Origin of the sequence: Pseudomonas sp. ABC1 (assembly GCF_013395055.1) — a bacterium.
In the GTDB taxonomy this organism is placed as follows: domain Bacteria; phylum Pseudomonadota; class Gammaproteobacteria; order Pseudomonadales; family Pseudomonadaceae; genus Stutzerimonas.
This window is the reverse complement of sequence record NZ_CP058349.1, coordinates 3072364-3187706: the sequence shown is the minus strand read 5'-3', so window position 1 is coordinate 3187706 and position 115343 is coordinate 3072364. Positions and strand designations below refer to the sequence as shown.

Below are 115343 nucleotides of genomic sequence, written 5' to 3'. Positions count from 1 at the left end.
GCTGGTCAGCCCTTCCAGGCCGACCGGGCCGCGCGCATGCAGCTTGTCGGTGGAAATGCCGATTTCCGCACCCAGGCCGTACTCGAAACCGTCGGCGAAACGGGTCGAGGCATTGACCATCACCGAGCTGGAGTCCACCTCGGTGAGGAAGCGCCGGGCATCGGTGAAGTTCTCGGTGACTATGGCGTCGGTGTGCTGCGAACCATAGCGATTGATGTGCTCGATGGCCTCGTCCAGCGAGTCGAGGATACGAATCGACAGGATCGGCGCATTGTACTCGGTCGCCCAATCCTCCTCGCTGGCCGCGTTGACGGCATCGCCTAGCAGCTCACGGGTGCGCGGGCAGCCACGCAGCTCGACGCCCTTCTGCGTGTAGATAGCCACCAACGGCGGCAACACGCGGGCAGCGACATCGCCATGCACCAGCAGCGTCTCCATGGTGTTGCATGGCGCGAAGCGCTGGGTCTTGGCGTTGTCGGCGATGCGCACGGCCTTGTCGATGTCGGCCGCGCGGTCGACATAAACGTGACAGATACCGTCGAGGTGCTTGATCACCGGCACCTTGGCCTCACGGCTGATGCGTTCGATCAGGCCCTTGCCGCCACGCGGCACGATCACATCGACGAACTCCGGCATGCTGATCAGCGCACCCACGGCGGCGCGGTCGGTGGTTTCCACCACCTGCACCGCCGCTGCCGGCAGGCCGGCCTCCTCCAGCCCCTGGGCGATGCAGCGGGCAATCGCCTGGTTGGAGTGGATCGCCTCGGAGCCGCCGCGCAGGATGGTGGCATTGCCCGACTTCAGGCACAGGCTGGCGGCATCGATGGTCACGTTGGGACGCGACTCATAGATGATACCGACCACACCGAGGGGCACGCGCATCTTGCCGACCTGAATACCCGAGGGCAGGTAGCGCATGTCGCGTATTTCGCCAATCGGGTCGGGCAGCGTCGCGACCTGGCGCAAGCCTTCGATCATCTCGTCGACACGCTTGGGCGTCAGCGCCAGGCGGTCGAGCATGGCTTCGTCCAGGCCGTTCGCGCGCCCGGCCTCAAGATCTTTCGCATTGGCTACGGCCAGCGCCTCGCGCGCCTGGTCCAGCGCCGTGGCGGCCGCCTGCAGCGCACGATTCTTCTGCGCCGTGCTGGCGCGCACGAGCACCCGGGAAGCCTCCCGCGCAGCGCGGCCCAGCCGGGTCATGTAATCGAGCACGGTCTCGCTCATGGCGTTCTACCCTGACGAAAAGGAAAGCGGCAGATTATAGCCGGACCAGAGGCTTACGCACAGCGGCAGGCAGCAGACCCGGCGACCTCCGGTCAACCCACGCCCACGATCCGGCTTCCAGCTTGCAGGCTCTGGCGTGCAGCTTGTACCTTGCCACTTTTCCTGTTGCAGCATGAGCACCATGTCCCAGAGATCTTCAAGCACCGATATCCTCATCGTCGGCGGCGGCATCGCCGGCCTCTGGCTGAACGCCCGACTGCGCCGCCAGGGTTACAGCACCCTGCTCGTCGAGCGCAGCGAGCTGGGTGCTGGCCAGACGCTCAGGTCCCAGGGCATCATCCATGGCGGCACCAAATACGCGTTGAGCGGCATGCTCACTGGCGCCTCCGAAGCCATCGCAGACATGCCGCAACGCTGGCGCGAAGCCCTGGCGGGTACGGGTGAGCTGGACCTGCGCGGCGTGCGCGTGCTGTCAGACGCGCACTATCTGTGGTCGCCCGGCAGCCTGGCCGGCAACCTGACCAGCTTCTTCGCCAGCAAGGCCGTGCGCACCCGGGTCGGACAGGTCAAGGGCAACGAGCTGCCCCTGCCGCTGCAACACCCTGGTTTCAAGGGCAAGGTCTACCGCCTGAGCGAACTGGTGCTGGACGTCCCCAGCCTGGTCGCACGAATGGCCGAACTGGCCGGGGACAGCCTGGTCGCCTGCCAGACGATCGAGCCACTGCATGAAAACGACGAACTGATCGGCCTGGTCCTTGACGGCCACGCCGTCCGCGCACGGCGCATCATCCTCACCGCCGGTGCCGGTACGGCGGACCTGCTGCAGCGGCTTGGCCTGCAACAACCGGCCCAGCAGTTGCGCCCGCTGCACATGGTGATGCTCAAGGGGCCGACCCTGAAACCGCTTTTCGCCCACTGCCTGGGCGGCGGCAGCAAACCGAGGATCACCGTGACCAGCCACCCCGCCGCTGACGGCCAGTGGATCTGGTACCTGGGCGGGGAACTGGCCGAGGCCGCAGGCGTGGCCCGCGACGAGGCCGCACAGATCGGCGCTGCCAAGCGCGAACTGGCCGACCTGCTGCCCTGGCTCGACCTGTCGGCCGCGCAATGGGCCACCCTGCGGGTGGATCGCGCCGAACCGGCGCAATCCAACCAGGCACGCCCCGACAACGCCTTCCTCGCAGAACAGGGCCGCCTGCTGGTGGGCTGGCCGACCAAGCTGGCGCTCTCGCCCGACCTGGCCGACCGCGTCATCGCGCACCTGCAGCACCAGAGCATCAAGCCCGCACAGCACGAGCCCGGCCCTGCATTCCCGCGACCCGTGACCGGACAGCCATTCTGGACAGGGCTGCTGTCATGAGCCTCAGCCTGCATGACCTCCACCGCCCGTTAGGCAGCAGCGGCCTACGGGTTTCGCCCCTGGGCCTGGGCACCGTCAAGCTGGGCCGCGACCAGGGCGTCAAATACCCCAACGGCTTTCGCATTCCCGACGACCAGCAGGCCCGCGAACTGCTGCATCTGGCCCGCGAACTGGGCATCAACCTGATCGACACCGCACCAGCCTATGGCGTCAGCGAGGAACGTCTTGGCCCACTGCTACGCGGCCAGCGGGATGACTGGGTGATCGTCAGCAAAGTGGGCGAGGAGTTCGAAGACGGCCAGTCACGCTTCGACTTTTCCGCCGCGCACACACGCTTTTCGGTGGAGCGCAGCCTGCGGCGCCTTGGCACCGATCGCCTGGAAATGCTGCTGGTACACTCGGACGGCAATGACCTGGACATCCTGCGCAACAGCGAGGTGTACCCCACCCTTGCCGAACTCAAGCGCGAAGGCAAGATTCTCGCCTACGGCTTCTCCGGCAAGACCGCCGAAGGCGGACTGCTGGCCCTGGAACAGGGCGACTGTGCGATGGTCACTTATAACCTGAACGAGCGCGCCGAGCAGCCGGTCATCGACTATGCCGCGCAACACGGCAAGGCGATCCTGGTCAAGAAGGCGCTGGCCAGCGGGCATGCCTGCCTGGCCGACGGAGAGGATCCGCTGCAACGCAGCTTTACCCTGCTGTTCGAACAACCTGGCGTCACCAGCGCCATCGTCGGCACCATCAACCCGGCGCACCTGCGCGGCAATGTGGAGATGGTGGCGAAAATCCTGAGTCAGTGAGCAACGGAGCGAGTACAGCCCATGTCCACCATTCTGTTGCGCAAGACCCCCGGACACTTCAAGACACTGCCGCTGTCCGTCGAGGCGACCCCGGAACAACTGGTCTATCGCGGCCTGGGCCAGCCATTGGCCTTCAGCGAAATGCTGGAGCGGCGGAGCGCCATCAGCGTCGATGACCCGCACCGTTTCTCGGTGGAACTGGCCAACCTGGGCGTATCGGTGCGCCTGACGCTCTCCTGGCAGGGCCAGGATTACTGGGTCCTGGTGCGGCAGAAACGCAACGATCGCGGCGACGAAGTGCTGAAGATGATTTCAGGCTACGTCCCGGCCCAGGAAGTGGGACTGCCACTGCTGACCGCGATTCAGGAAGTCGCCGAGGAATGCCTGCTGGAAACACCCCAGGGCTGGCTGGCCGGACGCTTTGGCGAGACCTGGCTGCCTGCACCCTACGAGAGCAGCCTGGACTACCGGGAAACCCCAACCTTCGCCCTCAGTTCCCTGAGCGGCGCCGCACGCCAGCTCTACCATGGCACGCAAGCGTTGCTGGAACGCCCGCGCGCCTATGTCCACCTGCCCACGGCATCGCTGCAACTGGTCTACGACATGCGCCTGGACGTTCCCGACGAGGCCCGTCAGTTGAGCCTCTACCATGTCGACGAATGCCTAGAGGAAGGCCAGTTGATCGCGCGTTTGCGCCGCGACCAGCCCGACCTCTACCTGATCCCGCTGGAACATGGACGCCCCTGTGCGGAACTGCTGACACTGACCAAAGGCAAGCCCAAGCGCCAGGACACCCGCGACATCTGGCTGTCCGAAGGCTTTGCCGCCCAGCAGGGCTGGGTCGTGCAGGAGGAGCGCATACGTTGGGAAGAGTGGCTAGACAACGTGCGCCCCTGAAGACCGGCACCGAGCTGCGAGCTGCGAGCTGCGGTGCGCGTGGCGCACTACTGGTTGCGGATCTTCTCGACGATGGACGTGGTGGAGCTGTTTTCCACCAATCCCAGCACCCGCACTTCGCCGCCGTAGGCACGTACCAGATCGGCGCCCACTACCTGCTCGATGCCGTAGTCGCCGCCCTTGACCAGCACGTCCGGCTTGATCTGGCGTAGCAGGTTCTCCGGCGTGGCCTCGGCGAAGCTGACCACCCAGTCCACCGCCTCGAGCCCGGCCAGCACCGCCATGCGCCGGTCCACCGTATTGATCGGCCGGCCCGGACCTTTCAGGCGACTGACCGAAGCATCGTCATTGACCGCTACCACCAGGCGGTCACCCTGGGCACGCGCCTGTTCCAGATAGGTCACATGGCCGGCATGCAGGATATCGAAGCAACCGTTGGTGAAGACCACCCGCTCGCCCTGGGCGTGTGCATCCTCGATCACCGGCAGCAGTTGTTCGAGGCTCATCACACCGCGCCCCGAGCCCTCTTCGCGCTGCATCGCGCGGCGCAGCTCCGGCGCACTGATCGCCGCCGTGCCGAGCTTGCCGACGACGATACTGGCCGCCAGGTTGGACAGTGCCACCGCCAGCGGCAACGCTTCGCCAGCAGCCAGCACCGCCGCGACGGTGGAGATCACCGTGTCGCCGGCCCCAGTCACGTCGAAAACCTCGCGGGCACGCGCCGGCAGGTGCAAGGCCGGCTGCCCCGGACGCAGCAAGGTCATGCCATGCTCGCTGCGCGTCACCAGCAGCGCCCCCAGCTCAAGTTGCTCCATCAGCGCCGCGCCCTTGGCCACAAGGTCCGCCTCATCGACACACTTGCCGACCACGCCCTCGAACTCGCCCAGGTTCGGCGTGATCAGCGAAGCGCCACGGTACACCTCGAAATCCTTGCCCTTGGGATCGGCCAGCACGGGAATACCACGCAAGCGAGCGGCACGGATCAGCGCCTGGTGATCCTTCAAGACGCCCTTGCCATAGTCGGACAGCACCAATACCCGCACGCCGTCCAACAAGCCCTCGACGGACGCCTGCAAGGCCGCCGTATCGGTATCGAATGACTCCTCGAAGTCCATCCGCAGCAGTTGCTGGTGACGGCTCAGCACACGCAGCTTGACGATGGTCGGCTGATGTTCGATGGCCTGGAAATGAGCCTCGACACCGGCCGCCTGCAAGCTGTCGACCAGGCTCTGACGCGCCTCGTCCGCCCCCGTGACCCCCACCAGCGCCACCGGCGCACCGAGGGCGGCGATGTTCAACGCCACGTTCGCCGCGCCACCCGGGCGATCCTCGATCTGCTCGACCTTGACCACTGGTACCGGCGCTTCCGGGGAGATGCGCGACGTTGCGCCATGCCAGTAACGATCGAGCATGACATCACCAACCACCAGTACCGGCGCCTGGTCGAAACGGGGCATGGACAACTTCATCGGGCGACTCCGCAGGAAAAACGGAGCCAAGAATAACAGGGCTGGACGCTTCAGGCTTCAGGCAAGCACGTCCACCCAAGGCAATCGCATGACACTTTTCTCCCCTCGCCCACCCGTGGGAGAGGCACCGGGGGAGAGGGCTATTGCGCCCGCCACCCTCTCCCCGGCCCTCTCCCGCAAGCGGGAGAGGGGGTAAAACATCATGCAATTAACCTGCACGCCTACGCTCAATACGAGCGAAATTCCTTGTGGCACAGCGAGCAGGCATCCTCGACCTGCTGGAAGGCCGGGGCGACTTCCGAAGGCTTCAAGGGCTGCACCTGGCTCGCAGCGAGCAAGGCCGAAGTGGTCACCTCCAGTGCTCGCGCCAGCTCATTGAAGCGCGCCTGCTTCTCCCAGACCTCGTCGCGCGCGTCGGACTCCTTCTCGCGCACCTCGGGGTAGTGCTGCCAGGGCTGGCTCGACAGCTCGTCCAGCTTCACCGCGCCAATCGCGAACGCCTGACCGTCGAACGGCATGCGGCCACGCAACATGCCGCCCAGGTTTTCCTTGGCATCGAGCATCTGCTGGAAAATCGCCTTGCGCTTGCCCAGCGGGGAATCGGGATCGACACCGCCGCAGCCAGCCAGGACCAGCGCCGCAACCACGAACACCCCCAGAACTCTCAGTTTCATCGTTCAACCGCTCAACCATACGGAAAACGTGGATTATCCTCGCTGGCGGTCCAGCAAACAAATGGGCTGTGTTACGGAATCCTCACGAGCGGCCGTGCGCCGGTAGGGTGGCGCATGGATATGGCGCATGCCCGGGGCATTGCGCTTCCGGCTTCAACCGTCACGCCCAGGCTTGGGTGATTCCCCCACTACCGCTATAATCGCCGCCGATCACACGACCGGCACCGTCCGGTCGTGCCCGCCACCTGTCCGAGGGGCGCTGCAGCAAGCATGGCTTGTCAGGCTCGGATGGGGCGTTAACCACACGCATCAACGGCGCCCATCGGACTGCGTGAAAACGTAGCGAACGAAGGACCGGCAAGGCAGAAACAGGCGCGGAAGCGGAGTTTACGACTGTAAATGTGCATTCCAAGCCCGCTTCTGACACAGCCAGTCCGAGCGCCGTAGTTTTCACGCAGTCCGATCGCAGACAACGAATGGAGAGTTACTGCATGAGCGCTGCTTTTACCGACTATAAAGTCGCTGATATTTCCCTGGCCGACTGGGGCCGCAAGGAACTGATCATCGCCGAGTCCGAGATGCCGGCACTGATGGGCCTGCGTCGCAAGTACGCGGCCAGCCAACCGCTCAAGGGCGCGAAAATCCTCGGCTGCATCCACATGACCATCCAGACCGGCGTGCTGATCGAGACGCTGACCGCGCTGGGCGCCGAAGTGCGCTGGTCGTCGTGCAACATTTTCTCCACCCAGGACCAGGCCGCTGCCGCCATCGCCGCCGCCGGCACCCCGGTGTTTGCCTGGAAAGGCGAGACCGAAGAAGAGTACGAGTGGTGCATCGAGCAGACCATCCTCAAGGATGGCCAGCCGTGGGACGCCAATATGGTGCTGGACGACGGCGGTGACCTGACCGAAATCCTGCACCAGAAATACCCGCAACTGCTCGAGCGTATCCACGGTGTCACCGAGGAAACCACCACCGGCGTGCACCGCCTGCTCGACATGCTCAAGGCCGGCACCCTTAAAGTCCCGGCGATCAACGTCAACGACGCGGTGACCAAGAGCAAGAACGACAACAAGTACGGCTGCCGCCACAGCCTCAACGACGCCATCAAGCGCGGCACCGACCACCTGCTGTCCGGCAAGCAGGCGCTGGTGATCGGCTACGGCGACGTGGGCAAGGGTTCGGCACAGTCGCTGCGCCAGGAAGGCATGATCGTCAAGGTCTCGGAAATCGACCCGATCTGCGCCATGCAGGCCTGCATGGACGGCTTCGAGCTGGTTTCCCCGTACAAGAACGGCCTCAACGATGGCACCGATGCCAGCATCGACGCCGCGCTGCTGGGCAAGATCGACCTGATCGTCACCACCACCGGTAACGTCAACGTCTGTGACGCCGGCATGCTCAAGGCGCTGAAGAAGCGCGCCGTTGTCTGCAACATCGGCCACTTCGACAACGAGATCGACACCGCCTTCATGCGCGCCAACTGGGCCTGGGAAGAAGTCAAGCCGCAGGTGCACAAGATCCACCGCACCGGCAAGGATGGCTTCGACCCGCACAACGACGACTACCTGATCCTGCTGGCCGAAGGCCGCCTGGTCAACCTGGGTAACGCCACCGGCCACCCGTCGCGCATCATGGACGGCTCCTTCGCCAACCAGGTGCTGGCGCAGATCTTCCTGTTCGAGCAGAAGTTCGCCGACCTCTCCGCCGAGAAGAAGGCCGAGCGCCTGACCGTCGAAGTGCTGCCGAAGAAGCTGGACGAAGAAGTCGCACTGGAAATGGTCAAGGGCTTCGGTGGCGTCGTCACTCAACTGACGTCGAAACAGGCCGACTATATCGGCGTGAATGCCGAAGGCCCGTTCAAGCCGGACACCTACCGCTACTAACAGCAGCCACAAGCTGCAAACCACAAGCTGCAAGCAAGCGCCAAACCGCTCCGCTTGCGGCTTGAGGCTTGTGGCTTGAGCTGGGAAGGGAACCTTCTCCATGTCTCAAGAACGCCGTTACAGCTTCGAGTTCTTCCCGACGAAAACCGAGGCCGGGCATGAAAAACTGCTCAACGTGGCGCGCCAACTGGCGGGCTACAACCCCGATTTCTTTTCCTGCACCTACGGTGCCGGTGGCTCCACCCGCGACCGCACAGTCAACACCGTGTTGCAGCTCGATGGCGAGATCAAGGTCCCGACCGCGCCGCACCTGTCCTGTGTCGGCGACAGCAAGGCCGAGCTGCGCGAACTGCTGAACCTCTACCGCGACAACGGCATCAAGCGCATCGTCGCACTGCGTGGCGACCTGCCTTCCGGCATGGGCATGGCCAGCGGCGAGCTGCGCTATGCCAATGATCTGGTGGAATTCATTCGCACGGAAACCGGCGATCACTTCCACATCGAAGTCGCTGCCTACCCGGAAATGCACCCCCAGGCGCGCAACTTCGAAGACGATCTGCAGAACTTCGTGCGCAAGGCCCAGGCCGGCGCCGACAGCGCCATTACCCAGTACTTCTTCAACGCCGACTGCTACTTCTACTTCGTCGAGCGTGTGCGCAAGCTGGGCGTGGAACTGCCGATCGTGCCGGGCATCATGCCGATCACCAACTACAGCAAGCTGGCACGCTTCTCCGATGCCTGTGGCGCCGAACTGCCGCGCTGGATTCGCAAGCAACTGGAAGCCTATGGCGACGACATCGAGAGCATCCAGGCCTTCGGCGAACAGGTGATCAGCGAGATGTGCGAGAAACTGCTGGCCGGCGGCGCGCCGGGCCTGCACTTCTACACCCTCAACCAGGCCGAACCCAGCCTGGCGATCTGGCACAACCTGAAGCTGTCGAACTGAACGATTCGCGCATCGGCCCGCTCCTATGTCGACCCCGCAGGAGCGGGCTGGCTCGCGAATGGCACACCACTGCCCGCAGAGGTTTCGCCAGCAAGGACGCTCCTGCGCCAGCGAACCCCGCCACAATGGAATCCCCATGCCTGAACGCCTGACGATCAACGCCACCCTCAGCCCCCGTGGCAGCCTGGAAATCCTCTCCCAGCGCGAAGTCCAGCAATTGCGTGAAACCGGCAGCGGCAGCGTCTGCGACCTGTTCCGCCAATGCGCCCTGGCGATCCTCAACACCGGCTCGCACAGCGACAACGCCAAGACCATCCTCGAGGCCTACCCGGATTTCGAGGTGCGCATCCACCAGCAGGATCGCGGCATCCGCCTGGAACTGCTGAACGCGCCGGCCGATGCCTTCGTCGACGGGGAAATGATCGCCAGCACCCGCGAGATGCTGTTCAGCGCCCTGCGCGACATCGTCTACACCCAGAGCCAGCTGGAGCGCAAAGGCGCCGACCTGGGCAGTTCCGAGGGCATCACCGACTACGTGTTCCAGTTGCTGCGCAACGCCCACACCCTACGCAGCGGCAAGGAACCGAAGATGGTGGTGTGCTGGGGCGGCCACTCCATCGGCATGGAGGAATACAAATACGCCAAGCGCGTCGGCCATGAACTGGGGCTGCGCGGGCTGGATATCTGCACCGGCTGCGGTCCCGGCGTGATGAAGGGGCCGATGAAAGGCGCCACCATCGCCCATGCCAAGCAGCGCATCCTCAGCGGTCGCTACCTCGGCCTGACCGAGCCCGGCATCATCGCCGCCGAAGCGCCCAACCCGATCGTCAACGAGCTGGTGATCCTGCCGGATATCGAGAAACGCCTGGAAGCCTTCGTCCGCGTCGGCCACGGCATCATCGTGTTCCCCGGCGGCGTCGGCACCGCCGAGGAATTCCTCTACCTGCTCGGCATCCTCACCCACCCGGACAACCGCGACCTGCCCTTCCCGCTGCTACTCACTGGGCCGAAGTGCGCCGAAGACTACCTGCGCCAGTTGCATGCCTTCATCGGCGCGACCCTTGGCGAGGCGGCGCAACAGCGCTACCAGGTGATCATCGACGATCCGATCGAAGTCGCGCGGCAGATGAAGGCGGGCATACAGGAAGTCACGCAGTTCCGACGCAAGCACGACGATGCGTTCTACTTCAACTGGCTGTTGAAGATCGATGAAGGCTTCCAACGCCCGTTCGAACCGACCCACGCCAACATGGCCAACCTGCCACTGAACCACGACCTGCCCCTGCACGAACTGGCCGCCAACCTGCGTCGGGTGTTCTCCGGCATCGTCGCCGGCAACGTGAAGGAAAACGGCATCCGCCTGATCGAAGAACACGGCCCCTACCAGATCCAGGGCGACCCGACGATCATGCGACCACTGGACCAGCTCCTGCGCGCCTTCGTCGAGCAGCACCGCATGAAGCTGCCAGGCGGCACGGCCTATGAGCCGTGCTATCAGGTCAAGTAGCCGCAGGCGCGGCGAGCGTACTGCCACTGAAAGTACGCTCGCCCGCATACGACCAGGCAATCCGCGCTAGAACGTCCCGCTCAAACTCAGCACGAAGTTACGCGGCTCGCCATAGTAGTTGCCGTTCGATGCACTGCCCACCGTCTGGTAGTACCTGCGGTCCAGCAGGTTGTTGCCATTCAGGCCAAGCGACCAGTGTTCATCGACCTGGTACTCCAGCAGCGCACTCCAGACCGCATAACCACTCTGGGAATAGTCGAACGGAATATTTCTCTCGACCTCCTGCCCATTGCTGTCGAAGCGACTGGCCAGGCCGCTGACATAAGTAGCGCTCTGCACATTGACCCCGGCCCCTGTTCTCCAGCGCGCCAACTGCCCCGGCAGTTGCCAGACACCCCACAACTTGACCGAATGCTTGGGCGTGATCGTGCTCAAGGGAGCACCGCTGCTGCGGTCTTCATTATTGTTGTAGGTGTAGCTGGCGATGCCTTGCAGTCCGGGCAACATTTCGCCGCTGGCCTCCAGCTCGAATCCCTTGCTGATCACCTCGCCCTGGTTCAGGTAGCAGCAGCTCCCGCCAAACAGGACGGAACTGCCCTGGTAGCGATTGTCACGCACCGCGCCATCTTCGCGCTTGGTGTGGAAGATGGCGGCACTGACATTCAGCTTCCCGTCGAGCAGCTCGCCCTTCACCCCGGCCTCGTAGGTCTTCCCGGTCATGGCATCGACCGTCACACCGCTCGTCTCCGGGCCTTTCAACAAGCTCTGCTGCGGCCGGAAGATTTCCGAATAGCTGGAGTAAAGCGACCACTGGGAGTCCAGGGCGTAGATGACGCCGGCATAAGGGACGAAATGCGTTGGCTCGCGCATGGCGATGTTCGAGGACACCTGCCAACTGCCATTCGGCGCGGTGTAGGCATCATGGACTTTCTGCTCGAACTTGTAGCGCGCCAGGCGCCCGCCGATCACGACCTTGAGCGGATCACTCAGTTGCAGCACCAGCTTGGAATAGGCGCCGTACTGCACCTGGGTGTTGGGATCGTAGCGCTCATAGAAGAGCTTGCTGACCGGATAATGATTCCAGGGCGTCGAGCCCACATTGAACACATCAACGCTTCCACCCTTGCCAGACGGCCCGGGCGCCCCTCTCCATTGGCTGGTGACCCGCTGCCAGTCCGCTCCGACCAGCAACTCATGGGTATGGCCAAAGGCGTCGAAGAACCCGGAGAGGTTGAGATCGAAGAGCGTCTGCTTGCTCTTCGAATCCGTGTAACTTCCCAGCCAGATAGGCCCCTTCAAGGTGACGGGGTTGACGGCATTCAGACCAAAGCCACCCAATCCATTGTTGCTGTCATGGGTGTAGGTATAGGCGCTGTTGAGCTTCCAGTTATCGGACAGGGCATGGTCGACCTTGACGAACAGTTCCTGGGAACGAAGGTCCTGATAAGACCAGTTCTGGGTCAGCGACGTGCTGCGGGAAAGCTTCAGGTCGCGCCCGTCGCTATAACGAGGCAACCCCGTTCCCGCGCCATTTTCGTGAACCCGCTCATAACTGCCACCCACGGTCAGCATGGTTTCCGGCGCGATGTCCATTTCCAGCACGCCATAGATGAAGTTCTTTTCCGTGCTGCGTCGGTCCACGAAATACTGTTTATCGGTGTAGGCCGTGACCACCCGCCCGCGCACCGCGCCACTCTCCACGAGAGGCCCGGTCACATCGACTTGCGTACGGTAATTGTCCCAGCTACCCGCCGACACATCGAACTTCGCCTGGAACTCGGGCAGGGCGCGCTTGCGCACGAGGCTGATCATGCCCCCCGGATCAGCCGCCCCCGCGAACAGCGACGCCGAGCCACGCAGTATCTCGACATGGTCATATTCGGCCAGGTCATAGACTTTCCCCGAGTAGAAGCTCCCGGCCTGCCCATTGAACGCCATGGGCATGGCGCCATCGACCTGAATGCTCTGGATGGCGAAACCGCGAGAGTAGAACGCCATCATCCGGCTATTGGAATGCGTGGACGTGATACCGGGTGCAAGGCTCATCGCATCGGCCAGATCGGTCAGATGCCGGTCCTGAATCAGTTGGCTGGTAATGACCGACACCGCCTGCGGTGTTTCCCGCAGGCTGGTCGGGGTCTTCGAACCCACGCTGACCAACCCCGTCGTGTAGCTGCGCGAGTGCTCGGTAGACTCGCCCATGCCCTGGCCAGCGATGATGCTGGTTGTCTCCAGCTCCATCAGTGCGCTTTCAAGGGCGGGGGCCAGCGTTACACTGCCATCCTCCCCCAGTTGCCAACGCAACCCGCTGCCGTACAGAAGTTGCTCCAGCGCCACATCCAGCGCGTAGTCGCCCTTCAACGCCTTGGCGCTCTGCAACCCGCGAGTCAGCTCGGCGCTGTAGAACAGACGAACATTCGCCTGCTCGGCCAGATCGACCAGCGCCGACTCCAGGGATTGGCGTGGGATATCCAGCTCGAGCGCCTGCGCGCTCAATGGCAGGGCAAGCCCCAGGTGAGCCGCAAGAACGGCGGCGGCCAGACGATGGCGTTTCAGGATCATGAAGTTTCCCTTGTGGTTATGGCAGCGTTAAATGCAATCAACTTGCATTCGCGGCCAGGGAGACGAAATCGCTGTGGATTTCTGAACCTGTCGAATGGAATTTTCAGAAATACTGGCTGGTGTAGCCGCAATCGGTGCGCATGGCGCACCCTACGGCGGGCGTCGCTCGCGTGATCGCGAGCCAGTTCTAAGGTGCGTGACGAATCAGGACCAGCCCCGGCAAGCGGGTCATGTCCACTGGCAGGTTATGGCTGATAGCCTCCAGCACAGCCTCGGGTCGGTTGGCGTCGAATACGCCAGTAATGCGCAGCGCCTGCAAATCATCACCGAGCAAAAGCACCCGCCCGGACCGGTAGCGCGCCAACTCATCGAGCACCTCGTCCAGCCGCCGGGACTTGAAGACCATCTTGCCACGCTGCCAGGCACTCGCCTCACTGGCGTCGAAACCGCTCGCCACGGACATTCGGCCATCCAGCCAGTCGATGCGCTGGCTGGCCGTGGTCTCGCGTTCATTACCCTGCTCATCGCTGGCGATGACACGCCCTTCACTGACCAGCAGTCGCCAGTGCTGCGCCTCACCGCTCAGTTCGAAGCGAGTGCCGGTCACTCGCACACGGGCCGCACCCGCCTCGACCACAAAGGGACGCCCAGGATCGGCTGCCACCTGGAAATCGACCTGGCCACGGTAGACACGCACTGTTCGCAACGCCCCGTCCTGCCGCCAGTCGATGGCGCTGCCGCCGTTGAGCCTGAGAACGCTGCCATCCTCCAGAGTCAGGGTCAGGCGCTCCCCCACAGGGACGTAATGATCCGCCCACCCGCGCAACCAGAACGATGGCGGCAGCAGGAAGGCCAGCACCAGGCAGGCAGCCAGGGCGGGCAGCAGGAACCGCCGCAAGCGTCGGCGTGGTACAGGTGGCTCCAGCAACGACGCCTGCTGGGACTGCGGCAATTGCCCCAGCAACGCCCAGAACGCTTGCTGCCGCGCCCATGCCTGTGCGTGTAGAGGATCAGCATCGCACCAGGCCTGCAGTGCCTGCCGCTGCGCGGGTGTGGCACGCCCTGAGTTGAGCAGTACCAGCCACTCCCGCGCTTCAGCCTGGATCGCGTCATCACGGCTCTCGCTCACAGGCTCTCCCCCATCCATTGCTGGCAGTACTCGATGGCCTTGACGACATAACGCCCCGCCATGCTTTCCGACACGCCCAGGCGCTCGCCGATTTCCCGCTGGGTCAGTCCCTCGAAGCGATTCCACAACAGCGCCTGACGCAAGTGCAGGGGCAGACCGGCCAGGGCGCGTTGCAGGCACTCCAGTTGCTGTTGCTGCATGGCTTGCAGCTCCGGCCCGGGAGCGCTCGACTCGATCTGTTCGTCCAGCGCCTCGGCCAACGGCCGTGCCTGTTGCTGCCGGCGATAGTCGATCAGCAGGTTGCGCGCGACCCGGAAGAACAGTGCACGGGCATTTTCCACCGTGTCCTGTGGAGGGTTACGACTCAGGCGCAGGTAAATCTCCTGGCACAGGTCAGCAGCGATCTCATGGCTGCCCAATTGACGAGCGAGGTAGTGCCGCAACTCTCGCGTATGCAACTGGAATTCGTGTGCCAGCAGGCGGGGATCGGAAAGGTCCGACATGTCTTGGGATGTCACCGGAGGCAAGGAAGGCGGCAGGCTATTCCAGGTGACAATGATTTTCAACAAACCACATCGAAAGCCGCCTCGACCGCCCAGCGCATCCGCCCCGCGCCCGCCAACCCGCATGAATCCGCTTCGCCAGCCCTTTGCGCTTCGCCTCGCGGGCTCTATCCTTCCCCGCTCCGGAGGTGGTTATGCAGATTTATAGAGTCGGTGGCGCCGTGCGCGACCGTTTGCTGGGTCGCGATGTGAGTGAAGTGGACTGGGTCGTGGTGGGCGCCAGCGCCGAGGAAATGCTGGCGCAGGGCTTTCGTCCGGTCGGGTCCGACTTCCCGGTCTTCCTGCACCCGGAGAGCGGCGAGGAATATGCCCTGGCACGCACCGAGCGCAAGAGCGGCACGGGCTATGGCGGCTTCGTCTTCCATGCCAGCCCGGAGGTCACGCTGGAACAGGACCTGATCCGCCGCGACCTCACCATCAACGCCATCGCCGAGGATGACCAGGGCCACTTGATCGACCCCTATGGCGGACAACGCGACCTGCAGGCGCGCCTGCTGCGGCATGTCTCGCCCGCCTTCGCCGAAGACCCGCTGCGGGTGCTGCGTGTCGCGCGCTTTCTCGCACGCTATGCACCACTGGGGTTCAGCATCGCCCCGGAAACTCTGGCCCTGATGCGCCAACTGGCCGAATCGGGCGAGCTTTCGGCACTGACCGCCGAGCGCTGCTGGAAGGAAATCTCCCGCGCCCTGATGGAACCGCGCCCGGACCTGTTCATCCAGGCGCTGCGCGACTGCGGTGCCCTGCATGCACTACTGCCCGAGGTGGATGCGCTGTTCGGTGTGCCACAGACGGCCACCCACCACCCGGAAGTGGATACCGGCGTCCACACCCTTATGGCACTGCGTCAATGTGCGCACCATGAACAACCGTTGGGCGTCCGCTGGGCCTGCCTGCTGCACGATGTCGGCAAGGGCCTGACGCCCGAGGCGGAATGGCCGCACCATATCGCCCACGAACACAGGGGCGTGCGCCTGGTGAAATCTATCAACCAGCGCTACAGGGTGCCTCGCGAATTCGCCGAACTGGCCCTGTTGACGACGGAACTGCACACCCATTGCCACCGCGCACTGGAACTCAAGGCCACGACCCTGCTGGAGCTACTACAGCGCTTCGACACCTTCCGCCGCCCGCAGCGCTTCAGTGAATTCGTCGCAGCCTGCGAAATGGATGCCCGTGGTCGCCTGGGTCTGGAGGAACGCCCTTACCCCCAGAGCGCCTACCTGCTGCAAGCCGCGGCACAGGCGCGTGAGGTGGCCGTCCAGCCCCTGCTGGAGCAAGGCCTGCAAGGCGCCGAACTGGGGCAGGCAATAGAACGTGAACGGCTGGAACGCCTGAAACGCTTTCGCGAGCGACACCGCCAGCAACCGGACTGATAACCCGGCATGCGAGCCCTCGGGGCAAGGGCTCGCGGCGTTCATACGCAATCCCCTGTCACTGCCTGCATGAAAACAGCAAATGACGCTTTCACGCCTCGCTGATAGGCTATGCCCCCATACGCCGACTTCGCATAAATTGCGTTTTTTGACGCCAGATTAGCGTCAACATGGCGAAATTATAAAACTGCCACCGTGATGCGAAGCCACACGAAAAAGAACCCGCCCCATCCTCGGAGATAGACGCTTGCGCCCATTGAAACGCCTTGTCTCAGAGACTGGACGATACGTCGGTCCATGCCTGCTGCTCGCCAGCCTGGCACATGCATCCCCGCCCACCGAACAGGTCCCGCCGGACCGGGCTCTCCAGCGGGGCGAGCAAGTGGCCCAGGTCGTCCAGGGCATTCTCGGCTACGCACAATGGCCGCACAGCCCGCAGCAACTGCGCCTGTGCATCGTGGCGCCAACCCAGTACACGGACATCCTGCTGGCCAGCGAGGCTGAAGAGTCCCAGCGTCCGGTCCATAGCCGCCGTCTGCTGCTCGACGACCCGCAACTGACCAGCGCCTGCGAAGCGGTCTATGTCGGCGTGCTGCCTGACGCGGCGCGCCAGAAACTGCTCGAACGCCTGGTCGGCTACCCCATTCTCAGCATCAGCGAGAGCGCGGAATCCTGTGGCGAAGGCAGCCTGTTCTGTCTGCATGTCACGGATGAGTCGACGTCCTTCAAGGTCGACCTCGACGCGGTGGCCCGCAGCGGCCTCAAGATACATCCCCGGGTGCTGCAACTGGGCAAGCGGCTACGGGAGAAATCATGAACCGTAGACGAAGCCCCCCGAGCGAGTCGCGCCTGCCGCTGCACCAACTCCTGCAGCGGACCCAGCTCTCCAGCCTGCTGACCGCCATCGGCCTGACCTTCCTGTCGCTGACAGTGACCGGCCTGCTGGCGCTGAGCAGCTACGCCGAACACAACCTGCAATTGCTGGCGCGTTCCCTGTCCTACACGCTGGAAGCCGCCGTCGTGTTCAACGACCGCGCCGCCGCCCACGAAAGCCTGGAGCAGATCGCCACCGCGTCCGAGGAAATCGCGGAGGTCCTCGTACTCGATCGCCACGGCAAGCTGCTGGCCAACTGGAACACACCGGATACCGGCCCGGTGCGACGCATGGAGCGCGAAGTCGCCAACCTGCTCATGCAACAACCGTTGACACTGCCCATCACCCACCAGGGCAAGGTCATCGGCGAATTGCAACTGAGCAGCCAGGGCAGCGCCCTGAGCCGTTTCCTGATCGACGGCCTGCTCACCCTGCTGGCCGGCCTGCTGTTCAGCATCCTCATGGCACTCCACAGCTCGCGACGGATGCGCCGGGTCATCATGACGCCGCTACGCCGCCTGTCCGAAGTCGCCCACGTGATCTCCCGCGACCGCACCTTCGAACAGCGCGTCCCCACCTCGCGCATCCTCGAAATCGACAACCTGGCCGGCGACTTCAACAGCCTGCTCGACGAGCTCGAAACCTGGCAGAACCACATGCAGCGGGAAAACGCTTCGCTGTCGCACCTGGCCAGCCATGACACGCTCACCGGCCTGCCCAATCGCGCACTGTTCGAGACCACCCTGGCCCGCACCCTGCGCGAGAACCAGGCGAGCGGCCAGCGCTGCGCGGTGCTGTTCATCGACTGCAATCGCTTCAAGGAAATCAACGACTGCTTCGGCCACGCGGCGGGCGATGCGGTGCTCTCCGGCATCGCCAAACGCCTGCGCCTGCAACTGCGCACGGGCGACCTCGTCGCCCGCCTGGGCGGTGATGAATTCGCCATCCTGCTCAAGCCGGTGCATGGCGAAAACGACGCACTGGACGTCGCCGACAAGATTCTCGAAAGCCTGCTGGTCCCGCTGCCACTGCCCAACGACAGACAGCTGACCGCCTCACTGAGCATCGGTATCGCCCTCTTCCCCGAGCATGCCGGCGACTCCCAGGGCCTGATGCACAGGGCGGACCTGGCCATGTACCACGCCAAACAGCACCAGAGCGGCCGGCACCTGGCCTCCCCCACAGAACGACACGGAAAACACTGACAGGAGCTGCACCATGCGTAATGCGCTATACCTCATCGGCCTACTCGCCATCCTCATGCTGGGCGGCTGCCAGAGCACCCCGCCCGCCGGCCTAACGCCAGAGCAGGTCGCCATGCTCAAGGCCCAGGGCTTCGTCTGGACCGAAGAAGGCTGGGAGTTCGGACTCCAGGGCAAGGTGCTCTTCGAGACCGACTCGGAACAGCTATCCAGCGACAGCCAGCAACTGATCACACGCATCACCCGCGCGCTGACCAGCGTGGGCATCGACGACATCATTCTGGAAGGGCACACCGACGACCAGGGCCGGCCCGCCTATAACGAGCAGCTATCCCAACGGCGCGCCCAGACCGTCGCCGACGCCATGATCGGCAACGGCATGCCGGAGCATGCCATCCAGATACGCGCCATGGGCCAGAGAAAGCCCATCGCCAGCAACGAGACCGCCACCGGGCGCAGCGAGAACCGCCGCGTGGTGATCATCGTCGGCGCGCCCTAGGAACCTCATGGGCTCAAGGCTGGTACTGGCGGCTGAGCTCGAACAGTTCACGGGCCACCTGCACAAGCGTACCGAACCAAACGCCAGGCGGACCATTAAGAGTAGCTGAGCTTGCCAAATACGCCTTTGGCAAGCCAAAGGCATCGAAAGGCATGGCACTGAGCGAGGCAATCACACGACCTCACTCATCCACGATCATCTGCCCATGGTTGAGGAGCGAACAGGGAGGTCGGCATATTCAGGGTGCGCCTTCAGGAAGATGCGCAATGCCTGTTCCTGTCTGTCGACCATGCAGACGCCCACACTGGGCGATGGCACCGAACAGCTGCCGAGCGCCAGGAACCCGCAATTCATGACGCCATATAGCGCAGCCGGGCGACTCTCGGCAGCGCAACCGTAAACCAACTCGCCCAGGTAGTTGACCTCGCCTTGTTTCACACTGAAACGCAGCGAGCCGGAATAGGGGCCCATCACTCCGCGTCGCGAACCCAACGAGGAAACTTCGTACTCGCCCGCAGGCAGCCAGGCCGAGTAGTAATCCTTGACCGCCCAGCCGAATCGTTTATCCGTATTGATTTCGCGAAATTCGAGCCAAGTACCATAAGGGCCACTGCCGACCATTGCGCCAACCACCAGACCGGCGTTTCTCTCCGAATAGACCTTCGAGCCAAGGCTCATCTCCTCGGGCATTGATGAGCAGCCTGCAATGATTCCCAGCAGAAAAACAACCAGCAGCTGACGTACACCGAACATCCTTCACTCCCAATCAATCGACGAATACCAGTGCACCGGTCCCGAGCAGCTCTGCTGGACGACCATGACACCGTTCATTAGGATCACCGCCCCGCTCCCCATGTATCAAGGGCGACACACTCCATGACATATATTCGCTCACTTCGCACGGCCGTTGCGCTGATCACCGCCGCAGCTTTGTCAGTCGGCTGCAGCTTCCATGGCTCATACCCCGACAGCACTGCGCCTGACGCAGCCAAGCTGCGCTTCATCAGCGACATGGACAGTGCCACCCTCAGCCTGCTCGATGCCGAGCACTGTGATGGTCGAACCACCGGGCTGCTGAACAACCTGTTCGCCGCCAACACCAAACGCCGAGCGGAAATGCGTGCGGCACCACCGGCAGATGCCAAGGCTTACCTGGAGATCCGTCTCGAACCAGGCCAGGAGACGCTTCTGCTCACAAACTCGGTGAGCACAGGCAGCGTGTGCGGCGGTGCATTCAACTTTACGCCGCAAAGCGGCTCGGAATACGAGTTGACCTTCAACTACGCTGGCAGCAAGTGTGTGTCGGCGCTCAAGCGCCTGGACCAGGTTCAGGGCAAGGTCGTCCGCACAAACGTCATTCTGGTTAACAAAGGTCTTCCCAGTTGTGCCGGGCGCAACGCCCTGTTCCCGAAGGCTCCCGAGACATTGCCCGACACGCCGGAGCGCGCCGCGCTGATCGATCGAATCATCGACGAGAGCATCATCGAGAAGATGAAGGCTGGCGCTGAGGACAATACCGAGAAAGCGGGCAAGGACGAATCGATCGAGAAAAACATCGTCGAGCGCAAGGCGCAGATCGGCTTCGCCTTGCCGGAAACTTACTGGACCGAATATCGCGACAGCATGGAACGCTTTGCACGTGACGTCTCGCTGCAGAAGAGTCGAGCCCTGCAACGCTACAAAGACGACTATCGAACGCGCTTGCGCCAACTCGATACAGAGCAGATCAAGGAGCTGGCGCCTGATAGCGAAACGGCCGACCTGGGCAAGATGCTCACCACCAACAACCTGATGCTGCAACATTACGAGCGCGTGAGCAGGGACTTGATAAGGGAAGCCCTCAGCGAGCACATAAACCGGATGGCAGACCTAGATCGACGCTATTCCGTATGTGAGCGTTTCCCCAAATGCTGGAAAAATTGATGCCCCGCTCCGGCTGTCGACGGATGGCCTGCGTGCCTGGGCTACCGCCCACTGCTGGAGCGAACACCCCGCTACTTCGGATACGCCTCCAGCAATTCATCCGGAGTCAATGACCGGCCTTGCCAGAAAAACGGCACGGGCCACAGCTGCTGGTCGATTTGCGCGTCCCGCCACAAGTCGGCGAAACACCTGCCATTGCCCGAATGCCGTACCTCTGGCGCCAGCAGCGCCAGGGGCCAGAGGACGAAGGCATTGCGCAGGATTTCCATGCGCGGCAAGACCAGCCCATTGAAATCGCCGTGCAGATCACCAAAGGTCAATACGTCGATATCCAGGGGCAGCCCCTTGCGATCCGGCGCATAGCGACCATTGTCGGCTTCGATGAATTTCAGACGGCGGTCGAGCTCCGTCAGCTCGGACTCGCAATGGCCCATGACCACCAGATTGTAGAAATTGTCACCCTTGTAGCCAACCGCCAGGCTTTCGAAAACCGGCGAGCAGCGCATACCGACCAGCAGCGAGGAAAGCGCGTCCAGGCCGGCCGTCAGGTGTTTCTCGCGCTCGACATTGCTGCCCAGCCCAAGCAGAACCGGCGTCAGCGACATCCGCGTTCGATCTCCACGCCGAGCCCACGAGCCCTGGGATTGACCCCAGGCTTGATCACCTTGAGACGCACCCAGGGAATGCCGAACTCCGTCATCAGGCAGGCGGCCAGCCGTTCGGCGAACGTCTCCACCAGTTCGAAGCGCGAAGCCTGGGCGAATGCATCGATCCGGGCGATGACACAGGCGTAGTCCAGCGCCTTGTCCAGCTCATCGTTCTGCGCCGCGGGGCGGATATCCCAGCCAAGGGCGAGATCCAGGTGCAGGCACTGACGGATACCGCGCTCCCAGTCGTAGGCGCCGATCAGTGTGTCGACCTCCAGCCCTTCGATAAATACTGTATCCAACTCAACTCTCCTGCGGCACGACAAGCACGCGGCACACCGCTAGACTCAGAGGCTCACCGCCCCGGATAGATCTTAATGTTCTGGCTACTGGCACTGCTCGCTTACCTTCTCGGCTCGCTGTCATTCGCCATCCTGCTCAGCCGCAAGGCCGGCATGCCCGACCCGCGTGCCCTCGGCTCGGGCAACCCCGGCGCCACCAACATGCTGCGCGTGGCCGGCAAGCGCCTGGCCATCTGGACCCTGCTCGGCGACCTGTTCAAAGGTCTGCTGCCCGTACTGCTTGCCGCAAGGCTGGACTTTTCGCTCCAGCAGCAAGCCTGGATCGGCCTGGCAGCGGTATTCGGACACCTCTACCCGTTGTACTTCCACTTTCGCGGCGGCAAAGGCGTCGCCACCTCCGCCGGGGCCTTGCTCGGGCTCTATCCGCCCGCAGCTCTGCTGGCGATCATCGCCTGGCTACTGACCTTGCGCCTGACCCGCACCAGCTCCCTGGCCGCACTCACGGCGCTGCCCGTGTGCCTGCCACTGCTGGCCTGGCAGCAACCCGAAGCCTTGCTGCCCATGAGCCTGCTGGCCTGCCTGGTCGTCTGGCGGCATCGCAGCAACCTGCATGACCTGCTGGCCGGGCGCGAACGGCACTTCTGAGTCGCCCAAAGGTGCGCTACTCCAGTCCAGACCCTACGGGTGAGCAGAACACGCGGGCAACTCATCCATCGGCCAGCGCGCCTGCACACTGATTTCCGGCCCGTCATGCTGCCCGGCCAACAGGCGCTGGCAACCGGCATAAGCGATCATCGCACCGTTATCCGTACAGAAGCGCGGCCTGGCGTAGAACACCTTGCCACCCAGATCGCTCAGCATGCTCTCCAGCGCCAGGCGCAACGACTGGTTGGCACTGACGCCACCCGCGATCACCAGACTTTTCAGCCCAGCCTGCTTGAGCGCACGGCGGCATTTGATGACCAGCGTCTCGACCACTGCCTGCTGGAATGCCAGGGCGACATCGCTGCGCGTCTGTTCGCTATCGTCGCCGGCATTTCGGCACTGCTGCCAGGTATTCAGGGTAAAGGTCTTCAGACCGCTGAAGCTGAAATCCAGGCCCGGACGGTCCGTCATCGGCCGTGGAAACGTGAAGCGTCCCGGCGTGCCTTGTTCGGCCAGCACCGCGATCTCGGGGCCGCCCGGATAGCGCAACCCCATCAGTTTGGCGGTCTTGTCGAAGGCCTCGCCCGCAGCATCGTCCAGCGACTCGCCCAGCAGTTCGTAGTGACCGATGCCCTCGACCCGGACCAACTGCGTATGCCCGCCGGAAACCAGCAGCGCCACGAACGGAAACGCCGGGGGCTGCTCCTCCAGCATCGGCGCCAGCAGATGCCCTTCCATGTGGTGCACGCCGACCGCCGGCACGCCCCATGCGAAGGCCATCGCCTGGGCGCAGGAGGCGCCCACCAGCAATGCACCGACCAGACCCGGACCCGCCGTATAGGCGATCGCGTCGATATCCGTAGGGAGTCGTCCGGCTTCGTCCAGCACCTGGCGGATCAGCGGCAGCATGCGTTTCACATGGTCACGCGAGGCCAGTTCCGGCACCACACCGCCGTAGACCCGGTGCAGGTCGATCTGGCTGAACAGCGCATCGGCCAACAGTCCTTGTTCGCTGTCGTATAGCGCGACGCCGGTCTCGTCGCAGGATGTTTCCAACCCCAGCACCAGCATGGGCCCGAACCTTCGAGGGAAGCGAATGAAGCCGCGCATATTAATCGCCCGGGCCGCACGCCGGCCAGCGCTTTCACTCACAGGCTTTGCATTCCTGGCGACGAGAAGGTAACATCCGCACCCCTGAAAACCAGCGTGCTTACGAGTCATTTGCCGAAGCGCGTTGCAACCGGTAATCAAGTGAAGGTAAGTCCTGGATGCCCAACGTAAAAGTTAAAGAGAACGAACCCTTCGACGTCGCCCTGCGCCGTTTCAAGCGTTCTTGCGAAAAAGCCGGTGTTCTGGCCGAAGTCCGTAGCCGCGAATTCTACGAGAAGCCGACCGCCGAGCGTAAGCGCAAAGCTGCCGCTGCCGTAAAGCGTCACGCCAAGAAAGTCCAGCGCGAACAGCGCCGCAGCGTTCGCCTGTACTGATACAGCGCGACTGACTGCAATCGAAGCCCGGCCTTGCCGGGCTTTGTGCATCGATAAGACTCCGCTTCGCCGAAGGCGAATGACCGGAGTCTTTTTCGTTTCCGCCCGAAACACCGCAAGCGTATCCTGCACCCCATGGCCGGCCTGATCCCCCAATCCTTCATCGATGATCTGCTCAACCGCTCCGATATCGTGGACGTGGTCGGCTCACGCATCCAGTTGAAGAAGGCCGGCAAGAACTACATGGCCTGCTGTCCTTTCCACAAGGAAAAGACACCGTCCTTCAGCGTCAGCCCGGACAAACAGTTCTACTACTGCTTCGGCTGCGGCGCGGGCGGCAACGCCCTCGGCTTCGTCATGGACCACGACAACCTCGAATTCCCCGAGGCGGTCGAGGAGCTGGCGCGTCGCGCCGGAATGGAAGTACCTCGCGAGGAAAGCGGTCGCGGCAATCGCCCACGCCAGCCGACCGACTCGCCGCTCTACCCGCTGCTGTCGGCCGCAACCGACTTCTATCGCCAGGCCCTCAAGGGGCACCCTGCGCGCAAGGCCGCCATCGACTATCTCAAGGGCCGTGGCCTGTCCGGCGTCATCGCCCGCGACTTTGCCCTTGGCTTCGCCCCGCCCGGCTGGGACAACCTGATGAAACACCTGGGCGGCGACGCCCTGCAGCAAAAGGCCATGATCGATGCCGGCCTGCTGATCGAGAACGCCGACAGCGGCAAGCGCTACGACCGCTTCCGCGACCGCATCATGTTTCCCATCCGCGACAGCCGTGGGCGTGTGATCGCCTTCGGCGGGCGCGTGCTGGGCGATGACAAGCCCAAGTACCTCAACTCGCCGGAAACCCCGGTCTTCCACAAAAGCCAGGAACTCTACGGCCTGTACGAAGCGCGCCAGGCCAACCGCGATCTCGATGAAATCATCGTGGTGGAAGGCTACATGGACGTCATCGCCCTCGCCCAGCAAGGCCTGCGCAACGCCGTGGCCACCTTAGGTACAGCCACCAGCGAGGAACACCTCAAGCGCCTGTTCCGCCTGACACCCAGCGTACTGTTCTGTTTCGACGGTGACGCAGCAGGCCGCAAGGCCGCCTGGCGCGCACTGGAGGCCACACTTTCAAGCCTGCAGGACGGCCTGCGCGCCCGCTTCCTGTTCCTGCCCGAAGGCGAAGACCCGGACAGCCTGGTGCGCAGCGAAGGCCACGAAGCCTTCCTCGCCCGCATCCAGCAACAGGCCCAACCGCTGGCCGACTACCTGTTCCAGCAACTGGCCGAAGAAGCCGATCCGCGCTCCCTGGAGGGCAAGGCACACCTGGCCGCCCTCGCCGCCCCCCTGATCGACAAGGTCCCCGGCAGCAACCTGCGCGCCCTGATGCGCCGGCACCTCAAGGAACTCACCGGCCTGGAAGGCGAAGCCGCGCCCAGCATCGCCACAGCCCCCGGGCACGAAGACCACCCGCCGTACGACCACTACGAGCCAGCCTACCCCGCCACCGACGCACCACCGGATTTCTACCAGGACACCAGCTGGCAGGGCGACACGCCGCCACGCAAAGGCAAGAACAAAGACTGGAAAACCGAACGCGTGCGCAACACTCGACGCGAAGAGCGCCCACCTCGCCAGCCACGCACACCCACCAGCGTCGAACCACCGACGCTCACAGCGCTGCGCACACTCCTGCACCACCCGCAGCTGGCTCAGCGCGTGGAAGAAGTCAGCCACTTCGCCGGCGAGGACGACACCTACGCACAACTGCTCGTCGCCCTCCTCGGCACCCTGCAGAAAGCCCCCGGCCTGCGCAGCCTGCAACTGATCGCACGCTGGCACGGAACGGAACAGGGCAGGCTATTGCGCGCCCTGGCGGAGAAGGAGTGGCTGATTTCCAGCGAGAACCTTGAACAACAGTTTTTCGACACCATAACCAGCCTTGCAGCCAGACAACGCGAGCGCAGCCTGGAGAACCTGCTCCGCAAGGCGCGACAGGGTGAACTTAATGGCGAAGAAAAAGATCAACTGCGCAACCTGCTCAGTCGCGCCCCCTGAATCGGAAACACTCCGACAGAAAACCTGGCGATAGCCAGCGCAGCATGACCGGATCGGCGCAAGAACCTGCCGATCCCGCACGAACGAGCATTTAAGAACGATTTTCAACACGGGCAGGCCCTCATTCACAAGCCTGCCAAACTGGCGAAGAAGCGCCTGTCTGAGGTATAATCCTCGGCTTGTTTTCAGCCCGCCAGAACCATGAGTGGATAGGGTTATATGTCCGGAAAAGCGCAACAGCAGTCTCGTCTGAAAGAGTTGATCCAACGCGGTCGTGAGCAGGGTTACCTGACTTACGCGGAGGTCAACGATCACCTGCCGGAGGATATTTCCGATCCGGAACAGGTGGAAGATATCATTCGCATGATCAACGACATGGGGATCAATGTATTCGAGGTCGCCCCGGATGCAGATGCCCTGTTGCTGGCCGAAGCCGACACAGATGAAGCCGCCGCCGAAGAAGCAGCCGCCGCACTGGCCGCTGTCGAAACCGATATCGGCCGCACCACCGACCCGGTACGCATGTACATGCGTGAAATGGGTACCGTGGAATTGCTGACCCGCGAAGGCGAAATCGAAATCGCCAAGCGTATCGAAGAAGGTATCCGCGAAGTCATGGGCGCCATCGCCCACTTCCCCGGCACGGTCAGCAGCATCCTCGCCGACTATGAGCGCGTGACCACCGAAGGTGGCCGCCTGTCCGACATCCTCAGCGGTTACATCGACCCTGACGATGACGGCGCTGCGGGCGCTCCTCAGGAAGCCGAACCCATCATCCCTGCGGCCGCCAAGGCAGCCGACGAGAAGGAAGACGAAGAGGAAGAGGACTCCGACAGCGAAGAGGAAGAAGGCGACGGCGGTCCCGATCCAGAGATCGCACGCCAACGCTTCGGCGCGGTTGCCGAGCAGCTCGAAAGAGTGCTCAAGGTGCTGAAGAAGCACGGTCGCGGACATGCCCAGGCCATCGAGGAGCTGCAAGTCCTCGCCACCCTGTTCATGCCGATCAAACTTATACCCAAGCAGTACGACGCCCTGGTCGAGAGAGTGCGTGAATCGCTCAACCAGGTCCGCGCTCAGGAACGCGCCATCATGCAGTTGTGCGTCCGCGACGCACGGATGCCGCGTGCAGACTTCCTGCGCCTGTTCCCGGGCAACGAGTCCAACCTGGAGTGGACCGACAGCCTGGCCAGCGGCAAAGGCAAGTACGCCGAAGCCATCGGCAACCGTCAGGACGACATTCGTGCCTGCCAGCAGAGACTGGTCGACCTGGAGCAACAGGCCCAACTCAGCATCGCCGAAATCAAGGACATCAACCGCCGCATGTCCATCGGCGAGGCCAAGGCCCGTCGCGCCAAGAAGGAAATGGTCGAGGCCAACCTGCGCCTGGTCATCTCCATCGCCAAGAAGTACACCAACCGCGGCCTGCAATTCCTCGACCTGATCCAGGAAGGCAACATCGGCCTGATGAAGGCCGTGGACAAGTTCGAATACCGTCGCGGTTACAAGTTCTCGACCTACGCCACCTGGTGGATCCGCCAGGCGATCACTCGCTCGATCGCCGACCAGGCGCGCACCATCCGTATCCCGGTGCACATGATCGAGACAATCAACAAGCTCAACCGCATCTCCCGCCAGATGCTGCAGGAAATGGGCCGCGAGCCGACCCCGGAAGAGCTTGGCGAACGCATGGAAATGCCCGAGGACAAGATCCGCAAGGTCTTGAAGATCGCCAAGGAACCGATCTCCATGGAAACCCCCATCGGTGACGACGAAGACTCGCACTTGGGTGATTTCATCGAGGACTCGGCCATGCAGTCGCCGATCGACGTCGCCACGGTGGAAAGCCTCAAGGAAGCCACTCGCGAAGTGCTTTCAGGCCTGACCGCCCGCGAAGCCAAGGTGCTGCGCATGCGCTTCGGCATCGACATGAACACCGATCACACCCTGGAGGAAGTCGGCAAACAGTTCGACGTCACCCGTGAGCGGATTCGCCAGATCGAAGCCAAGGCCCTGCGCAAACTGCGCCACCCGACACGAAGCGAGCACCTGCGCTCCTTCCTCGACGAGTGACCCCGAACCCCCGGCCAGCGCCGGGGGTTCTGCTATCCGAGGCAAGGAAAACCAAACGGTGAAACAACTCTTTATCGTCCTGCTCGGCGGCAAGCACCCACGCGCCAGCATCGAAGTGCACGACATCGTCATCGCCACCGGCACCCACCTGGGAGACACCCACGCCCAACTGCGCCAGCAATGGTTCGGCAGCCCGAAGGGCCTGCATATCGACGCCTGGATGCAGGTCGACGGCATCGACGGCTACCGCCTGCACTTCAACGACAGTTTGCCTGCGGCGAACGAACCTCGGCTGTTTCTGATCAACCTGGGCGGCTACCTGCCAGAAACGTTCGGCGAGTCCCATCGCTACCAACTGGTCGTAGCCGCGGATGCCACCGAAGCCAAACGCCTCGGCAAACAACGCATCCCCAGCGCATGGGCCAAACCCCATACCGACGCCATCATCGACATCGACGACTGCCTCCCCCTCGATTATGTCGACGGCTGCCACATCAACCTGATCCCCGGCCCGCACCGCCCTCCTCATTTCGAGAATGATTACATTCTCCTCGATTAACCACCCCGAACGGCTTGGCCTCGCTATAACTCGCCGTTATAATCCGCGCTTCCACTGAGGGCCTATAGCTCAGTTGGTTAGAGCAGAGGACTCATAATCCTTTGGTCCACGGTTCGAGTCCGTGTGGGCCCACCATATAAATCAACGATTTAAGCCCATCAGAAATGATGGGCTTTTTCATTTTAGCCATTTTAGTCCCCGCCTTAGTCCCCATTTCTCTTTCGCCCAGCTCCCCTCAAGCAAAGGGGCTATAATGACCCGCTAGGTCATTTCGCGACCTTCATATGCCCGTAGCTCAGCGCCCCACTCGCCCAGGCTTACCAGCATATTCGGTCGACTAGGAGCTGAGCTAACATTGAGTGTAGTGGTCAACAATTCCCGGACACAGGATTGAGTTTTTCTTCCGCAACCGCTGGTGGTACGAAACTGTTGTGCCGATGTGGTCTTGTCCAGTTGTACCAGTGCATGAGATAGCGACCGATGTCCTGCTCGGCCAACGCAGCCGTCATGTAACCCATCGCCGGCACCCACTCTGTTTTCAGGCTACGAAACAGACGCTCCATCGGCGAGTTATCATGGCAGTTTCCTCGTCGACTCATGCTCTGAGTCATTCGATAACGCCAGAGCCGTTGACGGAAGCTACGGCTGCTGTATTGGCTACCCTGGTCGCTGTGAAACAGGACGCCCAGTGGTCTGCCACGCATCTCGTAAGCCCTATCGAGCGCCTTGATAACCAGTTCCGCGTCGGGCTGGACAGACATGGCCCAACCCACCACCCTGCGGCTGTACAAGTCCAGCACCACGGCCAAGTAGTGCCATCGCACCCTGCGCCCAGATGTAGGTTATGTCACCGCACCAAGCTGTATTCGGCGCTGCCACGGCAAACTGGCGATTACCGATACGACGCCGCCGAGCCTGGTAAGCGTAATAACAAGATCGGGGGACTTCGAACACTGAGCACAACAGGTGAACTGGGTAATGCTTTGCCAACTGCCGAATCGACTTCAACGTCTGCGCCTGTGTTCCTCGGCCATCAAGAGCGCAGTGGCCTCCTTTAATATTTTCTTCTCAAGTTCCAGGCGGTGGATGCGTGCCTGAAGTTCCTGGATCGTCTGCTGCTCCGGCGTGAGCGCCTTGGCCTTGGGCGTAATGCCCCCTCGCTCCGACTGCAGTTGGGCGACCCAGCGGCGCAAAACGCTCTCTCCCACGTCGAGGGATTTAGCAGCCTCAGGGCAACTGTAACCTTGGTCGAGCACCAGGCTGGCAGCCTCACGCTTGAAATTCGGAGTGAAGGTACGTCGTTGTCTGTTCATCGAACACCTCGGTATGGCGATCATTCTCGCCTAAAAAGGTGTCCGGGATTAGTAGACCACTACAAGGGCTGGCTGACCTTCAAGGATAGAAATTCCATCCTGCCCCTGTCCACGCCGTCATAACCTGGTGACGCCATGGGTGCGGCGTCCTGCCCCCGCTGCTGAACAACCGCTCTTCAGTCTGATGAGCGTGCCACCCCAAGTTCATCGCCAAGGTATCTACCTGATTGCAGTAATCTAAGTAATCAGCAGAGCTCACCTTGTCGCCCACAATCAGTCGTAGCATACCGGGAGCGTTGTGGCGCAGAGCCTTGGACGCTGACGTGTAATCTTTGCGCACAGCCGGATACCTACCTTGACCACTCAAGATATGCATACTACGAGCTGTCCATTGATCCAAGATGTATGCATCCTGAAGCGGAGAGGCAAAAAACAAGATCTTGGTAAAATACGAAGGTCCTACCCCAGGCAGCAGCTTCTTGCCCCTGAGCGCTAGAAACGCTTCAAATCCTGACGCCCGGGTATGCTGACCCGCTCGTACAGCGGTACAGAGGGCTAGGCAGTCGCCGCGAACTGCCCAAATCCTCCGTCCGTTACCTCGTTGCATCCCCCCCAAGCCATGGTGCTGAGGAAACAGTTTTCCACCGAAACTGACGGACTCGCCCAAAGTGCTCTTAAGGCCGCCCGAGAAAGCGGTGTCTTCGACAAACCATGATGACGCCCGAGTCCTAGCTGTATTGATTCCGCCCAATTGTGAGGCGACGCTCCCACCCAGGCGCTAGGAGGCGTTTTGTTCAAATGCTGGAACAACAAAATTTGTGCGGGGTCGAGTGCGGGGATCATGGGTTACCTGAGTCTTCCTATCTTGGCCATCAGTATGCTACCTCCCTACGCGAGGAAGGCTACCTCTCGAAACCGAGAAGCGGCAATACTCTTCGTAAAAACCTAGGGAAATCCTGAAGAAGACTTCCCAAATCTGGTGAAATACGTCGATCCCGTTGCCCGAGTTTCCTGATGAAGCAGATGACCTTTGCCGAGGCCGAGTACGCCGGTAAGCGCAAGAAGACCCGCAAGGAGTTGTTCCTGATCGAGATGGATCAGGTGGTGCCGTGGAAGGGTTTGGTTGCCCTGATCAAGCCCCACTACCCCAAGGGTGAAGGCGGTCGCCCGGCGTATCCGCTGATGGCGATGCTGCGCATACATCTGATGCAGAACTGGTTCGGCTACAGCGATCCGGCGATGGAGGAAGCGCTGTACGAAACGACCATCTTGCGCCAGTTCGCAGGGTTGAGCCTGGAGCGTATTCCGGACGAAACCACCATCCTCAACTTCCGCCGACTGCTGGAGAAACATGAGTTGGCGGCTGGGATTCTGGCGGTGATCAATGGCTATCTGGGTGACCGTGGTCTGTCGCTGCGCCAGGGCACCATCGTCGATGCCACGCTGATCCATGCGCCGAGTTCGACCAAGAACAAGGACGGCAAGCGTGACCCAGAGATGCACCAGACCAAGAAGGGTAACCAATACTACTTCGGCATGAAGGCGCATATCGGCGTGGATGACGAATCGGGACTGGTGCACAGCGTAGTGGGTACGGCGGCCAACGTTGCGGACGTTACTCAGGTCGACAAGTTGCTGCATGGCGACGAGAACGTGGTTTGTGCGGATGCGGGCTACACCGGCGTTGAGAAACCTTCGGAGCATGCTGATCGGAAGGTTATCTGGCAGGTGGCGGCACGCCGCAGCACCTACAAAAAGCTCAATAAGCGCAGTGCGCTATACAAGGCTAAGCGCAAGATCGAGAAGGCCAAAGCCCAAGTGCGCGCCAAGGTCGAGCACCCGTTTCGCGTGATCAAGCGGCAGTTCGGCTACACCAAGGTGCGTTTCCGGGGGCTGGTGAAGAACACCGCACAACTGGTGACGCTGTTTGCGCTATCGAATCTGTGGATGGCACGCCGACATTTACTGGCGAATACAGGAGAGGTGCGCCTGTAATGTGGGACATGGTCGCAGCGAGGTGCTTGCGGTGGCCAGAAACACCGAAATGAGCAGGTGATCTGATCGTTTCAGGTCAAGTCGCCGCTTTTAAAATCGGCAAGGGCGGAAGTCGGCTGGAAATACCGGTCTACTTCAGACCTTCCCTAGATCGAGGAAAACATGGCAGAAAAAGATATAGACCACGAGATAGCAATGGCAAAAGTCTACAAAAACAACCCTGGAGATCTAGCTGCCATGATTACTGCCTTCATAAAAGAGGGCGCAAGCTTAGAAGAGTGGAAAATACTAATTCGCCAAATTATAGCAATTAGAACAACAAAAGGCCGCAACCAAACCAATGATCGCGACCGCGATAAATGAGATATTTAATCTCCCCCTCCAAAATTCAAAAGCCTCACAAAATTACTTACCAAAATTCACCCTTACGCTAATTACGCGCTGGCTATTTATTTGGCCGATTCTTGCCAATTGGGGATCAAACAGAGCTAAGTTAACGCCATCCCCGACCGAGCTTCGGTATAAAACCCCATCGAAACCGCAAACCTTCACATACTCACATAGAAATTGACTAGGCACATATTCAAATGCAGCGGATCGCGGAAGAACGGGCCTGGTTAGCTCATCACCTAGTCTCTCAAGAAACTCTATGTCGCTTCTGAGCATAGAAATCTCTGCTTCGTCGGACAATATAAATGGGGATACGCTAAGGCGAGGATGCCTCAAATCTATAAGTTTCAACCCAACTGGAATCTCATATGCTGCGATACAAGCAAGCTCTCCCGTGTGGGGCCTTATTTCAGAAATTGCAGTTAATTCAGTAGAGGCTAGATACAAGTAGGGTATACCGGCAGGGTTGGCCCTACCATGAGAAGCCAAATGCTTGGGGGGAGACCCCATCTCATTAGCAGGGAATGGGTCAGCACCACTTTGTATCCGAGCCCTGAACCAAAGAGCCGGAAGCTCATCTTGAGGCAAAATCAAAAAACTAAATAAGCGACTGAGACGCGACAGATTGATTTCGGTTTTTGGAAAATATCTGTTCTGATGAATTAACTCTTGACGAAGATCACTCCAGCGTTGAAGCGCATTCTCAGCAGCTAGATTAGATGACGGTTTGAATCTTTGCCTGACTACCTCTCCATCATCTAAAATATCGCTCAACAGCTCCTTAGAATGTGCGACATCCATACGTTCATGGGAGAATAGCCCCCAGTCATTTTTTAAAAGATCAACCAACCCTGAACCTGCGGGGTCGGTGACGTAGACCCCTCTGAGTAATTCGAAATGTTCTCTTAACTCCAGAGGCTCAAGCAACGGCTGATTTACGGATAGGCAGTAGCTGCAGTCTCCTGAACGTCTTGAAATTTCTGAGAACACGTTCCGCCTGAGATGCGAGTCACCAAAACAGACCGGGCAGCAGTACATATATTATCTTCCGTGAAAATAATTAGCCATTACTTCTATATGATGCTGCATGGACAATTTCTTGATGTAGCCTAGCCCTGGGAAATGGCCACGCTTATGCAAGTCAATGAACTCTTGCACCGCCCTCGTTCTATCTATCTTGGTATCTGGACTGGTAGCTTCAGCAACAAGCTTCCTTACAGCCTCTGCAAACTTTCCGGCGGGATCTGTCGGAGTCTCAAATCTATCAGATTTAAAGTGATGGATAAACATATCATCACCTTGATCATCATCAATAAAGGTTAGATGGATTGCGACAGCGTAAGCGGGGCCACCACCTTCTGAATACTCATCACCAACCATCAGAAAGTCGCCAAAGCCATCTGCGCCATCTTCCATGAAGGTTGTATGGAGATCAGAAAAAAACTCTACTTCTGGATGCAGACGATTTGCGCGTTTCTCGAACCCATCTTTGACTATGATCCGCTCAAATTCATTGAAGCTTCTTTGATATCTACGGTTAGTTTTTTCAAGAAATACATGAGCTACATCGTCATCAGTGGAAATCAGATTTAGGAGGTCTGCACCATCACGGAATCCAGCATGGATAAAAAGAACCCTCCGCCCATCGAGGGTTTCCAAGAGCTCTCTAATCTCTTCCAAATCCGTGCTTTCGCTGAGCAATATACCAGCAAACACAGCACTGCTCTGCTCATACGAGTCTTCTAATAACTCGAGGATAGAAGAAGAATCCCTTGAAAGCTCACCGTACTGAGGATTAACGACCAATACAATGCAACCACCAGCATCAATTACTGCATCAACAGTACGAACAACACCACTCAGCGACTCTTTAACTGGCTCGAGGATTGGGACAAACCCACGCCCGGCCATAATATCTGCACACTCACGAATTGCAATTAGATCATACTGCTTACCACGAAAATAAGGGTAGTACATGCTCCATTCATCCCCATTTCAATGCATCCATTAGAGGTGTATCCAATGCTCCGAGCAGATTTTCCTTTCCGCGTTTTTTCATCGGAACGGTCAGTGCAAAAACACTCAATGACCGGGGTACTTCCTGCAAGGACTCAGACATCTCAGACAAGCTTCTAGTTATCTTTAGAACTTTAACCATTTCATCATGCACCTGTGCCGAAGGTAGCCTAGAGAACTCTAACTCCAGCGCGTGATGCATTAGGGTATTAGGTAGATCTGGCACAGCGACACCTAAACGCTTTAGAATCACAGCCGCCTCTTTTTTTGTAATGCTATTGAATATAGAGACAGAATTAGTCCGTTCAGGATCGTTCACTCCTTTCCGAACTTTTGAGATTTGAAAACGCTCAGTGAGGACCGACACCCCGACAAAGTCTGGCACAGTATCTTGGACTGCCCTCAAGTGCTTTTCAGCACAAAGCACCGTGACTTCTGCAAACACTTCACTGTACGATGAGACTTGTGCACACAATCTATCAAGACGATCTCTCTCAGACTTAATCTCAAACGCATTTGAGGTTCCATTAAGCATCACGAGATCAGCCTTATTCCCACCTACTCTAAATTCATCAACGATAGAAGCTGTATTGAGGGAGTGAGAGCCCAGCAAGATTTTCTGAATGATAGCTGATTTATAAGCATATTCGTTCCGGAGGTCTGAGCGTTTCAAAAAATTGAAACACTCATCAAAGAATCTTCCGACACTCCATGGGCAGGTGCTTGCTTCGCGATAGATCTCATGCACCAGCCGCGCAAAAAGGGACGAGCGACCGTCTCTTACGAGTTCCCGAAAGACGGCAGAGGAGAAGATCCTCGCGATTGCCGCCTGAACGTGACTCTCTGCCTGCATGACGCTGTTCACCCCATCAAACTCTTCGATTATTCCTTTCTGACCAGCGGAAGGAAGCCCTATGCTGGTGTGGCCAGGATGCCATTATACCCCTTCCCTCATCACCTCGCTTCGGTACAATAGCGGTACGCTAGGCAGCTTGTCTAAATTTCGCTTACCTTCGCCAAACCCGCTTGCAGCTTGAGCTTGAGCTTCCTCCACCTTCGGTACCTTACGATAGGCTCCTGTTGGTTTGCGATCCGGCTAGGCGACTCATAATCCTTTGGTCCACGGTTCGAGTCCGTGTGGGCCCACCATCTTCAAAGCCGCGCATTGCGCGGCTTTTTCGTATCGGCTGCATGGGCGCATATTCTATGCAGCCTGATGCAACCGCACATTGAACAGATTCCCCCTGCTATAGCGCGCCAATGCCTTGGCGGCGGCCAGGACGCCGAGGTCTACCAGGGGTTCGAGCAGGATGACGCTCATATAGGCGAGGCCGAAGGTGCCGACGGCGGCCAGGTTTTCCGTGGTGAAGCCGTGGCCATAGAACGCCCAGAACGCTACCCAGGCGACGATACCGCCCTGATAGGCGGTGGAGAGTGCCAGTGCCTGTTTGTAGGAGGTATCGACGTAGGCGGTGCCTGCCGGAATGATGCGTTTGGCCAACTGGCTGATGGCCCACAGGGGCACCAGTAGAGTCGTGACGTTCATGCCGTACTGGGGCAGGTCGAAGGGCGCGAAGAGCAGGCCTTGCAACAGCAAACCGGCGGCCAGGCCGATGGCAGCGGCGCCCGCGCCGAACAGCAGTAGCAACGTGGAGCCGAGGATCAGGTGCACTTCCGAGACACCGACAGGGTGGTGCGGCAAGACCTCGAAGAAGCAGAACACCAGAACGGTGGTCAGCAAGCTGCGCAACAGCAGTGCAGTAGCGCCGCCATTGTCGCGGATAGCATCGCGTGCCAGTTTGACAGTCAGGCCAAGGCCACCCACTGCCGTCATGTAGCTGAGACCCAGTTTGGCGCCTTCGACGACGCCCGGTTCGATATGCATGTGATGTCCTTGCCGCGCCCACCGCGCGATCGTCAGGGGAAGAAAGCGAGCGTGATGCCCGTTCGAGCGGATGGCAGGTCTCCTGGCTCACGGCCTGCGCTTCGCTCCCTTCCCGGCTGGCAGGCCAGTGGCATATGAGCGTCGCTTACCGTTTACAGTTGCGGGGGCAGCCAGGGCATTGGCGTCTCATCGCCGCACCCTGTTCCCTTTTTACCGGCTCGCCACAGGCAAAACCGGACCATCGCGATAACCTTACTTGGCAACATTCTGAAAAGACAGGGGCGAATGGCCCTGCCCAGGGGCTTGCGGTTATCCGCCATCGCCGCAAATAACCATGCAGCATATGCACCTTATAAAACGATCTTAGACGTGCCTGGGCTAATGCCATTATCGTGCGCGCCTTGCGCGGCAGCCGGGTTCCGGAAGCCGATACCTCACACGAGATTCGCGCGCTGTTAAGGATGCCCCCATGCCGTTCGGCGATGACCTGCCGTTGATTTTTGTCGCCTGCCTGATGGGGTGGGTGCTGTTTGCGTTCGTACGCGAGAAGTGGAGCCCCGACCTAGTCGCAGGGATCGCGGTAGCGGTCCTGCTGGTCAGCCAGTTGCTCACGCCCCATGAGGTGCTGAGCGTCCTCTCCAACCCGGCGCCCGCCACCATCGCCTGCATGTTCGTGCTGTCAGCGGCGCTGGAGCGCACCGGTTGCATCGACACACTGGCCACCTGGCTCGGCGGGATCGTCGGTAGCAGCCCGACCCGCGTACTGATCGGCCTGACGGTAACCACGCTGGCGATCTCACCGTTCCTCAACAACACGCCGGTGGTCATCATCCTCACCCCGGTGGCCATCGCCCTCGCCCGCCGTGCCGGCATGGCCTCGTCCAAGGTGCTGATCCCGCTCTCGTACATCACCATCCTCGGCGGCACCATGACCATGGTCGGCACCTCGACCAACATCCTCGTCGATGGCGTGGCACGCAAAGCGGGTATGGAGCCGTTCGGCATGTTCGAGATCACCCTGCCCGGCATGGCCTTCGCCGCCGTGGGAGTGATCTACCTGCTGACCATCGGCCAGCGCCTGTTGCCCGACCGCGAGAGCCTGTCGCAGAAGCTGCGTCCGAACCTGGAACGCAATTTCATGAGCGAACTGCTGGTCCCCCACGACTCACCGATGATCGGCCTGAGCATCGCCGAGGCCCGCCTGAATGGCGACAGCGGCCTGCAAGTGCTGAAGCTGGTGCGTGACCAGGAAAGCATCAATTCCCCTTCGCGCGACACTTGCTTGCAGGGCGGCGACCTGCTGCTGTTGCACGGCCAGGTCAAGGACGTGGTGGAACTGCGCGCGGGCGGCAAGCTGGCGTTCAACCGGGGCGAGGATTTCGAGACCATCAGCAACAAGGACACCCTGCTGGTGGAGGCCATCGTCGGGCGCAATTCGCGTTATATCCATCGCCCCATGCGTGACCTCGACCTGCCGGCGCGCTACGGCATCGTGGTGCTGGCCGTGCACCGCCAGGACGAGAATGTGCAGGGCGACCTGGACGACTTCCAGTTGCAGTTCGGCGACGTGCTGCTGGTGGAAGGCACGCCCGGACAGATCAAGCGCTTCGCCGACAACGGCGACCTGATCAGCCTCAACACCGTGCAGGAGCGCGCCTACCGTCGTGAGAAGGCGCCGATCGCCCTGCTCGCGCTGGCCTCGGTGATGTTGCTGGCAGCTTTCGGCGTGATGCCCATCGAAGGGCTGGCGATCATCGCCGCCGGCGTGGTGGTCGCCACGGGTTGCCTGGACACCGAAGACGCCTACAAGGCCATCGACTGGAAGATCCTCAGCCTGATCTTCGGCATGCTGGCCATAGGCATCGCCATGGACAAGGTCGGCATGGTAACGCTCATCGTCAGTTACCTGATGGCCCAGGTGCCATGGGCCGGGCCGCTGTTCATGCTGTCGGCGCTCTACCTGTTCACGTCGATAACGACCGAAGTCCTGTCGAACAATGCAATCGCCGTCTTGATGACTCCGATCGCAATCGGCGTCGCAACGCACCTCGGCGTAGACCCTCGTGCCTTCGTCGCCGCGGTGATGTTCGCCGCCAGTGCCAGCTTCGCCACGCCCATCGGCTACCAGACCAACACTTTCGTCTACAACGCCGGTGGTTATCGCTTCAGCGACTTCATGCGCGTCGGCATCCCGCTCAATATCCTGATGTGGCTGGTGGCGATTGTCGTGATCCCGCTGGCCTGGCCGCTGGTTCCCGTCGCGGCATCCTGATCGGTCCAGATCATGGCAAGCCACTGCCATGATCTGGACGCCTGCCAAGCCTAGCCTTCGGACAACTTGCCCGGGCGTTCAGGCACTGTATCCGTAACCGCATCCTGGGCCATGGCCGCCCGCTCATCCTGCTGCTCGCGTTCCTGGGTGGCCTGCACCAGTTCCTCGGTCACACGGATTTCCGCGCCAACCGGTGACATCTGCGCGGCAGGCTCGAACGGCGCGACAGGGATGGGAGCCGGATGCGCCTTGCGACGCCAGAGGAAGAAGACTGCCAAGGCCAGGTTAAGCACGAAGAATGACCAGAACAGGCCATTTTCGCCGACGTGATTCATCACCGGCGCAATGATCAGCGGGCTGATGGCCGAACCGACGGAGTTGATCAGCAGCAACCCCTGGATCATCCGCACCAGTTCATCCGTCGCAGCGCCATCCGCCGAGTGGCTGACCGCCACCGGATAGAGCGCGAAGATACCGCCGCCCAGCAGGAAGAGCAGCACCATCAGCAGGATCTGGTTATCCGGCAACAGCAGTATCAACAGCGAAAGCACGGCACAGAAAATACTCAGCGCCACCAGCACCACTTGCCGGCTCTGTTTGTCCGACCAGCGCCCGACCGGGTACTGCAACACCATCGCACCGAAGATGACGCTGGCCATCAGTTGCCCGACCTGACTGACGCTCATACCGACGCGCTGCAGGTAGATCGGCAGCAAGGTGTAAACCGCCGCGATGGCGATGCCGGAGCCGAAGCAGCCGATCACCCCTGAAGGCGTCATACGCAGCAGGTGCCGGGGTGACAGCGGCTCGATGCGGCCTACTTCCGGCGAAACCCGGGGCAGGATCACCATCGGCAGCACCGACAGCGAACCCAGCATGCCCGCCACCATGAAGGGCGCCATCGCCCCCCAGGAATCGATCAGCCCCAGCTTCATCTGCCCGAGCATCCCCGAGCCATACAACGCGATCATGTAGATCGCCAGCAGGCGGCCACGCATCTTCTGGTCGCCAGCCAGCAGCAGCCAGCTCTCGACCACGAGGAAGATGCCGACGATCGCCCAACCGTTGATCAGGCGAAACAGGAACCAGGCCCAAGGTTCGAAGAACAACCCTTGCAGCAGGAAGGTCACTGCGGTCAGCGAGGCGAAGCTGCTGTAGGCACGGATATGCCCGATGCGGCTGATCAACCGATCACCGAACATCGAACCCAGGGCCAGGCCGATGAAATAGGACGATGACACGGCACCGATGACGGTGTCCGAGACACCGGACGCATCGAGGCGCAATGCAGTCAACGAGGAAATGAACCCATTGCCGAGACTGACGATGAACAGTCCCAGCAAAGGCCCCAACACTAACGCGAACAACTGCCGAGACACGATGGCCTCTCCTGACAGGAATGATGGATGGATTACGGCATGACGGTGGGCGTCGACGTCATCGGGAGCCTGGCAATTCCATGGAGGAATGCTGCCCGATTGACGGGCGGCAATGATACGACTGCCATTGTATGAATGACAGCGCTCACGGAGGCTCTACGGCGCATGTCTGACGACTGGTGCAGGGATGATCCGGCGCCTGCCTCTGTATGTTCCAGGTAAAACTTCCTGGCCCCTGACATACACTCCTGTACGCCTACTGGAATGAAGCCATGCATCAGGATGCCAACCCCATGACCATCGACCAGAATCCACTCCTCGCCCCTGTTCGTGCCGTTTGCTTCGACTGGGGCGGCACGCTGATGTCGGAACGCGGCCCCGCAGACATTCCCATGGCCCAGTGGCCAGAGGTCGCCCTTATCGAAGGCGCGCTTGAGTGCCTGCACGCGCTGGAGGGCAAGGTACCGCTGGCCATCGCCACCAATGCCTCGGCCTCGACACGCCCGATGGTCGAGGCCGCTCTGGCACGCGTGGGCATCGCACGGTATTTCAGTCATGTCTTCTGCTTCACGGAAATCGGGCACCGAAAGGACCAGGCCGCTTTCTGGCAGGTGGTGGCGCGCGAATTAGCGGTGCCGCTCGACAGTGTGGCCATGGTGGGCGACTCCTATGAGCAGGATGCCCTCGGCCCGAGCCGTTTCGGCGTGCAGAGTGTCTGGTTCAATCCCCTCGACCGGTCGCAGCCCGAAGGCAGCGCCACGCCTCAAGTGCAGGACTTGCCCAGCTTTTCGTCCTGGGTCCTGGCCCGGCTCCAGCCACAGGGCCTATAAAAAGAAGGCCCCGTATCGACGGGGCCTTGCAGCAGGAGCGGGCAAGCCCGCTCCCCGGTGAAGCCTCAGTGCCAGTCGCGCAGGTCCCTGTCCTTGGTCTCCGGCATCAGGAACAGGCCGATGAAGAACGTCATCACTGCCACGATGATTGGGTACCACAGCCCGTAGTAGATATCCCCGGTGGCCGCCACCATGGCGAAGGCGGTGGTCGGCAGGAAACCACCGAACCAGCCGTTGCCGATGTGATACGGCAGCGACATGGCCGTGTAGCGGATGCGTGTCGGGAACAGCTCGACCAGTAGCGCCGCGATGGGGCCATAGACCATAGTCACGAACAGCACCAGTACGGTCAGCAGCAGCACCAGCATCGGTTTGTTGATCCCATCCGGATCTGCCTTGGCCGGATAGCCAGCGCCACGGATGGCGTCGGTCATGCTGGTGTTGAAGGCATCGCTCTGGGCCTTGAACTGATCCGCCGGCAAGCCGGCTCCGGCGAAGGAGGCGATGGTGCGCTCGCCGATGCGAACGCTGGCGACGGTGCCGGCCGGCGCCGCTTCGTTCGAGTAGTTCACCGAATTGCGCGCCAGGAAGCCCTTGGCGATATCGCAGGACGTGACGAATTTCGCCGTGCCTACCGGATTGAACTGGAATGAACACTCGCCCGGGTCCGCGACCACGGTCACCGGCGACGACGCCTGTGCCTGCTCCAGCGCCGGGTTGGCGTAGTGGGTGATCAGGCTGAACAGCGGGAAGTAGGTCAGTGCCGCGACCAGACAGCCGCCGAGGATGATCGGCTTGCGCCCGATCTTGTCGGACAGCCAGCCGAACACGATGAAGAACGGCGTACCGATCAGCAGCGACAGGGCGATCAGGATATTCGCCGTGGCGCCGTCCACCTTCAGCGTCTGGGTCAGGAAGAACAGCGCGTAGAACTGGCCGGTGTACCAGACCACCGCCTGCCCCGCCGTACCGCCGAACAGTGCGACCAGCGCCACCTTGGCGTTCTCCCAGCGACCGAAGGCCTCGGTCAGCGGTGCCTTGGAGGTCTTGCCTTCTTCCTTCATGCGCTTGAATGCCGGACTCTCGTTCAGCGTCAGGCGAATCCACACCGAGATACCCAGCAGCACGATGGACAGCAGGAAGGGAATACGCCAGCCCCAGGCCGCGAACTCCTCCTCACCGAGCCAGGTGCGGGTGCCGAGGATGACCAGCAGCGAGAGGAACAGGCCAAGGGTCGCGGTGGTCTGGATCCACGCCGTGTAGAAACCGCGTCGGCCATGGGGCGCGTGCTCGGCGACGTAGGATGAAGAACGGCGTACCGATCAGCAGCGACAGGGCGATCAGGATATTCGCCGTGGCGCCGTCCACCTTCAGCGTCTGGGTCAGGAAGAACAGCGCGTAGAACTGGCCGGTGTACCAGACCACCGCCTGCCCCGCCGTACCGCCGAACAGTGCGACCAGCGCCACCTTGGCGTTCTCCCAGCGACCGAAGGCCTCGGTCAGCGGTGCCTTGGAGGTCTTGCCTTCTTCCTTCATGCGCTTGAATGCCGGACTCTCGTTCAGCGTCAGGCGAATCCACACCGAGATACCCAGCAGCACGATGGACAGCAGGAAGGGAATACGCCAGCCCCAGGCCGCGAACTCCTCCTCACCGAGCCAGGTGCGGGTGCCGAGGATGACCAGCAGCGAGAGGAACAGGCCAAGGGTCGCGGTGGTCTGGATCCACGCCGTGTAGAAACCGCGTCGGCCATGGGGCGCGTGCTCGGCGACGTAGGTCGCCGCGCCGCCGTACTCACCGCCAAGCGCCAGCCCCTGGAACAGCCGCAGGACCACCAGGATGATCGGCGCCGCCATGCCCCAGGCCGCGTAGGACGGCAGGATACCGACGATGAACGTGGACAGGCCCATGATCAGGATGGTGATGAGGAAGGTGTACTTGCGCCCCACCAGGTCGCCCAGTCGACCGAAGACGATCGCCCCGAACGGTCGCACCGCGAAGCCGGCGGCGAAGGCCATCAGGGCGAAGATGAAGGCAGCCGTGGGGTTGACCCCCGAAAAGAACTGCGCCGCGATGATCGCCGAAAGCGATCCATACAGATAGAAGTCGTACCACTCGAACACCGTGCCCAGGGAAGAGGCGAAAATGACTTTACGCTCCTCCCCTGTCATTGGCCTGGCCGGTTCATGTCCACCATCGGTCATTGCTACGCTCATGGCTGCCTCCACGACACCCTGTCGGCACGAGCGAAATCGCCCTGTACCCGGACGTCTTCTTGTACTTGTTCTGAGCGAAGGCTAGACGGGCCAATGAAAGTCATCACTAGACATTGGTCTAGTATTTGCGCGACGACCAAACTTCAACGGGGCGCAAGCCGCAAACGCCCGGTACAGGGGGCTTCGTCAAGGTTCATCCGGCCCGCCCGGAACGGCACGAAAACCCGCGGACCACCCCATATCCGGCACCTGCCGAGGCATATCCAAAGAACACTTCAATCTAATGGCGCTGCACCGTTATTGCTCTGAGTCATTGACCCATTGCCCGGGCTTTTCCATCCTGCATGCTTTCCAACCGCTCTCAGGAACAACAACAATGAAACCGGAAACCCTCGCCATCCACGCCGGCTACAGCCCCGACCCGACTACCCGCGCGGTCGCCGTGCCGATCTACCAGACCAGTTCCTACGCCTTCGACAGCACCCAGCATGGCGCCGACCTGTTCGACCTGAAGGTGCCGGGCAATATCTACACGCGCATCATGAACCCGACCAACGATGTGCTGGAACAGCGCCTGGCGGCGCTGGAGGGTGGCGTAGGTGCGTTGGCCGTGGCCTCCGGCGCAGCGGCGATCACCTACGCGGTGCAGACCCTGGCAGAAGTGGGCGACAACATCGTCTCGGTGGCCAAGCTCTATGGCGGCACCTACAACCTGTTCGCCCACACCCTGCCGCGCTTCGGCATCGAGGTGCGCTTCGCCGCGCACGATGACATCGCCGCCCTGGAAGCGCTGATCGACGACAAGACCAAAGCGGTCTTCTGCGAGTCCATCGGCAACCCGGCCGGCAATATCGTCGACCTGCAGGCGCTGGCCGAAGCCGCGCACCGCCATGGCGTGCCGCTGATCGTCGACAATACCGTGGCCACGCCGATCCTCACCCGCCCCTTCGACTACGGCGCGGACATCGTCGTGCATTCGCTGACCAAGTACATCGGCGGACACGGCAACAGCATCGGCGGCATCGTCGTCGACTCCGGCAAATTTCCCTGGGCCGAGCACAAGACACGCTTCCCGCTGCTCAACAGCCCGGACCCGTCCTACCATGGCGTGGTCTACACCGAAGCCTTCGGCCCGGCTGCCTTCATCGGGCGCTGCCGCGTGGTGCCGTTGCGCAATACCGGTGCGGCGCTGTCGCCGTTCAATGCCTTTCTCATCCTGCAAGGCCTGGAGACCCTGGCGCTGCGCATGGAGCGCCATACCGAGAACGCACTGAAGGTCGCCGAATACCTGCGCGATCATCCGCAAGTGAGCTGGGTGAAGTACGCCGGCCTGCCCGATCATCCCGAGCATCAACTGGCGCGGCGCTATACCGGCGGCAAGCCGGCGAGCATCCTGTCCTTCGGTATCCAGGGCGGGCAGGACGCCGGGGCGCGCTTTATCGACGCCCTGCAACTGATCACCCGGCTGGTGAACATCGGCGACGCCAAGTCACTGGCCTGCCACCCGGCCACCACCACCCACCGCCAACTCGACGACGCGGAACTGGAGAAGGCCGGCGTACCGCGCGACATGGTGCGTCTGTCGATCGGTATCGAGCACATCGACGATATCCTCGAAGACATCGCCCAGGCGCTGGAAGCATCCAAAGGCTGAAGCCAACCCAGTGCCACGGCACTGGGTCATTCATGCGGGCAGTGCGAGGTGTCGGCGCAATGCCTGCAGCGGCATCGGGCGGGCGAACCAGAAGCCCTGGCCGTAGGTGCAGCCGCAACGGCGCAGGTACTCCAGTTGCTCGGCGGTTTCCACGCCCTCGGCGACCACCTCCAGCTCCAGGCTGGCCGCGATCGCCAGCGCGGCCTGGACGATCGCCTGGTCGCTGGCGGCGGGCAGCGAACGGACGAACGAGCGGTCGATTTTCAGGCGGTCGAAGGCCAGCCGCCGCAGGCGCAGCAACGACGAGAAACCTGTGCCGAAATCGTCCATGGCAATGGTCACGCCCAGCCGCTTCAGAACCTGGATGTTCTCGGTGACCACCTGCGCATCATCCATCGCGCCCGTCTCGGTCACCTCCAGTTCCAGCCGTCGCCCAGGCAACCCGACCTCGGACAGAATGTCCTGGACCCGCTCGGCGAAATCCCGCTGCTGGAACAACTGGCTGCCGATATTGACCGCCACCGGTACATCCAGGCATTCACTGTCGATCAGCAAACGGTTATCCATGCAGGCCCGCCGCAGCACCCACAGGTCGATGGCCGGCATCAGTCCGTACTCGATGGCAACGGGAATGAAATCATCCGGCGACAACTGGCCAAGTTCCGCGTCCGTCCAGCGCAGCAACGCTTCCAGCCCGGTGATGCGCAGGTCATCCAGGGCAAGCTGCAACTGGTAGTGCAGCTCGAAGCGGCCCTGGGCCAGGGCGTCGCGCAGGCGTTCGAGCATCAGCACCCGACGCTCGGTGCGCCAGCGCATCTCCGGCTGGAAGAAACGTATGCAACCGCCTCCTTCGCCCTTGGCCTGGTACATCGCCAGATCGGCATCGTGAATGAGTTGATCGGCCACACACCCCTGCCCCGTGCAGAAACTGACACCGATGCTCGCATTCACATAGAGCGACAGTCCTTCGACGCGGAAGGCCTGGCACAGGCTCTCCAGCAGGCGTTTGCAGACACTGTGCGCCACATGCTCGGCGTTGTCCGGCGGCAGGCCGATCAGTGCCACGAACTCGTCGCCTCCGACCCGCGCCAGCAAATCGCCAGGACGCAACTGCCGTTGCAGACGCTCGGCCACCAGCCCGAGCAGCCGATCGCCGACCCGGTGCCCCTGGCGGTCATTGACCTGCTTGAAGCCGTCCAGATCGATGAAGATCACCGCACGCCACCCATGGCTGACGGGCTCGGCGAGCATCCGCTGCAAGCTCACCAGCAACTGATGCCGGTTGAGGCAGCCGGTCAGGCTGTCATGGGTGGCCAGATGGCTGATGTCGTCGATCATCCGCCGACGTTCGCTGATGTCGTGGCAAATGCCGACGAACAGCCGCCGTCCGCCGTGCTGCAACTCGGCGATGCTCAAGTGCAAGGGGAACTCGGAAGCATCCTTGCGCCGGCCCGTCACCTCCCGCCCGATGCCGATGATCTTGCGCTGGCCACTCTGGCGATAGTTCTGCAGGTAGCCATCGTGGGCCCGCGCCTCGCCGGCCGGCATCAGCAGTGACACGTTGCAGCCCAGCAGTTCGCCGGCGGCATAGCCGAACGTATCCAGCGCGGCCTTGTTCAGGGCCTGGATGACGCCCATCTCGTCGATCACCACCATGCTGTCGACGGAGGCCTCGAAGATGGCCGAACTCAGGGCGCCCAACCCCAGTTCGTCACGTTGACTGTCCATGCGACCGACCTATTCCTTGTCACCCATTGAAGCGCTCCACCAGTGCATGCAGGGAACAAGCCGTCGATGACAGCTCGCCCCCGATCTTCGACGACCGCTCGGAAATGACGGTGTTCTGCTCGCAGGCACCGGCAATACGCGTGATCTGCCGGGCGATTTCCTCACAGACCGAGGCCTGCTGGTCGGCCGCCGCCGCCATCTGCCGGGTCATGCCATGGATATGCTCGACCGCCTCGTCGATCCCGGCCAGCGACCGCTCCGTCGCGATCACCTGGGCCAGGCCCGCTGCAGACTCCTCGCTGCCCGAGCGAGCCACCTGCACCGCCTGTCCGGCCCGCTCTCGCAGCGAGTGAATGATCTGCTCGATGGCGCCGGTCGACTCCTGGGTCTTGCGCGCCAGCGCCCGCACCTCGTCGGCGACCACGGCGAAACCACGCCCTTGCTCCCCGGCGCGCGCCGCCTCGATGGCGGCATTGAGCGCCAGCAGGTTGGTCTGCTCGGCCACGGCGCGAATCATGTTGGCAGCCTGCTGGATCGACTCGGTTTCCTCGGCCAGCGCTTCGACGCTGGTGCTGATTTCCAGCACGCGCGTCTTCAGGCGCTCGATCACGGCCCGCGTCTTCACCGCATCCTCGCTGCCGTCGCTGGACAGTTGCGTGACTTGCCGCGCCTGCTCCGCCGTGCGCTGGACGTGGCTGGCCACTTCGTTGACCGAAACCGTCATCTGCTGCATGGCCGTGGCGACCATGTCTGCTTCGATCCGCAGTGCCTGCTGCGAAGCCTCCGACTCGCGCCCAAGCTGGTCGCTGTGCCCGGCCAGTTGCGTCGTCTGCCGCGCATAGTCGCCCAGGCGGCTGAGCGCTGTGCGGGTCTTCGCCCGCTCGAGGATCAGCAGCATCCGCAACTGGGCCGGCAACCCCCTCAGGCCCGTATAGGTGCGCACCGCCACGGCACTGGCCGGCACCTCGTCACCGCGCACCGCCAGCAGCGCGCGGCGCTGCATCCAGGCGGACAACAGCGGCACCAGCAGCAAGGCGAGCAGTGCCAGCGACAGGCCAAAGTCCGGGGATACATAAGCCTGCGCCAGCCACACCAACAGGCAGAGCGGCAGGCTCAGAAACAACCACGGGGCGAACGCGGATGCACGCTCCAGCAACGGCTCGGGCGCCTGCCCGGCAGTGAGCCTGGCATAGACGCGCTCCGCACGCCGGACCTGCTCGCTATCGGTGCGGGTTCTCACGGATTCGTAACCGATGATGCGGCCATTTTCCGTAACCGGTGTTACGTAGGCATTGACCCAATAGAAGTCGCCGCTCTTGCAGCGATTCTTGACGATCCCCATCCAGCTTCGCCCGGCTTTCAGGGTCTCCCACATCTGCTGGAAAACCACCGGAGGCATGTCCGGATGGCGCACCAGGTTGTGCGCGCTCCCGATCAGTTCCTGCCGCGCAAAGCCGCTGATCTCGACGAATGCTTCGTTGCAGTAGGTGATGTTGCCATGCAGATCAGTGGTGGTGATCAGATGCGTGTCAGCCGGAACAGCACACTCCTGCCGGCTTACGGGCAGATTGACTTTCATCCTGTATTCCACGTGCGCATCCCGCGCCCGTGGCTCCTGAAATGTTCATTGAACAATGGCCAGAAAGCTTAACAGACAGTCAACAAATTCGCTTAACAAATGTCAAAAATACGGTTACGCCAGTCATGGGCACACACCCGTAGTGTTTGCCAATGGAAAACATACGAATGAAGTTCGCCGAACGACTGCACGCCGCCCTGATAAATGCAGGCTACGAGCCCAGACCATCGGTGCTGGAACGCGAGTTCAACCTGCGTTATTGGGGAAAACCGCTGACGCTGCATGCAGTGCGACGCTGGTTGCGCGGCGAGGCCCTGCCAACCGAGGACAAGATGCTGGTACTCGCGCAGTGGCTGAGGATAGACCCGCAGACGTTACGCTTCGGCGATGAGGTGCCGGAGCGCATCGGCAGGGAAAACGACCAGTTGGCGGGCCTGGCCCATCAGGAGCGGGAAACCCTGGAAGCCTTTCTCAAACTTTCGCACGGGCGGCGCAAGCTGGTACGCGACATCATCCTGACCTTCGTCCAGGCCGAAGCCTCGAAGCCCTGAACGACCACGGGCGCGGAGGGTTCATCCCCCTCCGCGCCCGTGATCTGTCTCGTTATCACAACCGCCGACGATCAACCGCGCTCTGCGTTGCGCACGGAAATCTGCGTATTCAGCGTCCAGAAGTCATAAAGCACACCCAGACCGAACAAGCCCAGGGTACACAGGTAGAGGATGCCGGTGATCCACTTGCCCTGATACATGCGATGCACACCGAAGGCGCCGAGGAAGGTCAGCAGTATCCAGGCGATGTTGTAGTCGATATCGCCGCCATGGAAACGCAGGCTGGCCTCGCGGTCCATCGACGGGATCAGGAACAGGTCGATGATCCAGCCGATGAAGAACAGGCCCAGGGTGAAGAACCAGATGGTGCCGGTCACCGGGCGGCCATAGTAGAAGCGATGGGAACCCAGGAACCCGAAGATCCACAACAGGTAGCCGATGATCTTGCTGTGAGTATCGCGTGTCTGCATGAAGCACCGCTCCGCTATCGATGGTCGTGGCTAACCGTGCCACTCAACGGCATGCCGTTCAAGGAGAAGCCGCTGAACGACCAGGGCAACGCGCCATGCCTGTCGTGTATTGCAGCTGGATTGGCAATTTTGTCCGTGATGGGCCGTAAACCGTTTGCGGTGCCCTGATGATATGTGGCGTCGCGAACCCGACCAGCCCCTCTACGCAACACGCATGAACCCATCCATGGGGCTCTTCGCCGACATCCCTGTCGGCGAAGGTTGCTCCGAGGGGCTGGTCGGGCTCGCGGCCAATACCGAGGTGACCATAGGAAAAGCCCCTACTCTGTCGCTCCCGCGCAGGCGGGAGCCTAGGTGTGCAAGGCTAAGGCCGGCGGGCTTCTTCCTACAGCCACCGCATAAGACGGCTGTGCGGGTGTCAGGTGGCGGGCTGCAAGCCCCATGACCACCCGCGCACTGCTCAACGAAGAGGCGGCGCCTCCCCATCGAGCTGCAGGCTCAAGCCCATGGCATCGCCACCCACTGGCTCGACACCGCGTTCCAGCTTGATCATCAGGCGCAGGTCATTGGCTGAATCAGCATGTAGCAGAGCGTCCTCGTAGGTGATCGCCCCGCTTCGATAGAGTTCGAGCAGCGCCTGGTCGAACGTCTGCATACCCTGCTCACCGGAGCGTTTCATAAGCTCCTTCAATTCCTGCACCTCGCCCTTGCGGATCAGGTCGGAGGCCAGTGGCGTGTTGAGCAGCACCTCGATAGCCGCACGGCGTCCCTTGCCATCGGCAGAGGGCAATAATTGCTGGGCGACGATGGCCTTGAGGTTGAGCGAGAGGTCCATCCAGACCTGATTGTGCCGGTCCGCCGGGAAGAAGTTGATGATGCGGTCCAGCGCCTGGTTGGCGTTGTTGGCGTGCAGCGTGGCCAGACACAGGTGCCCGGTTTCGGCGAAGGCCAGGGCATGCTCCATGGTTTCCCTGGAGCGAACCTCGCCGATCAGGATCACATCCGGGGCCTGGCGCAGGGTGTTCTTCAGCGCCACCTCGAAGGAATCGGTGTCGATACCGACCTCGCGCTGGGTGACGATGCAGCCCTGGTGTTGATGCAGGAACTCGATGGGGTCCTCGATGGTGATGATATGCCCGCTGGCGTTGCGGTTGCGGTGCCCGACCAGGGCGGCCAGCGAGGTGGACTTGCCGGTGCCGGTACCTCCGACGAACAGCACCAGGCCCCGGCGGGCCATCGCCAGTTGCGCCAGGGTGTCCGGCAGTTGCAGCGCCTCGATGCTAGGGATGTGGGTCTCGATGCGACGCAACACCATACCCGCCTGGTTGCGCTGGGAGAAAGCGCTGACACGAAAACGCCCGATTCCACTGGCATCGATGGCGAAATTGCACTCGTGGTGCTCCGAGAACTCACGGCGCTGACGCTCGTCCATTTCTGCCAGCACCATGCTTCGTACCTGCTCGGCCGACAGCGGCTGCGTGCCGACCGGCTCGATCCGCCCAGCGACCTTCATCGACGGCGCGACGCCCACCGTAATGAACAGATCGGAGCCGCCACGCTCCACCATCAGGCGCAGTAATTTTTCGAATTCCATCTGTTCGAATTCCATCATCGACTCGTACAGTCAGGGTGGGTATGGACTGGAAGACAGCGCAGGGGGCGCCGGATCAGACCAGGGATAGCGGTGCCGATCATTCAGGTGCGCGCGGCGCACCCTACACAAGGCCGTCGCCCACGGTATTTGATCGTTGTCGTAGCACTAGAAACCTTCGGGCGACTTGGCCTTTTCACGGGCACTGTCGCGGCTGACGATCCCCTTGGCCACCAGCGCCTTGAGTGACGCGTCCAGGGTCTGCATGCCCAGCGAGCCGCCGGTCTGGATCGACGAATACATCTGCGCCACCTTGTCCTCGCGAATCAGGTTACGGATCGCCGGAGTGCCGATCATGATCTCGTGGGCGGCCACCCGGCCACCGCCGATCTTCTTCAGCAGCGCCTGGGAAATCACCGCCTGCAACGACTCCGACAGCATCGAGCGCACCATGCTCTTCTCTTCCGCTGGGAACACGTCCACCACCCGGTCGATGGTCTTGGCCGCCGAGGTGGTGTGCAGGGTGCCGAACACCAGGTGACCGGTTTCCGCCGCGGTCAGTGCCAGACGGATGGTTTCGAGGTCGCGCATCTCGCCGACCAGGATGATGTCCGGGTCCTCACGCAACGCCGAGCGCAGGGCATCGGAGAAACTGCGGGTATCACGGTGCACCTCGCGCTGGTTGACCAGGCACTTCTTCGACTCATGCACGAACTCGATCGGATCCTCGATGGTGAGGATGTGCTGGTAGCGGCTTTCGTTGAGGTAGTCGAGCATCGCCGCCAGGGTGGTGGACTTGCCCGAGCCGGTCGGCCCGGTCACCAGCACCAGCCCGCGTGGTACGTCGGCGATCTTGCGGAACACCTCGCCCATGCCCAGGTCATCCAGGGTCAGCACCCGTGAGGGAATGGTGCGGAACACCGCGCCGGCACCACGGTTCTGGTTGAAGGCGTTGACCCGGAAACGCGCCAGGCCGGGCACCTCGAAGGAGAAGTCGGTTTCCAGCCGCTCTTCGAAATCCTTGCGCTGCCGATCATTCATGATGTCGTAGATCAGCGTATGCACCTGCTTGTGGTCCTGCGGCGGCAGGTTGATGCGACGCACGTCGCCATCGACGCGGATCATCGGCGGCAGGCCGGCGGAAAGGTGCAGGTCGGACGCGCCCTGCTTGACGCTGAACGCCAGCAGTTCAGTGATATCCATGGGACTCCCCAATTACATTCAAGCAGGTAGAATGCCGCGCAGACCCTGGCTGTACGGCGCAAAACAATGTCCACGATAGCGAAGAATATTGCAAAGGTGGTTTCACGCATCTGTGACGCAGCGCAGGTTTCCGCACGCGAAGCCGCCTCGGTGGGACTGCTTGCGGTGAGCAAGACGCAACCGGCGCATGCCGTGCGCGAAGCCCACGAAGCCGGGCTGAACGACTTCGGCGAGAACTACCTGCAGGAGGCGCTGGACAAGCAGCGCCTGCTCGACGACCTGCCCCTGGTCTGGCATTTCATCGGCCCGATCCAGTCCAACAAGACCCGCGCCATCGCCGAGCACTTCGACTGGGTGCACTCGGTGGACCGGCTGAAAATCGCCCAGCGCCTGTCGGACCAACGCCCCGCACACCTGCCACCGCTGAATATCTGCCTGCAGGTCAACGTCAGCGGCGAGGACAGCAAGTCCGGCTGCGCCCCCGAAGAGGTCGCCCCTCTGGCCGCTGCCGTGGCGCAGTTGCCAAACCTGCGGCTACGCGGTCTGATGACCATTCCCGCACCCAGCGACGACCTCGCCGAGCAACGCGCCGCCTTTGCCCGTCTGCGCCACCTGCTGGAGCGCGAGGACGGCCTGGATACATTGTCCATGGGCATGAGCCAGGACCTGGAAAGCGCCATCGCCGAAGGCGCCACCTGGGTGCGCATCGGCACGGCGCTGTTCGGCGCCCGCGACTACTCCGGCAAGCCCGACACGAATCAAGGAACCCCTGCATGAGCACTCCCCGCATCACCTTCATCGGCGCCGGCAACATGGCCGCCAGCCTGATCGGCGGGCTGCGCGCCCAGGGCATCGAGGCCGAGCGGATTCGCGCCAGCGATCCCTCTCCGCAGCAACGCGAAGCCATCGCCGCCCAGCACGACATCGAGACTTTGGCAGACAACGCCCAGGCCCTCGCCGACGCGGACATCGTGGTCCTGGCGATCAAGCCACAGGTGATGCAGGCGGTCTGCCGCGACCTCGCCCCGCACCTGCCGGAACAGGCGCTTGTGGTGTCGATCGCCGCCGGTATCACCTGCGACAGCCTGCAACGCTGGCTCGGTCGTGAACTGCCGCTGGTACGCTGCATGCCCAATACGCCGTCGCTGCTCGGCCTTGGCGCCAGCGGCCTGTATGCCAATGCGCGGGTTTCCGATGAGCAACGCCAACAGGCCGAACGCCTGCTCGGCGCGGTCGGCATCAGCGTCTGGCTGGAAGAAGAGCACCTGATCGACGCGGTCACCGCCGTGTCCGGCAGCGGCCCGGCCTATTTCTTCCTGCTGATCGAAGCCATGGCCGACGCGGGCCAGCAGCTCGGCCTGCCACGCGAAACCGCCATCGAACTGGTCCTGCAAACCGCACTGGGCGCGGCGCGCATGGCCAAGGAAAGCGACGTCGACGCCAGCGAACTGCGCCGTCGCGTCACCTCACCGAACGGAACCACCGAAGCCGCGATCAAAGCCTTCCAGGCCGGCGGCTTCGAAGCGCTGGTCGGGCAGGCGCTGAACGCCGCCGCCCACCGCTCCGCCGAACTCGCCGAACAACTGGGCAAATAAGGAGACAGCATGTCCGGACTCATCGAAGCCCTTGTCTACATCATCCAGACCCTCGGCAGCCTGTACCTGCTGATCGTGCTGTTGCGCTTCATCCTGCAACTGGTGCGCGCCGACTTCTACAACCCGCTCAGCCAGTTCATCGTCAAGGCCACGCACCCGCTGCTGCGCCCGCTGCGCAAGCTGATCCCGAGCATCGGCGGCCTCGACCTGGCCTCGCTGGTGCTGGCGCTGCTGGTACAACTGCTGCTGATGCTGGTCACCCTGGCGCTGATCGGCTACAACGCCCTCGGCCTGCTGCCGCAGTTGCTGGTGTGGTCGGTGATCGGCGTGACCTCGCTGTTCCTCAAGGTGTTCTTCTTCGCCCTGATCATCAGTGTGATCCTCTCCTGGGTCGCCCCTGGCAGCCACAACCCCGGTGCACAGTTGATCAACCAGATCTGCGAACCCTTCCTGGCGCCGTTCCGTAAATTGCTGCCGAACCTGGGCGGCCTGGATATCTCGCCGATCTTCGCCTTCATCGCCCTCAACCTGGCGGACCGCTTCATCATCGGCAAGCTGGCCGCCTATACCGGCCTGCCGCCCATGCTCAGCCCGTTCCTCTGAGCGTGAGCTTCTTCCGCTGGGATGGCGAGGACCTGATCCTCGTCTGCCACCTGCAACCCAAGGCGAGCAAGGACGAGTTCGCCGGGTTGCATGGCGAGCGCCTGAAAATCCGCCTTACCGCCCCGCCGGTCGAAGGCAAGGCCAACGCCCATCTGCAGGCGTTCCTGGCCAAGGCCTTCGGCGTGGCGAAAAGCCAGGTCAGCCTGGAGAGCGGCGAGCTGAACCGGCAGAAACGCCTGCGCATCCATGCGCCCCGACAATTGCCGGACCTGCCGGGGCTGGCACGTCCGGAGCGTTAAACCTCGCACACAGACGCTGTCGTATAGTGTCATCAGGACCGTGCACCTGGGTCCCTGCCTTCGCGGGGACGACGAGTGTTGAGGAAACCTTCGTCATTCCCGCGCAGGCGCACTACTGTCCGGCACTCCTTATGCAAGGAATAGCTGTCCCTGTCGTTGCTCGATTTCTTGTTTTTGCGCCTGTCGCTTTCGATAACGCTCAACCTCTATCTCTGGACGCTGTAGCAGTGTTGAGCGCACCTCCACCATAAACATCCACAGGCTCTTCTTTTCACCTGTCACCATCCGGTGAAGGCTCAGTAGCAGGTAGCTGATCAGGGCGCAGAGAATTTGAATGCGTACCGCATTTTCGCTACGCCCCAGAAACTGCTTGATCTTCAAGTGCTGCTTGATCCATTTGAAGAACAATTCGATTCGCCAGCGGCGGCGGTAAAGCTCAGCAATATCCGCCGCTGGGCTCTCTAGGTCGTTGGTCGCCAGGATCAGCGGACGATCATGCTCAGGGCGGTGGACGACGATTCGGCGTAAAGGTTTTTCATAGTGATTGATGCGTTTTCCACCAGGATGCCGGTGGGCAAACCTGACGTACTCATCCTGCAAAATCACGCCTTGTTCTCCGCTGCCAATCTCGCGCGAGGAAAGAACCTTGAGCCCCGCGTTGTACTTGAACCGTGTCACGAAGCGGGCCTTGTTCTCCTCCAGGCGGGCCCACCAGTTGTAATCGCAATAGCCCTTGTCGAATACATAGGTGGCGTAAGGCTCAATCTCCAGGCACTTGCCGACTTCAATATCGTTGACATTGGCGGCACTGAAACGGCAATCCACAGGGGCTGCGCAGTGGTTGGCGTACTGCACATGGACTTTGACCCCCTGAGTTCGGCGTGTTCGATCCGATAACGTCCAGTCGTCAAAGCCTGAGCCCTTCAGGGTGATGGAGGTCGAGTCCAATAGGTACAGCAGCTCTTTTGTGTCCCTGCGTTGTTGCCGACTGGTGCACGCCATCAGGTACTGCGCCGCTTGGGCGAAAACCTCTGGACAGCGTCTCCCATTGGCTTCGGCCAGTGTTGAACGCCTGATCGCAGACGTTCCCAAGTGATAGTGGTGATTGGGCTGGCTATTGAAGCTGGACTCGAGCTCACGCAGGCTGCCGGCCCCAGACAGGTGGGCGTATAGCATCGCAACTAGGTGATCCCAGCTTGTAAAGCGTCGGCTGTGACTGTCCGCGTCTTGCTGAACGACAGCGCGATCAAATACACCACGTGGGAGGGCTTTGAGTAGATCGTGGAACCGGCTTATTCTGAACACCTTGTGAAACCTGCGAGATTGAGTTGGCGCTCTACGGTTTAAGCCGTACTCCCAGGTTTCACAAGCCTTTCAACATCGACCGCAAAATTCGTACCGGACAGTAGTGCGCGCAGGCGGGAATCCAAGCGGTCGCCTTGGCACCGCACACCTGGCGCCCCACTCGTTTTAGTGGGGATAACACGATGACAGTACAGCAGCAGGCACCGCCCTTGGCCTGCGACACACCCGATCCCCCTGGACGCGACCCCACCACGCTTGCTGCTGGGGGCATCGCTCTTTAGACTTGCGCCCTTTCTCCGATTCGATAGCAGGGTCGCAATGCCCACTGCATTTCCCGAAGACTCCGTCGGCCTGGTCCAGCCCCGGGTGCTGCACTTCAGCGAGCCGCTGGCTCTGGCCTGTGGCCGCAGCCTGGACGAGTACGAACTGATCATCGAAACCTACGGCGAGCTGAACGAAGCGCACAGCAACGCCGTATTGATCTGCCACGCCCTCTCCGGTCATCACCATGCCGCCGGCTACCACAGCGAAGAAGACCGCAAGCCGGGCTGGTGGGACAGCTGCATCGGCCCCGGCAAGGCCATCGACACCAACCGTTTCTTCGTCGTCAGTCTGAACAACCTGGGTGGCTGTAACGGCTCCACCGGCCCCAGCAGCATCAACCCGGCCACCGGCAAGCCCTATGGCGCGGACTTCCCCGTGGTGACCGTGGAAGACTGGGTGCACAGCCAGGCGCGCCTGGCCGATGTGCTGGGTATCACGCAGTGGGCCGCCGTGGTTGGCGGCAGCCTGGGCGGCATGCAGGCGCTGCAATGGTCGATCAGCTACCCCGAGCGCCTGCGCCATTGCGTGGCCATCGCCTCGGCGCCACGCCTGTCGGCGCAGAACATCGCCTTCAACGAAGTAGCGCGCCAGGCGATCCTCTCCGACCCCGAGTTCCATGGCGGACACTTCCAGGAACAGGGCGTCATTCCGCGGCGCGGGCTGATGCTGGCACGCATGGTCGGGCATATCACCTACCTGTCCGACGATGCCATGGGCACCAAGTTCGGGCGCGGGCTGAAGAGCGAAAAGCTCAACTACGACTTCAACAGCGTGGAATTCCAGGTCGAAAGCTACCTGCGCTACCAGGGCGAGGAGTTCTCCAGCCGTTTCGACGCCAATACCTACCTGTTGATGACCAAGGCGCTGGATTACTTCGACCCGGCGGCTGCCCATGGCGACAACCTGGCGACGACCTTCGCCCCGGCCACGGCGGACTTCTATCTGATCTCCTTCACCACCGACTGGCGCTTCTCGCCGGAACGCTCGCGGGAGATCGTCGATGCCCTGATGACGGCGCGCAAGAACGTCAGCTACCTGGAGATCGACGCGCCACAGGGACACGACGCCTTCCTGATCCCGATTCCGCGCTACCTGCAAGCCTTCAGCGGTTACATGAACCGCATCGTCATCTAAGCCGAGGAGCGAACATGCGAGCCGATCTGGACATCATCCAGGAATGGATTCCCGCCGGTAGCCGGGTGCTCGACCTGGGCTGCGGCAAGGGCGAACTGCTGGCCTGGCTGCGCGACCACAAGCAGGTCAGCGGCTACGGGCTGGAAATCGACCCGGACAATATCGCCGCCTGCATCGAAAAGGGCATCAACGTCATCGAACAGGACCTGGACAAGGGGCTGGGCAATTTCACCAACGACAGCTTCGACGTGGTGGTGATGACCCAGTCGCTGCAGGCCATGCATTACCCCGACCGTATCCTCGAGGAAATGCTGCGGGTCGGTCGCCAGTGCATCATCACCTTCCCCAACTTCGGGCACTGGCGCTGCCGCTGGTACCTGACCACCAAGGGCCGCATGCCGGTGTCGGACTTCCTCCCCTACACCTGGTACAACACGCCGAACATCCACTTCTGCACCTTCGAAGACTTCGAGCGCCTGTGCAAGGAGCGCGACGCGCGAGTACTCGAACGCCTGGCGGTGGACCGCGAACACCGCCACAGCCTGGGCAGCCGCCTGTGGCCCAACCTGCTGGGCGAGATCGGCATCTACCGCGTCACCGGGCCGACCGCCCGCGACGTCCGCATCGCCACCTGACCCTGTAAGGAGAGCCACCCATGCCACGCATCGGCGCCCTGTTCATCACCCTCTGCCTGACCCTTGGCCTGAGCCTGCCGGCCAGCGCCGAACGCAAGCACAGTGTCGGCGAATACGACATCCACTACATCGCCTTCAACTCGGGCTTCCTGCAACCGGATATCGCCGCGGCGGCCGGGCTGGTGCGCAGCAAGCAGCAGGGCGTGGTCAATGTCTCGGTGCTCAAGGCCGGCAAGCCGACCCTGGCGCTGGTCAGCGGCAGCGTGAAGAACCTGCTCGGCCAGGAGCGCCCGTTGGCCTTCAAGCAGCTCAAGGAAGGCGAAGACGCCATCTATTACCTGGCGCAGTTCCCCTTCGACTCGCGCGAGACCCTGCGCTTCACCCTCAACGTACAGCCCGTTGGCGCCGAGCCGATCAGCTTCGGCTTCAATCAGGAAGTCTTTCCGGACGAGTGACCATGCCCAGCAACGATATGCCTTTCAAGGAACTGGTACTGGCCAGTCATAACGCCGGCAAGCTCAAAGAACTGCAGGCCATGCTCGGCGACAGCGTGCGGCTGCGCTCCATCGGCGAGTTCAGCCAGGTCGAGCCGGAAGAAACCGGCCTGTCCTTCGTCGAGAACGCCATCCTCAAGGCGCGCAATGCAGCGCGGATTTCCGGCCTGCCGGCACTGGCCGACGATTCCGGCCTGGCGGTGGACTTCCTCGGCGGCGCGCCCGGTATCTACTCGGCCCGCTACGCCGACGGCCAGGGCGACGCGGCGAACAACGCCAAGCTGCTCGACGCCCTGCGCGACGTGCCTGACGAGCAGCGCGGCGCCCAGTTCGTCTGCGTGCTGGCACTGGTGCGACATGCCGACGACCCGCTGCCGATCCTCTGCGAAGGCCTCTGGCACGGACGCATCCTGCACGCGCCCAGCGGCGAGCACGGCTTCGGTTACGACCCGCTGTTCTGGGTCCCCGAGAGCGCCTGCTCAAGCGCCGAGCTGCCGCCAGTCGAGAAGAACCGCCTGAGCCACCGCGCCCGTGCGATGACGCTGTTGAAACAGCGGTTGGGGCGATGATCATAGCCACGAGCGGCCAACCACAAGCGGCAAGTGAAGACAGCGACATCGGCTCGCAGCCTGTGGCTTGCCCCTTCGAGCTGCCGCCCTTGGCGGCCTATGTGCATATCCCCTGGTGCGTGCGCAAATGCCCGTACTGCGACTTCAACTCCCACACCAGCGGCCCGCAGTTGCCAGAAGACGAGTACGTCGCCGCGCTGCTGGCCGATCTGGATGCCGACCTCGCGCAGGTTCAGGGCCGCGAGCTGCGTTCGATCTTCTTCGGTGGCGGTACACCGAGCCTGTTCAGTGCCCATGCGCTGGGGCGCATCCTCGACGGCATGCAGCAGCGCGTACCGTTCGCGGCGGATATCGAGATCACCCTGGAAGCCAACCCCGGCACCTTCGAGCAGGCCAAGTTCCGCGATTACCGTGCGCTCGGCATCAACCGCCTGTCCATCGGCGTGCAGAGCTTCCAGGCGGAAAAACTCAAGGCACTGGGACGTATCCACGATGGCGACGAAGCCATACGGGCGGCCGACATGGCGCGTGCGGCGGGCTTCGACAACTTCAACCTCGACCTGATGCACGGCCTGCCCGATCAGTCGCTGGAGGATGCGCTGTACGACCTGCGCACCGCCATTGCCCAGCGCCCGACGCATATTTCCTGGTACCAGCTGACCCTGGAACCCAACACGGTGTTCTGGAACAAGCCGCCGCAACTGCCCGAGGACGACACCCTCTGGGATATCCAGGAAGCCGGCCAGCGGCTGCTCGCCGAACATGGCTACACGCAGTACGAAACTTCGGCCTATGCCCAGCCAGGGCGGCAGGCACGGCACAACCTCAACTACTGGACCTTCGGCGACTTCCTCGGCATCGGCGCAGGCGCCCACGCCAAGCTGAGCCAGGCCGACGGTCGCATCCTGCGCAGTTGGAAAACCCGATTGCCGAAGGACTACCTCGACCCTGGCAAACACTTCCAGGCCGGCAGCAAGGCGCTGGAAATCGACGAACTGCCCTTCGAATTCCTGATGAACGCCCTGCGCCTGACCAACGGCGTACCCAACGAACTGTTCAGCCAGCGCACCGGCCTGCCACTGGCCAGCCTTGCCAAGGCACGCCAGGCAGCGCAAGCCAAGGGCCTGCTGGCCAGCTCGCCGGAACGCCTGGTGGCCACGCCGCAAGGGCAACTTTTCCTGAACGACCTGCTACAGCTTTTTCTCGACTGAGGACACCCATGGACATCCTGCTCGACCTGATCGCCAGCCTCTCGCGCTGGAGCCGCAGCCACCTCTACGATATTTCCCTGGCCTTTATGGCGACCCTGTTCGTGCTGTTCGGCCCGGCGCTCAATGCCTGGGTACAGCGCAATATCGGCGGCCTCAATTTCCTGCTGCGCACCCTTTTGTTCGTCGTCTTCTGCGCCCTGGTCTACGGCCTGGGCATCGTCTACCTGACGCCCTGGCTGAGCAAAGGCCTGGCGCAGTTGAACAACTTCACACTGTCGCCAGTGCTGTTGCTGATGTTTCTGATCGTCGGGGTGATTGCGGATCGGAATTGAGGACGGATACACAGCCCCATGACTCGGGGAAGAGCATTCGAAAATCGCGGGAGACGAACAATAGCGATACCCACCAGCATTTTTGACAGCGGGTATCGCTACGCTCGCCTTAGCGATTAGAAGTCATATTTCACTGTCACCATAAGATTCCGCGGAGCGCCATATATGCTTTCCGCCCTGGCTGGACTGGTGTTGATGCTCTGGTAGTACTTCTTGTCGAGTGCGTTATTCAGGTTGAGCTGGGCATCGATCTTTTCCGTGGGTTTGAAACCAAGGCTCAGATCCACAAGCGTGTAGCCGTCCTGCTCGATATGGTAGGCCGTAGTTCCGTTGATACCTTTGCTGTATACCGAGTTCTGCCGATACAGAGCCCCGCCTACCCGCCACCGCTGCCACGCGCCCGACAGCTGATAAGTGGTTGAAACCTTGAACAGATGTCGTGGCAAGGCACTGTCGAACAACCGCCCCTCGTTCTCCGGATTGGCATCCTTGCGATATTTAGCTTCGGTGAAGGTGTAACCAGCCGCCAGTTGCCAACCTGGGGTTATGGCCCCTTGAAGCTCCAACTCGACACCCTCGCTGCGCACTTTCCCGGCGGCTTCAAAACAGGTGACGAAGTTGGCAAAACCGGGGCACTGGCTCTGGTCGTCAAGCTCCTTGGCACGATTCTCCTGATCGATGCGAAATACTGCGGCTGAGGCGTTCAGGGCACCGTCGAAATACTCCCCCTTGATACCAACCTCGTAGTTCGTGCCCTCAATAGGTTTGAGCAAACGGTTGCCACTGTCGAACGCGTTCTGTGGTTTGAAAATATCGGTGTAACTGACGTAGACCGAGTGTTGAGCATCTAAGTCGTAGATCAGGCCCGCATACTTGGTGATGTGCCGCGTAACCTTGTACTGCTCGTCGGACCAGACGCTTTCTCCTTCGTAGTCGTACCAATCCAGTCGCCCACCGATAATGGCTGTAAGCGGATCGGCAAGGCTGAAGCGTGCGGTGGTGTAGATGCCTTGCTGAGTCTCGTCGTTCTTCTGCAACCAGGCTTCACCCACATTGGGCTTGGGCACCACGCCCGGATTCCAGTTGCCGAGATCCATACCGATATGCGTGTAAGCACCGCCACCATGCCCATCGAAGAGTTCCTCACGGTGGTTGGCGCCGACAACCAACTCATGTTCGTGACCGAACAGTTGGAAAGGACCGCTCGCATAAACGTCATAACTGCTTTGATTATCGACATAGCTGTAGTCGCCAACGCCTTGGTCATAACTGCCATTGCGCAGATAGACCTTGGTGGCCAGGAGGTTCAGGCGCGCCCAGATCTTGTTGGCCGTCAGATTGACTTTCCAACCGTTGTCAAAGCGATGCTCCAGTCCGGCGAAGGCGAACGTGTTGTTCTGATCCCAGTAGTCCCAGGTGTTACCCAGGTAAGTGGAGCGCGACAGATTGAGATCGCTGCCATCGGCTGCAACCGGTATCCCGCCCCAACCCTTGGTGCTGTTGTCGTTCTGCATTGACGCGCCGAAGGTAAACACGGTTCTTTCCGTCAGCTCGGCCTCGAGAATTCCGTAAATGAGGCCGCGTTCCTTGTCCACGACATCCTCAAAGCTTTTGTTGTTTTCATAAGCGGTGACGATCCGCCCACGCAACGTTCCAGTGCTGTTCAAAGCACTGGAAGCATCCACATCAGTGCGATAACGATCCCAACTGCCAACACTGCCGGTGACTTTGATACGTGTTTCTTCGGTAGGGCGTTTACGTACCAGATTGATCGCCGCTGCCGGATTACCCGCCCCCTGCATCAGGCCAGTGGCGCCGCGCACTACCTCTGCCCGATCGAAAATTGCCAGGTCCGCCGATGCGATGGTGTCCTGAGTAAACCCGGAAACGGTGCTGGTTGGCAGACCGTCATACATGATGTTGTCGACTTGGAAACCGCGTGCATAGAACGTCGGGCGCTCAGGACCGGCCTTGATCAGGCTGAGACCAGGCGTACTCTGCACGACGTCCTCAAGGTTGTTCATCGCCTGGTCATCCATTCTCTGCCGAGTGATCACGGTCACCGACTGCGGCGTCTCTCGAATGGAAAGAGGTAGTTTGGTCGCCGTCTGCATCGCTTTGCTGGTGTAAGAGCCACTACCCTCGGTGTCCATCCGCCGGACCAGCGCACTACTGGATATCTGCGTCGCCTCCAGACTCAACGCCTCCACCAGAACCAGCGCATAGCCGCCATTCGCCTGTCGTTGCGCTTGCAGGCCGGTACCGGACAGCAGCCGCGTCAGCCCTTCGTCGACACCGTACTGCCCTTGCAATCCTGGGCTGCGCCGCCCATCGGTCAACGACGAGGGATAGGACAGCAGGATGCCGGCCTGTTGGCCAAAACGGTTGAGTGCATCGCCCAGCGCACCTGCCTGGATATTGAATTCCTGTTGCTGGCTTTGCGCCTGCGCCGATACGGATACCAGTGCAGCGGGCACAGCACTGGCAGCAACCGCCAGGGCCAAGGCGCTGCGTGCGAAGAACGTACGGGGTTTCATCGGTGTGGCCATCTGTGTCTTTCCCTCCCGAGCCTGGAAAAAATAATGTGGCTCTACCGTCCAAGTCTCGCGAGCGGGAAAAAGGGACCAGCCTTTGTGAATTATTTTTATTCGCGCCGGGGCATGGGGCACTCAGTCATGCACTTGGCTCCAGGCTGACCCAGTAACGCGTGAAATAGCGCGACCGCAGCCCCAGCGTGCTGGCCAGGGTTTCGATTGCCCGGTCCGTGTTTTCCAGTGGATAGGTGCCGGACACCCGCAGGTCGGCGACCGCCTCCGCGCAGGTCAGGCGCCCCGGGCGGTGCCGCTGCAGTTCGCCCAGCAGGTCGGCCAGGCGCATACCATCGGCGACCAGCATGCCTTGCAGCCAGGCCAGGTCGCCGGGACGCACCGCGCTTGACTCGCCCCAGCCCTGGCGGTCGAAGCGCAACTGCTCGCCGCTGTTCACTCGACGCGAATCCTGTTGCAGCGCCGGATACACCGCCACCGCCCCCTCGTGTACTGCCAGCAGGCTGTCGTCCGGCCACTGACGCAGGCTGAAGCGCGTACCCAAGGCCTGCGCCCGGCCATCGCGGCACTGCACCAGGAAGGGCCGGCCCGCGGCATCAGGCGCGGTCTCGACCAGGATTTCACCTTCGTGCAGGTGGATGCAGCGCTGCCGTGCGTCATAACGAACGTCCACGGCGGAACCGCTGTTGAGTTGCAGGACACTGCCATCGGCCAGTTCCATGCGCGTGCGCTGTCCCGTGCCGGTGCGCAGGTCGGCGGTCCAGGCTGGCCAGGGCGTGTGTTCGCGCAGGCCCCAGGCCGTACCGCCGGCGAACAGCAACACGGCGAGCGTGCGGATCGCCTGGCGCCGCTCGGGGCTGTGCGCCGGCGCCTGGGCCGCTGTGCTGAGGGTCTGGCGCGTCGGCGTATCCAGGCTGGAGAAGCGACCATGGAAGGCTTCGATACGCTGCCAGGCCCGTTCATGCCGAGGGTCGGCTTCGCGCCAGCGGCGCAGGGCCTGGTGCGTGCTCTCATCAGCCGCACTGCTCTGCAGCTCGACCAGCCACTCGACCGCCCGCTGGGCGATCTCGGGGGCGATGGGTTCAGCCTTCATCGGCGAAGAAACACTGCTGGCCAGCCTTGACGATATAGCGCTTGACGGTGGTCAGCGACACGCCCAGTTGCCGGGCGATGCGCTCCTGGGTCCAACCTTCCAGTTGCGACCAGAGAAACGCCTTCCTCACCGGTACCGGCAGGCCATCCAGCAGTCGGTCCAGCGCCACCAGGGTCTCCATCAGGATGGCGCGCTCCTCCAGCGAGGGCGCACAGGCTTCCGGCACCTGGGCCAGCGCCTGCAGGTAGGCCTGTTCCAGTTTCTTGCGCCGCAGGTGGTTGTAGAGCACGTTCTGCGCCACGCTGGCCAGGTAGGCGCGCGGCTGGCGCAGGGCCTCCAGCTCGTCCCGCTCCAGCAGGCGCATGAAGGTGTCCTGCGCCAGGTCGGCAGCATGTTCGGAATCGCCCAGGCGCTTGCGCAACCAGCCCTGGAGCCATGCATGGTGGGCCTGGTAGAGCGCGGACAACTGATGATGAGGTGGATCGACGGGCATGGCGGAGCAGCCTGGAAAAAGCGCGGATGGGAATCGTTCGCCGATTATTGGTGAGAGCCCGAGCCACTGGCAAGTCAAAGCCACCGGCAGAGCATCCTCGCATCACCCCAAGGCGGTGCGGCGCTAGATAGTTGCGCCCGATGGCGCAAAATGTGAATCACTGCTCAGCATGGAATCGCCATCATGCCCATGCTATCCCCTTCGCTGCGGGCCAGGGGGCGCCATGTCGAGGAAGCGCAGTCATGACCAGAACTTCAAGAACCTTATCCTCGACTATCCACGTCAGGCTCTGGCGTTCTTCGCCCCAGCCGAGTCCGGGGGCATCGACGCAACGGCCCGTATCACGCCGCTGCGCCAGGAGCAGTTGAAGGAGCGCCTGGGCGAACGCTTTCGCGAACTGGATGTTCCCCTTCTGGTGGAATGGCCGGACGGGCGACGCGAAGCCCTGTTGTTCGTACTGGAGGAAGAGAGCGATCCCGGCCGTTTCTCCATCCATCGGCTGGTCCACTATTGCACGGACCTCGCGGAGCTCTTCGATACCCACCGGGTAGTGCCCGTGGTGATATTCCTGCGCAGCGACCAAAGCATCGCATCCCGACTCCGCCTGGGCGGCGAACGCCACTGCTACCTGGATTTCAACTACCTCGCCTGCCACCTGAAAAGGATTCCCTGGCTGGAACATCGCGATAGCGACAATCTGGTCGCCCGCCTCAACCTGCCCAACATGCAGTGGAACGACAGCGAGAAGATCGACGTCTACGCCCGGGCCATCCAGGGCCTGCTTGCCTTGGAGCAGAATATTGAAAAGCGGCTGAAATACATCGACTTCGTCGACATCTACACTAGCCTTGACGATAATCAACGGAAAATCTACCAGTCACGCTACCCGCAGGAGGGCAACGCCATGGCCACACTGACCGAACGGTTGCTGGACGAAGGTGCCCAGCAAGGCTCCCAGGCCATGCTGCAGAAACTGCTCACCCTCCGTTTCGGACCGCTGGATTCGACGACTCTGCAGCGCCTGCGCTCCGCCCATGGCGAAGAGCTGGACCATTGGGCGGAGAACCTGCTGGAGGCGCAGAGCCTGGAAGAGGTGTTCTCCCGTCACTGAAGCCTCTATTCGAGGGTTGCGCAAAGACCACCGGCGAACGGCCATCTTCCAGCAGCCTCGGGTACAATGCACCGCATCCGTGATCAAGCCCCTCAGAGGTGCGCCATGCAGCCGTTCGCCATTGCTCCGTCGATCCTGTCCGCCGACTTCGCCCGCCTGGGCGAGGAAGTCGACAAGGTACTCGCCGACGGTGCCGATATCGTCCACTTCGACGTGATGGACAACCATTACGTGCCCAACCTGACCATCGGCCCGATGGTCTGTACGGCGCTGCGCAAGTACGGCATCACGGCGCCCATCGACGTGCACCTGATGGTCAGCCCGGTGGATCGCATCATCGGTGACTTCCTCGAAGCCGGTGCCAGCTACATCACCTTCCATCCCGAAGCCACCCAGCACATCGACCGCTCACTGCAACTGATCAAGGACGGCGGCGCCAAGGCCGGCCTGGTGTTCAACCCGGCGACCTCGCTGGACGCACTCAAGTACGTCATGGACAAGATCGACATGGTGCTGCTGATGAGCGTCAACCCCGGCTTCGGCGGGCAGAAATTCATTCCCGGCACCCTGGACAAGCTGCGCGAGGCGCGCGCGCTGATCGACGCCAGCGGCCGCGACATCCGTCTGGAGATCGACGGCGGCGTGAATGTGCAGAATATCCGCGCCATCGCCGAAGCCGGTGCCGACACCTTCGTCGCCGGGTCGGCGATCTTCAACCAGCCCGACTACAAGGCGGTGATCGACGCCATGCGCGCAGAACTGGCCCTGGCCCGCCCATGACCCTTTTGCACACGCTGTTCGGCGGCGAGCTGCCGCGCCTGGTGATGTTCGACCTGGACGGCACCCTGCTGGATTCGGTGCCCGACCTGGCCGCCGCCGTCGACCGCATGCTGGAGCAGCTCGGTCGCCCGCCCGCTGGCGTGGAGTGCGTGCGTGACTGGGTCGGCAATGGCTCGCAGGTGCTGGTACGACGCGCCCTGGCCGGGCAACTCGAGCACGCGGCGGTCGACGATGACGAGGCAACGCAGGCTCTGGCACTGTTCATGGCCACCTATGCCGACAGCCACGCCCTGACCCGCGTCTACCCGGGCGTGCGCGAATGCCTGGACTGGCTCGCCGCCCGCGACATCGCCATGGCGGTCATCACCAACAAGCCCGAACGCTTCATCGCACCGCTGCTGGCGGAAAAGGGCCTGGGCGACTACTTCCGCTGGCAGGTCGGCGGCGACACCCTGCCCCGCTGCAAACCCGACCCGGATGGCCTGCTGCATGTACTGCACGCCGCTGCGGTGGAGCCGGCACAGGCGCTGTTCGTCGGCGACTCCTGCAACGACGTTCGTGCCGCCCGCGCGGCGGGTGTGCGTTGTGTGGCCCTGAGCTACGGCTACAACCATGGCCGCCCGATCGCCGAAGAAAACCCCGCACGTGTGTTGGACGACCTGCGCGAGCTGGTTGCGTCCTCTCCGACGCTGCGCTAGTGTTGCCGTTCGATGCCCATCCCGCCAAAGAGATCAGATCGTGGTGGTTACCTGCAAGCAATGGATGAACGTGATCAAGGCCCTGGCCCGCTGGCGTTGGCGCGCCTGACATTTTCCATTGGCCGGCCTCCGCCGGCAGCCGCTTGCCGAACCCTGTACGTACCACACCCTCCGACCACGAGGCTGATATGACCCGCGAAGAATTCCTGCGCCTGGCCGCCGAAGGCCATAACCGTATCCCGTTGCATTTCGAAACCCTGGCTGACTTCGACACCCCGTTGTCGCTCTACCTGAAACTGGCCGACGCGCCGAATTCCTACCTGCTGGAATCGGTACAGGGCGGCGAGAAATGGGGGCGTTACTCGATCATCGGCCTGCCCTGCCGCACCGTGTTGCGAGTGCAGGGCCATCAGGTCGAGATCAGCGAAGACGGCGAACGGCGCGAAACCCATGACGTCGAGGACCCACTGGCCTTCGTCGAGGCGTTCCAGCAGCGCTACCAGGTCGCCCCGGTGGACGGCCTGCCGCGCTTCAATGGCGGGCTGGTGGGCTATTTCGGCTACGACAGTGTGCGCTACGTCGAGCGCAAGCTGGGCGACTGCCCCAATCCCGACCCGCTGGGCTCGCCGGACATCCTGCTGATGGTGTCCGACGCCGTGGTGGTATTCGACAACCTGGCCGGCAAGCTGCACTGCATCGTGCTGGTCGACCCCAGCAGCGAAGACGCCTACGAGAACGGCCTGGCGCGCCTGGCGCAGTTGCGCGAGACACTGCGCCAGCCGACCCAGCCCCGTTCGGGCCTGGGCTTCTCTGCCGCACCGACGAGCGAACCGGCCTTCCGCTCCAGTTTCAGCCGCGAGGACTTCGAAGCCTCGGTCGCCCGTATCAAGGATTACATCCTCGCCGGCGACTGCATGCAGGTGGTGATTTCCCAGCGCATGTCGATTCCCTTCGAGGCCGCGCCCATCGACCTGTACCGGGCGCTGCGCAGCTCAAACCCGACGCCCTACATGTACTTCTTCAACTTCGGTGACTTCCATGTGGTCGGCTCGTCGCCGGAAGTACTGGTGCGGGTCGAGGACGGCCTGGTCAGCGTGCGGCCGATCGCCGGCACCCGCCCGCGCGGGGCCAATGAAGAACAGGACCTGGCGCTGGAGCGCGACCTGCTCTCGGACCACAAGGAACTGGCAGAACACCTGATGCTGATCGACCTGGGCCGCAACGACGTCGGCCGCGTCGCCGAGACCGGCTCGGTAAAGGTGACGGAGAAGATGGTCATCGAGCGCTATTCCAACGTCATGCACATCGTTTCCAACGTCACCGGCCAGTTGCAGGCGCCGCTGACGGCGATGGACGCACTGCGGGCGATCCTGCCGGCCGGCACGCTGTCGGGCGCGCCGAAGATCCGCGCGATGGAAATCATCGACGAACTGGAGCCGGTCAAGCGCGGCGTCTACGGCGGCGCGGTGGGCTACCTGGCCTGGAACGGCAACATGGACACCGCCATCGCCATCCGTACCGCGGTGATCAAGGACGGCGAACTGCACGTCCAGGCCGGTGCCGGCATCGTCGCCGACTCGCAGCCCGCCCTCGAATGGGAAGAGACCCTGAACAAGCGCCGCGCGATGTTCCGCGCGGTGGCACTGGCCGAACACCGTGATGCGTGAGGGAGAATCGACATGCTGCTGATGCTGGATAACTACGACTCCTTCACCTACAACGTGGTGCAGTACCTGGGCGAGCTGGGCGCGGACGTGAAGGTCGTGCGCAACGATGAATTGACCGTGGCCGAGGTCGAAGCCCTCGCCCCCGAACGCATCGTCGTCTCACCCGGCCCCTGCACCCCGAGCGAAGCGGGTATCTCGCTGGAACTGATCCGGCATTTTGCCGGCAAACTGCCTATTCTCGGCGTCTGCCTGGGCCATCAGAGTATCGGCCAGGCATTCGGCGGCGACGTCGTGCGCGCGCGCCAGGCCATGCATGGCAAGACCAGCCCGGTCTTCCATGAAGACCAGGGCGTGTTCGCCGGTCTCAACAACCCCTTGCGCGTGACCCGCTACCACTCGCTGGTGGTCAAGCGCGAAACCCTCCCCGACTGCCTGGAAATCACCGCCTGGACGCAGCACGATGACGGCGCCATTGACGAAATCATGGGGCTGCGACACAGGACGTTGAATATCGAAGGCGTGCAGTTCCACCCTGAATCGATCCTCTCCGAGCAGGGCCACGAGCTGTTCGCCAACTTTCTCAAGCAGACCGGAGGCGTACGCTGATGGATATCAAGCAGGCCCTGAACCGTGTGGCCAGCCAGCTCGACCTGAGCACCGAGGAAATGTCGCAGGTCATGCGCCAGATCATGACCGGCCAGTGCACCGAGGCGCAGATCGGCGCCTTCCTGATGGGCATGCGCATGAAGAGCGAAACCATCGACGAGATCGTCGGTGCCGCGCAGGTCATGCGTGAACTGGCCGAGCCGGTGCAACTGCCGACCGAACAACTGGTCGACACCTGCGGCACCGGTGGCGATGGCATGGGCATCTTCAACGTATCGACCGCAGCCTCCTTCGTGGTCGCAGCGGCCGGCGGCAAGGTCGCCAAGCACGGCAACCGCGCGGTTTCCGGCAAGAGCGGCAGCGCCGATCTGCTGGAGGCGGCCGGGGTCTATCTGGAGCTGACGCCCGAGCAGATCGCCCGCAGCATCGACGCGGTGGGCGTAGGCTTCATGTTCGCCCCGGCGCACCACAACGCGGTCAAATACGCCGCTGGGCCACGCCGCGAACTCGGCTTGCGCACCCTGTTCAATATCCTCGGCCCCCTGGCCAACCCGGCACGGGTCAAGCATCAGGTACTCGGTGTATTCAGCCAGGCGCTGTGCCGTCCCCTAGCGGAAGTCTCCGCACGCCTCGGCAGCACCCATGTGCTGGTGGTCCACGCCCAGGACGGTCTGGATGAAATCAGCCTGGCCGCGCCGACCCATATCGCCGAGCTGCGCAATGGGGAAATCAGCGAATACCGCATCCAGCCAGAGGACTTCGGCATCAAGAGCCAGAGCCTGATCGGCCTGGATGTCGAGGACGCCGCCGCATCGCTGGCGCTGATCCGCGATGCGCTGGGGCGGCGCAAGACCGAAAACGGGCAGAAGGCCGCCGACATGATCATCCTCAACGCGGGCGCAGCGCTCTATGCGGCGGACATCGCCAGCAGCCTGAAACAGGGTGTGGAAATGGCGCATGACGCCCTGCATACCGGCCTGGCCCGCGACAAACTGGAAGAGCTGGTGTCCTTCACCACCATATTCAGGCAGGAGAACCCACAATGAGCATCCCTACCGTGCTGGAGAACATACTCGCGCGCAAGGTCGAGGAAGTGGCTGCGCGCAGCGCCAGGGTCGGGCTTGCCGAGCTGGAGCGGCAGGCGGCCGCTGCCGATCCGGTACGCGGCTTCGCCGATGCCCTGCGCGAACGTGTGCAACGCCGGGAAGCGGCGGTCATCGCCGAGATCAAGAAGGCATCGCCCAGCAAGGGGGTGCTGCGCGAGCATTTCGACCCGGTGGAAATCGCCATCGACTACGAGCATGGCGGCGGCGCCTGCCTGTCGGTGCTGACCGACGTGGACTTCTTCCAGGGCGCCGACAGCTATCTGCAACAGGCCCGTGCAGCCTGCAAGCTGCCGGTGATCCGCAAGGATTTCATGATCGACCCGTACCAGGTGATCGAGGCCCGCGCCCTGGGCGCCGACTGTATCCTGCTGATTGCCGCGGCGCTGGACGATACACGGATGGCCGAACTGGCCGATGTCGCCAAGGCACACGGACTGGATGTGCTGGTGGAGGTCCACGACGGCGATGAACTGGAGCGCGCGCTGAAACTGGAAACGCCGCTGCTGGGTATCAACAATCGCAACCTGCACACCTTCGAGGTCAGCCTGGACACCACCCTGGAACTGCTGCCACGCATCCCCCGCGAGCGCCTGGTGGTCACCGAGAGCGGCATTCTCAACCGCGCCGATGTCGAGCTGATGGAAATCAACGAAGTGCATGCCTTCCTGGTCGGTGAAGCCTTCATGCGTGCCAGCCAGCCTGGGCAGGAATTGCAGCGCCTGTTCTTCCCCGAGCGCGCCCGCCACCGAACCAGCACCAGCCAGAGCGATCCCGACTGAACACCACACTCGTAGGGTGCGCCGCGCGCACCTGAACGCTCGATAGCTCGGTGCGCACGGCACACCCTACGGCCCGATGAGTGGCGTGGCTCAACGGGTGCCGTACACCACCATCGTCTTGCCCCTCACCTGCACCAGTCCCTGGGTATCCAGGTTGCGCAACACCCGCCCGACCATCTCCCGCGAACAGCCGACGATGCGCCCGATTTCCTGGCGTGTGATCTTGATCTGCATACCGTCGGGATGGGTCATCGCTTCCGGTTGCTTGCACAGGTCGACCAGGGCACGTGCGACCCGTCCGGTCACGTCGAGGAAGGCCAGGTCGCCGACCTTGCGCGTGGTGTTGCGCAGGCGCTCGGCGAGCTGGCTGCTCAGCGCATAGAAAATCTCCGGTTCCTGCTGCGTCAACTCGCGAAACTTCTCGTAGCCGATCTCCGCCACCTCGCAGGCACTGCGCGCCCGTACCCAAGCGCTGCGCTCGCCGAATGCCTGGAACAGCCCCATTTCACCGAAGAAATCCCCACGATTGAGGTAGGCGACGATGATCTCCCGTCCCTCGGCATCTTCGATCACGATAGAGACCGATCCCTGCAAGATCAGAAACAACGTCTCGCTCCGCTCGCTCGCATGCAGGATCGAACTCTTGGCACCGTAGCGGCGCCTGTGGCAGTGGGTCATCAGCGTGTCGATATGTTTCTTATCGCAGGGAAGGGTGATCGCTACCATGTCGCACATCCTTGGCAAATATGGCCGATGCCGGCTCTTGGCTGTCTTGTCGTCACGGAACCGCCCTACTGGATCCCGAGCCGGTCCGCTCTTGATCAGACGGTTCTGCCCGGTAGTGCTTTAAATCCATGCTCGTCCGTCGACCGGTTCGAGTGCCCCAGGCGGCGTGCTAGACTTTCGCGTCATTTTCGGAGGTTGATCATGAAGGCACGAATTCAGTGGGCAGGCGACGCCATGTTCCTGGGCGAATCAGGCAGCGGCCATGTGGTGGTGATGGATGGCCCGCCCGACCACGGCGGTCGCAACCTGGGCGTGCGCCCGATGGAAATGCTGCTGCTCGGCCTGGGCGGTTGCAGCAGCTTCGACGTCGTCAGCATTCTCAAGAAATCGCGCCAGCGCGTCGAAAGCTGCGAAGCCTTTCTGGAAGCCGAACGCGCCGATGAAGACCCCAAGGTCTTCACCAGGATCCACCTGCGCTTCGTCGTGAAAGGCCGTGGCCTCAAGGAAGCCCAGGTCAAGCGCGCGGTGGAGCTGTCTGCCGAGAAGTACTGCTCCGCCTCCATCATGCTCGACCGCGCCGGTGTCGAAATCAGCCACGGCTATGAAATCGTCGAGCTGGACTGAGTCGCGTCGAAGGCCGGCCATCTGACCCTCGCTTGACCCGCGTCAGCCAGCCACCGCCGCCATGGACTAGAGTGATTGGAGTGCCTGGCGTCTTCCCTGCCCCTGGCAGCACAGACGTCAGCGTTCCATCACCCAAGACTCAAGGAGAGTGTTCATGGTCATGATGAAAGCCGCTGTATTCGTCGAGCCCGGTCGCATCGAACTGCAGGACAAACCCATCCCGGAGGTCGGCCCGAACGACGCCCTGGTGCGCATCACCACCACCACGATCTGCGGCACCGACGTGCACATCCTCAAAGGTGAATACCCGGTCGCCCCCGGCCTGACCATCGGCCACGAACCGGTCGGGATCATCGAGAAGCTCGGCAGCAACGTGCAGGGCTATCAGGAAGGCCAGCGGGTCATCGCCGGTGCCATTTGCCCCAGCTTCACCTCCTACGCCTGCCAGGACGGCGTTTCCTCCCAGGACGGCGGTTGCAGTTGCCACGGCTACAAACCCATGGGCGGCTGGCGCTTCGGCAACACCATCGATGGCACCCAGGCCGAATACGTGCTGGTCCCTGACGCCCAGGCCAACCTGGCGCCGGTGCCCGATGGACTGACCGACGAACAGGTGCTGATGTGCCCGGACATCATGTCCACCGGCTTCGTCGGCGCGGAAGCGGCGAATATCAAGATCGGCGACATCGTCGTGATCTTCGCCCAGGGCCCCATCGGGCTCTGTGCCACGGCCGGCGCCAAGCTGCGCGGCGCCAGCACCATCATCGCGGTGGACGGCGTCGACTCGCGCCTGGAGATCGCCCGCAGCCTCGGCGCGGACGTCACGCTGAACTTCAGGAAAGTCGACGTGGTGGATGAAATCCTCAAGCTGACCGGGGGGCGCGGCGTGGATGTCTCCATCGAGGCACTGGGCCTGCAATCCACCTTCGAGAGCGCCCTGCGGGTACTCAAACCGGGCGGCACCCTGTCCAGCCTGGGGGTCTACTCCAGCGACCTGGTGCTGCCGCTGGGCGCTATCCACGCGGGCCTCGGCGACAACAAGATCATCACCTCGCTGTGCCCGGGCGGTAAGGAGCGCATGCGCCGCCTGCTCAATATCGTCGCCTCCGGCCGGATCGACCTGGCGCCGCTGGTCACCCACGAGTACAAGCTGGACAACATCGTCGACGCCTACGACCTGTTCGCCAACCAGCGCGACGGCGTGCTCAAGGTGGCGATCAAGCCCTGAGCACCACCACATAGCGCGCAGAAAGCACAATGCCCCGTATCGAGGGATACGGGGCATTGTCTTGTCGGCGTCCGGACTGCCGGGGTTCTAGCCCCCCCCGGCAACCCTTGCGCAATCAACGCTTGTTGGTGAATTCCGGGTAAGCCTCCATGCCGCACTCGGCGAGGTCCACGCCTTCGTATTCCTCTTCCTCGCTGACACGCAGCCCCATCACCAGTTTGATGATGCCCCAGACGATCAGGCTGGCGACGAAGACCCAGGCGAAGATGCAGACGGCACCCAGCAGTTGCGCACCGAAAGTCGCATCCGGGTTGGTCAGGGCAACCGCCAGCACACCCCAGATACCGACCACGCCGTGGACCGAGATGGCACCAACCGGGTCATCGATACGCAGTCGATCCAGCCCCAGGATACTGAACACCACCAGCACACCACCGACCGCACCGATCAGGGTCGCCTGCAACGCACTTGGCGTCAGCGGCTCGGCAGTGATCGCCACCAGGCCCGCCAGGGCGCCATTGAGGATCATGGTCAGGTCGGACTTGCCGAACAGCAGACGGGACACGATCAGCGCCGCGATCACGCCACCGGCGGCGGCCATGTTGGTGTTGGTGAACACCTGGGCGACCGCGTTGGCATCCTCGATGGTGGTCATGCGCAGTTGCGAACCACCGTTGAAGCCGAACCAACCCATCCACAGGATGAAGGTACCCAGGGTCACCAATGGCAGGTTGGCGCCGGGAATGGCATTGACCTGACCGTTAGGGCCGTACTTGCCTTTACGCGCCCCGAGCAGCAGGACACCAGCCAGCGCTGCGGTGGCACCCGCCAGGTGCACGACGCCCGAACCGGCGAAGTCCAGGAAGCCGGCTTCGTCGAGGAAACCGCCGCCCCATTTCCAGAAGCCCTGTACCGGGTAGATGAAACCGGTCATCACCACGGCAAAGGCAAGGAAGGCCCAGAGCTTCATGCGCTCGGCCACTGCACCGGAAACGATCGACATGCAGGTCGCGGCGAACACGATCTGGAAGAAGAAGTCCGCACGCGCCGAGTAGTAAGGCGCATCCTCGCCACCCGCGGCGACCACATCCACCGCGTGCTCGTCACCGATCAGGAAGCCCAGGCTCGGCAGAATGCCGCCCGCGGTACTGGAGTACATGATGTAGTAGCCGACCAGCAGGTACATCACCGACGCCACGGCGAACAGCGTGATGTTCTTGGTCAGGATTTCCACTGTGTTCTTGCTGCGCACCAGACCCGCTTCGAGCATGGCGAACCCGGCAGCCATCCACATCACCAGTGCACCGCAGATGACGAAGTAGAAGGTATCCAATCCGTACTGGACCGGTATCAATGCTGTGCTTTCCATAATTTTCCCTCGCTTGCGCTATGCGCCGGACACGCTGCTCCCGTGGCGTCCGGGTTGGCTCCGGACGCCGTTGCATAGCTGTTCTGAGATAACCGACTGGTTTAGAGGTTGTAGCCACGCTCGTTGTGCAGGGAGAGATCCAGGCCGACGGCCTCCTCTTCCTCGCTGACACGCAGGCCCATCACCGCATCGATCACCTTGAGGATCACGTAGGTCAGGATGCCGGTGTAGACCACGGTGAACAGCACGCCCTTGAACTGGATCCAGACCTGCAGGGCGATGTTCTCCACTTCGCCGAAGCCGCCCAGGATCGGGGCCGCGAACACACCCGTCAGGATCGCCCCGACGATGCCGCCGATACCATGCACGCCGAAGGCGTCCAGGGAGTCGTCATAGCCGAGCTTGCGTTTGAGCGAGGTGGCGCAGATGAAGCAGACCACGCCAGACACCGCACCGATCACCAGCGCGCCCATCGGGCCGACGGTGCCGGCTGCCGGCGTGATGGCGACCAGGCCGGCGACCACACCCGAAGCGATCCCCAGCGCACTGGGTTTGCCATGGGTGATCCACTCGGCGAACATCCAGCCCAGTGCAGCGGCGGCCGTGGCGATCTGCGTGACCAGCATGGCCATGCCCGCGCTGCCATTGGCGGCGGCGGCAGAACCCGCGTTGAAACCGAACCAGCCGATCCACAGCATGGCCGCGCCGACCAGGGTCAGGCCCAGGTTGTGCGGAGCCATCGGCGTGGTCGGGTAACCTTTACGCTTGCCCAGCACCAGGCAGGCGACCAGACCGGCAACGCCCGCGTTGATGTGCACCACGGTGCCGCCGGCGAAGTCCAGCACGCCCCAGTCCCACATCAGGCCGCCGTCGCCGCCCCAGACCATGTGCGCGATGGGCGCATACACCAGGGTGAACCAGACGCCCATGAACACCAGCATCGCGGAGAACTTCATGCGCTCGGCGAAGGCACCGACGATCAGCGCCGGAGTGATGATGGCGAACGTCATCTGGAAGGTGATGAAGACACTTTCAGGGAAGGCGCCGACCAGGCTGTCCAGCGTCAGTCCGCTGAGGAAGGCGCGGTCCAGACCACCGACGAAGGAGTTGAAGTTGATCACTCCCGCTTCCATGCCGGTGGTATCGAACGCCAGGCTGTAGCCGTAGACCATCCACAGGATGCTCATCAGGCCCGTGATGGCGAAACACTGCATCATCACCGAAAGGATGTTCTTCGAGCGGACCATGCCGCCGTAGAACAGCGCCAGGCCGGGGATGGTCATGAACAGCACCAGTGCAGTGGCTGTGAGCATCCAGGCGGTATCGCCTGAATCGAGGGCTGTCTCCTGCGCCATGGCGATGCCGGGGCTTATCAGGGACAAAAGGGCTCCTAGCCCTGCGAATTTACGCAGAGTCATGGTTTTACTCCTGGGGCGTGGGGTTCGGAGGTACTACTTAGATCGCGTCGGTATCGGTTTCACCGGTACGGATACGGATGGCCTGTTCCAGGTTGACCACGAAGATCTTGCCGTCGCCGATCTTGCCGGTGTTGGCAGCCTTGGTGATGGCCTCGATCACACGGTCGAGCTGGTCGTCGGCAATCGCTACGTCGATCTTCACTTTAGGCAGGAAGTCGACGACGTACTCGGCGCCGCGGTACAGCTCGGTGTGGCCCTTTTGGCGCCCAAAGCCCTTCACTTCCGTGACGGTGATGCCTTGTACGCCGATTTCCGACAGCGACTCGCGCACGTCGTCCAGCTTGAACGGCTTGATGATGGCAGTGACTAGTTTCATGAAAACTTCTCCCGTTTAGGTGGACTTGCCCCAGAAGTACGAACCCGGTTCAAGTCTAAGCGCAGTGTCAGCCTCTTGTAACGCTCTGGCTTTGGCCGTTTGAAAGAACGTCGACCAATTGCCGAGGCGAAACGTCCTTATTCGAAGTGCATGCAAGCGACAGACAGGACTAAGCAGAAACAGTGCCAGTTCTTCGCCATCGCTTGTAACAAGGGCTGCGGGCCACTTGGCCAGGCATCCAGCCGACAAAACGCACCAAAACGGATCACTGCACCAGGATGATGCGCTCCAAATACGTGCAGTTGCCGGAAGGCATCGAAAAGCGGCCATTGTGTGACCCGAATCACATTGCCAAACACTCGCCCAGCCCTCCGCCAAAGCCCCGGCAACCCACGTGATACACTGCCCACCGCACAGAAACAGGTATACCGACATGCTCGCACCCAAAGCCGTACTCGACGCCATCGGCGCCCAGGCATCGCGCCTGTTCAATGGTGAAACCCGCCTGCCTGGGGCCGAATTCGAAGCCCAATTGAAAGCAGTGGTACAAGGCGCCCTGAGCAAACTGGATGTCGTCAGCCGCGACGAATTCGACAGCCAGATGCTGGTGCTGGCCCGGACCCGCGCACGCCTCGAAGCCCTCGAAGCGAAAGTCGCCGAACTGGAAGCGCGACTGAGTCCCTCCAGCGACGCCTGACCCCGCTGGCGGACCGATCAAGGAGTGATCGCATGTCCCTCGCCATCGTACACAGCAGGGCCCAGGTCGGCGTCGAAGCGCCACCGGTCACGGTAGAAGCCCACCTGGCCAACGGCCTGCCTTCGCTGGCTCTGGTCGGCATGCCGGAGACCGCCGTGCGGGAAAGCAAGGATCGCGTACGCAGCGCCATCCTCAACTCGGGCTTCGACTTCCCGCCCCGGCGTATCACGCTCAACCTGGCACCGGCCGACCTGCCCAAGGAAGGCGGACGCTTCGACCTGGCCATCGCACTGGGCGTACTGGCCGCCAGCGCCCAGGTCCCCACGGCGCCGCTGTCGGGCATCGAGGCGCTCGGTGAACTGGCGCTTTCCGGCGCGTTGCGCCCCATACGTGGTGTACTGCCGGCCGCCCTCGCGGCGCGCGAAGCAGGCCGCAGCCTGCTGGTGCCTTGGGAAAACGCCGAAGAAGCCAGCCTGGCATCCGGACTGGTGGTACATGCCGCGCGGCATCTGCTAGAGGTGGCGGCTCATATCACCGGGAAAACGCCTCTGCCGCCTTACCAGCCCAAGGGATTACTACGACGACAACCGCCTTACCCTGACCTTGCCGAGGTCCAGGGCCAGACAGCCGCCAAGCGCGGCCTGCTGATCGCGGCGGCGGGTTCTCATAATTTGCTTTTCACAGGTCCGCCTGGGACCGGCAAGACACTGCTGGCCAGCCGCTTGCCAGGCCTGCTGCCGCCCCTGCAAGAGCAGGAAGCGCTGGAAGTGGCGACCATCCACTCGGTGTCCAGCCTGGCGCCCCTCGAACACTGGCCCCAGCGCCCGTTTCGCCAACCTCATCACAGTGCTTCCGGCCCGGCACTGGTCGGGGGCGGCAGTCGCCCACAACCTGGGGAAATCACACTGGCCCACAGGGGAGTGCTGTTCCTCGACGAACTGCCAGAATTCGAGCGCCGTGTACTGGAAGTGCTTCGCGAGCCCCTGGAGTCAGGCAGCATCGTGATCGCCCGTGCCCGCGACAAGGTGTGCTTTCCGGCACGCTTCCAGTTGGTGGCCGCCATGAATCCCTGCCCGTGCGGCTACCTGGGCGACCCGTCCGGGCGCTGCCGTTGCACGCCAGACCAGATACAGCGCTATCGCGGCAAACTCTCCGGACCGTTGCTGGACCGCATCGACCTGCACCTGAGCGTGATACGCGAAACCACCTCGCTGCACGACACACCGGTTACAGGCGAGAACAGCGCTTCGGTCGCAGCGAGGGTCGCACAGGCACGCCATCGTCAAGAGACACGCCAGGGATGCGCCAACGCCTTCCTCGACCTGCCGGGACTACGCCGGCATTGCGCCCTGCGCAACGACGATCAGGGCTGGCTGGAACATGCCTGCGAGCGCCTTGGTCTTTCACTACGCGCCGTCCACCGCCTGCTCAAGGTGGCGCGCACCCTGGCTGACCTGGAACAGGCTCGAGACATCACCCGCCCTCACCTGGCCGAAGCCTTGCAGTATCGGCCTGCCCAGTCCGCCGCTCACGGATAATCGAGCCACGCCACACTCAAGCAACGGGCCAACACCACCATAAACGGCATCGCCCTCAATCCGGCAGGTGGATGCGCCCCTTGAGGTACAGCACCGCTTGCCCACTGATAATCACCCGCTCCCCAAGCAGCTCGCAGTGCAGTTGCCCCTTGCGCGCCCCGCCCTGCTCGGCACGCAACGGATTGCGCCCCAGCCGCTCGACCCACAGGGGCGTCAGCGAGGTATGCGCCGAGCCGGTCACCGGGTCTTCGAAGATGCCGGTATCCGGGCCGAACCAGCGCGAGACGAAATCGAAGCGCTCGCTCCTCGCCGTGACCGCCACACCACGGGCCGGCAGTCCCCTGAGGGCACTGAAATCCGGGTTCAGCGCAGCGACCTGCGCCTCATCCTCGACCACCACGATGTAATCGTCGGTCAGGAACACCTCGGCCTGCTCCAGGCCCAACGCCGGCAGCAGGTTGGCAGGCGGCGAACACGGACGTGGCGACTTGGCCGGGAAGTCCAGCGCCAGCATCTCGCCCTCGCGGCGCACCCGCAACTCGCCGCTACGGGTGGCGAAATGCAACACCTCGGCATCGACACCCAATTCGTTGAACAGCACCCAGGCCGAGGCCAGGGTCGCATGACCACACAGGTCCACTTCCACCCTCGGTGTGAACCAGCGCAACTGGTAGTGATCGCCACTGCCGACGAAGAACGCCGTTTCCGACAGATTGTTTTCCTCAGCGATGGCTTGCAGCAGCGCATCTTCCGGCCAGGCCTCGAGTGGGCACACGGCAGCCGGGTTGCCAGCGAAGGGACGCGATGCGAACGCATCCACCTGGTAGATATCGAGCAACATGGAAAACACCTCATCAGGACGAAAAAGCAGCCTAACCGCTGTCCATATCGAGCGGTACGTACAGTTGCCAACTTACAGTTGGGGAGCCGTTGACGGGCAGTCGATAGAGGCGACGTATCAAGACATCGACTGTCAACACACGAAAGCTATGGTAGATTCCTGATCCTCGCCACAGGCGCCCCCCTCGGAATCCAACAAGGAGAGCAGCATGGAGGCACAAAAGTCTTCGTCATCCACCATCAACCCGCCGGTCTTCTACGGCTCGGCCATCCTGATCCTCGCGCTGGTGTGTTTCAGTGTTGCCTTCCCGGGCAAGACCCAGGCCCTGTTCAGCGAAATGCAGGCCTGGATCATCACCAATGTCAGTTGGTTCTACATCCTCGGCGTCGCGCTGATCCTTATCACCACGGTGTTCCTCGCCGTCAGCCGCCTGGGTGACATCAAGCTCGGCCCCGACCACAGCGCCCCCGACTACAGCAATCTGACTTGGTTCGCCATGCTGTTTTCCGCCGGCATGGGGATCGGCCTGATGTTCTTCGGCGTCGCCGAGCCAGTCATGCATTTCCTTTCCCCGCCCGTCGGCACCGGCGGCACCGTGGCCGATGCCCGGGAGGCGATGCGCATCACCTTCTTCCACTGGGGCCTGCATGCCTGGGCCATCTACGCCATCGTCGCGCTGATCCTGGCCTACTTCAGCTTTCGCCATGGCCTGCCACTGACGCTGCGCTCGGCACTGTTCCCACTGATCGGCGAGCGCATCTACGGGCCGATCGGCCATGCCGTGGACATCTTCGCCATCATCGGCACTGTGCTCGGCGTCGCCACCTCGCTGGGCCTGGGCGTCACCCAGATCAACACCGGACTCAACCAGCTTTACGGTGTTCAGGTCTCGATCCCGGTCCAGATCGGGCTGATCGTCATCACCATGGGCCTGGCCACCCTTTCAGTCGTCGCAGGCCTGGACAAAGGCATCCGGCGCCTGTCGGAACTCAACCTCGGCCTCGCAGTGCTGCTGATGTTGCTGATCCTGGTACTCGGGCCGACCGTCTTCATCCTGCAGACCTTCGTCGAGAACACCGGCGGCTACCTGTCGGACATCGTCAGCAAAACCTTCAACCTCTACGCCTACCAGCCCAACGACTGGATCGGCGGCTGGACCCTGTTCTACTGGGGCTGGTGGCTGGCCTGGTCGCCTTTCGTCGGGCTGTTCATCGCACGCATCTCGCGCGGACGCACGATCCGTGAATTCATCACCGGCGTGCTGCTGGTGCCGGCCGGCTTCACCCTGCTATGGATGACCATCTTCGGCGACACGGCCATCCACATGATCCTCTGGGAGCATGTCAGCAGCCTCGGAGAAGCCATCGAACGAGACAGCTCGCTGGCGCTGTTCGCCTTCCTCGAACACTTCCCCTTCGCCTCGGCGATCTCGCTGGTGGCGATCATCATGGTGGTGGTGTTCTTCGTCACCTCCGCCGACTCCGGCGCCATGGTGGTGGACATGCTCGCCTCCGGTGGCAAGGAAGGCACACCGCTCTGGCAACGCATCTTCTGGGCCGCCTCGATGGGCGCGGTAGCCATCGCCCTGCTGCTGGCCGACGGCCTGACCGCACTGCAAACCGCCACCATCGCCAGCGCACTGCCGTTCACCCTGGTGCTGCTGTGCTCGATGTGGGGGCTGCTCAAGGCATTGCGTCGCGACTCGACCAAACAGGGGCTGCGCTACCAATCGCTCAACACTTCGCCTGGCACCCCGCGCGCCACCACACCCGGCGGCTGGCAGCGCCGCATCCGCAGCCTGATGATGTTCCCGCGCCGCAGCCATGTGGTGCGCTATATCAGCGAAGCGGTGCGACCGGCCTGTGACGCGGTGGCCGAGGAAATGCGCAAGCAGGGCTACGCCGTACAGGTGACAGTGGGCGACGATGGGCGCACGCGACTGGACATCACCCACGAAGGCGAACCGGACTTCATCTACGAAGTTCGTCCACGCGCCTACGCCATGCCGGCCTTCGTCGCCCAGAGCGACGAGGACGACCCACGCGAAGACCGCAAGTACTTCCGCGCCGAAGTCCACCTCAAGGAAGGCGGCCAGGACTACGACATCATGGGCTGGAACCGCGACGATGTGATCGGCGACATCCTCGACCAGTACGAGAAACACATGCATTACCTGCACATGGTCAGGTAACAGCCGCTGGCGGCCCCGCTCACGGGGCCGCCAGCCTTCCGCCAATGCCCAACGTTTGCTTTAAGCGCCTGTGATTGGGAGAATCCGGGCACTCCCTTTCACAGCCCGGAACACCTCATGCCGCTACGCCCTATCGCCCTGCTCGGCCTCACGCTCCTGCTGACTGCCTGTGCAAGCAAGACGCCTGCTCCAGAGGCGCCCGCCGCCGTTCCCGAACTGGTCGAGGAAAGCCCGTCAGAGCTGGTGCATCAGTTGAGCGGCAGCCTGATCGGCGTACCCAAGGGCGCGGATGTCGAGCTGGCCCTGCTCGAAGTACATCCGCGCAACCGTCCGGACAAGTTGCTGAGCAGCATCCAGCTCAAGGGGCGGGGCGATACCCTGCCCTTCATCATCAAGTTCAACCCCGAGAACTTCCCCAGCGACCAGCGCGTGGAATTGCGCGGACGCGTGACGCAGTCCGGCCGACTGATCATGCGCCTGCCGCCGAAATCGATTCACAGTGATGAAAGCCGCGCGCTCGGCCCACTGCACCTGGTCCCCGCGCCTTGAGGGCACTCAAGTCACTGCAACAGGCACTGGAACAACTGCTTGGGAATGCCCGGCTGGTCGCCACGCCACTGCCGGGGACGGACATCCGCCTCTGGCTGATCGATGCGGCGAACATGGACCGCGCCTTCAGCCCCGAGGAAACCCGCAGGATTCTCGAAGAACCGCCCTACTGGTGCTTCTGTTGGGCCAGTGGCCTGGCGCTGGCGCACAAACTGGCCAGGCACCCCGAATGGGTTGCCGGCAAACGCGTACTGGACTTCGGTTCAGGTTCGGGGATCGCCGCAATCGCCGCCGCCAAGGCCGGTGCGGCCGAAGTGATCGCCTGCGACATCGACCCACTGGCCTTGCTGGCCTGCCAGGCCAATGCCGAACTCAACGGCGTAAAGCTCGGCTACAGCGAAGACCTCTTCGCCGAAAAGCAGCCTTATGACCTGTTGCTGGCCGCCGACGTGCTCTACGACCGCGCCAACCTGCCGCTGCTCGACCGCTTCTCCGCGCACGCCAGGCAGAGCCTGGTAGCCGACTCACGCATCCGCGACTTCCGGCACCCGCACTACCAACCCATGGGCACGATGCAGGCCTGCACCTGGCCAGACCTGGCCGAGCCAGACGAGTTTCGCCAGGTCAGCCTGTATCGATCAGTACCCTGAGAGCCCCGGCCTGATACAGACGCGTTCTCCAAGACGGAGATGCCCGCCTCTGCGCCATGGGTTAAACTGCCACCCTCTCCAGCCACCCAGTGAAATAGAGTCTTTCATGCCATCGATCACCGATCAGCAATTTTCCGCACTGCGCCAAAATGCCGAGGTGATAGAAGCCGACCACAATGGCGAGAAAGTTCTCAAGCTGGCTGACGACAGCTACCTGAAACTGTTCCGGCGCAAGCGCTTCTTCTCGTCTGCCGCACTCTTCTCCTACGAAAAACGCTTCGCCCTGAATGCCCGCGAGCTGGAAAAGCGCGGCATTCCCTGTCCACACATCATCGATATCTATGCGATCAAAAGCATCGAGCGCACAGCCGTGCACTACTGGCCGCTGCCCGGCCAGACGCTGCGCCAGTACCTTGCCAGCCCGGAGACCGATGCACAGCGACTCTGCCGGCAACTGGGCGCCTTCATCGCCAGCCTGCACAAACAGGGCGTGTATTTCCGCTCCCTGCACCTCGGCAATGTGATCCTCACCGAAACCGGTGAACTGGGCCTGATCGATATCTCGGACATGATCTGCACCGCCACGCCTCTACGGCGTAACAAGCGCGTCCGCAACTTCCAGCACCTGTTCCGCTACCAGCAGGATATCCAGCGCCTGAGCGAGCATCAGTCATGCTTCATCGGTGGCTACACAGGGCAACTGCGGGAGCGGGAACAAAGCTACTACAGCGACTGTCTCAGCAGCCTGTTCAATCGGAGCGAACAGCCAGCCTGATGAGTTCTCTCAGCGTTCTGCTACCTGTCTACAACGCAGCCGCCTTCCTGCGCGAGACCCTGGACTCGGTCATCGACCAGAGCCACCCGCCTGACCAGATCGTCATCATCGACGATGGCTCCAACGATGGCTCCCTGTCCATCCTGGAAGACTATGCGCGCAAGGAAAGCCGCATCGAACTGCACGCCCAACCGAACGGGGGAGTCTCCAGAGCGCGCAATCGGGGACTGGAGCTATGCCAGGGCGACTTCATCGCCCTGATGGATGCCGATGACATCAACCACCCCCAGCGCTTCGAACGACAACTGGCTGCCACACAGCGGCACGCACTGGATGTCTGTGGCTGCGCGATGCGCACGTTCGGCCAGAAACAACGCACCCTCCGCTATCCGGGAGACAGTGCCCAGCTCAAATCCAACTACCTGTTTTTCGGCCGCACAATCCCGGGGCCAACGGCACTGTTGCGCAGAAGCAGCATCGGCGACAGGCACTTTGAAGAATCCCTGAGCTATGCCGAGGACTTCGGTTTCTACTTCTCCCTGCTGATGGATAACCCCTCAATACGCCTGCACAACCTGCAGCAACCGCTCTACCGCTACAGGACCCACGACCAGCAGGCCTCGCAGCAACTCGCCCACCAGAACAGAACCAACCTGGATCATATTTTCCGACAGTCGCTGCCCGAGGCAGGCATTGCCTGCCCTGAACACCTACTGGCCAGTCACTGGCGCCTATGGAAAGAGCACGAGGCGTTATCGCCGGAAGAGTTGCGCGATTACCTTCCCTTCATGCAGCAGCTATGTGACTGGCTGCATAGCGGGGATCAGGACAAGCGCCCCACATACCGGTTGTGGAGCATTCTGGACAGGCGCCACAGGCACCTGGGGGCAGACACACAGGAAATGATCGCGGCAGCTGCCGCAAGCAGCCGCCCTGGGCTATGGCAAAGAATGGCGGTTCGGCTCCTTCCTCGCCGCTAACGATATCGCCAGCAACAGCGGAATCCAGCTCAGGAACCACAGCTCACGGGGCTTGCTCCACAACCCCGAAGCATCGCCATCGGTCAGGAAGGCAATGCTGGCAAAGAACCATATACCCAGCAGGGCAGCGCCCAACCCGGAAGCCCGGCAGCGCCACCCGGCCAGCAGTGTGGCCCCCCATACACAACCCCAGATGATCGAGCCAACCGCGCCCAACTCGATTGCGAGGCCAATAAAGAAATTGTGCGGGTGATCGAACGACTGCCCAATGCCGGCAACGGTCAGTGTGTAGTCACTGCCTGCACCAATCCCGATCCAGGGCGCTGCCGTAAAAAGTTCCAGCCCCAACTGGGCCAGTTCCGGACGGTAGGAAAGCCCTCGATCAACCAGCATGTCCGGCTGTAACCAGAAAACCAGTACCGTCAGCGCCACCGCGAGAAGCGCTATCCATCTATAGAACACAGCCTTCTGCCATAACGGCGCCAGCAGAACGCTCGCGACCAGGGCCAACCAGACGCCGCGGCTCTGTGCAAACAGTAGAAAACCACCCAATGCCGCCAGTGCCAGCAGCCAGAACAGCCGGTGCCTTTGCCCATGCGGGCGCATCTGGTACAGCGCCACGGCAAAGAAACCGAAGACGTGAGACGCCAGGATCGGGTGGTTCAACTGCCAGAAACTGGTCAATCTGAAGCTGAAAGGCAGCTCATACAGAATATAAGCCGTCACCATGCAGACTACGGCCAATGCCGCCATGACATAGCTGGCCAGTCGTAGAACGGCCTCCAAACCACCCGTGGGCACTTGGTACAAGAACAGGCCTGCCACCAGTGTCAGGAAGATCAGCAGCATGTGCTTCGATTCCTGTCCAGGGTCCTCAGCCTGTCCCCAGGCCAGGGACATCGCCGACCAGGCCAGGAACGCCAAGGAAAACAGAAAGACCGGCGAGAGCCGCTCACGCCAGTGCCCATACCGCCGCACCATCAGATAAAGCGTCGGCAGCCAAAGAAAGGGAATGAGTAACTGGTGATAGAACTTGCTGCTGGGCAAGGCAATGCCGAGTAACAGACAGGCGAAGCCGAGTAGCAGAAGCACGATGACTCCCCAATGAGTCCTCGCCCTGTTCAAATCAGTGTTCAACAACAAGCTCCTCAACCAACTCACGGTATTGTCGGCGAAAGTCTTCGATTCCATGCTCACGCCTCAAGTAGGCATAGGCAGCTTCACCCTCACGCTGCCGCGCCTCTGGGGAAAGGGCCAGCAGCGCCGACAGGCATTCAGCCAACTCTTCAGGCTCCGTAGCACTGTAAATACGCCCACCACAGCCGCGCAAAATCGATCTCAAACTATCGATATCTGAACCGACCACCGGCAACCGACCACTCATACCCTCCAGCAGAGCCAGCGGCAACCCTTCGCTCAAGGAGGGCATCACGAAAGCATCGAAGGCGCGGACATACTGCAACGCATCATCTCTAGCCCCTAGCAGATGGACACGTCCACACAAACCATTTTCGTTGATAAAAGCCTCGAGTTCATCGCGGCTCCGCCCTTCACCGATAATCGCCAAATGCACCTGCGGTGCCTGCAAGGCAACACGCGCAAACGCCCTCAATAGACAGAGATGCCCTTTGACAGGAACCAGACGGCCGATGGAGCCGAAAACGAAAACATCTTCAGGAAGTGCCAATCGGTGACGCGCCTCCGCTCTGGGAAGCTGCAATGACTCGGCATAGTCGATATCAATAGCGTTGTTGATTTGACGGACACTCTGCGTGGAAAGCCCAGCCCCCTGCTCGCTACGCAAGTCTTCACAAACAGCACGCGATACACCGACAAATCGCCAGCACTCGGTCAGCAGGCCATGCAGCGACCAGCGGCGATAACGACGATCGTACTCCCCCAGCCCATGAAGAACACCAATGCAGGCCTTCACTCGAAGCAAGATGTTCAAGATCATAAAAGCACTGATTGGCTTGAAGCGATGCGCGATAACCACGTCATAACGCTCCTTCCGACAGTGTCGATAAAGAGTCCACAACACACGAAGACGAAGACCCTTGGTAGCAGCCTTGTTGAAGCCGAAATAAATCGTACGCGCAGCACGGCTCGGCGACTCGCCCTTTTCAGGCGCCCCTCGCAAAAAAGCGGCGGTGATCTCAAACCGCTCCTCGGGAAGCCCCTGGATAATTTGCTCGGCAAGGTCAGAGGCGCTCACGTTATAGCGATTCTGTATCTGCAGGACCTTGTATTTCGTTATCGATCCTTGAGACTCAGCCATATCATCAACGCTTTTCATATATAAGAGGGCATGAATGGACTTGCGCTATCTGCACCGGAGCGCGTGGGGATGACTTAGCCCTATTATCACAGCTGAAAGCACCAGTCCCCCTTCTACCCTCGGTAAAAACCAGATCAGGAATGAAAAACCCAGAGCTAGACAATCTTTGACATGGTAATAAGCGGCAACTGATGTGATCAGGGCCTCACTCAGGCACCCATATTCTGGTCAGGTTCACTCTGCTTCTTTATTATTTTTCTCATCCAGGCCCATAGCATGCAGACGGGCGTAAGAGCCATTGAGGGCCAGTAAGTACTGATGAGTACCACGTTCTACGATGCGTCCCTTATCCATAACCAAAATCAGGTCTGCCTTCTCGATAGTGGAGAGACGATGTGCGATGACGAAAGTGGTTCTGCCCTCCATCAGGCGGTCCAGAGCCGCCTGAATATGCCTTTCTGACTCGGTATCGAGCGCCGAAGTGGCTTCATCGAGAATCAGTAGAGGCGCATCCTTGAGCAAGGCGCGCGCGATGGCCAGACGCTGGCGTTGTCCGCCAGAGAGCATGACGCCATTCTCGCCCACCACAGTGTCGAATCCCTGAGGCAATTGCTCGATGAACTCTTTGGCATAAGCGGCCTCGGCAGCCTGCTCGACCGCCTCACGGGGAAGACCTTGCAAGTCGCCATAGGCGATATTTCCCAGGACAGTGTCGTTGAACAACGTTACCTGCTGGGTCACGAGCGCGATATGGCTACGCAGATTGGCCAGACGGTAATCTTCGATAGGACGACCATCGAGTAACACCTGCCCATCCTGGTGCTGGTAAAAACGCGGAATCAGGTTGGCCAGGGTCGATTTTCCACTACCAGAGCGCCCTACCAAGGCAACCATCTGACCTGGCTCGACACTGAAGCTGATATCGTCCAGTACCCGTTTCTCAGTGCCCGGGTAGACGAAACTGAGATGCTCCACACTCAACGCACCGCGCACACGCTCCAGTTCAAGGGTCCCTTGGTCCGGCTCAGGCTGCTCATCCAATTGACTGAAGATGCTCTCGGCACCCGCCAGGCCTTTCTGGATCGTGGAGCTGACTTCCGACAATTGCCGGATCGGCTTGGGTAGCAGCCCAGCCGCAGTGATATAGGCCACCAGATCCCCTACGGAAGCATCACCACGCAGCAGCAGGACCAGAAACATCAGGAATGCCATGGCTGCATAATTGACCAGTTGCAGGGTTGGTGTGTAGATCGCGCTGGTACGCGTCATGCGCAGCTGCTTGCGCGTACTGTCCTCACTGGCCTCCAGGAATCGCTCGCGCTCATAGCGTTCACCGCCGAAGCTGCGTACCACGCGATAGTTCTGGATAGTCTCGGAGGAAACATGGGTCAGTTCACCCATCGCGTTCTGAATCTTGCGGCTCTGACTACGGAATTTCTTGCTGGCACTTTTCACCATCAGTGCGATGAGCGGCAGGATAGCGACCATCACCATGGTCAGTTGCCAATTCATCCAGAGCAGGTAGCCGAACAGGAATACGACGGTCAGCCCTTCGCGCACCATCACCTTCAGCGCATCGGTCGCGGCCCCCGTGACCGACCCCGTGTTGTAGGTGATGCGAGAAATCAGATAGCCCGTGGAGTGGTTGTCAAAATAGCGATTGGGCAGTGTCAGCAGGTTGTTGAACAGCTGCACCCGCAAATCCTGCACCAGCCCCAGCGACACCCGCGCCAGGTAGTAGCCACCGAGAAACGAACCGATACCTTGCCAGACGGTAATCAGCAACAAGGCAACGGGCACCCCGTACAGCAGTTGCATTGATCCCAGCAGCGGCAGATCAACCGTACCAGAGTCGGGGCTGGCCAGCCCATCGACAAAATACTTGAGCAATCCGGCCATCATTGGCTGGGTCGAGGCGAAGATGATGTACCCAACCATGCTCAGGGCGAACATGCCACTGAAACGCCTTACGTAGGAAAGCAAGCGCATGTAGAGTTTGAAGCTGGACAGCTGGGCAGCAGGCTGAGACATGTTTTTTCATCCACGGGCGGGAGAGCGATTCTAGCATAGGCCTGCCAACCAGCCGGACTCTCGAACCTCCCGATGACGTCTCATAGCCGTCATTGGCTCTCCTAAAAATGAGAAGCAGAAGCGCCCACGGCAATGTCAAGAATTCCATGCCATGGGGGACCGCTCTTGATAAGCACAACGGCATCGTCAATAATAAAGAACTGAAAAAATCACATAAATCAAGCACATATAAACAAGACAAAATCCACACAAGAAATATGCATCACATACCAAGAGCCTCTGCTATTCATTATAAATTCTCCAGGTAAAAGAGAGCCCTCGCTGTAACAGTCCAAGGCAAGCACAGAGAACAAAACAATGAATGAAAAGGTTCTACTACTCGGCAGCAGCTTCAGCGCAATGCCATTCCTCACACGCCTGAAGAAAAGAAATTTTGATGTATTCGTCTGCGGAAAACATGCCGACGATCCTTGCCATCAACATGCCGATGGCTCATTCCATATAGATTACTCGGACCCGGAAGCTGTCCTCTCCATCGCGAGACAAGGCAACTTCAAATATGTTATTCCGAGTTGTAATGACGCCTCTTATTTCTCCGGCGCCTACACCGCAAGCAAACTTGGATTGCCTGGATATGACTCACTGGCAGTCACGAATATCCTGCATCTAAAGAGCGAGTTCCGAAAATTCACGGCAGAGCACTCTGTATCCGCACCGCGAGCAATCTACTGTTCACGCACGACAACACCCGCAGCAAGTGAAATACATTACCCTGCGCTGATAAAACCCGTCGACAACTTCAGTGGCAATGGCATATCGCTGGTCAATCGTGCAGAGGAACTCTCAGCAGCGTTGGAACGTGCTTTCCTTGCAACGCGCCATGATCAGGTACTTATAGAAGAGTATGTAACAGGCTCGTTGCACAGCCATTCGGCCTTCATCAAGGATGGCGCCATAGCGCTGGACTTTTTTGTCGATGAGTTCTGTACCGTTTATCCCTATCAGGTCAACTGCTCCAACCATCCTTCGCGCATCACGAAAAAAATCCGAGAGGATGTCAGGCAGAGCATGGAGGACATCATTTCCAAGCTGGGGCTGGCAGACGGCCTATTGCATACCCAGTTCATGCAGGATGGCGAGCAACACTGGATTATCGAGTGCATGCGCCGCTGCCCTGGAGACATGTACAACCTTCTTGTCGAAGAATCGACAGGCATAGACTACAGCGAGTATTACCTGAACGGTTTCCTTCAGGTGCCCTCCCAACCTTGCGCGCCTACGACCAATCGCTACATGGCCAGACACACGATCAGCAGCGACAAGCCGACCGGTTTTCTTTCTTTTTCCTGCAGTATTCCCAGCGACAAGATCAGTATCGTCCCTCTCAAGACCAGCGGCCATGCTCTGGAGCAAGCACCGTCTGACAAAATCGGCATATTGTTCGCCGAGTTTCCCGACCAGAGCACCCTGGAAGAGACGACACCGCACCTTGCAGCACTCACGAAAATCCTTTCCTGAAGAAATCCATCATGGCCTCTCACCCTTATCCTCCCATCAAGCATCTGGAAAAAACCTTCCAAGTCGCTTTTCTAGGTGGCAGCTATCGGTCTGCGATCGGCAGGACACACCGTATCGCCATCGAGATGGATCATCGTTTCAAGCTGGTAGCAGGCTGCTTCAGCCGCAGCGCCGAACGCAACAGCGAGAGCGCAGATGCCTATGGAATCGACACCTCGCGCCTGTACCCCTCCCTCGCACAGATGCTGGAAAGCGAGAAAGGTCGAATCGATGCCGTTTTGATCCTGACCCCTACGGACCAGCACAAGGACGACGTACTCGCCTGCTTCGCCGCAGGATTGCCCGTTATTTGCGAAAAGTCCCTGGCCACCTCTACTGCCGACGCCAATGCGATCAGGCTAGCCCAGGAAAAGCACAACGGCTTCCTGGCCGTCACTTACAACTACTCGGGATACCCGATGGTTCGTGAGCTCAGGCAGAAAATCGCATCAGGCGAACTAGGTCGAATCCTGCAGATACAGTGTGAAATGCCTCAGGAATCGTTCATCAGCCTGGATGCTGCAGGGGCCCCAAAGACTCCTCAGGCCTGGCGACTGCATGACGGGAAAATTCCGACAGTGTCCCTTGATCTGGGAACACACCTGCACTCCCTTGTGTACTTTCTTACGGCGCAGCATCCCTTACGAGTCGTCGCCCAATCCAGCAGCCTGGGCAACTTCTCGCAAGTCATCGATACCGTGTCCTGCCTGATCCGCTACTCGGCTGATATCGACTGTACGTTCTGGTACAGCAAAGCTGCGCTTGGCCAGCGTAATGGACTGAAAGTGCGGGTCTTCGGCGAGAAAGGCTCTGCCGAGTGGCTGCAGGAAACTCCCGAAATGCTCATTACCGCAGACAATCGCGGTAATCGGTGCATTCTCGATAGAGCCAGCGGGAATATCGAGGAAGCGAACGAAGATCGTTATACCCGCTTCAAGGCAGGCCACCCTGCCGGCTTCATCGAAGCGTTTGCCAACTACTATCAAGATGTCGCGGACGCACTGGGAGACCATATCAAGCAGCAAGGTCAGCCCAATCCCTATGTATTCGGAATAGATGAAGCCAGCGAAGGACTCCTGCTATTTGAAGCCGTTCAAACCTCCGCTCAAGAACAGCGCTGGGTCGACCTACCATGAACATGGCCATAGACGATTACGACCCGGAGCCCTTGAGGCGGAGGGCGATTCAGTTCCATGAACTGCTCTGCGCCAAAGGGACGGCAAAGTCATACATCTTCGGCCGGAACTTGTATGCAAATGCTGTCCTGAAGAGGTTTTCCATCGACGGTATCATCGATGATTACACTCAAGAGACCTCCTACCATGGCATTCCTGTCGTCCGCAGCGACAGTCTGGAGGCAGGTGATATCGTACTGGTCGCATCCGGTGGCAAACCTTTCACTGCAAGGGCCATCGTTGAGAAAAGCGGTGCAATCCAACTGGACTACTTTGCCTTCCAGAAGCATGCGGCACCTGATCTCCCGGAGTTGGTCTTCAACGAAGGCTACGAGAAGGAACTCTACACCAACCGAAAGCGCTTCGAAGCCATCTATGAAAAGCTGGAGGATGAGGAGTCGAAAGACCTTTTCGAACGCCTGGTCAACTTCAGACTGACCCAAGACCTGCAATTTCTTGAAGGCCTGCGTGACAAACAGGATCAGCAGTACTTCGAAGATTTCCTGGCGCTTAAACAGGCCGGGGAGACTTTTCTGGACGTAGGCTCGTTCGATGGATTCACCAGCCTGGAGTTTGCCCGGCGCTGCCCACAATACGCCGGGATTCTTGCGTTTGAACCCGAGCCGGAGAACTACGCCGTCTGCCGTCAGGCATTCTCCGGACTCCGGCAGGCAGAAGTATTTCCATTCGGCCTATCGGATACAGCAGAAACGCTGAGCATGGATGTCGCTGGATCGGGATCTGCCATTTCGAACACAGGCAGCACCAGCATCCGAGTTGAAAGACTCGATGACATGCTGCCGGCGCATATACACCCCACCCTCATAAAGATCGATACCGAAGGGGCCGAACTCCAGGCACTCAACGGTGCCAGGAAGACTATCCGCACTCATGCTCCCCGACTGGCAGTGAGTGTCTATCACAGGGCTGGCGACTTCTGGAAAATCCCTGAAGAAATCCTGTCGATCAGTTCATCCTACAAGGTCTATCTGAGACACTACACCGAATCCATTTACGAGACCGTCATGTTCTTCATTCCTACCCACGAACCTGTGCGGTAAAGCCAATTCCTGGCGACAACACCACATATAGATACGCTTTCCGGAACCAAGGTGCGACAAGTGTCCAATATTCCTTTTCTTGATCTCAAGGCACTGAACGGTCGCTTCAAAGATGACTTCCTCGCAGCCACTTCTCGCGTGTTGGAGCGCGGCTGGTTCATCCAGGGTGAAGAGGTTCGTCTCTTCGAGCAGGAGTTCGCCGACTACTGCGGTACACGCCATGGTATTGGCGTAGGTAATGGCCTGGATGCCATTGCACTCGTCTTGCGGAGCCTGCTCGAACTACAACGCCTCGCCCCCGGCGATGAAGTGCTCGTCCCAGGCAATACTTTCATTGCGACCGCACTGGCCGTCACTGGAACCGGACTGGCATTGAAACTGGTCGAGCCTGAAACGGAGCGTTTCAACCTTGATCCTGATGCGGTGGAACGCGCCATAGGGCCGCATACACGCGCCATTCTTGCCGTTCATCTGTACGGACGTCTCGCAGATATGGAGCGACTGCGTGAGATTGCCCGCAGGCACGAGCTGTTGCTCATCGAAGATGCCGCCCAGGCACACGGTGCCAGCCTAAATGGCAGAAAAGCCGGAAACTGGGGAGTCGCAGCCGCTTTCAGCCTGTTTCCTGGCAAGCCCCTGGGCGCATTGGGAGATGCCGGTATCATCACAACCGACGATGACGAACTGGCCGAATGCCTGCGCTCTTTGCGCAACTATGGCTCGCGGGTCAAATACCTGCACGAGCGCGTTGGAGTGAACTCACGACTCGACGAACTACAGGCGGCTTTTCTCAGGATAAAGCTGCGTGCACTGGACACTGATAACAGCGAGCGTGATGTGATCGCCCGACGCTATTGCGAGGAAATCCGCAATCCTCGCCTGCAACTCCCTTCATTACCGCAGAGCGGCGAAACACACGCCTGGCACCTGTTCGTCATCCGTTGCGAACAACGTGATCGTCTGCGCGATCATTTATTAGCGAATGGTATCGAAACCCTGATCCACTACCCTCTACCCATTCACCGACAGCCTGCCTATGAAACACTTTCGTCCCTCGAACTTCCCATCACGGAAGCCCTGAGCGAAAGCGTATTGAGCCTGCCAATATACCCGGGGCTGTCCCCCAACGACTGTGATTCCATCATTGCAGCCTGTAATGCATTTTCCGGCTGAATGAACGACTGACCTGCACGGAGTCATAAGATGTCTTTGCAAAACTGCCGCATCGTAGACCTCCCCAAGATAGAAGACCCTAGGGGCAGCCTCACTTTCATAGAAGGAGGCCAGCACATACCGTTCGATATCAAACGTATCTACTACCTCTACGATGTACCCGGCGGCTCCCATCGCGGAGGACATGCGCACAAGGAACTGCATCAGTTGCTTATCGCGATGTCAGGGAGCTTCGATATTCTGCTGGACGACGGAAAGGAGAAGGTCAAGTACCACATGAACCGCTCTTATTACGGGTTGTATATCCCGTCGATGATCTGGCGAGAAATCGACAACTTCTCGAGTGGATCGGTGTGCATGGTCCTTGCCTCGGAGCATTTCAGCGAGGACGACTACTATCGTGACTACGGGGACTTCATGAAAGGCATCGACAGGTAGCCATTCAGAACCGCGCCCCTCCTGCACATGCGAGCAGCCTCTAACCGGATACTTCCAATGTTTGACTCCGAAAGCAACCGCAATACATCGGCATACCCTCTGGTCAGCGTATGCATGAACTCCTACAAGCACGAACGCTATGTCAGCGAGGCCATCGACTCAGTGCTGGCACAAGACTATCCGAACATTGAGTTGGTCATCGTAGACGACGCCTCCCCTGACAACACAGCAGCAATTGTCCAAGAATACTCCACACGTCACCCAGAGCGGATCAGGGCAACCCTGCTGAAGGAAAACGAAGGGCCATCACGAGCAGGCAATAGGGCATACGCAGCCGCCAGGGGCGAATACATTGCCTTTCTAGGCTCCGATGATCGTATGCTACCGGGCAGAATCAGCCGCCAAGTCAGCTTCCTACAAGAACACCCAGGGCATATCGTTGTATTTTCGAGTGTTGCGATTATCGACGGCGAGGGTAAACGGTCAACGGATGCCAAGTATTTGGAGAACAGTTTCAATCAACCGATCACCCATCTGCGCCAACATCTTCTGAAGGGTAACTTCCTGAACGCTCCATCCGCGCTGCTGCGCAGAAAAGACCTGATCGAATCCGGCGGAAGCTCGCCCCTGCTTAAATATGTACAAGACTACGACCTCTGGGGGCGCTTACTGCTACGAGGCGAACTCGCTAAACTAGATGAAGTACTGACCGAGTACCGCGTCCATGGACAGAATCTAAGCATCTCGGACTCCAAGGGCCCAACCTTTGCTGCACGTTGCGAAACCGTCTCCGTGATCGTCAACATGGCCCAGCAATGGTCTCTGGAAAGCATCTTCGAGCGTCCGATCCTGTCGCCAGCGGATGAGGTGTCTGCAACGCTGGAACTGGTCGAGATACTCAAGGACGCGGATCGCCGCTACTTCGGCGAAGCATCCCTTGCCAGTGCCCTGGCTTATCAATTGATCATAAAGACCAGTTGGATAGACCCCATTGCCTGCCAAGCAGCGAAAGATGCTCTGGAAGCATTCATGCAAGGCGCACCGGCCAAGCGTTTTCAAACCAGCTTCAAATTTCTCAACAGAAGATTCAAAGTACTCATATCCAGTAGTCCCAGAAAGCGGAAGCGACCTGCCCCCTAAAAACAGGTGCACGGTAGACGAATTGATCTTGCCCACCTCCAGTGGCCCCCGTTAAGGATGGTCTGAAGTAGCCATGTGTTTCCGGAGGTCGCAATAGGAATGGCCTGATTCCAGGCCCAGAGGCACGCTTCGTGCCCCCATAGCCCTCATGTGAAACGAAGGCTGGCCGCTGGTTCAGTGGATTGAGCCTCGTTGCGTCGCGCAGTATCGAAGGAAAACCTGGTTTTTAGAGGTGCCCAATAGAAATCATGCACCCTTCCCAACTCCCCAAGAAAAGCCGAAGCGCAGCAACGAGCGCAGCGTCTTCGAGTTCCAAGCCGAGAGCGGCAGTCTTCCGAGAGTGCTCCAATAAAGCGCTTTATCCGCCCGAGCGAGTTTCAGCAACGTGGAGTTAATATAGCGTGCACGAGCTTTTTCATATAAAGGGTGATCAGAGAACTCGCTATAAGTCCTCAAGACATTTTCGACCATAAATCGCTTATTTTTGCTGGTATTAGTATCATGCATACGATAACGCACCAACACATCATCAATGGTGTCGATGTAATAGCCTGCCTGGGCAATTTTCAGCGCAACCAAAAGATCTTCCAGTGGGATTTCAGGATCAAATCCACCTACAGTTGCCAGAGCTTCTCGCCGAAACAAAAGGGTCGGCGCAAAGGGCGGAGACTCCATCAAGGCTTTCTCAAAGTCCATTCTATCTGCAGGTGCCCGTCGCTGCTTTGGAGCAAGCTCTCCCCGCGAATTGATTACCTCGACATTGCCAGCACAAATACCCACTTCAGGCTTGCCTTGCATATAAGCCACCTGCTTTGCCAAGCGCTCTGGCAGCATGATGTCATCTGAGCCGAAAGGTGCGATCAATGCTCCTTTGCTACGCGCAATGGCCGCATTCAGGGTTCGCGGCAACCCTTGGTTAGCTTGGCGAATGAAATCGAACGGGCGAGCCTGGCACAGACGTTCAATGCGCTCGACGCTATCGTCGCTAGAACCATCATCGATGACCAATAACTCTACGGAAGGGTAAGTTTGATCAAGAACACTGTTCAAGCAATCTTCTATATAAGCTCCGTGATTATAGGATGCCACAATTACCGAAACCAGTGGTTGCTGACTCATGCCTTACCCCTACGGACCAATAAACGCCACAGTGCTCGAAGTGTCTTGAGATTCCACTCAGAAACAGGCAGCTGACGCAAGAGACGAGCAGCCAATTCATTATTTCGCCCTGCCACCTTCAGCAGCATAGAGTTTAAATATTGACTTCTCGCCTTAGCGTATGTTGAATGAGAAGAAAAACACGCTAATGTTGCCAGCATGGCCTCAACCATGAACTCATAATTCTTATAAGTATTAAAGTCATGCATACGGTAATCGGCAAAAACATCCTCCAAAACATCGATACTGTAACCGTGATGAGTTATTTTCAACTCAATATATACATCTTCCAAGCGAATAGCCGGGTCAAATCCTCCCACAGTCTCCAACGCTTCCCGACGAAACAATAACGTTGGAGCTGGCGCCCCCGCTTTCCGATTAAGAAAGACATCTTCAAAGTCTAGTCGCCTGGCTGGATGGAGGGACTGCCTAGCCATCGGCATCCCATGAGCATCTATATTACGAACATTACCAGCACAAATACCTACTTCTGGCTTATCCTGCAGATAAGCCACCTGCCGTTTCAGGCGATCTGGTCGCATAATGTCGTCAGAACCAAAAGGAGCGATAAAATCGCCTCTGGCGCGAGCGAGTGCCTCATTCAGGGTGCAAGATAATCCCTGGTTGCTCTGCACACGAAAATCGAAATCGTGCCGAGATTGTAATTGGCGGATACGCTCGACACTATCGTCGGTAGAGCCATCATCAATTACCAATAATTCGACATACGGATAACTTTGCGCCAGAACGCTTTCTATGCTCTGTTCAATATAGGCAGCATGATTATAGGAGGCGATAATCACCGTAACCAAAGGCTCTTTGCTTGCTTGCGGCACTAACTTTTCCTCATACCAAACAATGAACGCAACCATCCACCACGGATCGGCACAGTAGAAACGGGCCAAGGCTCTTGCAGAAGGCCTGCCAAGCGCTTCGCCAAATGCTCATGGCTAAGATTTTCAGAAACGAAACGCCTACCTTCTGTTGCCAGTCGCAGCTCCAATTCCGAATCATTTCGAAGGCGCGCCAATTGCTCGCGCAGCTCAATCAGAGAAGAATAAAGAAGAAGATGACGCCCATCCTCAAGACCAATTGCCGCCTCCTCTCTCCCTTGGCGCCATGCCAGAAGCACACACCCACAGGCCATCGCTTCGAAGTTCTTTGCCATATACTCATTGAATCCGATATCGGCACTGATGAAGTAACGAATACGGCTCAACATCTTTCGATAAGGCTCACCAGGCAAAGTACGTAAAAGCTGCAGCGAGTCTTCTGCGGCCAGCGTCTCCAGAAGTTTTTTTCGCTCAGCATATGCCGAGCTTGCAATACGCCCAATAAATCCAAGTTCAATATCCCGACCAAAACCATCGGGAAAAATAGTTCTAGGATCATAGCCCTTTGGAATAAAGTGAACATTGAATCCTTCCGTGCTCAAACGTTCAGCTACGTGATGACCAGTCACAACTATTCGCACATGAGGTAAAGCTTTATAAAACCGGCTAAAGCGCCCACACCACCTAGAGCTCCCCAAGTAATTCTGGCATGCATCCTCTTCATATATCAGAACGCCAGAAAGCCTCCTCAAGAAACGAGTTTGCCGGCAGATATGCTTGAAATTCAAATCGAACAAAACACGATCATAAATAGAGAAATCAATATGACCAATTGATTTATACAGATTTTTCTGCTTCAGCTTATCGAGCAGAACCAAATCCAAATCAAATTGCTTACCAAGAGACTCATAGACATACGAAAAATCTGGTTGCCGCTCAGCCGAACCAAGCACAAGAAGCTTCATTATCGCCTCCACGTAAACAAACGCAGAGCCTTGCGTGAATAAGAAAAATTGAAGAGCACACTCCAGTCACTGGTGATGGCTGCGCAAAAATACTGCCTAGCCTGCTCGGTATCCCCCATCAAATAAGCCGAACGAAACAACGAAAGACAACGCTGCACATGAAACGCTTGGCGCAATCCCTGCAAACTATCGGGCAAACGCCGAAACACTTCATCGACCAGTTGCGTCCCCACTGCACGACCATGCCCGGTGTGATGGCGCAAGCTGTCACCGTGCTTGTAGATCAGTGCCAGCACCGCATCGATGCGAGAAACCGGATAACGCGCCAGCACTTGTGCGAACACGGGGATGTCCTCCGAGTTGCGAAAGTGCTCCGGGTAATTGCCGCTGCTGAATACGTCCCGGTGCATGGCGCAGGCGCCGTTGGAAATCGCCAGGCGCTTGTCCAGCAGATAAGCCCGGACACGCGCCATCGGTTCATCTGGAACCGGATCCGCGGCATGGGATCGACGTCGACCATCCTCGAAGACAGATACGTGCCCGCCAATAACCATCCTGGTCTCGGGATGCGCCGCGATATGCACCTGTAAGGCTTGCAGGGCACCACCGGCCATCTGGTCATCGGCGTCGAGAAACACCAGCCACTCTCCGCGCGCCTCGGCGATACCAAGGTTGCGCACGGAAGCGAGTCCGCCATTCTCCTTGCGGATCGAACGAAAACGCTCTGGATAGCCGAGCTTCAGCGCATCAATCACATCGGGTGTTGCATCGCTGGAACCGTCATCGATGATCAACAGCTCGCTGTTTTCGTCGAGCTGCCCCAGCACCGACTGTGCCGCGCGCGCCAGTGTCGACGCATAGTTATAGGCTGGAATCACCACGGTGATCAGGGGCTGTTGCGGCACTTGCGAATCGCTCATCGGGCTTTCCATAACGAGGAACTGGACACAGACCGCAGCCCTGGCAGGGCTACGGTCACAGGCAACCGGTTTCTACACCAGGGTATCGGACGCTGCGTCCTTCACCACCAACACATCCTCCATGATCAGATACTGCAGGTCCGAACCGTAGAACATATCCAGCGCATCGGTGGGCGAGCAGATCATCGGTTCGCCGCGACGGTTCAGGGAGGTGTTGAGGGACACGCCGTTGCCGGTGAGCTTCTCCAGCTCCAGCATCAGGTCGTACCAGCGCGGATTGTACTGGCGCTCCAGCACCTGGGCGCGGGAGGTGCCATCTTCGTGGACGACTTCGCTGACGCGGGCCTTCCACTCATCGTTGACCTCGAAGGTGAAGGTCATGAACGGGCTCGGGTGATCGACCTTGAGCATCTGCGCCGCCACGGTGTCGAGCATCGACGGGCAGAAAGGCCTCCAGCGCTCTCGGAACTTGATCTGCTCGTTGATGCGGTTGGCCACGCCCGGCACGCTCGGGCAACCAATGATGGAGCGACCGCCGAGGGCACGCGGCCCGAACTCCATGCGGCCCTGGAACCAGGCCACCGGGTTGCCGTCGACCATGATCTGCGCGATGCGCTGCGGTACGTCGTCGACCTTCTGCCACTGTGGCTGGTTCGGATGGCGGGCACAGGCGGCGATCACATCCTCGTTGCTGTAGCTCGGACCGAGGTAGACGTGCTCCATCTTCTCCACCGGCACGCCGCGCTGGTGAGAGACGTAGGCCGCTGCACCGACGGCGGTACCAGCATCGCCGGAAGCCGGCTGCACGAACAGTTCCTTCACCTCCGGCCGGGCGATGATTTTCTGGTTGAGCTTGACGTTCAGCGCACAGCCGCCAGCGAAGGCGATCTTGCCGGTTTCCTTGATGATGTCACCGAGGTAGTAATCCATCATCTGCAGCGCCAGCTTTTCGAACAGCGCCTGCATGCTGGCCGCATAGTGGATATAGGGGTCGTCGGCGATATCGCCTTCGCGCTTCGGCCCCAGCCACTCGATCAGCTTCGGCGAGAAGTAGTAGCCCTTGCCCTTTTCCTTGTAGCGACGGAAGCCGATGACGTTGGCGTAGTCGGTGTTGATGGTCAGCTCGCCGTTCTCGAAGGTGGCCAGACGCGCGAAGTCATACTTGGCCGCATCGCCATAGGGCGCCATGCCCATGACCTTGAACTCGCCATCGAGCATCTCGAAACCGAGGTACTCGGTGATGGCGCCGTAGAGGCCACCGAGGGAGTCAGGGTCGTAGAACTCCTTGATCTTGTGGATCTTGCCGTTCTCGCCGTAGCCGAAGAATGTGGTGGCATACTCGCCCTTGCCGTCGATGCCGAGGATCGCCGTCTTTTCCTTGAAGCCCGAGCAGTGGTAGGCGCTGGCGGCATGGGCCAGGTGGTGTTCGACCGATTCGATCTTGACCTTCTTCAGGTCGAAGCCCAGTTGTTGCAGGCACCACTGGATGCGTTTCTTGTAGCGGTTATAGCGGCGGTTGCCGAACAGGATAGCGTCCAGCGCACGGTCCGGTGCGTACCAGTAGCGCTTGGCATAGTGCCAGCGCGCCTTCTCGAAAATGCTGATGGGGGCGAAGGGAATCGTCACCACGTCGACATCCGACGGCTTGATGCCGGCCTGTTCCAGACAGAATTTGGCGGACTCGTAGGGCATGCGGTTCTTGGCATGCTTGTCGCGCACGAAACGCTCCTCTTCAGCGGCGGCGATCAGTTTGCCGTCGATGTACAGGGCTGCGGAGGGGTCGTGGCTGAGGGCGCCGGATAGGCCGAGGATGGTCAATGACACGGGTAAAGCCTCTTAAAAAGCGGCTGCAGGCTTCAAGCGGCAAGCTTCAAGCGACAGCGATCGTGTTCGTTCAGTCAGCCCTGGGGCTTCGTACTTCCAGCCTCAAGCCTGTGGCTTGAAGCTGCTGTTCGGTAATCGTCGATCGAGCAACAGGTGCAATGCCGAATCGTCCGGCCAGTTGCGCAGCAGGCGGGCGCGGTCGCGCGCGAATGCCTGCTGGAAACTGCGTTCGTCCCGGTGCTGGCGGGCAGCGTCCAGATCGATCAGCAACCATTCGCCATTGCCCCACAACAGGTTGGTACCTTTCAGGTCGCCATGGCTGATGCGCTCGCGCAGCATGGCCTGCAGCAACCGCTCCAGCGCTTGCAGTTCCGCTTCGGGCGGACTGCCGTCGAGGTAAGGCTCGAAGCGCGTGATTATATCCTCGCCGCCGGCATATTCGGTAATCAGATAGCTGCGCCCGCGCAGGCCCAGGGTGCGTTTTTCCAGCAGAGCCAGTGGCCTCGGCGTGGCGATACCGAGAAAGTTGAGTCGATTGCCCTCGACCCAGCTGTGCCAGGCCCGTGTCGGGCGCCAGAAGCGCTTCAGCCAATGGGCGAAACCCTTGATGTTGTAGCGTTTGATCACCAGCGCTCGTCCGGCCGACTCGACACGGGCCACGGTGGAGCTGCCTCCCCGTTTGAGCGGGCGACCATTGTCGACGAAGGTGTCGGGGGCCTCCAGCAGGGCCGCCAGCGACGGCTCCTCCTCACGCCTCACGACACGCAGACGCGAGTGGCTGCGCTCGGCGCTGAACAGGCTGCAATCACGGCCCAGTTTGCCCAGGTAATCCCGTAGGCGCCTGGCGCGTGCCTGGGCGATCCGTCCCTCCAGGGCCTCCATCGGTAGCGCATGGGCGCTGTTGACCAGGATGTAATGCACCAGCAGTTCTTCGATGAAGGGGTCGAGGGACGACGGCAACTGGGCGAAGAACAGCCCCAGGTTCTCCAGTACGCGCTCCCGGGAAAGCGGCTCGCCGGCATGCTCGACCTGTACGCCACCACCATCGATGAGGAACAACTGCCCCTCATGACGCAGCAAGTTGTCCAGATGCAGGTCGGATTGCCAGAGCCCACGCGCATGCATCCTGGCCATCTGCTCCAGCGCAGCCCCCAGCACCGCCTGCTGCGCGTCCGACAGCAGCGGCGCATCGGCCACCGCGCACCAGGCGTCCCACAGGCTTTCGGCGCCGTCGAGGTAGTCGAACAGCAACCAACCGCCTTCGCCCGCCTGGTAGCCATCAGCCAACAGCTCAGGCGTGACCAGTGCCTGCCGCGCCAAGGCCAGCGCACCGTCACGCTCACGGGCGAAATGCCGCTCGGCACGCCCGCCCACCATCAGCTTGGCCAGCACCGCCCGCCCCTGCCATTGAGCCAGTCCGACATAGCGCTGCCCTGGCAAGACCCGCAGCCAGCGTTGCAGTTGCAGGGTGTGGCTCCCCAGGTCGATGGTCAGCGGCAAGGACGGCGAGCGCCCGGCCTGGCAGAGCGCGGAAAGCTTCATCAGCGGTTCCCTTTGTCGGCCTGGCGCCTGGCCAGGCGTATCAGCCAATCGTCGATACGGGCATCGCCAGCAGCGACATCCAGGTAGGTGGCCAGCAATTGTCGAACGCAAGCCTCATCCCAGACCTCTGCGCGGCGCACCAGCGTTTCGATATCCGCGACCCGCTCCAGACGAATGGGCAACAGAGGCCGGGTTTTCTCGAGGTCGATCAGGCAGGCCTGCATGCCCGCATCGCTCGCCTGCAGAAAGATATGCTTGGGATAAATGCAGGAATGCTTCTGCCCCTGAGCATGCAGGGTGCGCAGCAGTCGACCGCAGGCTTCGATGATCGAGGCGCGCTCGTCTTCGGCCAGTGTCGGCCAATCGAGCAGGTAATGGTGCAAGTCCTGCCAGCCATCCAGCGCGGCGGTCAGCAGCATGGCCTGCCGCTCTCCCCGTACCTTGCGCTCGCCGAAAAAGGCCGCGTGCAACGTGGGAATACCACGTCGTCGATACAGCTGGATATTCCGGAACTCACGGGCCAGTGTCGCCTCCCCCTTCAGCGGGTGGTGCAACGTTCGTGTCAGGTAGTTGGTCTGCCGCTTCAGAAAGTAGCTGCGCTCGCCAATGCACACACGATAGACCGTACTGATACCGTCACCGCGCACATTGGGTTCATCGACAGGAACCAGAGCCAGGTTCCACAACGCGTCAAAACTGTCCAATCCCTGTTCATGAAGCAGTGGGGCATCCTCCGGCGCCACGAAATCTCTCATTCTCTCCCCTCGAAATAACCCAGGACCTTGCGGATCAAGGCCTTGTCATCGCCCGACAGGCGCTGACGTTCACAATAGTCCAGATAGAAAGCCAGGCGTTGGGTACGGGACAGCCGGTACTTGGCCACCTTGTCCAGGCAGGCCAGGTCCTTGACGATCCGGTGGCGCAGAAACGGGCCATACCAGAAGCCACCGGACGGGCAGTCGATAAGAAACAACTCGCCCGCACCATTGACCAGCAGGTTGCGCCACTTCAGGTCGTTATGGACGAAGTGATGACCGTGCAGGATACGTGTCGCACGCGCCAATTGCTGGCTGACACGGCGCACCCAGGCCGGGTCGGCCAGGCGCTCGTCGCGACGGCTGGCAATCTCGGCCAGGTCGATGGTGTCCGGCACCTCCAGGGTGATCATCGCGCCACGCCGGAAGAAGCCCAGGCAGCGCTCCATCCCCCAGGCCACCACGGGCGCCACGGCGATACCCCAGCGTGCGAAATGTTGCAGATTCTGCCACTCGGCCTTGACCCGTGGACGCCCGAAGTAGCGCCGCAAGCCTTTGCCACCGCCCCAGTAGCGTTTGACGTAGAAACGCTGGCCGCCAAGGGTGACACGGATCACTTCCGACAGCGGATCGCTGGTGATGCGCTCGCCTTCCAGCGCGAATACCGCTTCCAAGCTGGAAAACGCTTCTGCGGCCTGGGCATTACCAGTCACCACACGCCAGTGGGTCATGGACGCGCACCCGGTGCGTACTTGCGTTCGTAACGGGCCAGCAGGCGCTGCGCTTTCGCGTCCATCCAGCCCAGCAGGCGGGCCTCGTCGCGCAATGCCTCGCGCAACGGTCGCTGGAAATAGGTCCGGAGAAAACGCAGCTTGTCCCGCCGTGTCAGGCCGATGCCCAGGGCCGAAAAATACAGCCCGGCCAGGTCCTTGTCGCGCCAGCGACGCGGCACACGAGCACGCACCTGCGCCCGGTGCAGGTCGATCACAGACAGGTGCAACTCATCGGCGCTGACGGGCCTGTCCGTATGCAACAGAAAGTGGCAGATATAGCAGTCACGGTGATTGACGCCTGCCCGGTGCATCGCCCCCAGCATCTGCGCCACGCGCTCGATCAGCGCCCATTTCAGGCGAGGCTCAGGAGGGTTCGCCAGCCAATCCTGGGAGAACTGCTCCAGGTCGACGGTCGGCGCCAGCTCCTCGGTGACGATAAAGGAATGCTGCGCCGCCGGATTGTTGCCACGCTCGCCATAGGCCACCGCGGTCATGGTCGGTACGCCGACTTCATGCAGGCGCTGGATGGCCCGCCATTCCTGGCCTGCACCCAGTACCGGAAAGCGTGCGCTGGCCAGGTTCTTGACGATCTCGCCCCAACCGATGCCACGGTGGATCTTGACGAAGTAACCCCGCCCATCGACCTCGGTGCGCAGGGTGCGCCGCCCCTCCAGTTCGCGATAGACCTGCCCCTGCAGCGCCTCGACCGCCTCGAAGGCATCACGTCCCGCCCACAGGCGCTTGAATGGCTCGGCCAGTATCAATTTCATCGTCACCCCCGCTCTGCCAGGATCACGTCTGCCGCGCGCTGCGGCATCGAGTACAGGTCCGCCTGCTCGGCGAACGCCAGGCCATTGGCGCTCCAGCGGGCACGGGCCGCGTCGTCGGCCAGCATCTCTGCCAGCAGCCCATCGAGACCTGCCTGTTCGAAGGGGCCGTGCAACACCCGGCCGGCGTCGGCATCCTCGATATAGTGGGCGTAGCCACAGACTTCGGTGACCAGCACCGGCAGCCCCGACACCAGCGCCTCCAGCAGCACGGTACCGGTGTTTTCGTTGTAAGCCGGATGGATCAGCAGGTCGGCGCCGAGCAGGAAGCGCGGAATGTCGCTGCGCCCCTTGAGGATGCTGACCTGCTCGGACAGCCCCAGTGCCTTGGTCTGCAACAGGAAGGCGCGCGGATCATCCTGACCGATGGCGATCAACCGGGTACGCACTTTCAACTCACGAGGCAGCGCGGCCAAGGCCTTCAGGCTGCGATCCAGGCCCTTGGTCTTGAAGCCGGAACCAATCTGCACCAGCAGCAGGTCGTCGTCTGCCAGGCCGAACTCCTGGCGGAACGCGGTGCGGATCTCGGCCGCATTGGCCGGCGCACGCCGATCCGGCGCGATGCCCGGCGGCAGCAGGTGGAAGCGCTCCAGCGGCGTCCCGTAATGCTTGATGAACAGCGGCTGCTGCACCTCGGAGATCATCAGGATCTCGGTGCCGGATGCCGGCGAAAACACCGCGCGCTCGTACTCGGCAAAATGTTTGTAGCGCCCCCAGCGCTTGTAGAGCGGGTTACGCAGGGTTTGCGCCTTGTCCTCGTAGCAGCCATCGGCGGCGTAGTAGACATCCAGGCCCGGCATCTTGTTGAAACCGACCACCCGCTCCACCGGGTCACGCGCCAGATCGGCCTGCACCCAGGTGGTGAATTTCTCGTTGCGCCAGTGGTTGAACAGCGCCTTCACCGGCGCCACCCGCACGTCGAACCCAGCCGGCACCTCGCCTTCCCAGATCGGCGTGTAGACGCGAATGGCATGCCCGCGTGCCTGGCACTCCAGGGCGATGCGCAGGAAATCCCGCTGCAAGCCGCCGAAGGGAAAATATTTGTAGAGGACGAACGCCAGGGTCATGGGGCCAGATACCCTTCACGGGCAAGCCCGCGCCTGTAGGGGGGAAAGAAAGTAATGAAGCCGGCGTTCATCGCACTGCCTCATCGGCCAACAATGACTGCAACGCCGTAGCGACCTGCTCCACGCCCAGGCCATCGAAGCAAGGTTTCTTCCGATCGCCGCTGCCTGCGTTCGGCCCACTGGCACACAGGTGCACTTGCCCGCGGCCATAAGCACCGACCCTACCCGGCAGGGTCGGGCCATAGAGGGAAATGGACGGGACATCCAGCGCCGCCGCCAAGTGCCCCAGGCCAGTATCCACCGCGACACAGGCGCGCGCGCCGGCGATCACCCCGGCCACTCCGGCCAGGTTCAGCCTGGGCAACACCTCGACCCGTTCCAGGCCGGCGGCGATCCGTTCGGCACGGGCTTTCTCGGCCGCGTTGCCCCAGGGTAGGCGTACCGCCCAGCCCTGCTGCGCCATGCGCTCGGCCAGGGCGCGCCAGTCGGCCTCCGGCCAATGCTTGCTGGCCCAGGTCGTGCCGTGCAGAAACAACAGATAAGGCTCGCCAGTGGGAATCTCCAGGCGATCTCGGTCCAACCCGTAGTCGGCCTGGGTCGTCGGCAGCACATAACCGAGAGCCTGGGCGAACAACTGGCGCACGCGCTCCAGCGCATGCTGCTCGCGGGGAACGTTGTAGCGTCGGTCATAGAAGCGTGCCGCCAGCGGCTCGCGCGCCGAAGCGGCGTCCAGCCCGGCCACCGGCGCCTGGATATAACGGGTCAACCAGGCACTCTTGAGCAAGCCCTGGGCATCGATCACCAGGTCGTAGCGCTGCGCCCGCAGGCGCGCCTTGAAGGCTCGCCACTCGCCGTTGCGCCAGGTATCGAAGGGGTGTTTGCGCCAGCGGCGGATCGCCACCGGGATCACCTCGCCGACGGCGGGATGCCAGGCGGGAATCTCGGCGAAGCCCTCTTCCACCACCCAGTCGAAACGGATACCGGGAATGGCGCGCTGGGCGTCGGTCAACGCCGGCAAGGTATGGACGACGTCCCCCAGGGAGGACGTCTTGACCAGCAGTACGCGCATGTTCAGCCCTCGACCGTTTGCGGCCCGAGGCGGTCCAGCGCCTGCGCCACCGCCTGCGGTTTCAACTCGCGCATGCAGTTGTTATGGCCATAGCGACAGGTGCGCTCGAAACAGGGGCTGCACTCCAGCCCCAGGCGCACCACTTCCACCTCTTCCGCCAGCGGCGGCGTGAAAGCCGGCGAGGTCGAACCATAGACGGCCACCAGTGGCCGTTGCAGGGCCGCGGCGACATGCATCAACCCGGAGTCGTTGGAAACCACGGCGGCAGCACAGGACAAGAGGTCGATGGCCTCGGCCAGAGAGGTCTCCCCGGCCAGGTTGGTCACCTCTTCGCGCAAGCCCGGAATCAGCCGCTCGCGAATCGACTCACCCACCGGATGGTCGTTCTTCGAGCCGAACAACCAGACCTGCCAGCCTTCACGCACGCGCCCTTCGGCGACCTCGGCGAAATACTCGGCCGGCCAGCGCTTGGACTCGCCGAACTCGGCGCCCGGGCACAGCGCCAGCACCGGACGATCCAGCGTCAGGCCAAACCGTGCCAGCGCCGCTTCGCGACTGGCTGGCTCGATCCGCAGATGCGGGTTCGGGTAAGGCTTCGGCAGCTCGGCACCTGGCTCGAAGGCCAGCGCCATGAAGCGCTCGATCATCAGCGGATAGCGCTGTTTGTCGAGCGTGCGCAGGTCGTTCAGCAGGCCGTAGCGCATCTCGCCCTTCCAGCCGGTACGCAGCGGAATACGGGCAAAGAACGGCACCAGCGCCGACTTCAGCGAGTTGGGCAACAGGATCGCCTGGTCGTACTGGCCACGCAGCCCCCGGCCGACCTTGCGCCGGGTGGCCAGGTCCAGCACGCCATGGCCGAGGGGAAAGCTCAGCGCCTGCCGTACTTCCGGCATGCGTTCGAGAATGGGTCGACTCCACTCGGGTGCCAGCACGTCGATCTGGCAGTCGGGGTGGCGCTGCTTGAGGCAGACGAACAGCGTCTGCGCCATCACCATGTCGCCTACCCAGCTGGGGCCGATAATCAGAATATTCATAGAGCAGCTACAAGCTGCAAGCCTCAAGCGGCAAGCAGAAGCGGTGCGAACCACTTGCAACCTGCCGCTTGGCGCTTGCCGCTTATTTCACCGGCGTACGCCAATCGCCATGGACATCGGTCTTGCCGGTGACCAGGTCGAAATAGGCTTTTTGCAGCTTCTCGGTGACCGGACCACGGCGGCCGATGCCGATCTGGCGGCCATCGACTTCTCGAATCGGCGTGACCTCAGCGGCGGTGCCAGTGAAGAAGGCCTCGTCGGCGATATACACCTCGTCGCGGGTGATGCGCTTCTCGACCACGTCGATGCCCAGCTCTTTGGCCAGGGTCAGCACGGTGGCGCGGGTGATGCCGTTCAGGCAGGAGGTCACTTCCGGGGTGTAGACCACGCCGTTCTTGACCAGGAAGATGTTCTCGCCCGAACCCTCGGCAACGTAGCCCTCCGGGTCCAGCAACATGGCTTCGTCGGCGCCGCCGGATACCGCTTCCTGCAACGCCAGCATCGAGTTGATGTAGTTGCCGTTGGCCTTGGCGCGGGTCATGGCGATGTTGACGTGGTGGCGAGTGAAGGAGCTGGTGCGCACCTTGATGCCGTTCTGCAGCGCTTCGTCGCCCATGTAGGCGCCCCAGTGCCAGGCGGCGACGATCACGTGCACCTTCAGGCTGTCGGCGCGGATGCCCATGCCTTCGGAACCGTAGAACGCCATCGGGCGGATATAGGCGCTGTCCAGGCCGTTCTCGCGCACGGCGGCACGGGTCGCCTCGTTGATCTCTTCCTTGGTGTAGGGAATCTTCATGCCCATGATGTGGGCAGAGTCGAACAGGCGGTCGGTGTGCGCCTGCAGACGGAACACGGCGGTGCCGGTCGGGGTCTGGTAGGCGCGCACGCCTTCGAACACGCCCATGCCGTAGTGCAGGGTATGGGTCAGTACATGGGTGGTCGCATCGCGCCACTGCACCAGTTCGCCGTCATACCAGATCACGCCATCACGATCGGACATCGACATCGTTGCCAGCTCCTCAAGAATTCGCTTTTGGTTGAGTCCAGACGCAGGCCACGAGCTTCATCAGTCGAGCCCCAGGTGACGCCACAGGCGCATCACCGCCAGGCGTTCGTCATGGAATTGCTCCCCACTCACCACTCCGGGCAGTTTCTGCAGTGATTGCCGGTGCGCCGCCGCGCGGTAGGCCTTGTAGGCATCCTGCAGCAGCCGCACCTCATCGCCAGTCATCAGCCCGGCCTGCTCCAACCCATCGAGAATGCGGATGTTATCGGTGTAGCGCAGCAGCTCCGGATGCCGGTGCGACCACGCCAGGGCCGCGTATTGCACCATAAATTCGATATCCACGATACCTCCAGCATCCTGCTTGAGGTTGAAGGGCACGGCGGGATCGAAGGCGTTCTCACCCGTGCCGGCATGGCTGCTGCGCGTACCGAGGTTGTCGCGCATCTTCGCGCGCATCTCGCTGACTTCCTGGCGCAGCACCGCCAGGTCACGCTCGCGCCCGAGCACTTGCCCGCGAATGCGCTCGAATGCCGCCCCGACCTGCAGGCAACCGACCAGCACCCGCGCACGCACCAGCGCCTGGTGCTCCCAGGTCCAGGCCTCGTCGCCCTGATAGCGTTCGAACGCCGCCAGCGAGCAGACCAGCAGCCCCGACGCACCGGATGGGCGCAGGCGCATATCGACTTCGTAGAGCTGCCCGGAGGTGGTCTGGGTGGTCAGCATATGGATGATGCGCTGCCCCAGCCGGGTGAAGAACTGCGCGCCGTCGATGGGCTTGAGGCCATCGGTCTCGGCATTCGGGTCGCCATCGTGGAGGAACACAAGGTCGAGGTCGGAGCCGTGCCCCAGCTCGATGCCACCGACCTTGCCATAGCCGACGATGATAAAGGCCGGATCGCACAGACTGCCGTCGGCCCGCTTCGGCTGGCCATGCCGTGCCACGGTATGCCGCCAGGCCAACGCCAGCACCTGTTCGAGAATCGCCTCGGCCAGCCAGGTCAGGTAGTCGCTGACCTTCATCAGCGGCAAGGTGCCGGCGATCTCGGACGCCGCGCCGCGCAGGCGGTGCGCCAGCTTGAAGTGACGCAGCGCCTCCATCTGTTGTTCCAGGTCATCCTCGGGAATGCGTGCCAGCCGCTCACGCAATTCGGAAGCCAGCTCCGGTGCCTGCGGCGGCGTGTAGAGACGCCCGGCGTTCAGCAGTTCGTCAAGCAGCAGCGGGTAGCGGGCGATCTGCTCGGCGATCCACGGACTGGCCGCGCACAGCTCCAGCAAACGCTGCAAGGCCCGAGGGTTTTCCGTCAGCAGCAGCAGATAGGCGGAGCGACGCGCCACGGCCTCCACCAGCGGCAACACGCGCTCCAGCACCAGGTCCGGATTGTCCTGCTCGACCACCTGCGCCAGCAGGCGTGGAATAAAGGCATCCAGCCGCTCGCGGCCGATGCGCTGCATGGTGCGCACCTGGCTGGCCTTGCGCAGGTCGGCCAGGCGCCGGCAGGCTGCCAGGCCATCGACGAAGCCGGCGTCCTGCAACTGACGGCTGGCGGACTCCTCGTCCCAGGCGTCCTCCCACAGCGGCGACCATTCACCGGCCCCCAGCAGTTCGCCGTCGGCATCCTCGTCTTCATCCGGGTCGGCGATCACCTGGCGGAAGTGCCAGTCGACCCGGCCGCGCCAGTACAGCAGTTGCTCGTGGAACGCCGTCCAGTTCTCGAAACCGAGCATGAAGGCCAGGCGCGCGCAATCGGTGTCGTTGTCCGGCAGCATCTGCGTCTGGCGGTCGGCGATGGCCTGCAAGCCATGCTCGACATAACGCAGAAACTCATAACCCTCGCGTAGCTCCGTCACCGCCTCACCCGGCATATAGCCCTGCCCTTCCAGGGTCGCCAGCACCTTGAGCAGCGGCCGCTGCTGCAGGCTCAGATCGCGCCCGCCGTGGATCAACTGGAAGGCCTGGGCGATGAACTCCACCTCGCGGATACCGCCAGCGCCCAGCTTGATATTGGCCGCCATGCCCTTGCGCCGCACTTCCTGCTGGATCAGTTGCTTCATGCTGCGCAGCGCTTCGATGGCGGAAAAGTCCAGGTAGCGCCGGTAGACGAAGGGCTGCAGCATTTTCAGCAACTCCTTGCCGGCCTGCTGGTCGCCGCCGACCACCCGCGCCTTGATCATCGCGTAGCGCTCCCAGTCGCGCCCCTGGTCCTGGTAATACAGTTCCAGCGCATTGAAGCTGTAGACCAGCGGCCCGGCCGAGCCGTAGGGACGCAGGCGCATGTCGACACGGAAGACGAAACCGTCGACGGTGATCGCATCCAGCGCCTTGATCAGCTTCTGCCCCAGGCGAACGAAGAACTCCTGGTTGTCCAGCGAACGCTTGGCGCCCTCGGTCTCGCCGCTCTCCGGGTAGCCGAAGATCAGGTCGATGTCCGAGGACAGGTTGAGCTCATGGGCACCCAGCTTGCCCATGCCGAGGATCACCAGATGCTGAGGCTTGCCGGTGCGGTAGCCGATCGGCGTGCCGTACTGCTGGCACTGGCGCTCGTAGAGCCAGTGGTAGGCCAGGTCGATACAGGCATCAGCCATGTCGGAGAGGTCGCGGCAGGTTTGCGCAAGGTCCGCCTGGCGCGTCAGGTCGCGCCAGATGATGCGCACCTGATGACGGTTGCGATAGCGGCGCAGCAGCACCGCCAGCGCGTTCTCGTCCGTACAGTCGGCGATGCGCTCGGCCAGTTGGGCTCGTAGCTCACCGACTGCCAGGGGGCGCTCCAGCAAACCCTCGTCGGCCAGTTGCACCAGCAATTGCGCATCCCGCCCGACCTGTTCGGCAACGAAGTCGCTGGCGGCACAGACGTGCGCGAAAGCCTCGCGTCGCGCATCAGGCCAGTTCGTCCAGTCGCCACCCGCGGCAAGGAACGCATCCTTCGCACGCTGGACAAAAGGTTCAAGTGAAACGGGCAAACTGACCAGCGATGGCAGGCTCATAAGTATCCTTATCGCGATAATCCGGGCGGTGAACCCCTTGTCCCGGGACCGCGCACGGGAGTCATCGCAAGGGTTTCACGACTAAAGTTATTGGCGGGGGGCTGATCATTTGCGGCTTTTGTAGTAAAACTACACAGCCCGGTTCTTACCCCCGGCCCATAATCCAAGAACATATACCGCATCGGCTCACGAAGCCGATCGTGCAGCAGGCGACCGATTCTGGAAGCCTTTCCGCCATGGAGCAAGCCATGCAAGATCTCGATCCAATCGAAACCCAGGAATGGCTGGACGCCCTCGAATCCGTACTGGAGAACGAAGGGCAGGACAGAGCCAACTATCTGATGACCCGCCTGGGCGAGTTGGCTACCCGCAGCGGCACACAACTGCCTTATGCGATCACCACGCCGTACCGCAACACCATCCCGGTTACCCATGAAGCGCGCATGCCCGGCGACCTGTTCATGGAGCGCCGTATCCGCTCCCTGGTCCGCTGGAACGCACTGGCCATGGTAATGCGCACCAACATGGCGGACCCTGATCTGGGTGGGCATATTTCCACATTCGCCTCCAGCGCGACGCTCTACGACATCGGCTTCAACTACTTCTTCCAGGCCCCGACCGAAGAACACGGCGGCGACCTGATCTACTTCCAGGGCCACGCCTCTCCCGGCGTCTACGCCCGCGCCTTCCTCGAAGGGCGCATCAGCGAAGACCAGCTGAACAATTTCCGCCGCGAAGTCGATGGCAACGGCCTGTCGTCCTACCCGCACCCCTGGCTGATGCCGGACTTCTGGCAGTTCCCGACAGTGTCCATGGGCCTCGGCCCGATCCAGGCGATCTATCAGGCACGCTTCATGAAGTACCTGGAAGACCGTGGCTTCATCCCCGCCGGCAAGCAGAAGGTCTGGTGCTTCCTCGGCGACGGCGAGTGCGACGAGCCGGAATCCCTCGGCGCCATCTCCCTGGCCGGCCGCGAGAAGCTGGATAACCTGATCTTCGTCATCAACTGCAACCTGCAACGCCTCGACGGCCCGGTGCGCGGCAACGGCAAGATCATCCAGGAGCTGGAAGGCGTGTTCCGTGGCGCCAACTGGAACGTCAACAAAGTCATCTGGGGCCGCCTGTGGGACCCGCTGTTCGCCAAGGACGAAGCCGGCCTGCTGCAAGCGCGCATGGACGAAGTGGTCGACGGCGACTACCAGAACTACAAGGCGAAGGACGGCGCTTTCGTGCGCAAGCATTTCTTCGGCGCCCGCCCGGAACTGCTGAAGATGGTCGAAGACCTGTCCGATGCGGAAGTCTGGAAGCTCAACCGTGGTGGCCACGACCCCTACAAGGTCTACGCGGCCTACCACCAGGCGGTCAACCACAAGGGCCAGCCTACCGTCATCCTGGCCAAGACCATCAAGGGCTACGGCACCGGCGCTGGCGAAGCGGCCAACACCGCGCACAACACCAAGAAGGTCGATGTCGAGAGCCTGAAGAAATTCCGCGACAACTTCAGCATCCCGGTGCGCGACGAAGACCTGGAAAACCTGCCGTTCTACAAGCCCGAGCCCGACAGCCCGGAAGCCAAGTACCTGCTGAAGAAGCGCGAGGCGCTGGGCGGCTTTGTGCCGCAACGCCGGCAGAAGAGCTTCAGCATCCCGACACCACCGCTGGAAACCCTCAAGGCGATCCTCGACGGTTCGGGCGACCGCGAAATCTCCACCACCATGGCGTTCGTGCGCATCCTCGCGCAACTGGTCAAGGACAAGGACCTCGGTTCGCGCATCGTGCCGATCATCCCTGACGAAGCGCGCACCTTCGGCATGGAAGGCATGTTCCGCCAACTGGGCATCTACTCCTCGGTCGGCCAGCTCTACGAGCCGGTGGACAAGGACCAGGTGATGTTCTACCGCGAGGACAAGAAGGGCCAGATCCTCGAGGAAGGCATCAACGAAGCCGGCGCCATGTCGAGCTGGATCGCCGCAGGCACCGCCTACAGCAACCATAACCAGCCGATGCTGCCGTTCTACGTGTTCTATTCGATGTTCGGCTTCCAGCGTATCGGCGACCTGGCCTGGGCGGCCGGTGACATCCGCGCGCGTGGCTTCCTCGTCGGCGGCACCGCCGGACGCACCACGCTCAACGGCGAAGGCCTGCAGCACGAGGACGGCCACAGCCACATCCTGGCCTCGACCATCCCCAACTGCCGCACCTACGACCCGGCCTACGGCTATGAACTGGCCGTGATCATCCGCGAAGGCATTCGCCAGATGACCGAAGAGCAACTGAGCATCTTCTATTACATCACCGTGATGAACGAGGCCTACCAGCAGCCGGCACTGCCCCAGGGCGAGGGTGTCGAAGAAGGCATCATCAAGGGCATGTACCTGCTGGAAGAGGACCAGGCCGACAAGGGCCGCCATGTGCAATTGCTCGGCTCCGGTACCATCCTGCGCGAAGTGCGCGAAGCGGCGAAGATCCTGCGCGAGGAATACGGCATCGGCGCCGACGTCTGGAGCGTCACCAGCTTCAACGAACTACGCCGCGAAGGCCTGGACGTCGACCGCCACAACCGCCTGCACCCGACCGAAGCGCCGCGCCGCACCTATGTCGAGCAAAGCCTGTCCGATCGCAAGGGGCCGGTGGTTGCTTCCACCGACTACATGAAGCTGTTCGCCGACCAGATCCGTC

General features: G+C 61.3%; 102 protein-coding genes, 1 tRNA gene, 3 pseudogenes and 2 riboswitches (2 of these 108 only partly in view). Of the genes and pseudogenes, 56 read left to right on the top strand and 50 right to left on the bottom strand.

Annotation, left to right across the window (positions count from 1 at the left end; translation table 11 throughout):
- Nucleotides 1-1224: the 5' portion of a glutamate-5-semialdehyde dehydrogenase gene (locus tag HW090_RS13945; protein ID WP_179114081.1), read on the bottom strand. It extends 42 nt beyond the left edge of the window; 1224 of the gene's 1266 nt are visible here — the first part of the coding sequence; the start codon lies at nt 1222-1224; its stop codon lies off the left edge, out of view.
- 181 nt (nt 1225-1405) lie between these two features.
- Between HW090_RS13945 and HW090_RS13940 the strand changes: the two genes are divergently transcribed.
- Genes HW090_RS13940 through HW090_RS13930 form a run of 3 tightly spaced genes read left to right on the top strand, consistent with a single transcriptional unit; the run spans nt 1406 to nt 4284 of the window.
- A complete protein-coding gene (locus tag HW090_RS13940) occupies nt 1406-2584 on the top strand; it encodes an FAD-binding oxidoreductase (RefSeq protein ID WP_179114080.1) in 1179 nt (392 codons plus the stop codon).
- Nucleotides 2581-3387 (top strand): aldo/keto reductase, encoded by an 807-nt coding sequence (locus HW090_RS13935; RefSeq protein ID WP_179114079.1) that lies wholly within the window; start codon nt 2581-2583, stop codon nt 3385-3387. The genes HW090_RS13940 and HW090_RS13935 overlap by 4 nt, the downstream gene beginning before the upstream one ends.
- A 21-nt stretch (nt 3388-3408) precedes the next feature.
- The gene (locus HW090_RS13930) at nt 3409-4284 is read left to right on the top strand and encodes a metal ABC transporter ATPase (RefSeq protein WP_179114078.1); all 876 of its coding nucleotides are present in this window, start codon (nt 3409-3411) and stop codon (nt 4282-4284) included.
- 47 nt (nt 4285-4331) lie between these two features.
- Here the strand turns inward: HW090_RS13930 and hldE are convergent, their stop codons facing one another.
- On the bottom strand, nt 4332-5753 hold the full coding sequence (hldE, locus tag HW090_RS13925; RefSeq protein ID WP_179114077.1) for a bifunctional D-glycero-beta-D-manno-heptose-7-phosphate kinase/D-glycero-beta-D-manno-heptose 1-phosphate adenylyltransferase HldE: 1422 nt from the start codon (nt 5751-5753) through the stop codon (nt 4332-4334).
- 227 nt (nt 5754-5980) lie between these two features.
- Nucleotides 5981-6427, bottom strand: a complete 447-nt coding sequence (locus HW090_RS13920; RefSeq protein WP_179114076.1) for a cytochrome c — start codon at nt 6425-6427, stop codon at nt 5981-5983.
- A 245-nt stretch (nt 6428-6672) separates the two neighbouring features.
- Nucleotides 6673-6755: riboswitch (S-adenosyl-L-homocysteine riboswitch) on the top strand.
- Between the two features lie 163 nt (nt 6756-6918).
- On the opposite strand from HW090_RS13920, the gene ahcY reads away from it, so the two are divergent.
- The 3 genes from ahcY to ppnN all read left to right on the top strand — a co-directional run bounded on the left by ahcY (nt 6919) and on the right by ppnN (nt 10766).
- Nucleotides 6919-8313 carry an adenosylhomocysteinase gene (gene ahcY, locus HW090_RS13915; protein WP_256930675.1) on the top strand — a complete coding sequence of 465 codons (1395 nt, stop codon included), beginning with the start codon at nt 6919-6921 and terminating at the stop codon, nt 8311-8313.
- A gap of 100 nt (nt 8314-8413) precedes the next feature.
- On the top strand, nt 8414-9259 hold the full coding sequence (gene metF, locus HW090_RS13910; protein WP_179114074.1) for a methylenetetrahydrofolate reductase [NAD(P)H]: 846 nt from the start codon (nt 8414-8416) through the stop codon (nt 9257-9259).
- A 136-nt stretch (nt 9260-9395) separates the two neighbouring features.
- The gene (gene ppnN / locus HW090_RS13905; RefSeq protein WP_179114073.1) at nt 9396-10766 is read left to right on the top strand and encodes a nucleotide 5'-monophosphate nucleosidase PpnN; all 1371 of its coding nucleotides are present in this window, start codon (nt 9396-9398) and stop codon (nt 10764-10766) included.
- A gap of 66 nt (nt 10767-10832) precedes the next feature.
- Here ppnN and HW090_RS13900 read toward each other — a convergent pair whose 3' ends face one another.
- The 3 genes from HW090_RS13900 to HW090_RS13890 all read right to left on the bottom strand — a co-directional run bounded on the left by HW090_RS13900 (nt 10833) and on the right by HW090_RS13890 (nt 14960).
- Complete coding sequence (locus tag HW090_RS13900; RefSeq protein ID WP_179114072.1) at nt 10833-13328, bottom strand: TonB-dependent receptor; 2496 nt, start codon at nt 13326-13328, stop codon at nt 10833-10835.
- Between the two features lie 187 nt (nt 13329-13515).
- Nucleotides 13516-14457 (bottom strand): FecR domain-containing protein, encoded by a 942-nt coding sequence (locus HW090_RS13895; protein WP_179114071.1) that lies wholly within the window; start codon nt 14455-14457, stop codon nt 13516-13518.
- Nucleotides 14454-14960 carry an RNA polymerase sigma factor gene (locus HW090_RS13890; RefSeq protein WP_179114070.1) on the bottom strand — a complete coding sequence of 169 codons (507 nt, stop codon included), beginning with the start codon at nt 14958-14960 and terminating at the stop codon, nt 14454-14456. Before HW090_RS13890 ends, HW090_RS13895 begins: the two co-directional genes overlap by 4 nt.
- Nucleotides 14961-15154: 194 nt before the next feature.
- On the opposite strand from HW090_RS13890, the gene HW090_RS13885 reads away from it, so the two are divergent.
- The 4 genes from HW090_RS13885 (at nt 15155) to HW090_RS13870 (ending at nt 18968) form a co-directional block, all read left to right on the top strand.
- Nucleotides 15155-16393, top strand: a complete 1239-nt coding sequence (locus HW090_RS13885) for a multifunctional CCA addition/repair protein (protein ID WP_179114069.1) — start codon at nt 15155-15157, stop codon at nt 16391-16393.
- 382 nt (nt 16394-16775) lie between these two features.
- Nucleotides 16776-17210, top strand: a complete 435-nt coding sequence (locus HW090_RS13880) for a YfiR family protein (RefSeq protein WP_179114068.1) — start codon at nt 16776-16778, stop codon at nt 17208-17210.
- On the top strand, nt 17207-18472 hold the full coding sequence (locus tag HW090_RS13875) for a diguanylate cyclase domain-containing protein (RefSeq protein ID WP_179114067.1): 1266 nt from the start codon (nt 17207-17209) through the stop codon (nt 18470-18472). Before HW090_RS13880 ends, HW090_RS13875 begins: the two co-directional genes overlap by 4 nt.
- A 13-nt stretch (nt 18473-18485) precedes the next feature.
- Nucleotides 18486-18968 carry an OmpA family protein gene (locus tag HW090_RS13870; RefSeq protein ID WP_179114066.1) on the top strand — a complete coding sequence of 161 codons (483 nt, stop codon included), beginning with the start codon at nt 18486-18488 and terminating at the stop codon, nt 18966-18968.
- A gap of 195 nt (nt 18969-19163) precedes the next feature.
- On the opposite strand, the gene HW090_RS13865 is transcribed toward HW090_RS13870, so the two are convergent.
- On the bottom strand, nt 19164-19721 hold the full coding sequence (locus HW090_RS13865; protein ID WP_179114065.1) for a hypothetical protein: 558 nt from the start codon (nt 19719-19721) through the stop codon (nt 19164-19166).
- Between the two features lie 123 nt (nt 19722-19844).
- Between HW090_RS13865 and HW090_RS13860 the strand changes: the two genes are divergently transcribed.
- On the top strand, nt 19845-20891 hold the full coding sequence (locus HW090_RS13860; RefSeq protein ID WP_179114064.1) for a hypothetical protein: 1047 nt from the start codon (nt 19845-19847) through the stop codon (nt 20889-20891).
- Between the two features lie 71 nt (nt 20892-20962).
- Here HW090_RS13860 and folK read toward each other — a convergent pair whose 3' ends face one another.
- Nucleotides 20963-21496: a 2-amino-4-hydroxy-6-hydroxymethyldihydropteridine diphosphokinase gene (folK, locus tag HW090_RS13855; protein ID WP_179114063.1), complete on the bottom strand. Its 534-nt coding sequence runs from the start codon at nt 21494-21496 to the stop codon at nt 20963-20965.
- Nucleotides 21487-21840 carry a dihydroneopterin aldolase gene (folB, locus tag HW090_RS13850; RefSeq protein WP_179114062.1) on the bottom strand — a complete coding sequence of 118 codons (354 nt, stop codon included), beginning with the start codon at nt 21838-21840 and terminating at the stop codon, nt 21487-21489. Before folB ends, folK begins: the two co-directional genes overlap by 10 nt.
- Before the next feature lie 75 nt (nt 21841-21915).
- Here folB and plsY point away from each other — a divergent pair, with 75 nt between their 5' ends.
- A complete protein-coding gene (gene plsY / locus HW090_RS13845) occupies nt 21916-22485 on the top strand; it encodes a glycerol-3-phosphate 1-O-acyltransferase PlsY (protein WP_179114061.1) in 570 nt (189 codons plus the stop codon).
- A gap of 33 nt (nt 22486-22518) precedes the next feature.
- Here the strand turns inward: plsY and tsaD are convergent, their stop codons facing one another.
- The gene (gene tsaD, locus HW090_RS13840) at nt 22519-23556 is read right to left on the bottom strand and encodes a tRNA (adenosine(37)-N6)-threonylcarbamoyltransferase complex transferase subunit TsaD (RefSeq protein WP_179114060.1); all 1038 of its coding nucleotides are present in this window, start codon (nt 23554-23556) and stop codon (nt 22519-22521) included.
- Between the two features lie 197 nt (nt 23557-23753).
- Between tsaD and rpsU the strand changes: the two genes are divergently transcribed.
- From rpsU to HW090_RS13815, 5 genes are all read left to right on the top strand, one after another.
- Nucleotides 23754-23969 carry a 30S ribosomal protein S21 gene (rpsU, locus tag HW090_RS13835; RefSeq protein WP_003283508.1) on the top strand — a complete coding sequence of 72 codons (216 nt, stop codon included), beginning with the start codon at nt 23754-23756 and terminating at the stop codon, nt 23967-23969.
- Nucleotides 23970-24104: 135 nt separating this feature from the next.
- Entirely contained in the window at nt 24105-26015 is a 1911-nt protein-coding gene (gene dnaG, locus HW090_RS13830; protein WP_179114059.1) for a DNA primase, read from the top strand.
- Between the two features lie 219 nt (nt 26016-26234).
- A complete protein-coding gene (gene rpoD / locus HW090_RS13825; protein ID WP_179114058.1) occupies nt 26235-28085 on the top strand; it encodes an RNA polymerase sigma factor RpoD in 1851 nt (616 codons plus the stop codon).
- Nucleotides 28086-28143: 58 nt separating this feature from the next.
- Entirely contained in the window at nt 28144-28644 is a 501-nt protein-coding gene (locus tag HW090_RS13820) for a DUF1543 domain-containing protein (RefSeq protein ID WP_179114057.1), read from the top strand.
- A 58-nt stretch (nt 28645-28702) separates the two neighbouring features.
- Nucleotides 28703-28779: transfer RNA gene (locus HW090_RS13815), tRNA-Ile, on the top strand.
- Between the two features lie 233 nt (nt 28780-29012).
- Here HW090_RS13815 and HW090_RS13810 read toward each other — a convergent pair.
- Both HW090_RS13810 and HW090_RS18185 read right to left on the bottom strand, forming a co-directional pair.
- Nucleotides 29013-29957 (bottom strand): annotated as a pseudogene (locus HW090_RS13810) (IS3 family transposase).
- Nucleotides 29958-30036: 79 nt separating this feature from the next.
- Nucleotides 30037-30564 carry a hypothetical protein gene (locus HW090_RS18185; protein ID WP_373416349.1) on the bottom strand — a complete coding sequence of 176 codons (528 nt, stop codon included), beginning with the start codon at nt 30562-30564 and terminating at the stop codon, nt 30037-30039.
- Between the two features lie 407 nt (nt 30565-30971).
- Between HW090_RS18185 and HW090_RS13805 the strand changes: the two genes are divergently transcribed.
- The gene (locus HW090_RS13805) at nt 30972-31952 is read left to right on the top strand and encodes an IS5 family transposase (RefSeq protein ID WP_179114056.1); all 981 of its coding nucleotides are present in this window, start codon (nt 30972-30974) and stop codon (nt 31950-31952) included.
- A 162-nt stretch (nt 31953-32114) separates the two neighbouring features.
- A complete protein-coding gene (locus tag HW090_RS13800; RefSeq protein ID WP_179114055.1) occupies nt 32115-32315 on the top strand; it encodes a hypothetical protein in 201 nt (66 codons plus the stop codon).
- A gap of 42 nt (nt 32316-32357) precedes the next feature.
- Here HW090_RS13800 and HW090_RS13795 read toward each other — a convergent pair whose 3' ends face one another.
- The 4 genes from HW090_RS13795 to HW090_RS13780 all read right to left on the bottom strand — a co-directional run bounded on the left by HW090_RS13795 (nt 32358) and on the right by HW090_RS13780 (nt 36243).
- Nucleotides 32358-33332 (bottom strand): RES family NAD+ phosphorylase, encoded by a 975-nt coding sequence (locus HW090_RS13795; RefSeq protein ID WP_218673540.1) that lies wholly within the window; start codon nt 33330-33332, stop codon nt 32358-32360.
- A gap of 51 nt (nt 33333-33383) precedes the next feature.
- On the bottom strand, nt 33384-34319 hold the full coding sequence (locus HW090_RS13790) for a sce7725 family protein (RefSeq protein WP_179114053.1): 936 nt from the start codon (nt 34317-34319) through the stop codon (nt 33384-33386).
- Between the two features lie 7 nt (nt 34320-34326).
- A complete protein-coding gene (locus tag HW090_RS13785; protein ID WP_179114052.1) occupies nt 34327-35223 on the bottom strand; it encodes a sce7726 family protein in 897 nt (298 codons plus the stop codon).
- Between the two features lie 339 nt (nt 35224-35562).
- On the bottom strand, nt 35563-36243 hold the full coding sequence (locus HW090_RS13780) for an energy-coupling factor ABC transporter permease (protein WP_179114051.1): 681 nt from the start codon (nt 36241-36243) through the stop codon (nt 35563-35565).
- A gap of 54 nt (nt 36244-36297) precedes the next feature.
- Nucleotides 36298-36501: riboswitch (cobalamin riboswitch) on the bottom strand.
- 211 nt (nt 36502-36712) lie between these two features.
- On the opposite strand from HW090_RS13780, the gene HW090_RS13775 reads away from it, so the two are divergent.
- Nucleotides 36713-38515 carry an SLC13 family permease gene (locus tag HW090_RS13775; RefSeq protein WP_179114050.1) on the top strand — a complete coding sequence of 601 codons (1803 nt, stop codon included), beginning with the start codon at nt 36713-36715 and terminating at the stop codon, nt 38513-38515.
- 50 nt (nt 38516-38565) lie between these two features.
- Here the strand turns inward: HW090_RS13775 and HW090_RS13770 are convergent, their stop codons facing one another.
- Entirely contained in the window at nt 38566-39894 is a 1329-nt protein-coding gene (locus HW090_RS13770) for an MFS transporter (protein WP_179114049.1), read from the bottom strand.
- Between the two features lie 272 nt (nt 39895-40166).
- On the opposite strand from HW090_RS13770, the gene HW090_RS13765 reads away from it, so the two are divergent.
- Nucleotides 40167-40724, top strand: coding sequence for an HAD family hydrolase (locus HW090_RS13765; RefSeq protein WP_179114048.1), 558 nt, complete (start codon nt 40167-40169; stop codon nt 40722-40724).
- A gap of 65 nt (nt 40725-40789) precedes the next feature.
- Here HW090_RS13765 and HW090_RS13760 read toward each other — a convergent pair.
- Both HW090_RS13760 and HW090_RS17945 read right to left on the bottom strand, forming a co-directional pair.
- A pseudogene (locus HW090_RS13760) lies at nt 40790-42034 on the bottom strand (MFS transporter); the annotation flags it as partial.
- Between the two features lie 502 nt (nt 42035-42536).
- A pseudogene (locus tag HW090_RS17945) lies at nt 42537-42893 on the bottom strand (MFS transporter); the annotation flags it as partial.
- A gap of 421 nt (nt 42894-43314) precedes the next feature.
- On the opposite strand from HW090_RS17945, the gene HW090_RS13750 reads away from it, so the two are divergent.
- Nucleotides 43315-44592, top strand: a complete 1278-nt coding sequence (locus HW090_RS13750) for a bifunctional O-acetylhomoserine aminocarboxypropyltransferase/cysteine synthase (protein WP_179114047.1) — start codon at nt 43315-43317, stop codon at nt 44590-44592.
- Between the two features lie 30 nt (nt 44593-44622).
- Here the strand turns inward: HW090_RS13750 and HW090_RS13745 are convergent, their stop codons facing one another.
- The gene (locus tag HW090_RS13745; RefSeq protein ID WP_179114046.1) at nt 44623-46320 is read right to left on the bottom strand and encodes a bifunctional diguanylate cyclase/phosphodiesterase; all 1698 of its coding nucleotides are present in this window, start codon (nt 46318-46320) and stop codon (nt 44623-44625) included.
- A gap of 19 nt (nt 46321-46339) precedes the next feature.
- A complete protein-coding gene (locus HW090_RS13740) occupies nt 46340-47899 on the bottom strand; it encodes a PAS domain-containing methyl-accepting chemotaxis protein (RefSeq protein WP_179114045.1) in 1560 nt (519 codons plus the stop codon).
- 167 nt (nt 47900-48066) lie between these two features.
- Here HW090_RS13740 and HW090_RS13735 point away from each other — a divergent pair, with 167 nt between their 5' ends.
- A complete protein-coding gene (locus HW090_RS13735) occupies nt 48067-48450 on the top strand; it encodes a transcriptional regulator (RefSeq protein ID WP_256930674.1) in 384 nt (127 codons plus the stop codon).
- A gap of 71 nt (nt 48451-48521) precedes the next feature.
- Here HW090_RS13735 and HW090_RS13730 read toward each other — a convergent pair whose 3' ends face one another.
- The 3 genes from HW090_RS13730 to HW090_RS13720 all read right to left on the bottom strand — a co-directional run bounded on the left by HW090_RS13730 (nt 48522) and on the right by HW090_RS13720 (nt 51714).
- Nucleotides 48522-48920: a TM2 domain-containing protein gene (locus tag HW090_RS13730; RefSeq protein ID WP_179114043.1), complete on the bottom strand. Its 399-nt coding sequence runs from the start codon at nt 48918-48920 to the stop codon at nt 48522-48524.
- A gap of 460 nt (nt 48921-49380) precedes the next feature.
- Nucleotides 49381-50514, bottom strand: coding sequence for a PilT/PilU family type 4a pilus ATPase (locus HW090_RS13725; RefSeq protein WP_179114042.1), 1134 nt, complete (start codon nt 50512-50514; stop codon nt 49381-49383).
- A gap of 165 nt (nt 50515-50679) precedes the next feature.
- On the bottom strand, nt 50680-51714 hold the full coding sequence (locus HW090_RS13720; RefSeq protein ID WP_179114041.1) for a type IV pilus twitching motility protein PilT: 1035 nt from the start codon (nt 51712-51714) through the stop codon (nt 50680-50682).
- A gap of 66 nt (nt 51715-51780) precedes the next feature.
- Between HW090_RS13720 and HW090_RS13715 the strand changes: the two genes are divergently transcribed.
- From HW090_RS13715 to HW090_RS13700, 4 genes are read left to right on the top strand one after another with little or no spacing between them, the layout of a single operon-like run.
- Nucleotides 51781-52491 (top strand): YggS family pyridoxal phosphate-dependent enzyme, encoded by a 711-nt coding sequence (locus tag HW090_RS13715; protein WP_179114040.1) that lies wholly within the window; start codon nt 51781-51783, stop codon nt 52489-52491.
- The gene (gene proC / locus HW090_RS13710) at nt 52488-53309 is read left to right on the top strand and encodes a pyrroline-5-carboxylate reductase (protein WP_179114039.1); all 822 of its coding nucleotides are present in this window, start codon (nt 52488-52490) and stop codon (nt 53307-53309) included. The genes HW090_RS13715 and proC overlap by 4 nt, the downstream gene beginning before the upstream one ends.
- Nucleotides 53310-53318: 9 nt before the next feature.
- A complete protein-coding gene (locus HW090_RS13705) occupies nt 53319-53912 on the top strand; it encodes a YggT family protein (RefSeq protein WP_179114038.1) in 594 nt (197 codons plus the stop codon).
- A gap of 2 nt (nt 53913-53914) precedes the next feature.
- Nucleotides 53915-54211: a DUF167 domain-containing protein gene (locus tag HW090_RS13700; protein ID WP_179114037.1), complete on the top strand. Its 297-nt coding sequence runs from the start codon at nt 53915-53917 to the stop codon at nt 54209-54211.
- A gap of 129 nt (nt 54212-54340) precedes the next feature.
- On the opposite strand, the gene HW090_RS13695 is transcribed toward HW090_RS13700, so the two are convergent.
- Complete coding sequence (locus HW090_RS13695; protein ID WP_179112490.1) at nt 54341-55516, bottom strand: IS4 family transposase; 1176 nt, start codon at nt 55514-55516, stop codon at nt 54341-54343.
- A 318-nt stretch (nt 55517-55834) separates the two neighbouring features.
- Here HW090_RS13695 and HW090_RS13690 point away from each other — a divergent pair, with 318 nt between their 5' ends.
- Genes HW090_RS13690 through HW090_RS13665 form a run of 6 tightly spaced genes read left to right on the top strand, consistent with a single transcriptional unit; the run spans nt 55835 to nt 60215 of the window.
- Nucleotides 55835-56974: a homoserine O-acetyltransferase gene (locus HW090_RS13690; RefSeq protein ID WP_179114036.1), complete on the top strand. Its 1140-nt coding sequence runs from the start codon at nt 55835-55837 to the stop codon at nt 56972-56974.
- Between the two features lie 14 nt (nt 56975-56988).
- Nucleotides 56989-57609 carry a methionine biosynthesis protein MetW gene (gene metW / locus HW090_RS13685; protein ID WP_179114035.1) on the top strand — a complete coding sequence of 207 codons (621 nt, stop codon included), beginning with the start codon at nt 56989-56991 and terminating at the stop codon, nt 57607-57609.
- A gap of 20 nt (nt 57610-57629) precedes the next feature.
- Complete coding sequence (locus HW090_RS13680) at nt 57630-58064, top strand: DUF4426 domain-containing protein (protein WP_179114034.1); 435 nt, start codon at nt 57630-57632, stop codon at nt 58062-58064.
- A gap of 17 nt (nt 58065-58081) precedes the next feature.
- On the top strand, nt 58082-58672 hold the full coding sequence (rdgB, locus tag HW090_RS13675; RefSeq protein ID WP_179114916.1) for an RdgB/HAM1 family non-canonical purine NTP pyrophosphatase: 591 nt from the start codon (nt 58082-58084) through the stop codon (nt 58670-58672).
- Nucleotides 58669-59883 carry a radical SAM family heme chaperone HemW gene (gene hemW, locus HW090_RS13670; RefSeq protein WP_179114033.1) on the top strand — a complete coding sequence of 405 codons (1215 nt, stop codon included), beginning with the start codon at nt 58669-58671 and terminating at the stop codon, nt 59881-59883. Before rdgB ends, hemW begins: the two co-directional genes overlap by 4 nt.
- Nucleotides 59884-59891: 8 nt before the next feature.
- On the top strand, nt 59892-60215 hold the full coding sequence (locus HW090_RS13665; RefSeq protein WP_179114032.1) for a DUF3392 domain-containing protein: 324 nt from the start codon (nt 59892-59894) through the stop codon (nt 60213-60215).
- Nucleotides 60216-60331: 116 nt separating this feature from the next.
- Here HW090_RS13665 and HW090_RS13660 read toward each other — a convergent pair whose 3' ends face one another.
- From HW090_RS13660 to HW090_RS13650, 3 genes are all read right to left on the bottom strand, one after another.
- Nucleotides 60332-62764, bottom strand: a complete 2433-nt coding sequence (locus tag HW090_RS13660) for a TonB-dependent receptor (RefSeq protein WP_179114031.1) — start codon at nt 62762-62764, stop codon at nt 60332-60334.
- 124 nt (nt 62765-62888) lie between these two features.
- Complete coding sequence (locus tag HW090_RS13655) at nt 62889-63854, bottom strand: FecR domain-containing protein (protein ID WP_179114030.1); 966 nt, start codon at nt 63852-63854, stop codon at nt 62889-62891.
- The gene (locus HW090_RS13650; protein WP_179114029.1) at nt 63844-64347 is read right to left on the bottom strand and encodes a sigma-70 family RNA polymerase sigma factor; all 504 of its coding nucleotides are present in this window, start codon (nt 64345-64347) and stop codon (nt 63844-63846) included. Before HW090_RS13650 ends, HW090_RS13655 begins: the two co-directional genes overlap by 11 nt.
- 223 nt (nt 64348-64570) lie before the next feature.
- Here HW090_RS13650 and HW090_RS13645 point away from each other — a divergent pair, with 223 nt between their 5' ends.
- The 7 genes from HW090_RS13645 (at nt 64571) to trpC (ending at nt 71094) form a co-directional block, all read left to right on the top strand.
- On the top strand, nt 64571-65458 hold the full coding sequence (locus HW090_RS13645; RefSeq protein WP_179114028.1) for a DUF4351 domain-containing protein: 888 nt from the start codon (nt 64571-64573) through the stop codon (nt 65456-65458).
- Between the two features lie 105 nt (nt 65459-65563).
- Nucleotides 65564-66238, top strand: a complete 675-nt coding sequence (gene rpe, locus HW090_RS13640; protein ID WP_179114027.1) for a ribulose-phosphate 3-epimerase — start codon at nt 65564-65566, stop codon at nt 66236-66238.
- A complete protein-coding gene (locus HW090_RS13635) occupies nt 66235-66936 on the top strand; it encodes a phosphoglycolate phosphatase (RefSeq protein ID WP_256930673.1) in 702 nt (233 codons plus the stop codon). Before rpe ends, HW090_RS13635 begins: the two co-directional genes overlap by 4 nt.
- A 188-nt stretch (nt 66937-67124) precedes the next feature.
- Complete coding sequence (gene trpE, locus HW090_RS13630) at nt 67125-68603, top strand: anthranilate synthase component I (RefSeq protein ID WP_179114026.1); 1479 nt, start codon at nt 67125-67127, stop codon at nt 68601-68603.
- A gap of 12 nt (nt 68604-68615) precedes the next feature.
- On the top strand, nt 68616-69209 hold the full coding sequence (locus tag HW090_RS13625) for an aminodeoxychorismate/anthranilate synthase component II (protein ID WP_179114025.1): 594 nt from the start codon (nt 68616-68618) through the stop codon (nt 69207-69209).
- Nucleotides 69209-70255, top strand: a complete 1047-nt coding sequence (trpD, locus tag HW090_RS13620; RefSeq protein WP_179114024.1) for an anthranilate phosphoribosyltransferase — start codon at nt 69209-69211, stop codon at nt 70253-70255. Before HW090_RS13625 ends, trpD begins: the two co-directional genes overlap by 1 nt.
- The gene (gene trpC, locus HW090_RS13615; protein WP_179114023.1) at nt 70252-71094 is read left to right on the top strand and encodes an indole-3-glycerol phosphate synthase TrpC; all 843 of its coding nucleotides are present in this window, start codon (nt 70252-70254) and stop codon (nt 71092-71094) included. Before trpD ends, trpC begins: the two co-directional genes overlap by 4 nt.
- 90 nt (nt 71095-71184) lie before the next feature.
- Here trpC and crp read toward each other — a convergent pair whose 3' ends face one another.
- Nucleotides 71185-71820, bottom strand: a complete 636-nt coding sequence (crp, locus tag HW090_RS13610) for a cAMP-activated global transcriptional regulator CRP (protein ID WP_179114022.1) — start codon at nt 71818-71820, stop codon at nt 71185-71187.
- 201 nt (nt 71821-72021) lie between these two features.
- Here crp and HW090_RS13605 point away from each other — a divergent pair, with 201 nt between their 5' ends.
- The gene (locus HW090_RS13605; protein WP_179114021.1) at nt 72022-72444 is read left to right on the top strand and encodes an OsmC family protein; all 423 of its coding nucleotides are present in this window, start codon (nt 72022-72024) and stop codon (nt 72442-72444) included.
- 154 nt (nt 72445-72598) lie between these two features.
- Nucleotides 72599-73672 carry an NAD(P)-dependent alcohol dehydrogenase gene (locus HW090_RS13600; protein WP_179114020.1) on the top strand — a complete coding sequence of 358 codons (1074 nt, stop codon included), beginning with the start codon at nt 72599-72601 and terminating at the stop codon, nt 73670-73672.
- A gap of 115 nt (nt 73673-73787) precedes the next feature.
- On the opposite strand, the gene HW090_RS13595 is transcribed toward HW090_RS13600, so the two are convergent.
- From HW090_RS13595 to glnK, 3 genes are all read right to left on the bottom strand, one after another.
- Nucleotides 73788-75041, bottom strand: coding sequence for an ammonium transporter (locus HW090_RS13595; protein WP_179114019.1), 1254 nt, complete (start codon nt 75039-75041; stop codon nt 73788-73790).
- Between the two features lie 101 nt (nt 75042-75142).
- A complete protein-coding gene (locus HW090_RS13590; protein WP_179114018.1) occupies nt 75143-76459 on the bottom strand; it encodes an ammonium transporter in 1317 nt (438 codons plus the stop codon).
- A gap of 37 nt (nt 76460-76496) precedes the next feature.
- On the bottom strand, nt 76497-76835 hold the full coding sequence (gene glnK / locus HW090_RS13585; RefSeq protein ID WP_003096476.1) for a P-II family nitrogen regulator: 339 nt from the start codon (nt 76833-76835) through the stop codon (nt 76497-76499).
- Nucleotides 76836-77268: 433 nt separating this feature from the next.
- Between glnK and HW090_RS13580 the strand changes: the two genes are divergently transcribed.
- Together HW090_RS13580 and HW090_RS13575 are read left to right on the top strand one after the other, a co-directional pair.
- Nucleotides 77269-77532, top strand: a complete 264-nt coding sequence (locus tag HW090_RS13580) for an accessory factor UbiK family protein (RefSeq protein WP_179114017.1) — start codon at nt 77269-77271, stop codon at nt 77530-77532.
- Between the two features lie 32 nt (nt 77533-77564).
- Complete coding sequence (locus HW090_RS13575; RefSeq protein WP_179114016.1) at nt 77565-79070, top strand: YifB family Mg chelatase-like AAA ATPase; 1506 nt, start codon at nt 77565-77567, stop codon at nt 79068-79070.
- A 55-nt stretch (nt 79071-79125) separates the two neighbouring features.
- Here the strand turns inward: HW090_RS13575 and HW090_RS13570 are convergent, their stop codons facing one another.
- A complete protein-coding gene (locus HW090_RS13570) occupies nt 79126-79911 on the bottom strand; it encodes a PhzF family phenazine biosynthesis protein (protein WP_179114015.1) in 786 nt (261 codons plus the stop codon).
- A 208-nt stretch (nt 79912-80119) separates the two neighbouring features.
- Between HW090_RS13570 and HW090_RS13565 the strand changes: the two genes are divergently transcribed.
- From HW090_RS13565 to HW090_RS13545, 5 genes are all read left to right on the top strand, one after another.
- Entirely contained in the window at nt 80120-82102 is a 1983-nt protein-coding gene (locus tag HW090_RS13565; RefSeq protein ID WP_179114014.1) for a choline BCCT transporter BetT, read from the top strand.
- A gap of 117 nt (nt 82103-82219) precedes the next feature.
- Nucleotides 82220-82651 carry a YbaY family lipoprotein gene (locus HW090_RS13560; protein ID WP_179114013.1) on the top strand — a complete coding sequence of 144 codons (432 nt, stop codon included), beginning with the start codon at nt 82220-82222 and terminating at the stop codon, nt 82649-82651.
- Nucleotides 82648-83301, top strand: coding sequence for a methyltransferase (locus tag HW090_RS13555; RefSeq protein ID WP_179114012.1), 654 nt, complete (start codon nt 82648-82650; stop codon nt 83299-83301). Before HW090_RS13560 ends, HW090_RS13555 begins: the two co-directional genes overlap by 4 nt.
- A 106-nt stretch (nt 83302-83407) precedes the next feature.
- Nucleotides 83408-84076: a protein kinase family protein gene (locus HW090_RS13550; RefSeq protein WP_179114011.1), complete on the top strand. Its 669-nt coding sequence runs from the start codon at nt 83408-83410 to the stop codon at nt 84074-84076.
- Nucleotides 84076-85056: a glycosyltransferase family 2 protein gene (locus HW090_RS13545; protein WP_179114010.1), complete on the top strand. Its 981-nt coding sequence runs from the start codon at nt 84076-84078 to the stop codon at nt 85054-85056. Before HW090_RS13550 ends, HW090_RS13545 begins: the two co-directional genes overlap by 1 nt.
- Here the strand turns inward: HW090_RS13545 and HW090_RS13540 are convergent.
- From HW090_RS13540 to msbA, 3 genes are all read right to left on the bottom strand, one after another.
- Nucleotides 85015-86247, bottom strand: coding sequence for an O-antigen ligase (locus HW090_RS13540; protein WP_179114009.1), 1233 nt, complete (start codon nt 86245-86247; stop codon nt 85015-85017). The genes HW090_RS13545 and HW090_RS13540 overlap by 42 nt on opposite strands.
- Nucleotides 86183-87334, bottom strand: coding sequence for a glycosyltransferase (locus HW090_RS13535; RefSeq protein ID WP_179114008.1), 1152 nt, complete (start codon nt 87332-87334; stop codon nt 86183-86185). Before HW090_RS13535 ends, HW090_RS13540 begins: the two co-directional genes overlap by 65 nt.
- 234 nt (nt 87335-87568) lie before the next feature.
- Nucleotides 87569-89365, bottom strand: coding sequence for a lipid A export permease/ATP-binding protein MsbA (msbA, locus tag HW090_RS13530; RefSeq protein ID WP_179114007.1), 1797 nt, complete (start codon nt 89363-89365; stop codon nt 87569-87571).
- 357 nt (nt 89366-89722) lie between these two features.
- Here msbA and HW090_RS13525 point away from each other — a divergent pair, with 357 nt between their 5' ends.
- The 6 genes from HW090_RS13525 to HW090_RS13500 are packed head-to-tail and all read left to right on the top strand — an operon-like array spanning nt 89723 to nt 95909.
- Complete coding sequence (locus HW090_RS13525) at nt 89723-90883, top strand: acetyl-CoA carboxylase biotin carboxylase subunit family protein (RefSeq protein ID WP_179114006.1); 1161 nt, start codon at nt 89723-89725, stop codon at nt 90881-90883.
- Between the two features lie 11 nt (nt 90884-90894).
- Entirely contained in the window at nt 90895-92058 is a 1164-nt protein-coding gene (locus HW090_RS13520; RefSeq protein ID WP_179114005.1) for a Gfo/Idh/MocA family protein, read from the top strand.
- A complete protein-coding gene (locus HW090_RS13515) occupies nt 92055-93158 on the top strand; it encodes an FkbM family methyltransferase (RefSeq protein WP_179114004.1) in 1104 nt (367 codons plus the stop codon). Before HW090_RS13520 ends, HW090_RS13515 begins: the two co-directional genes overlap by 4 nt.
- 60 nt (nt 93159-93218) lie before the next feature.
- A complete protein-coding gene (locus tag HW090_RS13510; RefSeq protein WP_218673539.1) occupies nt 93219-94331 on the top strand; it encodes a DegT/DnrJ/EryC1/StrS aminotransferase family protein in 1113 nt (370 codons plus the stop codon).
- Between the two features lie 30 nt (nt 94332-94361).
- Entirely contained in the window at nt 94362-94769 is a 408-nt protein-coding gene (locus HW090_RS13505) for an FdtA/QdtA family cupin domain-containing protein (RefSeq protein WP_179114002.1), read from the top strand.
- 57 nt (nt 94770-94826) lie between these two features.
- Nucleotides 94827-95909 carry a glycosyltransferase gene (locus HW090_RS13500; protein WP_179114001.1) on the top strand — a complete coding sequence of 361 codons (1083 nt, stop codon included), beginning with the start codon at nt 94827-94829 and terminating at the stop codon, nt 95907-95909.
- Nucleotides 95910-96155: 246 nt separating this feature from the next.
- On the opposite strand, the gene HW090_RS13495 is transcribed toward HW090_RS13500, so the two are convergent.
- The 14 genes from HW090_RS13495 to glnE all read right to left on the bottom strand — a co-directional run bounded on the left by HW090_RS13495 (nt 96156) and on the right by glnE (nt 112664).
- Nucleotides 96156-97028, bottom strand: coding sequence for a glycosyltransferase (locus HW090_RS13495; RefSeq protein ID WP_179114000.1), 873 nt, complete (start codon nt 97026-97028; stop codon nt 96156-96158).
- Nucleotides 97025-97903 (bottom strand): glycosyltransferase, encoded by an 879-nt coding sequence (locus HW090_RS13490; protein ID WP_256930672.1) that lies wholly within the window; start codon nt 97901-97903, stop codon nt 97025-97027. The genes HW090_RS13495 and HW090_RS13490 overlap by 4 nt, the downstream gene beginning before the upstream one ends.
- The gene (locus tag HW090_RS13485) at nt 97903-98865 is read right to left on the bottom strand and encodes a glycosyltransferase (protein ID WP_179113999.1); all 963 of its coding nucleotides are present in this window, start codon (nt 98863-98865) and stop codon (nt 97903-97905) included. The genes HW090_RS13490 and HW090_RS13485 overlap by 1 nt, the downstream gene beginning before the upstream one ends.
- Nucleotides 98865-99785: a glycosyltransferase family A protein gene (locus HW090_RS13480; protein ID WP_179113998.1), complete on the bottom strand. Its 921-nt coding sequence runs from the start codon at nt 99783-99785 to the stop codon at nt 98865-98867. The genes HW090_RS13485 and HW090_RS13480 overlap by 1 nt, the downstream gene beginning before the upstream one ends.
- Nucleotides 99786-99857: 72 nt before the next feature.
- Complete coding sequence (locus HW090_RS13475) at nt 99858-101609, bottom strand: carbamoyltransferase (RefSeq protein WP_179113997.1); 1752 nt, start codon at nt 101607-101609, stop codon at nt 99858-99860.
- A gap of 102 nt (nt 101610-101711) precedes the next feature.
- Entirely contained in the window at nt 101712-103151 is a 1440-nt protein-coding gene (locus HW090_RS13470; RefSeq protein ID WP_179113996.1) for a lipopolysaccharide kinase InaA family protein, read from the bottom strand.
- Complete coding sequence (locus HW090_RS13465; RefSeq protein ID WP_179113995.1) at nt 103151-103906, bottom strand: lipopolysaccharide kinase InaA family protein; 756 nt, start codon at nt 103904-103906, stop codon at nt 103151-103153. The genes HW090_RS13470 and HW090_RS13465 overlap by 1 nt, the downstream gene beginning before the upstream one ends.
- Nucleotides 103903-104637, bottom strand: a complete 735-nt coding sequence (locus HW090_RS13460; protein WP_179113994.1) for a lipopolysaccharide kinase InaA family protein — start codon at nt 104635-104637, stop codon at nt 103903-103905. Before HW090_RS13460 ends, HW090_RS13465 begins: the two co-directional genes overlap by 4 nt.
- A complete protein-coding gene (gene rfaP, locus HW090_RS13455; RefSeq protein WP_179113993.1) occupies nt 104634-105449 on the bottom strand; it encodes a lipopolysaccharide core heptose(I) kinase RfaP in 816 nt (271 codons plus the stop codon). Before rfaP ends, HW090_RS13460 begins: the two co-directional genes overlap by 4 nt.
- A 2-nt stretch (nt 105450-105451) precedes the next feature.
- On the bottom strand, nt 105452-106573 hold the full coding sequence (locus HW090_RS13450) for a glycosyltransferase family 4 protein (protein WP_179113992.1): 1122 nt from the start codon (nt 106571-106573) through the stop codon (nt 105452-105454).
- Nucleotides 106574-106640: 67 nt separating this feature from the next.
- Nucleotides 106641-107642, bottom strand: coding sequence for a lipopolysaccharide heptosyltransferase I (waaC, locus tag HW090_RS13445; protein ID WP_179113991.1), 1002 nt, complete (start codon nt 107640-107642; stop codon nt 106641-106643).
- A 2-nt stretch (nt 107643-107644) separates the two neighbouring features.
- Nucleotides 107645-108676, bottom strand: coding sequence for a lipopolysaccharide heptosyltransferase II (waaF, locus tag HW090_RS13440; protein ID WP_179113990.1), 1032 nt, complete (start codon nt 108674-108676; stop codon nt 107645-107647).
- Between the two features lie 82 nt (nt 108677-108758).
- A complete protein-coding gene (locus HW090_RS13435; protein ID WP_179113989.1) occupies nt 108759-109682 on the bottom strand; it encodes a branched-chain amino acid transaminase in 924 nt (307 codons plus the stop codon).
- Nucleotides 109683-109742: 60 nt separating this feature from the next.
- A complete protein-coding gene (glnE, locus tag HW090_RS13430) occupies nt 109743-112664 on the bottom strand; it encodes a bifunctional [glutamate--ammonia ligase]-adenylyl-L-tyrosine phosphorylase/[glutamate--ammonia-ligase] adenylyltransferase (protein WP_179113988.1) in 2922 nt (973 codons plus the stop codon).
- A gap of 248 nt (nt 112665-112912) precedes the next feature.
- Here glnE and aceE point away from each other — a divergent pair, with 248 nt between their 5' ends.
- On the top strand, nt 112913-115343 hold the 5' portion of the coding sequence (gene aceE, locus HW090_RS13425) for a pyruvate dehydrogenase (acetyl-transferring), homodimeric type (RefSeq protein WP_179113987.1). The gene runs 227 nt beyond the window's last position; the window shows 2431 of its 2658 coding nt (coding positions 1-2431); it begins with the start codon at nt 112913-112915; its stop codon lies off the right edge, out of view.

Coding starts and splice junctions, on each gene's coding strand:
- HW090_RS13750 (WP_179114047.1), top strand. CDS start 43,315: ATGAAACCGGAAACCCTCGCCATCCACGCCGGCTACAGCCCCGACCCG.
- HW090_RS13480 (WP_179113998.1), bottom strand. CDS start 99,785: ATGAGCGATTCGCAAGTGCCGCAACAGCCCCTGATCACCGTGGTGATT.
- HW090_RS13720 (WP_179114041.1), bottom strand. CDS start 51,714: ATGGATATCACTGAACTGCTGGCGTTCAGCGTCAAGCAGGGCGCGTCC.
- HW090_RS13730 (WP_179114043.1), bottom strand. CDS start 48,920: ATGCAGACACGCGATACTCACAGCAAGATCATCGGCTACCTGTTGTGG.
- HW090_RS13935 (WP_179114079.1), top strand. CDS start 2,581: ATGAGCCTCAGCCTGCATGACCTCCACCGCCCGTTAGGCAGCAGCGGC.
- HW090_RS13690 (WP_179114036.1), top strand. CDS start 55,835: ATGCCCACTGCATTTCCCGAAGACTCCGTCGGCCTGGTCCAGCCCCGG.
- HW090_RS13860 (WP_179114064.1), top strand. CDS start 19,845: ATGACATATATTCGCTCACTTCGCACGGCCGTTGCGCTGATCACCGCC.
- HW090_RS13560 (WP_179114013.1), top strand. CDS start 82,220: ATGCCGCTACGCCCTATCGCCCTGCTCGGCCTCACGCTCCTGCTGACT.
- HW090_RS13470 (WP_179113996.1), bottom strand. CDS start 103,151: ATGAAGCTTTCCGCGCTCTGCCAGGCCGGGCGCTCGCCGTCCTTGCCG.
- proC (WP_179114039.1), top strand. CDS start 52,488: ATGAGCACTCCCCGCATCACCTTCATCGGCGCCGGCAACATGGCCGCC.
- HW090_RS13745 (WP_179114046.1), bottom strand. CDS start 46,320: ATGGACAGTCAACGTGACGAACTGGGGTTGGGCGCCCTGAGTTCGGCC.
- HW090_RS13740 (WP_179114045.1), bottom strand. CDS start 47,899: ATGAAAGTCAATCTGCCCGTAAGCCGGCAGGAGTGTGCTGTTCCGGCT.
- HW090_RS13650 (WP_179114029.1), bottom strand. CDS start 64,347: ATGCCCGTCGATCCACCTCATCATCAGTTGTCCGCGCTCTACCAGGCC.
- HW090_RS13725 (WP_179114042.1), bottom strand. CDS start 50,514: ATGGAATTCGAAAAATTACTGCGCCTGATGGTGGAGCGTGGCGGCTCC.
- HW090_RS13680 (WP_179114034.1), top strand. CDS start 57,630: ATGCCACGCATCGGCGCCCTGTTCATCACCCTCTGCCTGACCCTTGGC.
- trpC (WP_179114023.1), top strand. CDS start 70,252: ATGAGCATCCCTACCGTGCTGGAGAACATACTCGCGCGCAAGGTCGAG.
- HW090_RS13485 (WP_179113999.1), bottom strand. CDS start 98,865: ATGAAGCTTCTTGTGCTTGGTTCGGCTGAGCGGCAACCAGATTTTTCG.
- ahcY (WP_256930675.1), top strand. CDS start 6,919: ATGAGCGCTGCTTTTACCGACTATAAAGTCGCTGATATTTCCCTGGCC.
- hemW (WP_179114033.1), top strand. CDS start 58,669: ATGATCATAGCCACGAGCGGCCAACCACAAGCGGCAAGTGAAGACAGC.
- HW090_RS13520 (WP_179114005.1), top strand. CDS start 90,895: ATGGCCTCTCACCCTTATCCTCCCATCAAGCATCTGGAAAAAACCTTC.
- HW090_RS13590 (WP_179114018.1), bottom strand. CDS start 76,459: ATGACTCTGCGTAAATTCGCAGGGCTAGGAGCCCTTTTGTCCCTGATA.
- HW090_RS13870 (WP_179114066.1), top strand. CDS start 18,486: ATGCGTAATGCGCTATACCTCATCGGCCTACTCGCCATCCTCATGCTG.
- HW090_RS13800 (WP_179114055.1), top strand. CDS start 32,115: ATGGCAGAAAAAGATATAGACCACGAGATAGCAATGGCAAAAGTCTAC.
- HW090_RS13920 (WP_179114076.1), bottom strand. CDS start 6,427: ATGAAACTGAGAGTTCTGGGGGTGTTCGTGGTTGCGGCGCTGGTCCTG.
- glnK (WP_003096476.1), bottom strand. CDS start 76,835: ATGAAACTAGTCACTGCCATCATCAAGCCGTTCAAGCTGGACGACGTG.
- HW090_RS13885 (WP_179114069.1), top strand. CDS start 15,155: ATGCAGATTTATAGAGTCGGTGGCGCCGTGCGCGACCGTTTGCTGGGT.
- hldE (WP_179114077.1), bottom strand. CDS start 5,753: ATGAAGTTGTCCATGCCCCGTTTCGACCAGGCGCCGGTACTGGTGGTT.
- waaF (WP_179113990.1), bottom strand. CDS start 108,676: ATGAATATTCTGATTATCGGCCCCAGCTGGGTAGGCGACATGGTGATG.
- HW090_RS13940 (WP_179114080.1), top strand. CDS start 1,406: ATGTCCCAGAGATCTTCAAGCACCGATATCCTCATCGTCGGCGGCGGC.
- HW090_RS13535 (WP_179114008.1), bottom strand. CDS start 87,334: ATGGCTGAGTCTCAAGGATCGATAACGAAATACAAGGTCCTGCAGATA.
- rpoD (WP_179114058.1), top strand. CDS start 26,235: ATGTCCGGAAAAGCGCAACAGCAGTCTCGTCTGAAAGAGTTGATCCAA.
- HW090_RS13465 (WP_179113995.1), bottom strand. CDS start 103,906: ATGAGAGATTTCGTGGCGCCGGAGGATGCCCCACTGCTTCATGAACAG.
- HW090_RS13665 (WP_179114032.1), top strand. CDS start 59,892: ATGGACATCCTGCTCGACCTGATCGCCAGCCTCTCGCGCTGGAGCCGC.
- HW090_RS13865 (WP_179114065.1), bottom strand. CDS start 19,721: ATGTTCGGTGTACGTCAGCTGCTGGTTGTTTTTCTGCTGGGAATCATT.
- dnaG (WP_179114059.1), top strand. CDS start 24,105: ATGGCCGGCCTGATCCCCCAATCCTTCATCGATGATCTGCTCAACCGC.
- HW090_RS13790 (WP_179114053.1), bottom strand. CDS start 34,319: ATGTACTACCCTTATTTTCGTGGTAAGCAGTATGATCTAATTGCAATT.
- trpD (WP_179114024.1), top strand. CDS start 69,209: ATGGATATCAAGCAGGCCCTGAACCGTGTGGCCAGCCAGCTCGACCTG.
- rpsU (WP_003283508.1), top strand. CDS start 23,754: ATGCCCAACGTAAAAGTTAAAGAGAACGAACCCTTCGACGTCGCCCTG.
- rpe (WP_179114027.1), top strand. CDS start 65,564: ATGCAGCCGTTCGCCATTGCTCCGTCGATCCTGTCCGCCGACTTCGCC.
- HW090_RS13580 (WP_179114017.1), top strand. CDS start 77,269: ATGCTCGCACCCAAAGCCGTACTCGACGCCATCGGCGCCCAGGCATCG.
- HW090_RS13605 (WP_179114021.1), top strand. CDS start 72,022: ATGAAGGCACGAATTCAGTGGGCAGGCGACGCCATGTTCCTGGGCGAA.
- glnE (WP_179113988.1), bottom strand. CDS start 112,664: ATGAGCCTGCCATCGCTGGTCAGTTTGCCCGTTTCACTTGAACCTTTT.
- HW090_RS13775 (WP_179114050.1), top strand. CDS start 36,713: ATGCCGTTCGGCGATGACCTGCCGTTGATTTTTGTCGCCTGCCTGATG.
- HW090_RS13875 (WP_179114067.1), top strand. CDS start 17,207: ATGAACCGTAGACGAAGCCCCCCGAGCGAGTCGCGCCTGCCGCTGCAC.
- HW090_RS13635 (WP_256930673.1), top strand. CDS start 66,235: ATGACCCTTTTGCACACGCTGTTCGGCGGCGAGCTGCCGCGCCTGGTG.
- HW090_RS13495 (WP_179114000.1), bottom strand. CDS start 97,028: ATGAGTCAGCAACCACTGGTTTCGGTAATTGTGGCATCCTATAATCAC.
- HW090_RS13765 (WP_179114048.1), top strand. CDS start 40,167: ATGCATCAGGATGCCAACCCCATGACCATCGACCAGAATCCACTCCTC.
- HW090_RS13540 (WP_179114009.1), bottom strand. CDS start 86,247: ATGGAATCGAAGACTTTCGCCGACAATACCGTGAGTTGGTTGAGGAGC.
- HW090_RS13505 (WP_179114002.1), top strand. CDS start 94,362: ATGTCTTTGCAAAACTGCCGCATCGTAGACCTCCCCAAGATAGAAGAC.
- HW090_RS13600 (WP_179114020.1), top strand. CDS start 72,599: ATGGTCATGATGAAAGCCGCTGTATTCGTCGAGCCCGGTCGCATCGAA.
- metF (WP_179114074.1), top strand. CDS start 8,414: ATGTCTCAAGAACGCCGTTACAGCTTCGAGTTCTTCCCGACGAAAACC.
- HW090_RS13715 (WP_179114040.1), top strand. CDS start 51,781: ATGTCCACGATAGCGAAGAATATTGCAAAGGTGGTTTCACGCATCTGT.
- HW090_RS13890 (WP_179114070.1), bottom strand. CDS start 14,960: ATGTCGGACCTTTCCGATCCCCGCCTGCTGGCACACGAATTCCAGTTG.
- HW090_RS13450 (WP_179113992.1), bottom strand. CDS start 106,573: ATGACCCTGGCGTTCGTCCTCTACAAATATTTTCCCTTCGGCGGCTTG.
- HW090_RS13705 (WP_179114038.1), top strand. CDS start 53,319: ATGTCCGGACTCATCGAAGCCCTTGTCTACATCATCCAGACCCTCGGC.
- HW090_RS13735 (WP_256930674.1), top strand. CDS start 48,067: ATGAAGTTCGCCGAACGACTGCACGCCGCCCTGATAAATGCAGGCTAC.
- metW (WP_179114035.1), top strand. CDS start 56,989: ATGCGAGCCGATCTGGACATCATCCAGGAATGGATTCCCGCCGGTAGC.
- HW090_RS13570 (WP_179114015.1), bottom strand. CDS start 79,911: ATGTTGCTCGATATCTACCAGGTGGATGCGTTCGCATCGCGTCCCTTC.
- plsY (WP_179114061.1), top strand. CDS start 21,916: ATGTTCTGGCTACTGGCACTGCTCGCTTACCTTCTCGGCTCGCTGTCA.
- HW090_RS13460 (WP_179113994.1), bottom strand. CDS start 104,637: ATGACCCACTGGCGTGTGGTGACTGGTAATGCCCAGGCCGCAGAAGCG.
- HW090_RS13780 (WP_179114051.1), bottom strand. CDS start 36,243: ATGCATATCGAACCGGGCGTCGTCGAAGGCGCCAAACTGGGTCTCAGC.
- crp (WP_179114022.1), bottom strand. CDS start 71,820: ATGGTAGCGATCACCCTTCCCTGCGATAAGAAACATATCGACACGCTG.
- HW090_RS13515 (WP_179114004.1), top strand. CDS start 92,055: ATGAACATGGCCATAGACGATTACGACCCGGAGCCCTTGAGGCGGAGG.
- tsaD (WP_179114060.1), bottom strand. CDS start 23,556: ATGCTGGTGCTGGGGTTGGAAACATCCTGCGACGAGACCGGCGTCGCG.
- msbA (WP_179114007.1), bottom strand. CDS start 89,365: ATGTCTCAGCCTGCTGCCCAGCTGTCCAGCTTCAAACTCTACATGCGC.
- HW090_RS13930 (WP_179114078.1), top strand. CDS start 3,409: ATGTCCACCATTCTGTTGCGCAAGACCCCCGGACACTTCAAGACACTG.
- HW090_RS13550 (WP_179114011.1), top strand. CDS start 83,408: ATGCCATCGATCACCGATCAGCAATTTTCCGCACTGCGCCAAAATGCC.
- HW090_RS13545 (WP_179114010.1), top strand. CDS start 84,076: ATGAGTTCTCTCAGCGTTCTGCTACCTGTCTACAACGCAGCCGCCTTC.
- HW090_RS13525 (WP_179114006.1), top strand. CDS start 89,723: ATGAATGAAAAGGTTCTACTACTCGGCAGCAGCTTCAGCGCAATGCCA.
- HW090_RS18185 (WP_373416349.1), bottom strand. CDS start 30,564: ATGCAACGAGGTAACGGACGGAGGATTTGGGCAGTTCGCGGCGACTGC.
- HW090_RS13500 (WP_179114001.1), top strand. CDS start 94,827: ATGTTTGACTCCGAAAGCAACCGCAATACATCGGCATACCCTCTGGTC.
- trpE (WP_179114026.1), top strand. CDS start 67,125: ATGACCCGCGAAGAATTCCTGCGCCTGGCCGCCGAAGGCCATAACCGT.
- waaC (WP_179113991.1), bottom strand. CDS start 107,642: ATGCGCGTACTGCTGGTCAAGACGTCCTCCCTGGGGGACGTCGTCCAT.
- HW090_RS13645 (WP_179114028.1), top strand. CDS start 64,571: ATGTCGAGGAAGCGCAGTCATGACCAGAACTTCAAGAACCTTATCCTC.
- rfaP (WP_179113993.1), bottom strand. CDS start 105,449: ATGAAATTGATACTGGCCGAGCCATTCAAGCGCCTGTGGGCGGGACGT.
- rdgB (WP_179114916.1), top strand. CDS start 58,082: ATGCCTTTCAAGGAACTGGTACTGGCCAGTCATAACGCCGGCAAGCTC.
- HW090_RS13625 (WP_179114025.1), top strand. CDS start 68,616: ATGCTGCTGATGCTGGATAACTACGACTCCTTCACCTACAACGTGGTG.
- HW090_RS13900 (WP_179114072.1), bottom strand. CDS start 13,328: ATGATCCTGAAACGCCATCGTCTGGCCGCCGCCGTTCTTGCGGCTCAC.
- ppnN (WP_179114073.1), top strand. CDS start 9,396: ATGCCTGAACGCCTGACGATCAACGCCACCCTCAGCCCCCGTGGCAGC.
- folK (WP_179114063.1), bottom strand. CDS start 21,496: ATGTCGCTGACGCCGGTTCTGCTTGGGCTGGGCAGCAATGTCGAGCGC.
- HW090_RS13575 (WP_179114016.1), top strand. CDS start 77,565: ATGTCCCTCGCCATCGTACACAGCAGGGCCCAGGTCGGCGTCGAAGCG.
- HW090_RS13805 (WP_179114056.1), top strand. CDS start 30,972: ATGAAGCAGATGACCTTTGCCGAGGCCGAGTACGCCGGTAAGCGCAAG.
- HW090_RS13565 (WP_179114014.1), top strand. CDS start 80,120: ATGGAGGCACAAAAGTCTTCGTCATCCACCATCAACCCGCCGGTCTTC.
- HW090_RS13435 (WP_179113989.1), bottom strand. CDS start 109,682: ATGTCGATGTCCGATCGTGATGGCGTGATCTGGTATGACGGCGAACTG.
- HW090_RS13655 (WP_179114030.1), bottom strand. CDS start 63,854: ATGAAGGCTGAACCCATCGCCCCCGAGATCGCCCAGCGGGCGGTCGAG.
- HW090_RS13595 (WP_179114019.1), bottom strand. CDS start 75,041: ATGGAAAGCACAGCATTGATACCGGTCCAGTACGGATTGGATACCTTC.
- HW090_RS13660 (WP_179114031.1), bottom strand. CDS start 62,764: ATGGCCACACCGATGAAACCCCGTACGTTCTTCGCACGCAGCGCCTTG.